The sequence below is a fragment of the Candidatus Kryptonium sp. genome, from assembly GCA_025060635.1.
Lineage (GTDB): Bacteria > Bacteroidota > Ignavibacteria > Kryptoniales > Kryptoniaceae > Kryptonium.
Map to the genome: position 1 here is coordinate 115,343 of JANXBN010000002.1, position 115,343 is coordinate 230,685.

A 115,343-nucleotide genomic window follows, 5' to 3' on the forward strand; every position below is an offset into this window, starting at 1 on the left:
TATAATTACGGCGTTCTTCTCCTTAGAGCTGAACAATTTGAAGACGCCATAAGAGAGTTTAAAGCTGCTGTTGATATTGATCCGAACTATAGAGAAGCAATTTATAACCTTGGTGCAGCATATGTAAACTGGGGAGTTAAGTTAAAACAACAAGCTGAGGATCTTGCTTTGAGACAAAATTTAGAAGAACAGTCAAAGTATGAAGAGATGGCGAAAGATAAGTTTAGACAAGCACTTCCATATCTTGAAAGATTAACAGAGATTGATCCTAATGATATCTTCATTTGGGAACTTATCGGAAAAATTTATGCAAATCTTGGTGAAGTTGATAAGGCACAGCGTGCTTTTGAGAAAGCAGACGAGTTGAGGAATAAAAAATAATTAATTTTTAAAGGGAGAAAAGGCAGGCAAATTTTTTGCCTGCCTTTTTTATTTATAAAAAACCAAGGGTGAAAAAATGGGCTTTTCAACTGATGCAATTCACTTCGGGCAAAAACCTGATAAAGAATCTTTTTCAGTCATACCACCAATCTATCCTGCAACAACATACGCCAGGAAGTTCGGAGATGAAAACGCACCTTATGTTTATTCAAGGACGCAAAATCCGAATCGTAAGATGCTTGAAGAAAATATCGCAAAGCTTGAGAATGGGAAATATGCTTTTGCATTTTCGTCTGGTGTTGCTGCCGTGACCGCTGTTATGCAACTTTTAAAACCAGGGGATCATGTAGTAACCACTAAAAATATCTATGGTGGGACATTGAGGGTTTTCAAAGAAATGCAGAAATGGGGGATTAATTTCTCTTTTGTTGATATGACGAGTGTAGAAAATGTTGAGAGCGCAATTCGGGACGAAACCAAAATGATATTTGCTGAAACTCCTTCAAATCCGTTGCTTTATCTTACAGATTTAAAAAGGCTTTCAGAACTTCGTGATTCAATAAATAAAGAGATTTTAATTGCAGTTGACAATACATTTATGACTCCATATCTCCAAAGACCGCTTGAACTTGGTTGTGATATAGTTATTCACAGTAGCACGAAATTTTTGAATGGTCATAGCGATGTCGTTGGAGGTATCGTTGTGATAAATAGGGAAGAGTTGCAAAAACCGTTGTGGTATATTCAACGAGCATTTGGTGCAGTTCCAAGTCCGTTTGATTGTTGGCTCCTTTTACGATCAATAAAGACTCTTGCGGTTAGAATGAAACAGCATTGCCATAATGCGAAAAGAGTTGCTATTTTCCTCGCATCGCATCCAAAAGTTGAAAGAGTTTTCTATCCAGGGCTTCCATCGCATCCTCAATATGAACTTGCACAGTCGCAGATGAAAGATTTCGGAGGTATAGTAACGATTGACCTTGGGTCAATTGAAAATGTTAGAAAATTTCTTGACGCTTTAAAAATCTTCACACTTGCTGAGTCACTTGGGGGCGTTGAAAGTTTGGTAAATCATTCTTGGAGTATGAGCCATTCATCTGTGCCTGATGATGAGAAAAGAGAACTTGGTTTGACAGAAGGGATGTTGAGATTATCCGTTGGAATTGAAGATGTTGAAGATCTGATTTCTGATCTTGAGCAAGCGCTTGATAAAATTTGAAACTGCTTTGTTTCCCACGCCGTCAAATTTCTAAAAAAGTTAGGAGTGTTGAAAAATGCGAAAGGTTAAGGTTGTTTTCATTATCGCTTTTTCTATTCTTTTGACTTTAAGTTCATCTTTTGCTCAGCGTCCGAGGTTTTATTACAAGTCACCAACCCCACCTCCAGCGCATCAAACCAGAGAAAGAACTTATGATGTTTTACATATAAAAATTGAAGTTAAACTTGATGAAAAACGAAAAACTGTTGATGGAAAAGTCACGACGAAATTTGTTCCGCTTCGCCCTGAGTTTAAAGTTTTTGAACTTGATGCAGCTGAAATGAAGATAAAAAAAGTTTATTTTGTAAATGGAAAGCCACTTAATTTTAACTTTGATTCGCTTGCAAAGAAATTGAAAATTTATCTTGACCAAGCATATACTCTTAAAGACACGCTTGCGGTCGTAGTTGAGTATCTCGTTTCAAACCCACGCAAAGGTTTATATTTTGTTCAACCTGATTCAGCATATCCAAACAAACCTTATCAAATTTGGTCTCAAGGTCAACCTGAAGATAATCGTTATTGGTTTCCTTGCTATGATTTCCCAAATGATAAGTCCACAAGCGAAGTTATTGCAACCGTTAATAAAAATTTCGTAGTTATTTCAAATGGTAAACTGCTTTCTGTTAAAGAAGATAAAAAGCAAGGTTTGAAGACATATCACTGGTTTATGGATAAACCACATTCAAGCTATTTGATTTCAATAGTTGCAGGTGAATATGTCAAACTTCAAGATTATTATCTTGACATTCCGCTTGAGTATTATGTTTACAAGTCAAATGCGAAATACGCTCATCTTTCGTTTGAGAAAACACCAGATATGATGAAGTTCTTTTCAGAAAAAATTGGTTATAAGTATCCGTACAACAAATACGCTCAAACCATAGTTGAAGATTTTCTTTATGGGGGAATGGAGAATATAACAGCAACAACTCTCACAAGTTCAACGATCCATGATGAGAGGGCACATCTTGATGTCTCAAGCGATGGGCTTGTAGCACATGAATTGGTTCATCAGTGGTGGGGCAATCTTTTAACTTGCAGAAGTTGGGAGCATGCGTGGTTGAACGAAGGATTTGCAACTTATTTCACTTCGCTTTATTTTGAACATTCAAGGGGCAAAGATGAATTTCAATATAGCGTTTACAATATGCAAAGAACCGCAAAATTTGCTGATATGAGCGATAAAAAACCAACTGTGTGGAATAGATATTTTGATCCGACGGATATTTTCGGGCCTCATATCTATCAACGCGGTGGTTCAATTCTTCACATGATAAGATTTATACTCGGGGATGAACTTTTCTGGAAAGCGATGAATTATTATGCGAAAAGATACGAATATCAAAATGTTGAAACTGAAGATTTAAGGGTTGCCATAGAAGAGGCAACGGGTTATAACTTGAAATGGTTCTTTGAGCAATGGCTTTACAAAGCTGGATATCCAATTTTTGTGGTAAGCTATACTTACAACGAAGCGAACAAATTGCTTACTTTGACCGTTGAGCAAATTCATCAAGCGGATTCACTCACGCCTGATGTTTTCAAGACACCAGTTGATGTTGAGATAACGACAAATTCAGGAAGCCAAATTCATAGAGTTTTTATTGATAAGAGAAAGCAAACTTTTGAGTTCAAGGTTGATAGCAAACCTTTAATGGTCATATTTGACAAAGGAAATTGGATTTTAAAAGATCTGTTTTTTGACAAATCAAAAGATGAACTGATTTATCAGGCTTTAAACGCAAGCGAAATGATAGATAGATTTTGGGCAGTTCAGGAGCTTGGGGAAATTTTAGATGAACAAAGTGTCGTGGAGGTTTTGAAGAAAATTGCCAAAAGCAACGATTTCTACGCAGTAAGGCAGGAAGCCATAACCAGTCTTGGAAAACTAAAAGATGAAAGCACGGCGCAGTTTTTGATTGAAATTTTCAAAAATGAGCAAAATTCAAGAGTTAGAAGAAGCATTGTTGAGGCTTTAAAAGATTTTAAATTTGATTTCGTTGCGAGGTTTTTGAGCGAAGTTATAAAAACCGACAGAAGTTATTATGTCATTGCGTCTGCTGTAAATTCTCTTGCTTTGATTGATTCCATGAACAAGATGGAAATCATAAAGAACGCTCTTGGAATGAATTCACATCAGGAAATCATTAGAACAACCGCTTTGCGAAGATTGGCTGATTTCAAGAACACAAAGTATGAGAAGGAGGCAATTGAAATCCTTAAGAGATATTCAATTCGTGGTAATCATCCGTCGGTTATGATGGCTTCAATTTCAACGCTTTCAAATTTTGCTGATAAAGACAAGAGCATAAAAGATTTTATTTTCGGAATGGTTGATATTCCAGAGTTTTTTGTTAGAATGATAATTTATAACATTCTCGGTAGCATAGGGGATGAGGAAGTTTTGAGGTATTTGAGGACGGCAGAGAAAAAGGAGGTTGATGGTAGGATGTTGCAAGCAATATGGGATGCAATTGCGAGGTTGGAGGATAGATTGCAAGGAGAATAACAAAAATGTTCCCAAGACATTGATTTGTTAGAAAGCGCAGGATCATTAATGGAAAGCTTGTTTTGGTTTAACCAAGTTATTATTTTTTAAGAGGTTTTTAAAACCTCAATCGGTAATAAATATGCCCAAGCTTGGCAAAACATTTAAAATGACATCTACCGCTCGAAAGGAAATAGAAAAGATAATTGATGAACGGGCAAAGGCAGCATATGTTACGAAAGATGATTTTAATGAATTAAAGGAGATAGTTAAGCAACTTGGTGAAGCGCAGGTAAATCTTACGATTCGGGTTAGTGATCTTGCAGAGGCGCAGAGAAAAACGGAAGAGAGATTAAATACGCTTACATTAAGATTTGATGAACTTACTCAAAAAGTCAGTGCGCTTGCTGATGCACAAAGGAAAACGGAAGAGAGGTTAAATTCACTTGCACAAAGATTTGAAGAACTTACCCAAAGGGTTGACAATCTCACGCAAAGGTTGGATGAGCTTACACAAAGGGTTGATGTTCTTACTCAAAGGGTTGACGAACTCACACAAAGGTTGAATGAACTTACCCAAAGGGTTGACAATCTCACGCAAAGGTTGGATGAGCTTACACAAAGGGTTGATGTTCTTACTCACAGGGTTGACGAACTCACGCAGAGAGTTAATGCGCTTGCAGAGGCACAGAGAAAGACAGAGGAAAGATTGAGTGCGCTTGCATTAAGGGTTGATGAGCTTGCACAAAGAGTTGATGCACTTGCAGAGGCACAGAGGAAGACAGAGGAAAGGTTGAGTGCGCTTGCATTAAGGGTTGATGAGCTTACACAAAGAGTTGATGCGCTTGCTGAAGCACAGAGAAAGACAGAAGAAAGATTGAATGCGCTTGCGTTAAGAGTTGATGAACTTACACAAAGAGTTGATGCGTTAGCAGAAGCCCAGAGAAAAAGCGAGGAGCGGATAAACTGGCTTACTCAAAAAATTGGGGAGCTTACGGATGACATAAGAGCGCTTACAAATGAGATGAGAGATATGAGAAGAAGATTCGGGGAATTGTCCGATTCAATTGGTTTTGGTCTTGAAGATAGAGCTTACAAGGTTTTGCCTAAACTTTTGAAGAAGGATTACGGTATTGATATCAAAAAGATTTTAATAAGAAGGTTCATCAAGGATAAATATGGGAAAGATATTGAAGTTAACATATTTGCTCATGCCGAAAAAGACGGACAGGAGATAACAATCATCGGTGAGTGCAAAAGCCAACTCTCAAAAAACGATGTTGAAAACTTTATAGAGTATCGGCTTAAAAGATTTGAAGGAGTTTATCCGAACATATTCCCTCTTGTGATCACATATATGGAAAGCGAACCCGGGGTTGAGGAATTTGTAAAGCAAAAAGAGATAGCGATTTATTTTTCATACGAGCTTGATTAGATTGCTTTTTAAAAATTTTGGCAATGAATTTTTATATAGTTCTTTGACCAGTGGATGTGTTGATTCTTTGAAAATTCGTTTTGGCTTGACAAGATACCACAGGTGGATTTTGAAAATTAAGTCGTTTGAATTAATTTAACTTTGCCTCAACTTTTCTTTGCAAAAATAAAATAGCGAGGAAAAGATGCTCAGACATCTTAAGAACCTCTTAGTTTTTCCACTTATTGTTATTATCTTTCTCACCGGTTGCTCCACCTATCAAGTTACAAAACCTGAGTATCTAGCTTACCTTGACACAGTGAAGGCAGGTCAGTTTGATAATGGAAAAATGTGGACATTTGATTATCCTCCGATTGATTATTTCAAGAAGACATATAATTTTGTGCCACCGTCTGATTGGTTTGAGAGAGCACGACTTTCTGCGCTCCGGCTTCCAGGCTGTTCAGCTTCCTTCGTTTCCGAAGATGGTCTTGTGATGACGAACCATCATTGTGCAAGGGGAGCACTTGATGCGGTTAATCGTGAAGGTGAAAATCTAGCTGAAACAGGTTTCTACGCAAAGACACTTGAGGAGGAAAGGAAAATACCAAATCATTATGTTGATCAGTTGATCCATATTGAAGATGTTACATCTGAAATTCAAAGGGCATTTGAAGAAGGAAAAACTGATGAAGAAAAAGTTGCTAACAGGGACAAAAAAATTAGAGAAGTTCAACAAAGATATTATGAAAAATTTAAAGCTGAAAATCCAGGCGACTCAATTGTAGCAAGCGTTGTGACATTTTACAATGGTGGAAAATATTCTGTTTATGTTTATAAGCGATACACGGATGTTAGGCTCGTTTATGCTCCTGAAACAATGGTCGCATATTTCGGTGGCGATCCAGATAACTTTACATATCCAAGATATGACCTTGATGTTGCATTTTACAGAGTTTATAAAGATGGGAAACCTCTGAAGACAAAATACTACTTCCCATTCAGCAAAACAGGTGTCAAGGAAGGAGATCTTGTTTTTGTTATTGGAAATCCGGGAAGAACAAATCGCTTGCTTACAGTTTCACAACTTGAGTTTTTCAGAGATGTAAGCTATCCATATACTTTGTCAATGCTTGATAATCTTGTTAAAATTTACACCGACTTTCTCGCAAAATATCCCGAGAAAAAAATTAAATATCAAACTCGCTTATTTAGCTTCTCAAACTCACAAAAAGCATACACTGGACGACTCGCTGGATTGCGCGATCCATATCTTATGGCAAGGAAACGTGACTTTGAGAAAAAGTTCAAAGATGCTGTTATGAACAACCCGCAACTTAAGTCAAAATATGGAAACTTATGGAGTGAGATTGAAAAGTATCAAGTGGAGAAAAGAAAACTATTTGCAGAACTTCAAGCATACAGCTTTACTGGTGCTGCGAGAAGCGTTTACTTTAGAATGGCAAATGATCTCGTTGAGTATGCTGAACAGATGAAACTTCCTGAGGAGAAAAGAGCCGATGCTTATAAAGGTGAACGCTTGAAATCAACAAAAGCGAGAATTTTCCCACAGGAGATTGAACCCGAACTTGAAAAGATGATACTTACTTATCAACTTAAATACATGAAATCAGTTTTTGGGGACAAGAATCAACCGTTTAATGATCTTTTGAAAGGAAAAGCACCTGAAACAGCAGTTGACGATTTGCTTAAAACCACAATTTTATCCGATAAAGAAAAGGTTACAGCTTTGTTAGATGGAAATCCAGATGATATTTTGAAATCAAACGATCCGTTCATTTCATTTGTAGTTAAGACGAGGAAGCGAGCGCAAGAGATAAGGGATAGATATAATTCAATCAGCTCAAAAGAATCAGCGAAGCTTCAACTTCTTGGCAGAGCTATTTTTGATGTCTATGGCACATCAATTCCGCCTGATGCGACATTTACTTTAAGAATTGCAGATGGTGTAGTTAAAAGTTATGAATACAACGGAACGATCGCACCACCGATAACGACATTTTATGGTATGTATGATAGACATTATTCGTTTAAGACAACAGAGCGTAAGGACTGGGAATTGCCAGAAAAATGGAAAAACATCCCCTCCACATTTGACCTAAGCACGCCTCTTAATTTTGTCTCTACAAATGACATCATTGGTGGAAATTCAGGTAGTCCCGTCGTTAATAAAGATCTTGAGGTCGTCGGTTTGATCTTTGATGGAAATATAGAAAGTTTGCCTGGTGATTTCATCTATGTTGATGAAAAGAATCGGGCGGTTTCGGTTGATGTTCGTGGAATAATTGAATCACTAAAGCATATTTACAAAACCGATAGATTAGTTGACGAACTTATGCATGGTAAAATAAAATAAGTTTTGCGCAATTCCCCCTCTCTATGAATTATCAGGGAGGGGGAATTTTTTTATATTAAAGAGCCGAAGAGACAAAGATTAATCATTGCTAATTCTGTTCCGAAGGACAAGGTTGGATTTCATTCTATTATCTCCTCTTGATTTGGTTTACCCGAGGGATGTAGAGATAAGTTATCGGCTGTGTGTTTCAATTCATACTTCAGGTTGATGATTTTGTCTTAAAAATTTAACCAAATACAACTCAACTAAAAGCAAATTGTTAAATGCTTTTCAAGAAACGAATTCCCGTTCACACGCGAATAATTATCGCACTAATTCTCGGAGCAATTTTTGGTGTTATTTTTAGCATTGATGTTAACAAATTAAGTGTGATTACAAAAACGGAAAAAGGGGAAGTCAAAGTCGTCGTTGAAAACTGGGAGAAGGCTGAATTTATTGTGTCAAACTTAAGGAAGGAATTTTCTTCTAATGACCAAACGAAGATAATCAAATTTTTTCGCGATTTGCCAAAATCTGAAAAAGATAACGCAGTTTTAATCTTCTATAAGAAATCAACAGCAGATGAATTTCGTGAGACGCAAATTATAAAGTTTGAAAAAATCGTTGATGTTCAAAAGGTAAAAACTATTGCGACTGAGATAAAACCTATTGGGACATTGTTTGTTCGCTTGTTAAGTTTCCTTGCTATTCCTCTTGTGATAGCTTCACTAATTGTAGGTGCAGCAAGTTTAGGAGATATAAAGAAAGTTGGAAGGATCGGTGGGAAAACGCTTGGATACTATATTGTCACTACGGCGTTGGCTATCACTATTGGTCTTTTGGTTTCAAACCTGATTAAACCTGGGGATAAAATCTCTGCAGATGTAAGAGATAGAATCGCCGCTGAATATCAAGCGGATGTCTCTGAAAAAATACAACAAGAGCTTGGTATTAATATAATTGATTTCCTTGTCAATATCGTTCCGACCAACCCTATAAACGCGATGGCAAACGGGAACATGTTGCAAATCGTTTTCTTTGCAGTTATATTCGGAATTACGCTTACTATGATTGATAAATCTAAATCTGAACCTGTGATAAAATTTCTTGATGGTGTAAGTGATACGATGATTAAAATGGTTGACCTTGTTATGAAAATAGCTCCGTATGGTGTTTTTGCTTTGATTTCCGCAACGGTTGCGGAGTTTGGTTTCGGGATCATATCAACTTTGTTATGGTATATAGTGACTGTTTTAATTGGTTTAGCGATTCATTTGTTTGGTGTTTATTCATTTGCGGTAAAATTTCTCGGTGGGATGAGCCCATTGAAATTTTTCAAAGGAATGAGAGATGCTCAAATAATCGCTTTCAGCACAAGTTCAAGTGCAGCAACCTTGCCTGTTAATTTTGAGTGCACAGAAAGAAATCTTGGTGTGCCGAAACAAATAACAAGTTTTGTCCTACCACTTGGTGCGACAATAAATATGGATGGGACAGCTTTATATCAGGGTGTTGCTTCTGTTTTTATAGCTCAAGTTTATGGATTTAATCTTGATATAACGCAACAACTTACAATAGTTTTAACTGCAACTCTGGCTTCAATTGGAACCGCTCCTGTTCCTGGAGTTGGTATAATAATGCTCGTTATGATCTTAAAAGCAATTCATGTCCCAGCCGAGGGGATTGCGCTTATCCTTGGCGTTGATAGAATTCTTGATATGTGTAGGACAGTTGTAAATATCACTGGAGACGCAACCGCATCCGTTGTGGTCGCAAAAAGTGAAAAATTGATGGGAAGCGATGAGAAAAAATAACTTTAAAAAGTTTGGAAGCAGTTTAATTTGTTTACTTTTTTTGTGGTTATCTTATAGTGCTTTTTCAGAATCGCATGTGTACCGCTATGATGTTAGGCATAGCGGAATTTATAAGGGAGAAAAATTACCGACGCTTGCTAAATTGAGATGGAAGTTCAAAACAAATGGGACAATTTATTCAAGTCCTGTTATAGCTCAAGGCACGGTTTTCTTTGGTTCAAACGATGGAAATTTTTATGCCGTTGATTTTAAAACTGGAAAATTAAAATGGAAATTTCGCACAGGAAACACGATTGAAACATCACCGACATATTTTGATGGAAGAATTTATTTTGGTTCAAATGATAAAAATTTTTACTGTCTTGATGCTACAACCGGAAAAGTTGTTTGGAAATTTCAAGTTGAAGGTTGGCTTATGAGTTCACCTATCATTGTTGATGGAATCGTTTATTTCGGTTCCGGAGAAGGAGTTCTCTATGCAGTTTCAGCATCAAATGGGAAACTTATATGGAAGTTCCAAACTCAAAAGGCGATTTATTCATCACCTGCTTATTATGATGGGAAAATTTATTTCGGTTCACTTGATAAAAATTTTTACGCTGTTGACGCTAAAACTGGAGATCTTGTTTGGGTAGTTGCAACAAATGGAATGATAAATAGTTCGCCGGTTATTTCTGCAGGTGTAGTTTTCTTTGGTTCAACTGATGGTAATCTTTATGCTGTTGATTCTAAAACGGGATGGGTGAAGTGGAAGTTTCAAACCAAAGGACAGATAACTCAAACACCATCAGCTGATGAAAAAGCTGTTTATTTCAGCTCAGCTGACGGAGTTTTCTACATTGTTTCACACACTGGAAAACTTATTTGGAAAATTGGACTTGAAGAGGTTTCAATATGGAGCCCTCCAATCGTTGCTGGTGATTTTATTTACGCTTGTGTTAATACCGCATTTTATTCAGGTGTTTATAAGCTAAGTGTTAAAACTGGTAAAATGGAATCAGCGTTTGATCTTAAAAGCCGTGCGTTTGCTTCTCCCTTGATCGTTGATGGAATTTTATTTATTGGTTCAAAAGATGGCTACTTGTATGCTATAGAGTAATTTTGTAATTTGATGCACTAATACAAAAACAAATTTTGATTTGATTTAGTGATAGCGCTTTTAGCTGGCATAATTTTCGGGATTATCATTTCAGTGCCAATTGGTCCGATAAATCTTACGATTCTAACGAAGGGAATGAGAGATGGATTTAAACCTGCATTTTGGACTGGTGTTGGTGCAGCGGCGATGGAATTTCTTTATTGTCTTCTTGCGATGTTTGGCATGGGAGCGATAGTAGAGTATTCTCTTGGAAATATAATTGTCCAAACTTTTGCTTTTTTAATTCTTCTTTTCTTTGGACTTCGTAACTTGATTATTCATCCAAAGAAAATTTATAATGGCGAGCTTGCACTTAACAATGGGAATGGCAGATTAAGCTTTATTAAAAGACATCATATTCATAATACATTTCTCGTTGGTGCGGTTCTTTATGCCTTGAACCCGACATTTATAATTTTCTGGATAACTGTCGCAGGCTTTGTTCAATCAACGAGCTTGATTGGAAACTCTTTTGATAACTTTTTCTTTGCTTTTGGCGTTGGACTTGGGGTCGTGCTTTGGTTCTATATGTTGTTAAAATTTATTCACAACTTCGTTGAATTCAGAGCGAAGACAATTGCTTTTTTCCATCGGATCTCAGGGATAATTATACTTGGTTTCGCGTCGTATCTTGCTTTTGAAATTTTGAGAAAATTAATATGAGGGGGAACATGCTTTATTGCACATCTTTTGAAACCATCATCGGGATTATCTATATTGCTTCTTCTGAAAAGGGGGTATGCAAAATTTCTTTGACACTTGAGGCAGCTGAAGAATTTAAAACCTGGATAAAAAAGTACTTTAATGAAACCGAAATTGTTGAAAGTAGGAAAGAAAACAAAGAAGCAATTGAGCAAATTAAACTTTACTTAGCAAGAAAATTAAAAAAGTTTGATCTTGAACTTGATATTATAGGAACGGATTTTCAAAAAAAGGTTTGGTATGAAACGATGAGAATTCCGTATGGAGAAACTTTGACATATTCGGAGCTTGCAAGGAGAATTAGGAAACCAAATTCTCAAAGAGCGGTTGGAAACGCACTTGCTTCAAATCCACTGCCAATCGTAGTTCCCTGCCATCGGGTTATCGCTTCGGACGGTTCGCTCGGTGGATATACCGGTGGAATTAAAATCAAAGAATTTTTGCTCGGTCTTGAAGGCGCAAGAGATATTTAATGCTTTTCTTATCCTGAGCTTCTTTTCAGTTTCAAATGCCCAAGTTAAAGTTGTTGATTCAAAAGGGTTGAACTTTGGAATTTTAAGAGCAAGTTTTTACGAGCCGAAGATGGGGATTATGAAGTATTTTAATAGAAATAGTTTAAAAGTTGACATTGGAAATTCGCTTGATCTAATTGAATTTAAAGAGAAGAATTTTCTTCTCACCGCTGGGGTTGATTTTTTTGCTTATACTCTCGTTAACAATCATGGGTTTTTAATTTTGAGAGTTGAAGCAGTTGATGGTTTCTTCGGCGGGAATTTATCTTTTCGTAGCGAAAAATTTTCAACTCGCTTTAGAGTTCTCCATAGGAGCGCTCATATCGTTGATGAATATGGAGAACTTGATCATAAACCGTTTCCATTTACAGGTGAATTTTTTGATTTAATTTTTGCTTTTGCTGGGGAGTTTTACAAGCTGTATGGTGGATTTTCCCAAGTTTTTAGAATTAAGCCATCAAACATTGAAAGATTTTATTTTCAGACAGGATTTGAACTTTTCAAAGAATCTAAAGTATTTAACCTGATTTTTGCAAGTGATGTAAAGTTCATTAACAAAATTATCGGTTTTAACACAGTTGGTGGGGTTAAGATTGGGCGGTTGAATTCAAGAGGAATTTTTGTTTATCTTAACTTTTACAGCGGTTTTGATATTTATGGACAATACTTTAATTTAAAAAAAGAGTTTGGTGGATTGGGTTGTTCGTTTGAGTTTTAAAAAATAAATTTTTGAACGAAAGATTGATTGAGATAAAAGAAAGAATAAAAAAGCACACATTAACTTTATTTGATAATGTTCAGTTTATCTACGAGCTCGCTTTAGCACAGCTTGAACTTGAATCCTTTGGCGTTAATTTTGAGATTACAAATGGGCTTAGAGAATTTGGCGTAATTGGTGATGTTGAACTTCAGGTGCTTAAAAGAAGGTTGGCTTATTTTAAGTCTATTGATGGGATATATACCGATTATTACAAAATTACATCCAAAAACAGAACAAAATCGGTAAATCAGTACTTGACGCATTGGATTTATCCGTATAAGGGAAAATTCCATCCTCAAATGATTCGTGCTTTATTGAATATAATTGGAGTGGTTTCTGGTGAAACAGTGCTTGATCCTTTTATTGGTAGTGGCACTACGGCATTGGAGGCGCAATTGTTAGGAGTAAACTGTATTGGATTTGACATTTCACCTTTATGTGTTCTTCAAAGTAAAGTGAAAACTGAGTCAATCCAATCTCTTAATGCAATAATTGCATTGAAGGATGAAATTGAGTTAAGTTTTTTCTTCAATGCTGATGAAAATAAGCTTGATAAATTTATAGCAAGCATAGAAGATGAAGTTATTAGGAACTTTTATTTGATGGCTAAACTTGTCGCTATAAGTGATAACGCTCGGAGAAAAAGAGAATTTCAAAATTCTTTCCTAAAAAATCTTAAAAGGATGATCCTTTCATTAAGGGATTATTCTGATGTTGTAGAGCAATTAGGTCTTAAGTTAGGTAATGTTGATATTAGAGTTGGTGATGCTAGAAATTTACCGCTTCCTGATGGTAGTGTTGATGGGATCATAACTTCCCCTCCTTATTCTGTTGCGCTTGATTATGTTAAAAATGATGAGCATGCCTTGAAAGCCCTCGGATATGATGTAGAAAGTTTGAGAGAGGAATTCATTGGAGTTAGAGGGAAAGGCAAGGATAGGTTAGATCTTTACAATGAAGATATGAGAAAATCTATTGATGAAATGTATAGGGTTTTAAAATCGGGAAGGTATGCGGTTATAATCATAGGAAACGCAACATATCAAGGAAAAGAGATAAAAACTACAGAGTTTATAATTGATCGCGCGGAAGAGGCTGGTTTTACGCTGGTTAAGAACATAGATAAAATCATCTTTGGATTATATAATGTTATGCAGAAGGAAAACATTTTAATTTTTAAAAAAGATGAGAAACGAAGGCGCTAAATACATAAAACAGCTTGAAGACATTATCAGCAAATTTCTTGAGCCGATTAAGAATATCCCATATCGGCTGGCAATAAAAGCTTTAACGGGTTGTGAGGTTTTAAAATTTGATCTTGCTTTAAAAGAAAACAAAGAGTTGATAGAACTACTAAAAAGATCTGCTAAAATCGCTGGAGAAAATGCACGCGAAAGTGGGATTCAAGCAAAAAGACCAAACGAAGCTGGTAATAAAATTGAACCTTTTGTGATAGATGCCTTGAAGAAAGTTGGATTAAGTGCAGATAAGCCTAAAACGAAATCAGGCAGAAAAAAGGTAAGTGGGTATCCAGATATTGAGATTTCATACAATGGTAAGACAATTTATCTTGATTGTAAAACTTACAGCGAAATCACGAAACAACAATCTTTTAGAACTTTCTACTTTTCTCCTTCAAAAGATCCTAAAATTGTAAAAGATGCCTATCATTTGCTCTTAAGTTATGAATTAAAACAAGTTACTAAAAACAAGAAGCAGGTTTATATCCCCGTTTCATGGCAACTTTATACATTAGAGAATTTATCTGTTCAGATAAAACACGAGTTCAACGCAAGCAATAAAGATATTTATAGAAAAGATTTTTTGTTAGCCGAGGGGCGATTTTAAATACATACAAAGTAACTTTAAACAAAATGCGTATCCCGGAAGACAAAATAGAAGAAATAAGAACTGCGGTTGACATAGTTGATTATATAAATCAGTTTGTTCCGCTAAAGAAGGTAGGGAAAAACTATGTTGGCTTATGTCCTTTTCATACGGAGAAAACTCCTTCTTTCACGGTAAGTCCAGATAAACAACTTTATCATTGCTTCGGATGCGGTGCTGGTGGAAATGTCTTTAATTTTATTATGCAATACGAAAAAGTTTCATTCTTTGAGGCAATTAAAAAAGTAGCACAATATGTTGGCATAGAACTACCGAAGCCAGAAAAGAAAGAAAAATGGATTGAAACAGAATTTGAAGAACTCTACGAGGCGAATCGCTTCGCACATGAATTTTTCGTTAGAAGTTTGATGAAAACATCGGAAGGTAAAAAAGCAATTGAGTATCTCTACAAACGCGGAATTAACGATGCGACCATTAAAAATTTTGGACTTGGCTATTCACCCGACCAGTGGGATGCGCTTGTTCAATATGCGATAAAACACGATTTCCCACTTGAAACACTTGAAAAAGCAGGTGTTCTGGTAAAAAGGGAGGATGGAGCGTACTATGATAGATTTAGAGGTAGAGTGATATTTCCGATTTTTTCAATCACAGGTCGTGTTATAGCTTTCGGCGGAAGAAGATTGAAAGATGATGAAAGTATACCGAAATACATAAATTCGCCGGAAACAAAAGTATATACAAAAAGCAAAGTTTTATATGGGCTCTATCAAGCTAAAGATGCAATCAGAAAAAAAGGATATGCAATTCTTGTTGAAGGTTACATGGATTGTATCTCACTGTTTCAATCCGGAATTGAAAATGTTGTTGCTTCTGGTGGAACAGCTTTGACTGAGGATCAAGTTAGATTGATCTCAAACTACACTGATACCATTTATTTTCTCTACGATGCTGATTCAGCGGGAGCAAGGGCGATGATGCGTGGAGTTGATATTATACTTGCACAGGGACTTGATGTTTATATCGTTAAATTACCTGAAGGTGAAGATCCTGATTCGTTCATAAGAAAACATTCAGTATTTGAATTTGAAGAGCAAATTAAAAATGCTATCAATTTCGTTGAGTTTAAAGCGTTGACATATCAGCAACTTGGAAAGTTTGACGATCCAAATGTGAAAGTTAAAGCCATTCGTTCACTTGTTGAATCAATCTCAAAAATTCCAGATGAGCTTAAAAGAAATGTATTGATTCGTGAGGTTTCGTCAAAATATAAAATTCCTGAGAATGTTCTTGCCAACGAGCTTGAGATGATGATCTTAAAGAAGCGCAAAGAATCAGCAAGGAAAGAGGTGGAGACATCTACTGAAAATTCATCTTTTGCAAAATTTAAGTCAATCCCTGCAGAGGAAAAAGACCTTGCAAAAATTTTGCTTGATGCGAATGAAGTTGTCTTGAAGTTTGTTTTTGAATATGTGAAATTAAACGATGTCTCAAGTGAATATGTTAAGTTAATTTACCAAAAAGTTAAAGAAGAGTTTGAAAGATGTAAGGAGACGGGGGAGTATAAAAAAGTCAATGTCAATGAGCTATTAAGCCAGAGTGAGAGCGATGAGTTCAGGGGATTTTTAACAAACATCGTTTTAAGCAAGTATGAAGTTAGTCAATTTTGGAATGAAAAGAAAGGTTGGTCTGAAGAGGATGAGATTGAAGAGATGTGGAAGGCGGTTGACGATGTTTTGACAAAGTTTTATCTTCGCAAGATACAGAAAATAGAAACTGACTTGACTGAAAAGATAAAAGAAGCGGAGACGACGAAGGACGATGAAAAGTTATTAGAACTTATTGCTAAAAAGAGCGAGATCGCACGGAAGAAAAACATACTCAGCAACAGAGGGTTTAAGGATATAATCCAAAGATATCTTAAATCACTAAATCAGGTATGAGATATGGTAATAATCAAAGACAATAAATGCGATTTTTGCGGTTGCTGTGTTGGTGTTTGTCCAGAAAATTGTATTGAATTGTATGAGTCAAAAATTGAAATAATAGATGAACTTTGCACGGACTGCGGCAAATGTGTTTGGGCGTGCCCTTTTGATGTTCTTGAACTACATATAACAAAAAAGAAAAAAGAGGGATTTTGATAGATGACCTTTGGCAAAAATTTTCCAAGGTTTGATTATTATGACATCATTGTTGTTGGTGGTGGTCCTGCGGGGACAACCGCTGCGAGATTCGCTGCGCTCAGTGGTGCGAAGGTTCTAGTCCTTGAGAAAGACAGAGATATCGGATATCCTGTTAGATGTGGCGAAGCAGTAAGTCATGAGGGGTTAATTCAATTTATTGAGCCAGATCCAAAATGGATCGCAAGCACTGTTAAGTACTTTAAACTTGTAGCTCCAGATGGAACCGTTGTAAAACCGAACATTGAAGGCTTCGGTTATATACTTGAAAGAAGAATTTTTGATTACGAACTTGCTAAAATTGCTGCTCAAAATGGAGCAGAAATTGTGACGAAGGCTTATGTCAACGGTTTGATAATTAATGATGGAAAAGTTGAAGGTGTAAAGGTTTTGATGAATAATTCCGAACAAATTGAAATAAGGTCAAAGATAGTAATTGGTGCGGATGGAGTTGAATCAAGAGTTGGAAGATGGGCAGGGCTTAATACAACATGTAAACTTCAAGATATGGAATCAGCAGTTCAAATGACATTGACAAACATAGAGGTTGAGCCGGACACTTGTTATTTTTATTTCGGAGAGAAAGTCGCTCCCGGTGGTTATCTGTGGGTTTTTCCAAAAGGCAGGAACACAGCAAATGTCGGTCTCGGGATCGCTGGAATTTATGGTAGACAAAGACACGCATTGAGTTATCTTGAAGAATTTGTTGAGAAAAATTTCCCTCAAGCATCCATTTTAACTGTAATAGCTGGTGGAGTTCCTTGCGCAAAGACAGCTGATAAAATTGTAACTAATGGTCTTATGCTTGTCGGTGATGCGGCGCATCAAGTGAATCCTGTTTCTGGAGGTGGAATAATAAGCGGAATGATAGGTGGAAAAATAGCTGGTCAAATTGCAGGACAAGCGGTGAAAGAAAACAATCTTAACTTAATTTTCAAATACGAAGACGAATGGAGAAAAACGCTTGGGCAAAGACACGAAAGATATTACAAAATAAAGCAATTCATCTACAAATTCCCTGACGAGAAATTAAACGAGATAGCAAGAGAGCTTGCAAAAATTCCATACGAAAAGCTAACATTGAAAAATCTATTTCTCACAGCTGTCAAAACTCAACCATCGCTAATAATTGAAGTAATGAGGTTGTTTATATGATGCGTTTGAAAATAGTTGCGAATTTTGTGATGGTTTAGTAAATTTTCAAGGAGTAGCTTAATTTCAAGCTACTCCCTTTTTATTTTCAAAGGGAGGTGCGATTTTTAAATTCAAACAAAAAAGAACTTCTCAAAGTTATGGAACCACAAGAATTTTACAAAGGACCTCGTGGGATAGCAGTTAAAATTTTAAATCGTGTTGAGAGAACAGATTCGTATCTTGATAAACTCCTTGACATTGAGCTTAAATCAGATGAGCTCAATGAACTTGACAAAAGATTTTTAACCGAATTGACGCACGGGGTTATAAGATGGAAAACACGCCTTGATTTCATTATTGAACACTTTTGTAAGAACAAATTTGCAATGCAAGATCCAAACATAAGAAATGCAATGAGAGTTGCACTTTATCAGATCTTGTTTTTGAGCAAAATTCCGCATGCAGCTGCAGTAAACGAAGCTGTTGAATTCGTAAAGAAAATTCGTGGACAAAAAGCTGCAAATCTCGTCAATGCTGTGTTAAGAAATATAATTCGCAACCTTGGAAAACTCCCAACGCCTGATAGCGAAGCAGATCCAATTCAATATCTATCAATTATGTATGCGCATCCGACTTGGATTGTCAAAAGGTGGGTTGAAAGATATGGGTTTTATGAGACGGAGCAATTGCTTGCTGCCAACAACGAACGTCCCACAATAGTTGTGCGAGCAAACTCTCTTAAAATAACATCTGATGATCTCGCAAAACTTTTTGATGAAAGAGGGATAAAATATGTAAAATCAAAATATCTTGACGAGTTTCTTAAAGTCGGGCATCTATCTGGAATTTATAACCTTGATCTTTTCAATCAAGGTTATTTTTCAGTGCAAGATGAAAGCGCTGGACTTGTTGTCAAGCTTCTTGATCCAAAACCAGGTGAAATGGTGATTGATCTTTGCTCCGCACCTGGTGGAAAAACGACATATATTGGTGAGATGATGAAAAACGAAGGAAAAATAATAGCGGTTGATAAATATGAACACAGGCTGAATCTCGTCAAACAAAGTTGTGAACGACTTGGCATAACAAATGTTGAGTTTATCGCAGAAGATGCAACGACTGCAAATTTTGGAGGGAAGGCAGATAAAGTTCTCGTTGACGCACCGTGTTCAGGTTTCGGTGTGCTTCAGAAGAAGCCAGATATAAAATGGCAAAGGGAACTTTCAGATATTAAAAATCTCGTTAAAACTCAAATTGAACTTCTTGAGACGGCAAGTAAACTTGTTAAAACTGGTGGTGTCGTAGTTTATAGCACTTGCACAATTGAACCAGAAGAAAACATAGAAGTTGTTAAATCATTTCTTGAAAGACATCCAGAGTTTGAAATTGACGACGCACGGAAATATCTCCCCTCTGATGTTGTAACTGATGGCGGTTATATGGAAACATTCCCACATAAACATGATATGGATGGAGGGTTTGCGATAAGATTAATTAAAGTGAAGTAAAATTTTATGAGAAATAACAGAAAACCTCGGCTCGTCGTAATTGACGGCGAAACATTAACTCCCGAAAAAGTTTTTGATGTCGCAGTTAATTTTGCACCTGTTAAATTATCACCAGATGCTATATCAAAAATACAAAAATCAAGGAAACTCGTTGAAAGTTGGGTTGAGAAAAATGAAACCATTTATGGAGTTACGACTGGTTTCGGGGATTTTGCTACCGTAAAGATAGAGAAAGATGAAATAGAAAAATTACAACAAAACCTGATATTTAGTCACTCTGCTGGCGCTGGTGAACCATTGCCTCCAGAAGTCGTCAGGGCTATGATGCTTTTAAGAGCCAATGCTTTGGCAAAAGGTTATTCGGGGGTGAGAGTTGAAACCGTCAATATGTTGATTGAGCTTTTAAATCACCATATAACTCCTATAATTCCATCTCAAGGTTCTGTTGGTTCAAGCGGTGATCTTGTTCAACTTGCTCATCTTGTGCTTGCAATGATGGGCAAAGGTGATGTTTGGATCGGCGCGGATGTAAAGAATTTGAAAAAAGTGAAAGCGTACACAGCGCTTAAAAAATTTGGATTGAAGCCAATTAAACTTTCTGCGAAAGAGGGACTTGCTCTTATAAATGGGACACAGATGATGACAGCTTACGCTTGTTTAATAGTTAAGCAAGCAAAGGACTTATGCAAAATCGCCGATATCGCTGCTTCACTTAGCATTGAAGCTTTGAAGGGAACAGACAGAGCTTTTGATGAAAGAATTCACAAATTAAGACCTTATCAAGGACAGCAAAAGGTTGCACGAAATATATTAAGAATGATGAGAAACAGTGAAATTCGGCTTTCTCATCTTTATGATGATCCGAGAGTTCAAGATGCCTATTCTTTAAGATGTGTTCCTCAAATTCACGGTGCATCAAGAGATGCTATTGATTATGTTTATAACATCGTTTCAATTGAGATAAATTCAGCAACCGATAATCCTTTAATTTTTCCTGAAGATGGTGTTCATCTTGAAGGCGGGAATTTTCATGGACAGCCAATCGCACTTGCGATGGACTTCATAGCTATAGCGTTATCTGAACTTGCCAATGTTTCCGAAAGAAGAATTGAGAGACTTGTAAATTCACAATTAAGCGGTTTGCCAAAGTTTTTAACAGTGCAAGGTGGGTTGAACTCAGGGTTGATGATCGCTCAATATACAGCAGCGTCACTTGTTTCGGAAAACAAAGTTTTATCTCATCCAGCAAGTGTTGATTCAATTCCGACATCTGCTAATCAAGAAGATCACAACAGCATGGGATCAATTTCAGCTCAAAAAGCATACAGAATTTTAAAGAATGTTCAAACGGTTATAGCAATTGAAATCATGTGCGCTGCTCAAGGAATTGATTTCGCAAAGGTTGATCCCAAGACGGGCAAGATTATGAAATGCGGTGTCGGCTCGCAAGCAGCATATGAGTTTATAAGAAGAAAAATAAAACATCTTGATGAAGACAGAATTTTACACGATGACATCATAAAAGCGCTTGAGATCGTAAAAACTGGCGAAATCATTAAAGCAGTTGAAGATGCAATTGGAGAAGAACTTGAATAATTCAATTGTAAATAAATCCGCGAAAAAATCGCCTGTCTCACTTGAACTTGATATAAGGTATCTTAAAGGGATCGGCGAGAAAAGGTCGCAAGCACTACGGGATGTAGGGATAGAGAAACTTGTTGATTTGCTTTATTATGCTCCAATTAAATACATTGACAGGAGCACAGTTATAAGTGTTGCTAACTTGAAAAGAAATTGGTGGGAGTTTTACCGCAAATCTGGGGCAGTCACATTCATTGGGCGAGTCGTGGAGAAAAAAATTCTCTTAAGTTCAGGGGGAAGGGAAATTCTTGAGATTGTAGTTGATGATGGGACGGGCAAATTAAGCTGTGTTTGGTTTAACAAAATTGAGTATTTCAAAAGACAATTTGATATCGGCGATCTCGTTGCAGTTTTCGGCAAACCGACAGCATTCAAAGGGAAAATAAATCTTGTTCATCCTGAATTTGATTTTTTAACTGAAGCAGACAGTGTGAACATACACACGGGAAGGATCGTCCCTGTTTATCCTTCAACATCAAAATTGAAATCCCTCGGACTTAACACCTTAAAACTCCGTGAACTTATAAGCAATGTTATCAATAACTACATTGATCAGGTTGAGGAAACTTTACCTGAAAAAATTCTTTCAAAGTATGATCTCGTGCCGTTGAAGTTCGCAATAAAATCAATTCATTTCCCAGAAACCCACAATGAATTAAATCTCGCTTTGAAAAGATTGAAGTTTGAAGAATTATTTTTCCTTCAACTTCTTCTTGCGAGGAAGCATTACGAGCTTAAGCATTTTGAAAAGGGAATATCTTTTAAAAAAATCGGTGATCTCGTCCACGGATTTAGCAAAATTTTACCTTTCAAACTTACCGAAGCCCAAAGGCGAGTAATTCGTGAAATATGGAATGATATGAAATCTGATAAACCAATGAATCGCTTGCTTCAAGGTGATGTCGGAAGTGGCAAAACAATCGTAGCTTTGATTGCAATGTTAATCGCTGTTGACAACGGCTATCAATCTGCATTTATGGCTCCGACCGAAATTCTTGCTGAACAACATTATGCCACCTTTTTGAGCTTATTAAATTCTTTGCCCGTTAAAGTTCGCCTTCTCATCGGAAGTTTAAAATCAAAAGAGAAAAAAGAAATTTTGAGCGAAATTGAAAGTGGCGAAGCACAAATAATAATTGGAACACATGCTTTAATTCAAGAAAGAGTCAACTTCAAAAATCTTGGGCTTGTCGTTATTGATGAACAACATCGTTTTGGAGTAATGCAAAGAGCATCACTTATTGAAAAAGGATACAATCCTGATGTTTTGATAATGACAGCGACACCAATTCCACGGACACTTGCCTTTACACTATACGGAGACCTTGATGTTTCAATAATAGACGAAATGCCAAGAAAAAGAAAAGTTAAAACCGAACTTTTACCCGACACCGAAAGAGAAAGAGTTTATGAATTCGTTCGCTTAAAGGTAAAGGAAGGGCATCAAGCATATATTGTCTATCCATTGATTGAGGAATCAGAAAAGCTTGATCTTGAATCTGCGATTGAAGGCTATGTGCGCTTGAAAAACGAAATTTTTCCGGAATTTAATGTCGGTTTAATTCACGGCAAAATGCCAGGGACAGAGAGACAAGAAATTATGCTTGCTTTTAAAGAAGGGAAAATTCAAATCCTTGTCGCGACAACTGTAATTGAAGTTGGGATTGATATCCCAAACGCTACTATAATGATCATAGAGAATGCTGAAAGATTCGGGCTTGCTCAACTTCACCAGTTGCGAGGTAGAATTGGAAGAAGCGAGAAGCAATCATACTGTTTTTTGATTGCAAAATCAAGTTTATTTAAAAAAACAACAGATGAAACTTTATTTGATTATGAAACGCTTGAAGAAAGCAAGGCAATTGAAAGATTAAAGGTTATTGAATCAACGATGGATGGTTTTAAAATCGCTGAAAAGGACCTTGAACTTCGCGGTCCTGGTGAATTCTTTGGCACGAGGCAAAGCGGATTTATAAAATTTAAATTTGCTGATATCTCAAAAGATAAAAATTTGCTTGAGATCGCTCGCTCCGAGGCATTTGAAATTATCAAAGAAGATCCAAACTTATTAAAACCTGAACATTTTATTTTGAGAAAACAATTTTTGAAACTCTATTCGGACAGCGTTGATCTCGCAAAAGTAAGCTAAGCATCGCTCTTAAAAACTTTAAAATAAATTCTGTAGTTTGCGATGAAAGATGAAATCAAAGAGATTTTAACGAAGTATAAGACAATCGCAATTGTTGGACTATCGGACAAGCCGGATAGAGATAGCTATATTGTAGCGGAATATCTTTTGAGAAACGGCTATAAAATTATCCCAGTTAATCCAAACATTGATTCAGTTTTCGGATTGAAAGCTTATCCTGACCTTTTAAGTGTTCCTGACGAGATTGATATTGTTGATATATTTAGAAGGCCTGAGTTTGTGGAGGAGATAGTTGATCAAGCGATTCAAAAGAAGGCGAAAGTTGTGTGGATGCAGTTAGGAGTATTAAATGAAAAAGCGGCAAAGAAAGCTCAAAGCGCTGGTTTGAAAGTTGTGATGAATAAGTGCATAAAAGTTGAGCACATGTATAGATTTGGTGATTTTTAATAAACAGGGATCTTAAGTATTTGTCCAGGTCTTAGCTTTTTACCTTCAAGTTTGTTTAATTCAATTATGTCTTCCACTCTTACATTGTATTTTTGAGCGATTGAATCAAGAGTTTCACCAGTTTTAACCCGATGATTTAGTGTTTTTTCAGGGATCACGATTATTTCGCCATTCTGAAATATAACTCTTGAGCCTTTGTATTTGTATTCTGCGATGTTCAATTCTTGCGGTTTGGCATCAACAGGTAGAGCGATCTGAAATTCTCCAGCTGGAAGTGATGACTTCAAGATCCAAGGATTTAGATATTTCAATGTTTTATAATTAGTTCCTTGCATCTTAGCCCAAAGAGCGAGGTTTTGAATTGGTCCTTTGACGGTGACATATTTAACATTTTGTGGTTTAAAAAGTTTTGCTGTGTCAAGAGTAAATCCGTATCTATGGGCGTTTGAGATTAATTCTTTTATTGCAGCGACTCTAAATACAAATCTTGAAGTTTCACGATTTAAATGTAAATCAAAATAATTATCAACCCATTGAAATTGCATCGCATCTGTTATTCGTGCTTCACCAGCGTTATAAGCAGCTAAGACAAGTGCCCAATTGTTAAATTTTTTGTATAAATCCTGAATATATGAAAGAGCAGCTTCTGTTGCTTTTTGAATGTGAAGTCGCTCGTCAATATATTCGTCAACTCTGAGACCGTATCTTCTTGCGGTTTCAGGCATCAGTTGCCATAGTCCCGCAGCTCCTTTGCTTGAGTATGCGTTTTCAATCAAGCGACTCTCGGCAATTGCAAGATATTTTAAATCAGCTGGCAACCCTTTTTCTTTCAGTTTGCTTTCAATATATGGCATGTATTTCCCACATCGTTTAAGATCAAGTATAAGTTGGTTTTCATCAAATTCAAGGTAAAATTCACGCTCAAATCTTTCCCTTACATCTGGAATTTCAAGTGGGATCCTTTCACCACATAGAAAAATTATATCTGGCGGATGAACAATGGTTAGATGGTTTATCAGGACATTTTCAGTTGGTTTAGGATTGTTTATCTCTTTAAAATTTTTAGTCGCTATGAACAACGCGAATATAAAAGCGCCGACGGAGAAGAGGTTTAAAATTTTATTCATGGTATTTCAAAGGAGTTAGTTTTAGAGAGTTTATCCGTGTCCTTGTTGCGCTTAATATCGTTATTTTAAAATCGTGGATTATAAACTCCTCACCTTTTGATGGGATTCTACCTATGTTATTTATCACGAAACCAGAAATCGTCTCATAATCTCCCTTTGGTATGTTAAGTTTGTATTCTTCATTCAACTGATCAATTTCAACGAGACCACTTAAAATAAATGTGTTAGGCTCAATTTTCTGAATTAGTTTCTTGCTGACATCAAATTCATCTTCAATTTCTCCAACGAGTTCCTCAATTACATCTTCAAGCGTTATAAGACCTGAAACACCACCAAATTCATCAACAACAATCGCCATTGATATATTTTTTTCTTTGAAATCTTTGAGTAATTCAATACATCTTTTCTTCTCGGGGACGAAATACGGTTCTTTCAAGATCTCGTCAATGCTCTTGGGATTTTTGAAAAGGTCTTTAACATAGATTATTCCAATTATGTTATCTATTGTTCCATCATAAACAGGCAATCGCGAGTGACCTGACTTTGAAAAAGTTTCAAATATCTCTTTCATCGTCATATTTTTGTCAACCCCGACGATTTCTGTCCTTGGTCTCATTGCTGATTCAACAGCCAAGTTTTCAAGTTTAAAGACCCTTGAGAACGGTATGTCAATTTTTATGTGTTCGTTCATTTCGCTCTCTTTGAGAAGAATTTCAAAATCTTTTTTGCTGAAGAACTGTTCAATGGTTTCAGTTTTAAGTTTGAAAATTTTTAAAAACTTTTCTGAGACGAACTTAAGCAATCTCACTGCTGGTAAAAATATAAAATAAATCAACTTCAGAGGAAGTGATGCGAATAACACAAAACCATCAGCTGATTCCCTGCCGATTGTTTTTGGTATGGATTCGCCAAAAATGAGAATAAGAAGCGTAAGAAGGATCAAAATTGAGAAATCGTTTAAGTTAGCTATGGTTTTTAAAATATAGGTTAAAATTGAGCTAAGTGCTATGTTAACGAAGTTATTTCCGATAAGTATGGTGACAAGAAATGTTTCAGGTTTTTTAGCGAAATCGTTTGCTATTTTCGCAGTTAATGATGAACGAGATTTTATTTCAAGTTTTATTTTATTGGCAGTTATAAAAGCAATTTCGCTTGCTGAGAAGAAAGCGGAAAAGAATAATAAAACGAAAGCAAGTATGATTTCGGTTTGCATTTTGAGAAGAGAGGCTTATTTTTAAATAAAAAGGCACAGAGTTAAAAAACCCTGTGCCTTAGAGTTAAAGAGGGGAAGTATTTTAAAAAAACTTCGGAATTATTTTTTCAGCTTAAACCTTATCGGTATCATTACCCGGACTTTAACAGGTTTACCACGCTGTTTTCCTGGTTTAAATTTTGCTTTCATAACCGCAGCGACAGCAGCTTCATCACATCCAGCGCCAATTCCTTTGACAACATCCGCCCTTACGACATTTCCATTCTCATCCACAAATGCCATTACATAAACAGTTCCCTCAACCCCAGCTCTTATTGCAATTTCTGGATAAACAACATTTCGTTGAATTGACTCAAGACCACCAATTATCTCTGGCATTTCCTCAACAACCATAAAGAACTGCTCTTCAAAGGGTATATCTTCTTCTTTCTTTGTCAATTCCTCTTTCGGCGGTGGTGGAGCTACTTCCTTCGTGATATCAAGCTCCGAGCTTATGTCAATGTTGATATCCTCCAAAGCTTCATCACTTGGAGCTTCAATTGGGATTGGTGGTCTTGGTGGTGGCGGTGGTCTGTTTTCTTGTCTGGTTTGTGGAATTTCTTCAGGTTTAATTATCTCTTGCTCAACCGTCAAGAGTTTCTTCGCACGACCTATATCTTTCGGGAAGAATCTAAACGCAACAATTGAAAGAAGCAAAGCAATCACAAGCCCAAGCTCAATCCACTTCCGCCACCTTAACCTTAAATCCGCCTCTGGCTTTTTGATGACTGGCATTTTAATTAACCTCCAAGATAATTTTTTATAGTGCTGGTATTAAGTTAAAAAATTTGAAACAAATTTTCAAGTTTAATTCAACCAAAGTTTCACTTCCATTTAAAATAAACAAAAAACATTCAAAGATGTTTCTCAAAGCGATGAAATTAAAAATTTCTAACTTGATTTGCTTTGTTAATTCTACTTAAATTTATGACAAGTTCAAAACAAAATTCGGAGTGCATCCATGAACTATCCATTCTGGGATGTTCCGGTAATTGGTGGTGGAATTTTAATCGGTATAATTGCGATAATCCATGTCTTTGTCTCGCACTTTGCGGTGGGTGGAGGACTTTATTTGGCTTTGACAGAAAGAAAAGCAATTAAGGAAAACGATCAGAAGTTAATTGAATATTTAAAGAAGCATTCAAGATTTTTCCTCCTTTTAACTGTTGTATTAGGTGCTTTGTCAGGCGTTGGAATTTGGTTTTCTATCGGGCTTGTCCATCCATTGGCGACTTCAACTCTTATTCATAGCTTCGTTTTTGGATGGGCAATTGAATGGGTATTTTTTATAGTTGAAATTTCAGCAATTTTAATTTACTATGCAACGTGGGATAAACTTGATCCAAAAACACACAACATAATTGGTTGGATCTATTTCGCAGGTGCATATCTTAGCCTTGTGATTATCAATGGTATATTGACATTTATGCTCACTTCTGGTGGTTGGATTAATATTCCGTTTACTGAAGCATCAAAGAAATTCTGGGCTGGCTTTTTCAATCCTTCATACTTCCCATCGCTTTTCATTAGAACAGGTGTAACTTTAGCGCTTGCTGGTTTGTATTCTCTGATAACTGCAACTCGTTTGAAAGATGAAGAATTAAGAACGAAGCTTGTTCAGTATTCTGGAAAGTGGCTTATTCCAGCATTTATCCTAATTCCTACTGCTGGAATTTGGTATATCTTGGTTATTCCACCGCTTGCTCGCGTGATAATTACTGGTGGAGCTCCAGCTGTCACAATTTTCGCTGGGTTAAGCATATTGTTCTCTGTCATTATAGCCTTATTCTCCTGGCTTGGTCCGATTAAAACACCAAAGCAAACATCTTTTGCTTTCGCTCTTGGACTTCTTGTCATGGGATTCTTAGTTACCGCTGTAACTGAGTGGATGCGAGAGGCAATAAGAAAGCCATACATAATTTATGACTATATGTATTCAAACTCCGTTATTAAAGCTCACGCTGATAAGATAAATGAAATTGGATCCCTAAAATTTGCCAAATGGGTTACAGTTAAAGAAGTAACAGAGGAAAATATGTTGAAAGCAGGGGAGGAAATTTTCAAAATTCAGTGTCAGAGTTGCCATACAATTGATGGTTATAATGGGATAAAGAAACTTATTAGTGGATGGAGCGAAGATTACATTGATCTTCAACTTCAATATCTTGATATGCTAAAGGGATTCATGCCACCGTTTTTTGGAACTGAACAAGAAAGAAAAGCCCTTGCGAAATGGCTTTATAATTTGAACAATGAGGAAAAAACAAAATATGGGTTTGGAAAATGAATCAACAAATCATAATACCAGAACCAGATCCAATACCTTTGCCAGCACCATTTTGGCTTTTAAAATTTTTGCTTGTTTTGACCTTTATACTTCATATAATTGCAATGAATTTTGCTCTTGGCGGAGGTATAATTGCTGGAATCACTGATTTGATCGGTAGAAAAAAGAACAGTCAATTTCATCTTAATCTCGCTCGTTCTCTTTCAAAAATGCTTCCAATAGCTACTGCCTTCACTATAACGCTTGGAATTGCACCATTGTTGTTTCTCCAGGTGCTTTACGGACAATACTTTTACACATCTTCAATTATTATCGCTTGGCCCTGGTTGAGCGTTATTTTGCTTTTCCTGATTGGTTATTATGGATATTATATCTATCAGTTCAATTTTGAGAAATTGCAAGGTGTAAGAGCTTGGATTGTTCTTGGGAGCGCAATTTTGTTTGCGATAATTGGGCTTATATATACAAATAACCTTGTTTTGATGTTAACACCTGAGAAGTGGGCTCAAAAGTATTTTGCAAATCCACATGGGACTAACCTTAATTTTGATGATCCAACTGTAATCCCAAGATATCTGCATTTCTTTGTTGCATCTATCGCAGTTGCTGGTTTACTCGTGTTAATTTATGGACTTGTTAAATTGAAAGCAGATGAAAAATTTGGAAGATGGGCAATTAGATATGGTGGCTTGTGGTTTGTCATTGGGACAGTTGTTCAATATGCGGTTGGGATATGGTTTTTGCTTGCTTTAAGAAGAGAACATATGATGCTGTTTATGGGTGATAATGTTTTTGCAACTGTTGTTTTTGGTGTTTCTGTTTTACTGTCGCTTATAAGTTTGATTCTAATTTTATTGTCTTTCAACGCTCAAAACCCAAAGATACTCTCAATTTCCGGTATAGCTATGCTTTTCCTGACAATAGTTGGTATGTCCATAATGCGCGATGTCTTAAGAGATGCCTATCTCAAAGATTATTTCAATCCGGAACAATTTACGGTTGAACCTCAAATTTCTGTCCTTATAGTTTTTGCTGTTGTTTTTGTTGCTGGTTTGATCACAGTTGGATATATGCTATCTAAAGTTCTAAAGGCAAAACCGGCAACTACTTAAAAATAAATTAACCCCGAGGGCTAAACCTCGGGTTTTTTTTAATTTAAAAAGTTTTCTCAAATCCGACTACCCATCTGAACTTTAATCTCTTTTCTCCACTTACAGGATGGCTTACATAGATGGGGAAATCAATTCTTATTGCATCAAACCTGATTTCGGAAAACAAATTTGTTATTTGTGAAAGCTCTCCAAACACATCACTTCTTATCCCAAAGCCGAAATCGTATTTTATATCTCTTAAGCTCGCCCTTTGATTCTGACCCCAAAGTTTGCCAGCATCAAAGAAAATTGCCGTTTTGAAAAGAGAACCAATAGCAGGCAAATTCTTAACAAATGGGAAAAGGGTCGGGAAGCTTAACTCAACATTTAATGAATATATCCTATCTTCTGAAATGTTTTGGTCAATATATCCACGCAATCCGGCACCTCCAAACGGTTGAATGTGTTTTCTGAAATCCCCAGGGAAGATTTTGCTTCTATAAAGCGGTTTGTAAAATTGCTCAATTGGCGATGATGTCGCAATGAAAAATTTTGTTTGCGCAGGGATTGAGCCATTACCATATCCAGCAAACAATCTAACTGCAAATCTATAACCCGAAGCGATGTGAAATGTTTGAATAATATCTGAGTGGATTTTTGAATAATTAAAATCGCTCAAAACAGTTGAAGATTCAAGGAAAATAGAAAATCTTGTTTGCCATTTTTCGCCATAATTAAAATAGGTATAGCCAGCGATGATTCTCGTTAATCTTCCAGCATCCCATTTATAAATCTGATCCACATAATCATTTTTCAACGATCTTAAAAGTTGAATTCTGAAGTTAAAACCATGAATTGGTGGAATTGTCAATGTTCGTGAAAATTGTTTTCTAAATTCAAAACTTCCAGAATATCTACCTTCAATTTTGAGTATCTCCATTTCTGCAAATGTGTTTTTGCTAATTTCAAAGGGAATCCTTCTGCTAGCATTGAAGTAAAAATCAAATTCATTTGATCTCGTTCCGTAGAGAACCCAAAATTTATGTGAAATAATATCATCAAGATAAGCCCCATTTGACTTTAACCCTGCTTTGAATCCATCAATTATATTATACCAAATTGAAGGTCTCCATCTTATCCAATAAGCATCAAGAGGAGCGAGCAATTGCGTCAAAGCGATCGTGTTGTCAAAAGAAATTTTTACCTTAGGAAATGGGTATGTGTTGTTTAATCTATTTATGTCTGAAATCCTCAAATCTGGATTTATCTCTGCTGAGATGGGTTTAGAGGGAAGTTCAATTTTTATTTCGTTTTCCCATTCATCATTAAGCCAAATGTCAACAGGAATTTTTATATTTTGGGTTTCACCATTTTTCATTTTTATGGCGATGTCAAGAGGCATAATTGCTCTTCCATATCTTGCGATCTTAATGCTTGTTTCATAAACTTCATTACCATTCTTTTGGATCATTTTTGAATTCATAGATTTTATCCCATAATCGCAAGTGTAAGTTTTGTAAAACCATTGATCAAAAAACCACCTTAAATCTCTACCACTTATTTCCATTGCAAGATTGAAAAAGTCATCTGGATATGGGCGTTTTAATTTCCATCTGTTGTAGTATTCTTTCATTAATTGTGAAAAGATTGAATCCCCAAGGACATATTGTAACATGAATATAACTGAAGCTGTTTTGGGATAGAAAGCTGTTGTCGCAGGATAATTCTCAAGCCAGTAATCTGCATGTGTTAATATCGGCTCTTCATAACCAGTCTTTGCAAGCATTAGATACTGGCGCTGGTTGCTTTCTCTTTCATCGGTTGAAATTCCAATTGAGCGAATATACCATTGCTCGTGATCAAGAAGATTATTCTTTTTCCCATAGTATTCTTCAAAAGCAAGAGTTGTGATAAATGTAGTGAAACCCTCATCCATAAATGCAAACTCTGTTTCGTTGCTATTAATCATCATTGGATACCATTGATGTCCAAGTTCGTGAACTATGACTCCAAATAATCCTCTATAAGGTGAGTTTGTAATGTCGTGCCCAATGAAGACGATTCCTGGATATTCCATTCCACCTCGGACCGCAAAGCTTGACATAACAAACGCATTTGGGTAAAGATATAAACCAAAGTTCTCGCTAAAAAATTTTATGGCATGTAAAGAAAAAGCAACCGCTGAATCTTTCCAGTTCTTTTCATTTTCTTTAAAGTAAAGCGCATGAATCATAACTCCACCATGCGGATGTTTATCATTTTTCCAAAACGCGGCATCCCAAATATATTTCTCGTAAGCACTAAATGCGAAATCACGGACATCTTTAGCTATGAATTTCCAAGTCACATAATTTGTTTTCTCATCCTCTTTTATCTTTCTGTCTGAAAAATCAGCAATGCGATAGATTTTTTCAGGATTATTTCTTGCTTCTTCAAGTTTTTTGAGCACTGAATCAGGTAGAACTTCATCATAGTTTACAAGCTCACCGCTACCAGTGACTATGAAACTTTTAGGGATTTCAATTTCTACCTCAAAATCTCCATAATCATTGTGAAATTCGCCTGTTCCAATATATTGATCTTTATGCCATCCATATTTATCGTAAACGGCGATTTGTGGATACCATTGTGCGATATCAAAACATCTATTGCTTACCCCTGTTCTCATTCCAGGACCTGGTGGTATTTCAGCTTCCCATTCAATTTTAAAGATAGATTTTTCATTTGTTTTTAACGGCTGAGGTAAATTTGCCTCAAGAATAGTATCGTCAATCTTATAATCAAGTGGCGTCTCTTTGTTGTTTAAAACGATTGAAAAATTTTTAAGTAGAACGCCTTTATATTCTTTTTCTTTATTTAGCCGAGCATACATTTTCCTTTTCTCGGCGTATTTCCAACCATGGCTATTCTTTTTGAAGATATTCCAGTATAATCTAAAATAAACCTTATCAATCTGATCTGGAGAATTGTTGGTATAAATCAGTGTTTCCGAACCTATAAGTATTTTTTTATCCGGGTCAAGTCGGACTTTAATTTTGTAATGAACATGTTGTTGCCAGTAGTTTGAGATCTGGGATGGGAAAGATTGATGAAGGGGCAAGAGTGTGAGGAGTATAATTATTAGATTTCTCATTTTTTGTTTCGTTTTTATTTTTACAGACGAAGGTTTAAATAGCGTGTTTCAATTTAAAGTTTTAAGCGCCTAATTTGCAAATTGTGGCGGATTTTTTTATATTTTTTAAAAACTTTAAAACATCCACAGTGGGCTAAAAACCCACTATTTTTTTTGATGATGAATATTGAAGAAATCAAGTCCAAGCTCCACGAAATAATTACGCCAATAGTTGAAAGCTCAGGTGCTTATTTAGTTGATATCAATTTGAAGGGCGTTGGGAAAAAGCTAACTGTAGAGGTACTTGTTGATACCGATGATGGGATTACGATTAAAAAATGTGAGGAGATAAGTAGGAAAATTTCAGACGCTCTTGACTTTCACGATCTTATACCTGGAAGTTATCGCTTGGAGGTATCGTCGCCTGGTGTTGGAAATCCGTTTAAGGTCAAAAGACAATACTTTACAAACATTGGGAGATTCCTCAGAGTTAAGTATATTGATGAGACAACTGGGCAAGTGCGCGAAGTGTTGGGTAAACTTACAACAGCGGGAGACGAAACAATTGAGTTGTTAATTGAAGGAAATTTAATTGTATTAAAATACGGACAAATTATTGAATCTAAAACTGAAATTGTTTGGTAAAATTAAAATCCAGAAGGTGAAATTATGAATCGGGAAGTAGTTGAAGCATTCACACAACTCGCAAAAGAGAAAAAAATTGAAAAGGATAAAATCGCCTTTATACTTGAAGATGTTTTTAAAACGCTCATGAGGAAAAAATACGGTGAGAACGCCGAATTTGACATAATTGTTAATATGGAGCGAGGCGATATTGAAATTTTTCTGATTAAAGATATAGTTGATGTTGTAAGGGATCCAGTAAGGGAAGTGTCGCTTGAAAAGGCAAAAGAATCGGATCCCACACTTGAACTTGGTGAAAAGTTTGCAGAAAGAATTGAAGTAAAAGATTTTGGCTTGAGGTTGATATCTCAAGCAAAGCATTTGTTTATTCAGAGGCTGAGCGAATATGAGCGTGATTCAATTATGAGAGAGTATGAATCATATAAAGGTGAAATTTTGATAGGTGAGGTTTATCAAGTTTATATGGGGAAAGATGGAAAACCTGAATTAGTTCTTTTGATGCATAATAAAAATGAGATGATATTGCCACGAAGCGAGATGATCCCTGATGAGAGATATAGAAAGAACGAAAGTTTAAGAGTTCTCGTTAAGGAAGTCAAACCACCAAGCTTCAAAGATGAAAGAAGAGGTGCTGGTCCACAGATTATAGTTTCAAGAGCTGATCCTCAATTTTTGGTAAAATTATTTGAACTTGAGATACCAGAGGTTTACGATGGTATAGTTATAATAGAAAGCGTAGCCAGGATACCCGGCAAGAAATCAAAGATTGCGGTTGCCTCAACCGATGAAAGAGTAGATCCAGTTGGAGCATGTGTTGGGATGAAAGGAGTCAGAATTCATTCCATAGTTAAGGAGCTTAACAATGAGAACATAGATGTAATTGCATACAGCGCTGATCCAGCAATCTATGTTGCGAGGGCTCTACAACCTGCAAAACCGAAGGGAGTTGAAATTGACCCGAAGGAGAAAAGGGCAATAGTTTATGTGCCACCTGAAGAAGTTGCAACTGCAATTGGAGATGAAGGTATAAATGTCAAACTAGCTTCTATGTTAACTGGATATAACATTGAGGTTATTTCAACTGAAGGAGAAAAGAAAGATGTCCAAAAAATTATTCGTCTGTCTGATTTGAAAGATCAAATTGGAGAGGAAATTTACCAACGCCTTAAGGACGCCGGAATTGAAACAAACAGAGATTATCTTGCTCTATCGGATGAAAACATAAAGTCAATTCTTTCAGGTTTACAGGGAGTTGATGAGAGAAAGATAAAAAGATTGAGAAATATAATAAGAAAAGCTTCAAGATAACCTAAACAAACCGTAAAAGTCATGCCGAAAAGAATATATCAAATAGCGAAGGAGCTCAATATATCAGCCGATGATATAGTTAATTTCCTGCAGAAGCAGGGATTTTCTGAGGTGAAGAACTATTTGTCGCCTGTTGATGAAAAAATGCTTGAGCTGATAAACCGGCACTATAAGCATGAAAGGGAAGTAGCAGAGCGTCAAAAGAAGAAAAGGGCTAAAGAGGAAAGACAACCTAAAGAAATTGAAACCAAACCAGTAGTTGAAGAAGCCAAAACAGTAGAAGTAACAGAAGTCGCTGAAGATAAATCTGTTCAGCCAGTCACAGAGATAGAACCAACCAAGGAAGAAAAGGAAGTTGTTGAAGTACAAGAGCAAGTTCAAATTGAACAAACTGTGGTTGAAGAAATAACACTTGAGGAAGTTGAAGAAAAAATTGGTAAAGAGGAAAAAGAAACAGTTGAATTATCGGAAGCGACAGCTCAAGTTGAGGAAACCGTCATAGCTCAAGATCAATCTAATGTAATTTCACAAGCTCAGGAGGAAGAAAAATCATCAAAAGATGAAGCAATTTTAACTGAACCGGAGCTGAAATCGTCAGAGTCTGAGAGATTGCACAGAAGGGAAGAGATGGTTTATGTTAAGGTTGAGGAAAGGCGAGGACCAAAGGAGAAAAAATTTGATAGAGATAGAGAAAGATCTAGAGAAAGAGATAGAAAAAGAAGAGAAAGAAGGGGTGAAAGGGAACCGAGAAAAATAGAAGGGGTTAGAACGAGACCAGTTAAAGAAGAAGCTGTTGGGGGAATTGTTCATGCTCCTGAAATTGAAACAATAAAGGAAGAAACAAGAAGGAAAAAACAAGCCCGAGAAAAAGAGGAAAAGAAAAAGAAATTTGTTGAAATTGAAGATATTGAAATAAAGAAGCCGGTTAAGAAAACTCGGAAGAGCAGAATTGAAATTAACGAAGAAGAAATTTTGCGAAGAATTGATCAAACACTTGCCGAAATGGAAGATGCAGGTCCAGATATAAGGGAGATAATTAAAAAACGCAAGAAAAAAGAAAGGCAGGAAAAAGAAGAGAAAAAAATAGAACAAATTGAACGAGAGAAGAGGAAAATTAAAGTTGCTGAATTTATCACTGTTAATGAACTTGCGAATTTAATTGGTGTTTCAGCAAGCGAAATAATTAAAAAATGTCTTAACTTGGGGCTTGTTGTTTCAATCAACCAACGCCTTGATTTTGATACAATAACTCTGATTGCAAGTGATTATGGATTTGAGGTTGAAAGAGCTGAAGAATATCTTGAAGATATTATTGCAGAGGAACCCGACAAACCTGAAGATCTTGAGCCAAGACCGCCCGTTGTAACAATAATGGGTCATGTTGATCACGGAAAAACAACGCTTCTTGATTATATCAGACAAAGCAACATAGTGGCAGGTGAAGCGGGTGGTATAACTCAACATATTGGTGCTTATCAAGTGACGCTTCCAAGCGGAAAACAAATCACATTCATTGATACACCTGGACACGAAGCCTTTACAGCTATGCGCGCTCGTGGTGCTCAAGTTACAGATATAGTTGTTCTCGTCGTCGCAGCTGATGATGCAGTGATGCCTCAAACTGTTGAAGCGATCAACCACGCTCTTGCTGCAAATGTTCCGATAATAGTTGCTATAAATAAAATTGATAAGCCAGAAGCAAATCCAGATAAAATAAGACAACAGCTTGCTGAAAGGGGTGTTTTGGTGGAGGACTGGGGAGGTAAATATCAATGCGTTGAAATTTCCGCGAAATATGGGAAAAATGTTGACCTTCTTCTTGAAAAGATTCTGCTTGAAGCTGAATTAATGGAGCTTAAAGCGAATCCAAAGAAAAAAGCTCGTGGCGTCGTAATTGAATCAAAACTTGACAAAGGGCGTGGTCCTGTTGGAACTGTCCTTGTGCAAAATGGAACCTTGAAAATTGGCGATATATTCGTTGCCGGAACTACATTTGGAAGGGTAAGAGCAATGTTTGATGAAAGAGGGAACAGAGTAGAAATAGCAAAGCCATCAACCCCTGTTCAGGTCATAGGTTTTGATCAACTTCCTGAAGCTGGCGATTCATTTGTTGTAGTTGATGATGAAAAAGTAGCGCGTGAAATAGCAAACAAGAGAGCCCAATTGAAACGAGAACAAACATTTAGACAATTGAGAGCTATCTCCTTGAACAAACTATCGGAGCAAATCAAGGAAGGAAAAGTTAAAGAATTGCCAGTTATAATTAAAGCTGATGTAAACGGATCGGTTGAAGCCTTGACTGATTCGTTGATGAAAATTTCAACTCAAGAAGTTAAAGTAAGAATAATTCACAGGGCGGTTGGAGCTATAAGTGAATCCGATGTTTTGCTTGCTCAAGCATCGGGTGCAATTATAATTGGTTTCAATGTCAGACCAACATCCGGAGCTAAAAAGCTTGCGGAAAGCGAGAATGTTGAGATACGACTTTACAATATCATCTACAATGTGATTGAGGATGTTAAGAAAGCTCTTGAAGGAATGCTTGAACCGGAAAAAAGGGAAGAATTTCTTGGAACTGCGGAAGTCAGAGAGACATTCAAAATTTCAAAAGTTGGAACTGTTGCGGGTTGTTTCGTAACTGAGGGTAAAATCTTAAGAAACGCTCGTGCCCGCCTCATAAGAAATGGAATTGTAATTTACGATGGTAAAATAGCATCGCTTAAGCGCTTTAAAGATGATGTCAAAGAAGTTGAAGCCGGACTTGAATGTGGTATCGCTCTTGAAAATTATAACGATATAAAAGTCGGTGATGTCATAGAAGCATATAATATCCTTGAGATCAAAAGAAAGCTTGAAGAGGTGAATAAATCCTAAATTTTTTCAGAACTTAAAGAGGATCGGGAATGAGTAGCATAAGAGTGGAGAGAGTCGCATCATTAATCAAAGAAGAGGTTTCATCAATAATCTCTAAAGTTCTTGAGCATGAGACAGTGGGGTTTTGGACGGTCACAAATGTAAAACTTAGCTCAGATCTAAGATATGCTAAAATCTACATAAGCATCTACGGCGACAAAGTTACGCAACAAAACACGATGAAGAAAATTGAATCGTTAAAAAAAACCATAAGACACCGATTAGGTTCGCGTTTGCATTTAAGGTTTGTACCTGAAATTGAATTTCACCTTGATGATACGCTTGAACATGTTGATAGAATAAATGCTCTCCTGAAACAGATTGAAGATAGAGAAAAGAACAATAAGAAAGGTGATGACGCTGGCACAGAGGATAAAGCAAGGTGAAATAATCCTTGTGAATAAACCTGCTGGATGGACATCTTATAAAGTCGTTGATAAAATAAAAAAGTGGTTTAAGGTAAAAAAAGTAGGGCATGGTGGAACACTTGATCCATTCGCAACCGGCCTGCTCATAATTGCTACTGGAAAAATGACAAAGGAACTTTCAAAGATAATTCAACTTGATAAGGAATATGAAGGCGTTATGGAACTTGGTGCTATAACTAAAAGCTACGATCCAGAAACCGAGATAATAGAAAGAAGAAATCTTGATGGAATAACAGAAGAAAAGATAGTTGAAACGACAAAATGTTTCATCGGGGAGATTGAACAAATTCCACCAATGTATTCCGCAGTTAAGTATAAGGGTGAACCTCTTTACAAGCTCGCAAGGAAAGGCATCAACATAGAAAGGAAGCCCAAAAGGGTGAAAATTTACGATTTTAAGATACTTGAGGTAAATCTTCCAGAAGTTCGCTTTCGCGTGAATTGTTCAAAAGGGACATATGTTAGAACGCTTGTCTATGACTTTGGGGAAAAGCTCGGTTGCGGTGCTTATTTAAAATCGCTCGTTAGGACAAGGATAGGTAATTATAAACTTGAGGATGCACTGACGATTGATCAACTAAAGAAAATCTCAATGCAGGAAACCAATGGAAATAGTTAGAAATATCAACAAAATTGTGAAAGATCCGAAAACAATTGTGACGGTTGGTGTTTTTGACGGAGTTCATGTTGCACATCAGGAAATTTTGAAAAGAATGAGAGAAGAGAAGTTAAAAAATGGAATGAGAACAGTTCTTGTCACATTTGATCCCCATCCACAAGAGGTTCTTCATCCGAGAGAGAAATTTCATATTTTAACGACCATTGAAGAAAGAGTTGAACTTTTGAAGGAATATGATCTTGATATTGTTTTTGTTGTAAATTTTACACCTGAATTTGCAAGCATAACTGCGGAGGAGTTTTGTAAAGATATTATGCTTGGCAAAATTGGATTAAGCAAGGTTATTGTCGGTTACAATCACGCTTTTGGGAAAGATAGGGAAGGAAATCCGGAGAAATTGAAAGAGTTTAGCAAAAAATACGGTTTTGAAGTTGAGTTGATACCACAACTTCTTGTTGAAAATAATCCAGTAAGCAGTTCAAAGATAAGGGCAATTTTAAATCAAGGAGATGTTAAACTGGCTTCAAAATTACTTGGAAGATATTATTTCATAAATGGAATCGTTGTGAAAGGAACTGGGCGTGGCAAAGGACTTGGAATTCCAACTGCAAACATAGAGCCAACATCGCTGAGGAAACTCATTCCTAAAAATGGAGTTTATGTCGTTCGGGTGACGATTGATAGAAAAAATTATTTTGGCGTTATGAACATAGGTTATAGACCGACATTTGAACTTGATAGCCAAAGGGTTATGGAAGTGAATATATTCAACTTTGATGAGGAGATTTATTTTAAGCATATAAAGGTTGAGTTTATAGAAAGATTGAGAGACGAAGTGAAGTTCTCATCTATTGATGAACTCGTCGCGCAAATCCAGAAAGATAAGCAAAGAGCGCTTGAAATAATTGGAAAAGAATTTGTTAGTGTGTAAATTTTATGGGTTTTTATGAACAGTTTTGCGAAGAAAAGTAAAAGGTTAGAGGTAAGTTTTACGCTTTTTCCCCGTCGGATGTAAGTATAATTTGATCTCAAAAATTAAAAACAAAAACAAAAAAGGAATATGCCATTGACAAGCGAGCAGAAGAAAGAGCTTGTGAAAAAATATGGTAAGCATGAAAAAGATACTGGTTCCCCCGAGGTTCAAATTGCAATCTTGACAGCAAGGATTAATCAATTAGCAGAACATTTTGAAAAACATCCAAAAGATAAGCATTCAAGAATGGGCTTGATCAAAATGATCGGAAAAAGAAGACGATTGTTGAAATATCTTGAGGAAACGAACTACGAAAGTTATAAGCGAATCCTTGAGGAACTTGATTTAAGAAAATAAAAAAATCAAAGGCGGTGGTGTTGTTATGAATTATTTTAAGAAAGAAATTGAAATTGGTGGCAAAATTCTTTCGTTTGAAATAGGGAAATATGCGAAGCAAGCAGATGGAGCAGTTATGGTAAGATATGCAGATACGATGGTACTTGCCACTGCGGTTGCGGAAGAGGAGCAAAAGGAAGACATTGATTTCATGCCTCTTTCCGTTGAATATAGGGAAAAAACATCAGCCGCAGGTAAAATTCCAGGTGGATTTGAAAAAAGAGAAGGGAAACCTACGGAAAAAGAAATTCTATCTGCAAGGCTGATTGATAGAGCTTTGAGACCTCTTTTCCCAAAGGAGTTCAGGTGCGAGACGCAAATAACGGTTACGGTTTTTTCATTTGATCTTGAAAATGATCCAGATGTCATCGGTGGAATTGCAAGCTCAACAGCATTGATGATTTCGGACATTCCTTGGAATGGACCAATTGCAGAAGTAAGGGTTGGAAGAATAGATGGACAATTTGTTATAAATCCGACGATCTCGCAGCTTGAAAAAAGCGATCTTGATCTTGTCGTTGCAGGGACAATTGATTCAATTGTGATGGTTGAAGGCGAAGCGAAGGAGATCTCTGAAAAAGATATGGTTGAGGCGATAAAATTTGCTCATGAATACATCAAAAAAATTTGTGAAGTTCAAATTGAGATAGCAAAAGAAATCGGTAAACCGAAGCGGGAACTCGTTAAAGAAGAGATACCTGAAAAAATTATCAATGATGTCAAGGAAATAGCCGAGCCGAAGATCAAGGAACTTAACAGGACACCGATGAAAAAACTTGAGCGTGCTGAGAAAATGGATATGATCGTAAATGAAACTATTGAATTGCTCAAGCAGAGATATTCAACTGAAACGATCTCTGATGAATCTGGGAATGTTGTTCCGCTGATAACATTGTATCCCAAGCTTGAATTTTGGGTGAAGCAAGTGATAGGAGAAATTGAGCGTGTTGATATGAGATATATGGTTCTGCGTGAGGGACGAAGAATTGATGGAAGAGGGCCAAGTGACATAAGACCTGTGACAGCAGAGGTTGGGATTTTACCAAGAACTCACGGTTCAGCTTTGTTCACAAGAGGAGAAACTCAATCGCTTGCGACGGTAACTCTTGGAACAAAGATGGATGAACAATTGATAGATGGATTATTGCCGGAGTATACTAAAAGATTTATGCTTCATTACAATTTTCCACCGTTCTCAGTTGGTGAGGTTGCACCATTTCGTGGACCAAGCAGGAGGGAAATTGGCCACGGAAATCTTGCTGAAAGAGCTCTGAAAAATTTGATACCATCAGAAGAGGAATTTCCATACACGATAAGAGTTGTTTCAGATATTCTTGAATCAAATGGTTCTTCCTCAATGGCGACGGTTTGTTCTGGGACGCTTGCGCTTTTGGATGGTGGAATTCCGCTTAAAAAACATGTTGCCGGGATCGCAATGGGGCTTGTTAAGGAGGGAGATGAAGTTGTTATCTTAACTGATATACTTGGGAATGAGGATAAGCTTGGTGATATGGATTTCAAAGTTGCTGGAACTCGGGATGGGATCACGGCTTTTCAAATGGATATAAAGATAAGTGGGATAAGTTATGAGATTTTTGAGCGTGCCCTTGAACAAGCAAGAGAAGCGAGGATGAAGATACTTGATATACTTGAGCAAACAATTCCAGGGCCTCGTCCTGAAATTTCCCCCCATGCCCCGAGGTTAATAACTACAAGAATTCCAGTTGAGATGATCGGATGGGTGATCGGTCCAGCTGGGAAAAACATTAAAATGATGAAACAAGAATTTGGAGCCGAGGTGTTCATTGAAAATGACGGATTGGTTTGGATAAGTGGGCCAAATAAAGAAGCATGCGAGAAAGCAAAGCAAATGGTTGAACAGCTTGCCGAGGTTCCAGAGGTTGGAAAAGTTTACAAAGGAATCGTTCGTAAAATTGTTGATTTTGGTGCATTTGTTGAGATATTGCCTGGCAAAATTGGATTGCTTCACATTTCCGAGATTGATTACAAGAGAATTGAGAAGGTTTCAGATGTGCTTAAAGTTGGAGATGAAATTGAAGTTCAGATATTAACGATTGATGATATGGGGAGATTTACTTTAAGTAGAAAATCTTTGCTTCCGAAATCGGAACAGAAAACACAACAAAGACCATCTCAAACTACGCAATCGGAGCAAACTCAATCAAATTCATCTAACAGAACCAGAAGATAAATCTGTGGGTTTGTTTCAAACCCACAGGTTTTTCTTTTCAAATTTAATTCCTCTATTCATACCTTCTGTTTACCATTCTGAACCAAATGTTAGGGGTTGCGCTTTGACTGTTAAAAAGATGTCAAATTGTTTTTTATTGTGGGAATTTTTATATTTTTCTGCTGCATTTTGACTTTGAGCAAAAATTTCTAAAACTTTGCGACGATCTTTTGCCGAGCGCAATTAGTTTCATTTTTTAACAGATTCTGCAAAGTTTAATTAAAAATTAAAGTCAATGGATGAATGCAAAACTCAATTTTTGATCTCAAAGTTATTGCAACGAAGATCAGGATTGACATAATCAAAATGCTAAACAAGGCTGGATCAGGTCATGCTGGCGGTTCACTTTCTTGTGTTGAAATTCTCGTTGCGCTATTTTGGGAGAAAATAAAAAGAACACCTGAAAACGCACTTGATCCTGACAGAGATCGTTTCATATTGTCAAAAGGACATGGGGTTCCAGCTCTTTATGCTGTTTTAGCGCATAGGGGAATCATACCTTATGATGAACTTTTCACATTGAGAAAAATAAACTCACGACTTCAAGGTCATCCATCACGAGTTGACCTTCCATATGTGGAAGCTTCTACTGGTTCACTTGGACAAGGTTTATCAATTGCACAGGGGATAGCGCTCGCTGGAAAAATTGATGGGAAAAATTATCGCGTCTACTGTCTCCTTGGTGACGGCGAAATGCAGGAAGGTCAGGTATGGGAGGCGATAATGTCAGCTCCAAAATTTAAGCTTGACAATCTTTGTGCAATCGTTGATTACAATAAAGGTCAAATTGATGGTTATGTTAAAGATGTAATGGATATTGAACCTCTTGCTGATAAATTGAAAGCATTTAATTGGAATGTAATTGAGATTGATGGACACGATTTTGAGCAGATTTTGTTTGCACTTAATGAAGCTGAACTTGTGAAGGGTAAACCGACTTTCATAATTGCGCATACGATCAAAGGAAAAGGAGTTTCATTTATGGAAGATAACCACGAGTGGCATGGCAAAGCTCCAAATGATGAAGAAACTAAGCTTGCCCTTGCAGAGCTTGAGCAACAATTGAACGAACTTTTATCACAAAAAGTGGAGGTGAAATAATGCCAGCTAAAGCAACGCGTCTTTCTTTTGGTGAAGCACTTGAAGAACTCGGTGAAAAAAACCATGATATAGTAGTCCTTGACGCAGATCTTTCAAAATCAACTATGTCAATTAAATTTGCGAAGAAATTCCCTCATAGATTTTTTGAAATGGGAATCGCAGAGCAAAACATGATTGGGACGGCAGCAGGACTTGCGTTGGCTGGAAAAATTCCATTCGCATGTAGTTTTGCTTGTTTTTTGATTGGAAGATATGAAACAATTAGAGTATCAGTAGCATATAACAATGCAAATGTTAAACTTGTCGGAACTCACGCTGGTATCGGGATAGGGGAAGATGGATATAGCCAAATGGGACTTGAAGATATCGCTCTTATGAGAGCTCTACCGAATGTCGTTGTTGTTCAACCAGCAGACGATATTGAAACAAAACAAGCAGTAGAATATATTGCGTCATACAAAGGACCAGTGTTTTTGCGTTTGACAAGACAACCGCTTGAAGAAATTAATCCATCTAACTATAAATTTCAATTTGGAAAAGGTGTGGTTCTAAAAGACGGAAAAGATGTAACTATTTTTGCAACTGGTGGAGTTGTTTTTAATTCTTTGCTCGCAGCTGAAGAACTTGAAAAAGAAGGAATAAGCGCAAGAGTTGTAAATATACACACGATTAAACCGATAGATGAAGAACTTGTAATAAAGTGTGCAATTGAAACTGGAAAAATAGTCACTGTTGAAGATCACAGCATCTTTGGCGGACTCGGTTCAGCAGTGATGGAAGTCTTGAGTGAAAATTATCCAGTCAAGGTGAAAAGAATTGGGATGAGAAAGTTTGGGGAGTCCGGGAGCCCGAAAGAACTTTATGAAAAATACGGACTTGATCCTAAAGGGATTGCGAAAGTAGTTAGGGAATTTTTGAAATAATTTCGTTTTTAAAGAATATGAAAGATTTTTTGAAAGATCTTAACAATCAGCAAAGAGAAGCTGTAAAGTGGGTAAACGGACCTATTTTGATACTAGCTGGACCGGGGAGCGGAAAAACGAGAGTTTTAACTTACAAGATTGCATATCTTTTATCGCTCGGCGTTAGACCTTGGGAAATACTTGCCTTGACATTTACGAACAAGGCAGCTAACGAGATGAAAGAACGTGCAGTTAAACTTGTTGGAGATGTTGCTAAAAATGTCACGATTGGGACTTTTCATTCCGTGTTTGCGAAAATTTTAAGATATGAAGCTGAGAAACTTGGTTATACTAAAGGTTTTACAATCTACGATCAGGACGATAGTTTGAGCTTAATAAAAAGCGTGATCAAAGAACTTAACTTTTCAGAGGACAGCATAAATCCATCGGTTGCTCAAGCGAAAATAAGTAATATAAAAAACGCCCTAATTTCCCCAGAACTTTTCTTAACACTTGCAGAAAACCAATTTGATGTTAAAATTGGTCAAATTTACAAATCTTATCAATCTTCTCTCTTCCAGAGGAACGCGATGGATTTTGATGACCTTTTGATCAAATCAATTGAACTTTTTGAGAGATATCCAGATGTGCTTGAAAAATACCAGACGAAGTTTAAGTATATACTCGTTGATGAATATCAAGACACAAATCGCGTTCAATATATCTTGTTGAAGATGCTTTCTGCGAAACATAGAAACTTGTGTGTCATTGGAGATGATGCTCAAAGTATTTATTCGTGGCGTGGTGCTGAAATAAGAAACATACTTGATTTCAAGTCAGATTTCCCAGATTGCAAGATCTTCAAACTTGAGCAAAACTATCGTTCAACTAAGAAAATTCTTAGAGCAGCGGATTCCGTTATAAAAAACAACACTGAACAAATACTTAAAAACCTGTGGACTGAAAACAGCGAAGGTGAGCCAATAGTTGTGCTTGAGTGCAAGGACGACCGAGATGAAGCAGAAAAGGTCGTTTATTTTATCAAGGAAGAAATTCGCAAAAATAAGTATAATCTTCGTGATTTCGTAATTCTCTATAGAACAAACGCACAATCAAGATCATTTGAAGATGAACTGCGTCGCCAGGGTTTTCCATATACGATCGTTGGTAGCGTTGCTTTCTATAAAAGAAAGGAAGTTAAAGATTTGCTCGCCTATCTCAAAGTTATTGTTAATCCAAGAGATGATGAAAGTTTGTTAAGAATAATAAACTTTCCAAACCGTGGTATTGGTGAGGTCACTATAGAACGGATTAAATCTTTCGCAAGCGCAAAGGGGATATCACTTTTTGAAGCAATGTGCCGGGCATATGCGATCCCAGGGCTTACCGATAGGGCGAGGAAAAGTATACATAATTTTTGTGATTTGATCGGTAAATACATTGATTTGAAAAATAAAATAAGTGCAAGTGAACTTGTTAGAGCCCTCGTTGATGATATCGGCCTTATCAGATATTATAAACAAGAAGGAACGCCGGAATCTCAACAAAGAATTGAAAACATAGAAGAGCTTTTATCTGCGATAACCGAATTTTCAATTCAAAATCCAGATGATGGGGCGATTGAAAGGTTTCTTGAGGAAGTTTCCTTGATAGCTGACATTGATACATGGGAAAATAAAAGAGATGCGATAACTTTGATGACGCTTCATAGTGCAAAAGGACTTGAATTCCCAGTCGTTTTTATCACAGGACTTGAAGAGGGACTTTTCCCAATTGCAAGCTCTTTTTATAATACGAAAGAACTTGAGGAAGAAAGACGGCTTTTCTATGTTGGAATAACACGAGCGATGAAAAAACTTTATTTTTCATATGCGAAAAGAAGAATGAGGGCTGGAAATATATTTGAATCAAAAAGATCAAGATTCCTTGACGAGGTTCCTGAAGACCTTGTTGTATATCATCACTCAAAGAGCGAGCGAAAGGAAAGGTATTATGAGAGCAAAGCAAACAATCTTAAAACATCAATTCCAAATCTTGTCCCAGGATTGCTCGTTGAGCATGAAATTTTCGGAATCGGTGTTGTAAGAGAGGTATCTGGATATGCAGACAATACTCGCGTTGTTGTTGATTTCCACAACTTCGGGCGAAAGCTTTTGCTTTTGAAATATGCAAATTTGAAAATTGTAAGTTTTTAAAAATTAACATTTGAAAGATGAGACTTGGCGAAGAGATAAAACTTCCAACTCTCGGGGGAACAAACTCAACGAAGCTTTTATGCTCCAAGATTGAAATAAAGGAAGGATCAAATGTTTTAATTGCAAGTGTAAACTTAAGGGATAGCGTTGTATACATCGCGAAAAATTTCAAGTGCAATGTCTATGGCATACATGAATTGCCTTATATTGTCGTGTCTGCGAAAAGCGAAGTAGCAAACGCTGGGCTTGAAGAGTTCGTGAAGATCAAACTTATGAGCCCGGTTTCACTTGATTTCAAGAATGAAACTTTTGACCTGATAATATCAGAAGGAATTTTGAGTCAATATAAAAAAAGCAAGATTTTGAAAGAATTTAGTAGGGTCTTAAAAAGTGAATCCTTCATCGGGATAGCTGATTTTTATTGGAAGAAAACACCAGTGCCAACTTATGTGCAAGATGCTTGGTATGTTGAAGGTGGTGCTATTGAGACGCTTGAGGAAAAATTAAAAATTTTGAAAGATTATGGATTTGAACCTGTATTCGTTGAGGATATCAGCAACGAACTTGTAAAATATTATTCAAAATTTAGAAGCATAATCAAAACCTCGCTGAAGGAGAGAAAATTTACCAAAGACGAATTCAAGGATGTCAAGAAGTTCAAGCATGAAGTTAGTGTTTTCCTGGATCAAGGCGGGGACAAATGGATGGGATATGTTGCTATAGTCGCGAAAAAGTGGAAAAACCTTTGATTATTCGGGCTCTTTAAGTAAATTTTAGGCAAATAAATCGCAAATTATATGCCAGTGTTAAATTTACATAAATTGAACATTGAATTAAATTGTCATTACGGCGAAACAATTTTTGATGTCGCTATTAGAAATTCAGTTCCACTTGCTGAATCATGCGGAGGCAGTAAAATTTGTGGGCACTGTCGTGTTGTTGTAATTCAAGGAGCTGAAAATTTATCAAAGCCAGATTCTGAAGAAGCCAAATTGATGCAAGAGAAAAAATTCCTTGATAATGAACGCCTCGCATGTTCAGCGAAAATTTATGGCGATGTTAAAATCACAACATCTTACTGGTGATGAGCAAAATAACTCTTGCGGTTGGTAAAGGCTTTTCCGGTGAAATTTTTAGATATGAAATTGATAGTGAATTTAATGTCGGTGAGATGATTAAGAAATTCGTTAATGATATTTACCACGGTGGTAGAGATGTAAAGGATTTTGTGCTTTTTAATTTGTCTCAAGGTTTTGAATATAAAACCGATGAAACATTTGCAGGCACAGGAACAAAAAACGGAGATATAGTTTTGTTAATTGATTTACGAGAAAGTTAAAACAAAATTCCGATGGTAGATGAGATTTAAAAAGCATATCTTCATCTGCACAAACACTCGTCCGCCTGATCATCCTCGGGGATCATGCGGTAGAAAGGGAGCAGAGGATTTGTTAAACAAGTTCAGAAAAAAAGTCGCAGAGATCGGTTTAAATAAATATGTTCGCGTTAATTCCGCAGGTTGTCTTGATGCCTGTGAATACGGACCGAGCTTGGTAATTTATCCAGAGGCAATTTGGTATGGCAGAGTTAATGAAAACGATATAGATAAAATTGTAAATGAGCACTTGTTGGAAGGAAAAGTGATTGAGGAACTTTTGATTTATGATGAAAAATTTAAGCCGGAACTAATGAAGGTCTCAAAGATTGAACCGTTGAAAGATATCCAAGAACAATCTGGGGAATAAAATATGGCGGTTAAATCTCAATTTGCAAAGGAAACAACACAAGACAAGAAGAAAAGGGTTCGTAAGATCATAAATGTCTTGAAAAAACTTTATCCAGATGCGAAAACTCATCTTAGGTTTTCCAATCCGCTTGAACTTCTCGTTGCGACTATACTTGCAGCGCAGTGCACAGATGAGAGAGTTAACAAGGTCACAGAATATCTTTTCAAAAAATATCGCACCGCCCATGATTATGCCGACGCAGATCTCAAAGTTCTTGAACAAGAGATAAAACCGACAGGATTTTACAGAAATAAAGCAAAAGCGATCAAAAATTGTTGTAAGGTCCTTGTTGAAAAATATGATGGTCGTGTCCCAGATACGCTTGAAGAACTTGTTGATCTACCTGGTGTTGGCAGGAAAACGGCAAATGCTGTTCTTGCGAACGCCTTCGGAAAACAAGGAATAATAGTTGATACACATCTTAAAAGAGTCACCACACGACTTGGGCTTGTAAAGAGCAAGGATCCAGATAAAATTGAGTTTGAACTTATGGAAATAGTCCCGAAAAATAGTTGGACTCTTTTTTCCAACATAATTGGTGAGCATGGAAGATATGTTTGCGAGGCAAGAAAGCCAAAGTGTTCCATCTGTAAAATTAGCAAGCTTTGTCCATCGGCAAAGGTGTGAATTTATAATTAAAACAAAATTCGTTTAAAATGAGAGAAATAACCATTGCACATAGCCCGGATTCAGATGACGCATTTATGTTCTATGCTTTAGTAAACAACAAAATTGATACCGGCGATCTAAAATTCATAAATATTTTAAACGATATTGAAACTTTGAACCGGAAGGCTTTTGAAGGTGCTTACGATGTGACGGCGATATCCTTTCATGCTTATGCTTATGTTTCAGATAAATATATGCTTCTTCCGTGCGGTGCGAGCATGGGGATTGGTTATGGACCAATTTTGGTTTCAAAAAAGCAATTTGAATTAAATGATTTAAAGAAATTAACAGTTGCGGTTCCAGGGACATTAACAAGTGCTTTTTTGGTATTGAAAATTTTTGAGCCAGATGTTAAGTATAAAGTGGTTCAGTTTGATAAAATAATAGATGCTGTTTTGAACGATGAGGTCTCTGCTGGGCTTTTGATTCATGAAGGGCAATTGACATATTCAAAATCTGGTCTTGTTAAAATAATTGATCTCGGCGAATGGTGGTATAAAGAAACTGGTTTGCCACTTCCTTTGGGAGGGAATGCCGTAAGGAAAGGCCTTGATGAGCAGTTGATCAAGCGAATTTCAAAATATCTTTATGAAAGTATAAAATTTGCACTTGAAAATAGAGCCCAAGCGCTTGGATACGCATTACAATTTGCAAGGGGAATGGACGATAATCTTGCAGATAAATTTGTTGGAATGTATGTAAACGAATTGACGCTTGATTATGGCGAAAGCGGAAGAAGAGCAGTTCAATTGTTTCTTGACATCGGCTTTGAAAGGGGATTGATACCGAGAAAAGTCAAAGTTGAATTCGCAGATTAACAAAATTTGGTTGATAAATGATTGAAAAGTTGAAAAAATTAGCTGAAAAAAATCCCAAAACTATAATTGGGTTGATGTCAGGAACATCGGCAGATGGAGTTGATGTCGCAGTGATAGAAGTTTTAAACAGTGGACGACAAACAAAGGTAAAAACCATTGGCTGGCGAACATTTGATTTTGAAAGCGATCTAAAAAATATGATCTTAAGAAATTCACAACCTGAATCAAGCAGGGTTGATGAAATTTGTAGGTTAAACTTTTTGCTTGCTCATGTTTACGCTGATTCAATCTTCAAGACTCTTGATGATCTTGGAATGAAAATAACCGATGTTGATCTAATAGGTTCGCATGGTCAGACGGTACAGCATTTGCCTGTTGGGGTTGAAATGTTTGGTTATAAGGTCAAAGCGACGCTTCAAATAGGTGATCCTGGGGTTATCGCTAAGTTAACGGGGGTTCCAACTGTTGGAAACTTTAGGGTCGGGGATGTGGCTTTAGGTGGGGAAGGTGCTCCGCTCGTTCCTTATTTTGATTATCTTGTCTTCTCTTCAAGTGATTTAAATAGATTAGTTCTTAACATTGGAGGAATTGCCAATTTTACAATTTTGAAAAGAAATTGCGATGTTGAAGATGTGGTTGCTTTTGATACTGGACCTGGAAATATGGTCGTTGATGCCCTTGTAAGGATATTTTTCAATCGTGATTACGACAAAGATGGAGAGATTGCAAGAAGTGGAAAGGTTTCGGATGATTTGCTTCAAAAGATGATGGAGCATCCGTTCATCACAAAAAAACCACCGAAATCAACGGGGCGGGAGGAATTTGGATCATCTTTTGTCAGTCAAGTTTTAAAATGGGGGGCGGAACTTTCGCTTTCACCTGCTGATATAATCGCAACCGCAACTGAGTTCACCGTCTATGCGATATTTAAAAATTATGAGCTCTTCATAAAACCAAATACCGAGATAAACGAAGTAATTGTAAGCGGTGGCGGAGCAAAAAATAAATTTATGCTTAACTCGTTAGAGAAATACTTCAAAGTCCCAGTTCGTATAACTGATGAGTTTGGAGTTTCATCGGATGCCAAGGAAGCAATTTGCTTCGCTGTTTTTGCAAATGAGACAGTGATGGGTAATCCAATTAACATAACTTCGGTCACCGGCGCAAGAAGTAGAACGGTTCTTGGAGGAATTTATTTTTAAAATTTTAACTCAGAAAAACGCTTTTTCCCGAGGACGAAGTGCTCTATCACGATGCTTCCTTTAAAGATGAGGTTGTTATCTATTTTTCTCATTTTTATGTTTTTGCGGTTTTCAATTCTCTTTTTTATCCATTTGTGTTGCTTAAGCCAAAAGTCAAGGTGTGCTTTGAATACTGCGATGAAATCGCCAAAGTTCCCTTTAAAGAGGAAAACGAAAGCTGATAATATGTCAAATAAAAGACGCAATGGGATTACGAAAAGAAGCTCAATAAGTGCTAAGTTTTTCTCAAGCATTATCAAACTATTCCTGTAATTGAAAAAAGTTTTCTTTGGGTTTGTTTTCGGCAAAGTCCCACCGCCTACATGGTAAACGACGCTTTGGGGAATGCAAAAGATTTTATATCCGTGAAGGTTCGCTCTCCAACAGAGATCAATTTCTTCCATATGGGCAAAAAAATCTTCATCAAGGAAGCCAATTTCATCAAGAAATTTTTTTCTGATCACCATACAAGCACCAGTTGCCCAAAAAACTTGTTTTATTTCGTCATATTGTCCAAGATCTTCTTCACAATAATTAAAAATTCTTCCGCGGCAGAATGGATAGCCAAGTTTATCTATGAAACCACCACTTGCTCCTGCGTATTCAAATCGGTTTCTTTCAAAATAAGATAAAAGCTTGGGTTGGCAAGCAAATACATCTTTGTTTTCTTCCATAAAGTTTATGATCGGATTCAACCAATTAGGGGTGACTTCAATATCTGAGTTTAGAAGCACGACATATTCTCCACTTGCAAATTTAACAGCCCTGTTGTATCCTCCGCAAAAGCCGTAATTTTTATCAAAAGTTATAAGTTTTACATTTTTGAAATTTTCTTTAACGAAATTGGCACTTCCATCTGTTGAGCCGTTGTCGGCGACGATGACCTCAAGATTAGGATAATTCGTTTGTATGACCGTTGGCAGAAATTCTGCGAGGAAATGCTTCGTGTTCCAATTTAGTATGATTACGCTTACCTTCGGCTGGGACATCAAGTGAAGTTTTTAATAAAATTTAAATCAAGCGCACTGTAAAAACAAAATTGTTATTTATCCGCAGTTTGATTAAATTTAATCCGTGATGAAAAACTTTTTTCGCTACATAGCTTTCTGGATTTTTCAAGTGAAAAATTTTCCGGGAAGAAACACATTAAGAAAAATTATGGAAGCAAATTTGAAGGGAAGCTGTGTGTTTTGTAAAATTGTGAGAGGCGCGGAGAGAGCCGAAATTCTTTACGAAAATGAACATGCGCTTTCAATTCTTGATATCAATCCGATTAATTTTGGACATGCACTTGTAATTCCAAAAGAGCATTATGAAAACTTTTTATCTTTGCCCGAGGAAATATACTTTGATCTTTTAAAGGCTGTTAAAATTGTTTCGCAAGCGATCATGGATTCAATAGAGCCGAAACCTGAGGGATTTAATATCTTATCAAACAATGGCTTTGTCGCTGGGCAAAGAATATTCCATTTTCATTTTCATATAATCCCAAGGTATTCTGGCGATGGATTGAAGTATAAACCTGTCGTAAAAAGATACGCAAAGGGCGAGTTTGAAAGATATGCGAGTTTAATAAGACAAAAAATAAATGAAACCAAAATTCAAGTAACTTAGCAGGAGGTAAAAAGTTATGCCATACGAAAGATTAGTGCCACCTTCAGAAGGAGAAAAAATAACAGTCAAAGACGGAAAATTACATGTGCCAGATAATCCAATAATTCCGTTTATTGAGGGAGACGGGACAGGACCTGATATATGGAGAGCTGCTCAAATGGTATTTGACGCCGCAGTTGAAAAGGCATATGGAGGGAGAAGAAAAGTCGTATGGTTTGAAATCTACGCTGGTGAAAAAGCAAATAAAGTTTACAATCGCGAGATATGGCTTCCAGATGATACGCTTGAAGCAATCAAAGAACATATAATTGCTATCAAAGGACCTCTGACAACACCAGTTGGAGGAGGAATTAGAAGTTTAAATGTCACATTAAGACAAGTTCTTGATCTATATGCGTGCGTCAGACCTGTTAAGTATTATGAAGGTGTTCCAAGCCCGATGAAACGACCTCAGGATGTTAATGTGGTTATTTTCAGAGAGAATACCGAAGATGTCTATGCTGGGATTGAATGGAAAATGGGATCAGCTGAAGCTTTGAAGATGATTGATATACTTGATAGGGAGTTTGGGATCAAGGTTAGGAGAGATTCTGGTATCGGTGTTAAGCCGATGTCGGAATTTGGTTCAAAGCGACTTGTCAGAAAGGCGATAAAATACGCAATTGAAAATGGACGAAGGAGCGTAACACTTGTTCACAAAGGAAATATAATGAAGTTTACAGAAGGTGCTTTTCGTGAATGGGGATACCAAGTTGCGCTTGAAGAGTTCAGAGAATATGTTATAACTGAAGACGAACTAAACAAAGATTACGGAGGGAAACAGCCAGATAGCAAAATCGTTATCAAAGATAGAATTGCTGATAATATGTTTCAACAGTTGATCACAAGACCGGCTGAATATGATGTCATAGCAACGCCGAATCTAAATGGAGATTACCTTTCGGATGCCGCAGCTGCGCTTGTTGGAGGACTTGGGATTGCGCCTGGTGGAAACATAAGTGATTTTTACGCTGTATTTGAAGCAACTCATGGAACTGCACCTAAATACGCAGGACTTGATAAGGTGAATCCAGGTTCCGTTATTCTTTCTGGCGTTATGATGTTTGAATACATTGGATGGAAAGAGGCAGCTAAATTGATTGAATATGGATTGGAAGAAACGATAAAGCAAAAATATGTCACATATGATTTCGCAAGGCAGATGGAAGGAGCTATTGAAGTTAAGACAAGTGAATTTGCTCAAAAGATGGTTGAAAACATGATGAAGTGCGATTTAGAGGAAGTTTTATCAGCGAAGTGATAAAATAATTGGTGGCCAAATTTGAAGGATATAATTTTGCGAGCTGAAAACATACATAAAATCTTTTGGCTCGGTAAAAATGTTAAAATTCATGTCTTGAAAGGTATAGATCTTGAAATTGAAAGAGGAGAAGTGGTTGCGGTGGTAGGTGCTTCTGGAGCTGGGAAGAGCACACTTCTTCATATTCTTGGAGCTCTGGACAGACCAACCGATGGAAAGGTTTTCGTTAACGGAGTTGATGTTTTCCAAATGAACGATGTTGAACTGGCTAAATTTAGGAATAAAAAAATTGGTTTTGTGTTTCAGTTTCATCATCTTTTGCCGGAATTCACCGCAATTGAAAATGTTGCAATGCCAGCAATGATAGCAGGTAAAAGGTTTGAAGAAGTTAAAGGCAGGGCTTATGAGCTTTTAAAGGAGGTCGGTCTTGCAGATAGAATAGAACATAAGCCATCAGAGTTGTCCGGTGGTGAACAGCAAAGGGTTGCTGTTGCGCGAGCATTGATGAATTCTCCTGAGATAGTTCTTGCGGATGAACCATCAGGAAACCTTGATAGTAAAAACGCAGAAGCACTTCATGATTTAATTTTTGAACTTAATGAAAAACATGGTCAAACATTTATAATTGCAACGCACAACGAAAAACTTGCAGAAAGAGCCGATAGAATTGTGAAAATAGTTGATGGAAAAATACAAGAAGTCGTGACAGCAAAATAAAATTCAAAACAAAAAGATAAGAACAATGAAAAAGGAAGTTAAAATCGTTCTCGCTGGTTTGACAGCTCTTGGAGTTGGACTTGCGGTCGGATATATGATCGCAAACTGGTTGATTAACGATTTGATGAAAGAAATATCGGTTGATTTAGATGAGGAAGAGGTAGCAAGCGAGCTTCATCAACAGGTGGAGGAGGAATCGTAAAAATTGAGATTTGAAAATTTGCGGTGTTTAGATTTGAACTCGTAGCAGTTGATACGAAAAGTTCCGCACGCGCTGGGTTGATCTACACCGATCATGGTGTCGTTGAGACGCCAGTTTTCATGCCTGTCGGCACTCAAGGAACTGTTAAGGCAGTTGAACAGAGAGAATTGATTGAAATAGGTGCGAAGTTAATACTTGGAAACACATACCATCTTTATTTAAGACCTGGAACTGATGTTATCCTTAAAGCTGGAGGATTACATAGGTTTATAAGCTGGGAAAGAGGAATTTTAACTGATAGTGGAGGATTTCAAATTTTTAGTCTGGCTCAGTTCAGAAAAATTTCAAAGGATGGGGTGAAATTTCAATCTCATATTGATGGTTCGTATCATTTTTTTACTCCTGAAAGCGTTGTTGAGATTCAACGAATACTTGGTTCAGATATAATGATGTGTCTTGACGAGTGCACACCTTATCCGTGTGATTACGATTATGCCTTAAAATCAAATCAACTAACAATTGAATGGGCAAAAAGAGCAAGAGAAAAATTTGACAAAACGCAACCACTTTATGGACATAGTCAGGCAATCTTTGGGATCGTTCAAGGAAGTGTCTATCCAGAAATAAGAGCTAATAGTGTTGAAGAACTTTTAAAACTTGATTTTCATGGTTATGCTATAGGTGGGCTTGCGGTTGGTGAACCTGTTGATATAATGTATCAGATAACTGAGTTTACAGCTTCGCTTTTACCTTGGGATAAACCGAGATATCTTATGGGCGTGGGAACGCCTGAAAACATACTTGAGTCAATCTCTCGGGGGGTTGATATGTTTGATTGCGTGATACCGACGCGAAATGGAAGAAATGCAACACTTTACACAAGGAATGGGAAATTCAGCATAAAAAACTCAATTTACAAAGACGACTTCACGCCTGTTGATCCTGAATGCGATTGTTATACTTGCAAAAACTTCACGAGAGCCTACCTCCGTCATCTTTTTAACGCTGATGAAATACTTGCGCTTCAACTTGCCTCAATTCATAACCTTGCTTTTTATCTTTGGCTCGTCAAGGAAGCAAGAAATCATATCATAAAAGGGGATTTTTTTGAGTGGAAAGAAAGCCTAATCAAGCGAATGCGTGAAGGTGTAAAAGTTGAAAAATAACCTTTAAGTGAGATGATGAATGTTGCGACATGCTAAAATGAAAATTTGTGGCTATTTTGACCTCCAAGACTTACAAAAATTAAAAAAATTTAAAAATTTTTTGTTTGGCATAAAAGTTGTGATAACTTATTTTGCGTTTTTGCTGATAAGTTGAAAAATTAAATTATAGGTGCAAAAATGAAACTAAAAGCAACGGCTTTATTAATTCTTTTGATTTTACCACTCGTTCTTTTAGCTCAACCAAAGGCGTATATCAAAATTGAAGGTATGTCTCCATATCGCCTCCAGCAGGAAAGGGGCATTACAAATCTTGATTCCATATCAACTGGGCTTTCCGTTGTTGGTACTGGAACTGTGGTATGGCTTTCTGGATGGGATGTTTCTGGAGATACTACTTTTAAAGTAGCGTCATCATATTCGTGGTCGCTTATAGGCAAACCAACAGGTTCTAATGCTGTTCTTTCAAGCACAAATACGCAATGGACAACTTTCGTGCCCGATGTTAAAGGAACATATCAAATAAGACTTGTAGCGGGTGGAGATGACACAACAATCACAATTATAGCAGCTGACTATACTGGGGTTAATTGGAAAGATATTTCTGGAGCAGCTCTTAACTGTGCAACCTGCCATAAGAGCGCAACTCCTGAAATTTACTCAAAGTGGAAGTCATCAAAGCATGCGACTATGTTTGAGCGTGCAATGAATGGTCAGGTTGTCCCGACTGTTTGGACTCCAGAAAGATGTGGAAGATGTCATACAACTGGCTATAATACCATGGCAAATAACAAAGGGTATGATGATGTCGCAAGACAAGTTGGATTTGACTGGAGTCAATGGAGACCACCAAGGCCAGGTTTATATGATTCATTACTAACAACTGATAAAAAAGGATTGAGCTTAGTTGCGACAATCGGTTGCGAAAGCTGTCATGGTCCGTATAATCCATCTCACTTTGGAGCAGGAACTCAGCCTGAAACGATGAGTTCGGAAGTTTGTGCACAATGTCACAATCAACCATGGAGATATAATGAGTATGTCCAGTGGGAATATTCAGGACACTCACGTGGACCATGGTCAACTACATTTAGAACTTCACCTGCTGGACCAATTCAACCAGGACAATACAATCTTAACGCTTGTGTCCGTTGCCATGATGGCGCTGCGTTTGTAAGTTTTGTCAGAAACGAATCTTTTGATAACAGAGCAGCAACAGGTTATAGCAGAATTAAACTCACATCTATAACTTGCCAAACCTGCCACGATCCACACTCAGGTGAATTAAGAGAAGCTCCAGTATCAGCAGACACGCTTGGTAACGGATTTAATTATTCGCAAATTAACCTTGGTAAAGGAAAGATTTGCTTTAATTGCCACAAATATCGCAGAGGCGCATTAACTTATGTTAATACAACAGCTTTAAGTGGCACTTGGGGTCCACACTACAGGGGTGCAGCAGATGTTTACCTTGGTCAAAATGGTTATACTTGGGGTGAAACAGTTCCAAGCAGTGTTGCTCACCGTCTCATTGAAAATTCTTGTGTCGGTTGCCATATGTCAGCAACCCCAGACACAGGACATGTTGCAAGAGATAAAATTGGTGGACATACTTGGAAAATGACATATATAGCTCCTGATGGTAAAAGATATGATAACATTACTGGATGTGTGCAATGCCACACTGGAATCACGAAATTTGATGATATCATGGCAGGTTATGATTATGATATGGATGGTACGCTTGAACCATTTACCAAGGAAGTTGAAGGTCTTACTGAAATGCTTGCAAGAGCACTTCCGCCAAGAGGACAACCTACGGTTGATTGGGCACAGATAAGAACTGATCCCGACTCCGTTAGACTGAAGCAAGCTTTCTGGAACTATTTGTATGTCTATAGAGATAGAAGCTATGGTATCCACAATCCGAAGTATGTCGTGAGATTATTACAACTTTCAATAAGCAAATTAACAGGCATTGAATTCCCAACACCAGATATGCCTGTTAAGTTTGAACTATATCAAAACTATCCAAACCCATTCAACCCAAGCACAAAGATTGGATTTGCTTTGCCGAAAGATGCGAGAGTTAAACTTGAAGTATTTAATGCTCTTGGTGAAAGAATCGCTGTCTTGAAAGATGAATACATGAGGGCTGGTGTTCATACCGTTGAATTCAACGCGAGAGGACTTGCAAGTGGAGTTTACTTCTATAGATTAACGGCTGATGATTTCGTCGCGACGAAGAAGATGTTGTTGATCAAGTAATGAAGTCGTAAAGGTTGAAAGTGAAAGGGCAGGCAGTATGCCTGCCCTTTTTTTATTCCCAATTTCTTATCCCAGCGTCATCAATTATTGTTTTTACCAACTTTGGTAACTCAGGTTTTGATTCTTTAATTTTAAATGCTTTTGAAAGTCGCTCCTTCGCTATTTTTATGACATCATCTCTATCTGTGTAAAAAACAGCAATTTGTTCCCCAGATTCAACTTTGTCTCCGACCTTCTTTTTTAAAACGATCCCAGCTTTTGGATCAATAATATCATCTACTTTTGTTCTTCCAGCTCCGAGCATAACCGAGACCAGCCCAATTTCCAAGGCGTCAATTTCATAGATATAACCATCAAACATGCTTTTAATTTCAATTGAATGCTTGGGAAGCGGATATTTTTCGGGATTTTCAATATAGCTTGTATCTCCACCTTGTTTTTTTACAAGTTGAATAAATTTTTCATAAGCTTCGCCTGAATGAACTGCTTTTTTAGCAATTTTTATTCCATCTTCTATAGAATTCGCTTTTCCACCAAGCATTATCATAGCTCCAGCGAGAACATAGGTGACATACATCAGGTCTGGTACATCATAACCGCGTAGACACTGAATTGATTCAACAACTTCAAGCCAGTTTCCAACTGCATATCCAAGTGGTTGGTTCATATCCGTTATAAACGCAATTACTTTTTTACCAAAGTTTTTCCCTATTGTGAAGAGAGTTTGCGCAAGTTGAAGAGATTTTTCATATTCCTGCATGAAAGCTCCTTGCCCCGTTTTCACATCAAGGACAAGAGCATCAATCCCTTCAGCAAGCTTTTTGCTCATTATGCTTGCTGAAATCAAAGGTATTGATTCAACAGTTGCTGTAACATCACGAAGGGCGTAAATTTTCTTATCTGCAGGTGCAATTTCTTTTGTTTGACCTATCATGACAAGACCAATTTCAGAAATAACTCTTTTATATTCGTCAATGGAAAGATTTGTCCTAAAGCCAGGGATTGACTCCAATTTGTCAAGAGTTCCACCTGTATGACCAAGTCCGCGACCCGAAATCATCGGCACAGGAATACCTACCGACGCGACAATCGGCGCAAGAATTAGCGAGACCTTATCACCAACTCCGCCAGTTGAATGCTTATCAACCTTTATACCTGGGACATCTGATAAATCAACAACCTGTCCAGAGTTTAACATTATTTCAGTAAGATAAGTTGTCTCTTCAAAATCCATTCCTTGAAAATATACCGCCATCAAAAAAGCGGACATTTGATAATCGGGAATTGTTCCATTTAAATAGCCATTAACGATGAATAAAATTTCATCTCGTGTTAATCTTTTACCATCTCTTTTTCTGCGGATGATTTCCTGAGGTAGCATTTTTGGTATGAATTTGTTTTTAAATTTTTTGGAGTATTTCAATTGCTATATGATACTTTTTAAATGGTGGGAGAAGATAAACTCCTTGAACAAGTGATTTCGCCTCTTTTAAAAATTGTGCTGAGATTTCAATCCCTATTTTCCCAGCATCATCACGGGCAAGGAAAAGTTTCTCGCGAACCCAATCTGGAATGTTGATTCCAGGAACCTCGTTATGGAGAAACTCGGCGTGTTTATAGCTTCTCAAAGGTAAAATTCCAAGCATTACGGGAATTTTTAAATGTTCAATTTTTTTCATAAAAAGTTCAAGTGTTTTCATTTCATATAATGGCTGTGTGAATACAATTTGAGCACCTGCCTCAACTTTTTGTTCAAGTCGCGAAATTTCATAATCAAGATTTTGACTTGTTGGATTTGTTGCACATGCTATTAAAAAATTCGTTGGCTCATTGATTGTATTTCCCATTGCGTCCAGACCGTGGTTCATGTTTTTCAAAATTTTTATAAGCCCAATTGAGTCAACATCTAAAACGGTTGTGGCATGTGGGAAATCACCTATTTTTGCGGGATCTCCAGTTATGGCAAGTATGTTTTTTATCCCGAGAGCCCACGCTCCAAGAAGCAACCCTTGTAATCCGATCAAGTTTCTGTCTCTACAGGCGATGTGAGTGATGGTTTCAATTTCAGCTTTCGTTTGGACAAGATGAGATATTGCAACAGGATCCATTCTAAATCTTGCTCTTGCTCCATCTGTTATGTTTACTGCGTCAATTCCATTTTGCTTTAAATACTTCGCTCCTTCAATCACAGAACTCATATCAAGCCCGCGCGGGATATCAAGTTCAACAGTCGTTAAAAATTTTTTCCCGATCTTTTTTGAAAATTCGGAAATTCTATCTTCTGATATTATCTCTTGCGCTTTGAGCTCGTTTATATATTGTGCTTTCTCGCTATCAGATTCTTTTATTTTTATGTTAATTTTTGCTCTTTTCAATTTTAAATGGCTTACTGCATTCGCAATTGCTTTGATATGTGAAGGTGTTGAACCGCAACAAGCACCGATTATTTTAACTCCAGCTTCAACGAGTTGCTTGGCGTAGGTTGCAAGGTATTCGGGACTTGCATGATAAACGGAGCGTCCATCAACGAGAGTTGGAATTCCCGCAGCAGGTTGAGCAGAAAGAATTACATCATCTTGATACATTGCTTTTATAATTGAAAACATCCTCTGCGGTCCAACCGTGCAGTTTGAACCAACAACTGTTACACCTTTTTCTTTTATGTGTTTTACGACCTCAATCGGGAAATCTGTCGCAAGGATTGCCCCATCTTCTGGAAATGTCTTCTGCGCAATGATTGGGATTTCGTTAGATATTTCTTTTACTGCTTCAATTGCCGCATCAAGCTCGTTTAAGCTAACAAATGTCTCAAGGATTATAAGATCAACGCCTGATGAAATTAAAATTTCCGCTTGCTCTTTAAATACATCCTTGACCTGCTGAATTTTTATTTTTCCAAGCGGTTCAAGTAATTTTCCTGTTGGACCGATTGAGCCAGCAACATATACATTTTCCCCAGCAACCGACTTGGCTATTTCAACTCCAGATTTGTTAATTTCTTTAATTTTATCTTGAAGGTGATAAAACTCAAGCCGAAACCTATTCGCATCAAATGTATTTGTTTCAATTATTTCCGCTCCTGCTTCAATATATTCACGGTGGATCCTTGCAACTATATCGGGATTTAATATATTGTGGATACATCTCGGTTGCTCATGGTATTCATAAAGATCAAGCATTGTCCCCATTGCACCATCACAGATTATAGGTCTATCATCTTGTAATCTTTCCAGAAATGACCTTTTCATTTTTTTATAAAATTTATTTTACAGATCCACCTCCGCTTCTATCACACGCCAGAGTTGCTGACAGGGAAATTTATTATAGTAAAGTGATTTGCTAAGTATAATTGAATCAATCCCCCAGCTTTCAAACTCCATAAGTTTTTTCAAATCGTTGTATCCATTTAACTCACCTTCAGCGGTTATTTTTATGTTGGTTTTTTCAGCCAAATTTTTAAGTGCCTCAAAATTTAGCGTTTCATCTTCGTTAACATCATGATAAATGATCCTTTCAATTCCAAACTCCATTACTTCTTTTGCAATTTCTATCGCACTTAGATTAAAATCGGCCACATATCCATTTTTTGCTTCAATTAACAGTGCGATTCTCGTTGAGCTTAATTCGTTTACAATTTCCTTTAAAAGCTTAGGGGTTTTAAGTATCACGGCATCAAGTGCAATTCTTAAGGCGCCGCAATCAATCGCAAGTTTTATGTTTTCATAGTCTTTTAAGCCACCGCTTAACATTATTGGTATATCAACAGCATCAACGATTTTTTTTATGGTTTCAAGGTTTTGCAATTTTCCAGAAATTTTTGCATCAGTATCAACGACATATAAAGTTTTCGCATTTTCCTTCCTCCATATTTTCGCAACTTCTACAGGATCGTCTGGATAAGATTTTGGACTTTCTGGCAATCCTTGAATGATGCGCGCACATTTTCCACTCTTTATTTCAATTGTCGGTATTACAAGGATCATCTCATCTTTGCTCCTTAATTATGCTTGACTAAATTTATTGAAAATCGCCACCTTTTTCAAGGAAAAATCTTTTTAGAAAAGTTGTTTTAACATGGTGAAAACTTCATTGGGCTTTGAATAAGTAGCGCGAAATTTGACTTTTATTTTTCAAAGTATTAAATTAGGAGTGTATTTATCCTAATTTAAAAACAAACTTGGTGATCGTTAAAAATGTATAAGGCAATTTTTCTGTTTTTAGTTTTCATCACATCTTTTGTTTTCGGTCAAAACGCAATATTAAAAGGGGTAGTTAAGTTCGTCGGCGAAGCTCCAAAACCAAGGTTAATAAGTATGAAAGCCGACAGACAATGCGATGCACTTCATAGTGGCAAGCAGCTTCCAGCAGAAGATATCGTTGTTAACCAAAATAAAACATTAAAATGGGTTTTTGTGTATGTGAAGGAGGGAGTGAAAGGAAAATATAATCCACCTGCGGAGCCAGTTGTTCTTGATCAACAAGGTTGCTGGTATCATCCACATGTTTTTGGAATAATGGTTGGACAAAAGCTTGAGATAAGAAACAGCGATCCATTGCTTCATAATGTTCACGCAACACCGAAAAAGAATAAACCATTTAACATTGGACAGCCTGTAAAGGGGATGAAAAGTTATTATACTTTTACAACTCCTGAAATTATGGTTCCTTTCAAATGTGATGTTCATCCTTGGATGAGCGCATATGCGGGTGTTCTTGATCATCCGTTTTATTCGGTTACGAATGATAAAGGAGAATTTGAAATTAAAAATCTTCCGCCTGGAACATATATAATTGAAGCATGGCATGAGAAACTCGGGACGCAAACTCAAACAGTAACTGTGAAGGCGGGTGAAGTTAAAACGATTGAATTTACCTTTGAGAGAAAAAAATAAACTTAAGGGTTAAAAGTCATGTTTCAGCGACAAAGTAGGTTTCATGGTTTGTTGTTTATATTTTTCTTCGTTATTGGTATAATTGCGAGTATATGGGTAGTTATTAGAAACGGATGGTGGCTTCCAGAGCTTGCGTCGGATAGAGAAACGATTGATAAAATTTTCGTAACTATATTTATCATTGCGGGTATTTTATTTATTTTGAGCGAACTGGTCCTCTCTTACTTCGTTTTTAAGTACGCTGGTGAGCCAGGGCGTAAGGCTTTTTACCTTCCAGGAAACACGAAAAAAGAAATTTTATGGTCAATACTTCCAGGAACAATCGTTGTTATAATTCTTGAGATAAGCGCTGAATTTCTCGGCGGAGCTTCTATATGGGGAAAAATTCATGGTGAAGTTCCCAAAGATGCGTTTCTTGTTGAAATAACAGGAGAACAGTTTGCGTGGAGCATAAGATATCCAGGACCTGACGGTAAATTTGGAAAAACAGATCCAAAACTTATTTCATACGATAATCCATTAGGCATTGATATAAGCGATGAGTCAGCTAAAGATGATATAGTTTTTCCAGCAGGTCAAGGGGTTATGTATCTACCATTGAATCATCCTGTTGTCTTCCTAATAAAATCAAAAGATGTAATTCATAGCCCTTATTTGCCGAATTTTAGAGTTAAGCAGGATGCGGTTCCAGGGATGACCACAAGAACTTGGTTTATCCCGAAAAAAGAAGGTGAATTTGAACTTGCATGTGCCGAGCTATGTGGACTTGGACATTATAGAATGAAATTACCGGTTATAGTTGAACCGATGGAGAAAGTGCAAGAATGGTTAAGTCAACAAACACCGGCGGGCGACATTTATTATTAAAAAATTAATGGAGCTCATACAGATGAAGCATGAACATACTGTAGCTGAAGTCCATCATAAGGAAAATTTCATAACTAAATATATATTCAGCACCGATCATAAAACAATAGCAAAGCAATATCTTATCACTGGGATTGCATGGGGATTTATAGGGATGGTTTTATCATGGTTTATGAGATTACAACTTGCTTATCCAAATCAGCCGATTCCATTTCTTGAAAAGATCCTTGGGAAATGGGCAGAAGCTGGGATTTTGAAGCCGGAGTTTTATGCTGCGCTAATAACGATGCATGGGACGATAATGGTATTTTTCTTATTAACAGCTGGCTTAAGTGGGACATTTTCAAATTATTTAATTCCATTGCAGATAGGTGCAAGAGATATGGCTTTCCCAGTTCTAAATATGCTTTCTTACTGGGTATTTTTCGCTGCTTCGGTTGTAATGTTGGCTTCTTTCTTTGTTCAAACAGGACCTGCTGGCGCTGGTTGGACAATGTATCCGCCATTAAGTGCTTTAAAAAATGCTATTCCTGGTTCTGATGTTGGGACGACTCTTTGGCTTGTGAGTATGGCTTTATTTATTGTTTCGTCTTTGCTTGGTGCTTTGAATTATATTACAACTACATTGAACTATAGAACTGTTGGACTGTCTATGTGGCGATTGCCTATAACGGTTTGGGGTATGTTTATAACTGCAATTTTGGGGTTGCTTGCTTTCCCAGTTTTGCTTGCAGGCGCGATAATGTTGATTTTTGATCGTGAATTTGGGACGAGCTTTTTTGTCCCAAGTGGACTTGTTCTCGGTGGACAACCGGTTCAACATGAGGGCGGAAATCCAATTTTATGGCAACATCTTTTCTGGTTTTTAGGACATCCGGAAGTTTACATTGTTTTGCTTCCCGCAGTTTCACTTGTTGGTGAAATCTTGGCAACAAATGCAAGAAAACCGCTTTTCGCATATAAAGTTTCAGTTGCCTCTCTGATTGGCATTGGTGCTTTGAGCATGATCGTTTGGGGGCATCATATGTATGTAAGTGGTATGAATCCAATCCTTGGTGAAGTTTTTGTCATAACTACGCTTGCGATATCTTTCCCAACGGCAATTCTTATATTTAATTATCTTGTGACAATATGGCGTGGAAATTTGCGGTTAACATCTGCGATGTTGTTTGCGCTTGGTTTTCTTGGTTTGTTTATTCCTGGTGCTTTGACAGGTGCTTTTCTTGCAACTGCACCTGTTGATATTCAACTTCATGATACTTATTTCGTCGTTGCTCATTTTCATTTCACAATGGCAACAGCTGCTACATTTGGTATGTTTGCAGGGGTTTATCATTGGTTTCCTAAAATGTTTGGGCGAATGATGAATGAAAAACTTGGTAAGATTCATTTCTGGGGCACATTTATAGGTGTGTATCTTATTTTCTTCCCGATGTTCTTCCAAGGTATAGCTGGGGTTCCGAGAAGATATTACTCATTCACTGAATATAATTTCACATCTCAATTTTTAGGCTTGAATAAATTCATTACAATTGCAGCTTTTATCGCTGGTGCAGTGCAAATTCTCTTCATTTTCAATTTCTTCTGGAGCATGTTTAAGGGTCCAAAAGCAGAAAAAAATCCGTGGAAAGCTAATACGCTTGAATGGCAAACCGATTCACCACCTCCCCACGGCAATTGGGATGGTGAACTTCCAGTTGTTTATCGTGGACCTTATGAATATAGTCCTCCTGGCGTTGAGGAAGACTATGTGCCTCAGACAGTTCCAATTAAGGCGGATTCCAAATGAAATCATTTTAAAATTAAAAGTTTGAATCTTTAAAAATGTATTCAAAAGCTTTACATCGCTTTTCGCTTTTAACGGCAGTGTTTACAGTATTCCTGATCGCCGTCGGTGCTTCTGTTACAAGCACGGGTTCAGGTGATGCAGTGCCTGATTGGCCACTTTCTTATGGGACGCTTTTTCCAAGAATGGTTGGTGGGGTTTTATATGAGCATGGACATCGGCTTGTTGCTGGGACAGTCGGAATTTTAATAACAATACTTATGATCTGGTTGTTAAAGAGTAAACAACCTAAATATGTTAAAGTCCTCGGAGTTATCGCCTTCATTTCTGTGACTTTACAAGCAATACTTGGTGGATTAAGAGTTCTTATTATTTCGGATCCTGAATTACAAGATACTGCTACAAGGATACTTTCAGTTAGCCATGTTGAACCAGTTAAAATAGCTGTTGCCATCGTTCATGCAACGCTTGCTGAGATAGTTCTTTGTATGACTTTTTTAATTTCTTTGTTTACATCAAGGGCTTGGAAAAATTTTGAAATTGAACGAATAAATACGGGATTTAAGATCGCAAGATTATATACTTTGACTTTTGTTTTTGCTTTTATTCAGCTCCTTCTTGGTGCACTTGTAAGGCATACTCAATCTGGAAGCATCATTCCTGATTTTCCTCTTTCATTTGGGAAAATAATACCGCCTTTTAACGATCTTCCTTATGATCCAAACGCACCTTTCCCAATTACTTATGCTGAACTTCAATTTAAAGTTGCTATACATTTCGCTCATAGAACTTGGGCATTTGTAGTAGCTGGAGTTGGAATTTATACATCTATCCTTGCTATAAGAAAAGGTGTTAAGATACTTGGAAATTTTGCGAGTTTATGGATTTTTTTAGTTGTTTTACAAATTTTACTCGGGGCTTTTGTCATATGGACTAAGCTTTCCGTCGTGGTTACAGTTTTGCATGTTGCAACAGGTGCAACACTTCTTGGGACGACGCTTATACTTGCTGTGCTGGGATGGAAAGGAGTAATAAGTTCCGTTGCTCTTGAACAAAGAGAGTTAATTCCCTCAAAATTGGGAGTTTAAATTTATGGTATTCCAAAAATTTTCAAAATTTTTCAAGGATTTTCTTCTCTTGATAAAACATCGCTTGACAACGCTTGTGGTATTTACGACCGGAATGGGATATTTGATCGCAAGGAAGGGAGAGATAGATTTATTAAACTTTGTAATCACAATTCTTGGAGTTTTCCTTGTTGTCGGTTCTGCGAATGCGATGAATCAAGTTTTTGAGCAAAAAGTTGATGGAATGATGAAAAGAACTGCCGGAAGACCTTTGCCAAGTAATAGAATGAAAAAAGAAACCGCAGTTTTAATTGCAGTTTTGATGTTAATTTTCGGAGAGTATATGCTTTACAAATTTGTAAATTCTATAAGCGCAATACTTGCGTTGATTGCTTTCATAATCTATGTTTTCGCTTATACTCCGTTAAAGAGGATAACTCCGTTTTGCACATTTATCGGCGCTATTCCAGGAGCAATTCCGCCTGTTATCGGTTGGACTGCGGTAAGGGGACAAATAGAGTTAGGAGCGATTATTTTGTTTGGGATTCAATTTATATGGCAATTTCCACATTTTTGGTCAATTGCTCTCTTGTGCAAATCTGATTATGAAAGAGCTGGCTTCAAAGTGTTGCCGTCTTCTAATGATAGAGTGACGGCAATAAATCTTGTTATTTACACATTTATGCTTTTACCTATGGGATTGATGCCAACTATAGCTGGTTTTGCGGGGAAATATGCACTTGTTATTTCAATTTTAGTAGGAAGTTTATTTTTCCTTCAAACGCTTTCGCTTTTGAGGGAAAATTCAACACGCTCTGCGAAAAAAATCATGGTTATGGCTGAAATTTATCTTCCGTTAATTCTCGTCTTTCTTCTTATTGATAAAATTTAAAAACAATTCTTGAGGCAGTGAATTATGGTGAATGAAAAAAGAAGCATATCTTCAAATATAGATTCTGGAAAAATTTTTAACAACGGAGGTGCTGGGGGTGCTGGCGGGCATTCTTATTCATATGCCCTGCCAGTCAACCCTGCAAAATTTGGATTATGGTTATTTATAGCTGCGATAATTATGCTTTTTTCAGCCTTAACAAGCGCTTATATTGTAAGACATTCTGCTGGAAATTGGTTTGAATTTGAATTGCCCGTAATTTTCTGGTTTAACACTTTGATTTTGATATTAAGCAGTGTGACGATTCAAGTAAGTTATTTTAAGTTAAAAAATGGCGATCTTGTTGGATTTAAGTCATTTTTCTTGCTTTCGGCCTTGCTTGGTGTTTCTTTTTTGATTGGACAAATAATTGGTTGGAATCAACTCGCTAAGATGGGGGTTTATGTAAGCACAAATCCATCAAGTTCGTTTTTTTATCTTTTAACGGGTGCGCATGCTGTTCATCTTGCAGGTGGGGTTATCGCTTTGATTTATGTTATGATCAAAGCACTACTTGGTTATTATAACTCACATAACAAACTTGGTGTTGAACTTTGCATAACTTATTGGCATTTTCTTGACATTCTATGGCTCTATCTTTTCGTTTTTATAAACCTAACAACATAAAAACAAATTGAGGAAATTGATAGAATGACCCAAGAATTGATGCTTGAGCAGGAAAAAGTCCTGAAATCACCTTGGGGTGGTGGAAGATCACCTTTCGGTGTGTCAAGGGATAAATTTACTATGTGGATTTTTATACTTTCTGATGCTTTTACATTTGGAGGGTTGCTTGCTGCATATGGTGCTTTGAGGGCAAGTTTACCAAGTTGGCCAAGTAGGATTGAAATTTTTTCCGCTTTTCCATTTACAAGTGCGAAATTACCACTTCTTTTTGTCAGCATAATGACATTTATTCTAATCTGTAGTAGTTTAACAATGGCTCTTGCTGTTGATGCAGGAAAAAGAATGGATAGAAAAGGTGTGCTTAAATATCTTTTACTTACAATAGGCGGTGGTTTATTGTTTTTAATGTGTCAGGCATACGAATGGGGACATTTGATTCATGAAGGAGCGCGTCTTACAAGTAATCCTTGGGGTGTTCCGTTGTTTTCTGCTTCTTTCTTTGTTATAACAGGATTTCATGGCTCACATGTTTTGAGTGGCGTTATCGTTTTAATTGTCATGGCAATAAGAGTTGCGAAGGGAATTTATGATAAACGAGGTTCATATGAGGGTGTTGAAGTTGCCGGACTTTATTGGCATTTCGTTGACCTTGTTTGGGTTTTCATTTTTGCGTTTTTCTATCTTCTTTAAAAAATAATTTGACATTTAACTATGAGTGAAACAATCCATCAATCATCTAAAAAGGTTTATTGGCGCGTTTGGTTTCAACTCTTGGCAATTACTATCGTAGAAATACTTGTAGCTTTTCTTCCAATTTCGCATTCTTTAATGGCTTTGCTCTTTACAATAATGGCGTTGATGAAAGCAGTTTTAATTGCTGGATATTTTATGCATCTGAAGTTTGAAAAGATTGGGTTCATTTATTCAATAGTTTTGCCGTTAATTATACTTGTTGCTCTCGCGGCAGCTCTTATACCGGATGGGAGCGTCGCTCTTTTAATGCGACTTGGGCTTGGATATTATTAAAAAAATTTTTGTTAAAAGATGCCAGGAAGAAGAATCGTTATAATAATTTTGAGCATCGCAATTGGAGTTTTTATTGCTTTGAGAATTCAAATTTGGAAAGTTTCGTCCGCTGCTACTTTACCAGTTTATGGTGAAATTCCTGAATTCAGCTTAATTGATCAAAACGGTGAAAAAATTGCTCTTGAAAGATTGAAAGGAAGTATTTGGGTTGCTGATTTTTTCTTCACGAGTTGTGCTGGGATTTGTCCAAGGATGACAGAACAAATGAGCAGAGTTCAAGAAGCATTTAAAGATAATCCTAAAATCAAACTTGTTTCATTTACAGTAGATCCTGAAAGAGATTCCGTTTGGGTCCTCTCGGAGTATGCAAAGGGTTGGGGAGCGATTAACGGTAAGTGGTTTTTCGTTACCGGGGAGAAAAAGAAAATTTACGAGCTTGCAAGACAAGGTTTCAAACTTCCAGTTGAAGAAGGAGATGGTGGACCGGAGGATTTCATACATAGTGATAAATTTGTCCTTGTGGATTCAAAAGGCAGAATAAGAGGTTACTATTCCGGGATAGAAGCCGAGGATGTAGATAGATTAATTAAAGATGTAAAATTAATTTTGCGTGAAAAATGATCAAGTTTTTGCCGACATTAAATGCATTTTTAAATATGTTAAGTTTTTTGTTCCTTTTGCTTGGATTTTTTAGCATAAAGAAAAAAGATGTGGCAAAACACAAGAAATTTATGCTTTCTGCATTTGTTTCGTCAGCGCTTTTTCTAATCAGTTATCTTATTTACCACTATAGCGCTGGGATAACGCGCTTTCAGGGGCAGGGTTTCTGGCGATTTGTCTATTTTTCTATTTTATCGTCCCATACTTTTCTGGCGATATTTGTTCTTCCATTGGCTATAATTACGCTGATTTTTGCTTTGATGAAGAAGTTTGATAAACATCCTAAAGTTGCAAGATTGACTTTGCCTATATGGATGTATGTTTCAGTAACAGGAGTTTTAATTTATCTGATGCTTTACCATATTTTCAAATAAAATCACAATGCGAGAGATGAAGCGAGCAATTTTAATTTTTGTAGCGATAATTGTAATAAATCTTCTCTTGCCTTTTGAATATGTTTATTCACAATGTGCAATGTGTAAGCAAAATGTCACAAGTTCAGATGAAGGAATGAAACTTGCAAGTGGTTTAAATGATGGCATAGTTTATTTGCTCGTTGTCCCATATCTTATTTTTGCAGGATTTGCTATTGCAATTTATGTTTCTTCAAAAAGGAAGAAAAAGACATTTTATCTTAACTGATTTTTCGTTCTTTCTCAAGCGGGTAAATTCTAAATAGGGAATGTTTTTTGAAAAAGTCGCCCAGTTTTTGTATATTTTAGCGAAATTGGCAAACCTTTTGAAATCTCCCGAAGTAGGTTTTGATTTTACTTGGGAGAAAGAAATGAAAAAGAAAACTAAAACAAATTAAGTTAAATAATGCGAGAGGGAAAAATTGTCCAAATCATCGGACCTGTTATTGATATTGAATTTGAAGATGGTTACCTACCTTCCATTTTCAATGCTATTAAGATACCAAGGGTTAATATTGAAGGGAAAGAAGAAATCCTTTGGGCTGAGGTTCAACAGCATCTTGGTGAAAATAGGGTTCGCGCTGTTGCTCTTGATTCAACAGATGGACTTGTTCGTGGGATGAAAGCGTATGATACTGGAGATTCAATAAAAGTGCCAGTTGGTCCGAAAGTTTTAGGGCGACTTTTAAATGTTGTTGGTGAACCGATTGATGGTCTTGGCCCAGTTGAAGCCGAAAAATACTACCCAATACACCGTGAACCACCAGAATTTACTGAATTGAGCACCAAAAGAGAGATACTTGAAACTGGAATTAAAGTTATAGATTTGCTTGAGCCTTATCCAAGAGGTGGAAAAGTTGGTCTTTTTGGAGGAGCGGGTGTTGGTAAAACTGTTATAATTATGGAATTGATACACAATATCGCCGTATATCACAAAGGTTATTCAGTATTTGGTGGGGTTGGCGAAAGAACAAGAGAAGGGAATGAGCTTTGGTTAGAAATGAAGCAATCGGGAGTTTTGCAAAATGCTGTTCTCGTTTTTGGTCAGATGAATGAACCACCAGGAGCGAGATTAAGAGTTGGATTAAGTGCTCTTTCAATAGCTGAATATTTCAGGGATGAAGAAGGCAAAGATGTTCTTTTGTTCATAGATAACATTTTTAGATTTACACAAGCAGGTTCTGAAGTTTCAGCTCTGCTTGGAAGAATGCCTTCGGCTGTTGGTTATCAACCGACACTCGCGACAGAAATGGGAGAATTGCAGGAAAGAATCGTTTCCACAAAGCGTGGTTCAATCACATCAGTTCAGGCGATTTATGTCCCTGCCGACGACTTGACAGATCCAGCTCCAGCAACGACATTTGGACATCTTGATGCTACAACGGTTTTGTCGCGTCAGATTGCCGAGCTTGGAATTTATCCCGCTGTTGATCCACTTGATTCAACATCAAGATTGCTTGATCCGAAAGTCGTTGGTGATGAACATTACTATGTTGCGAAGAGAGTTAAAGAAATTTTACAGACATACAAAGATTTGCAAGACATAATCAACATCCTTGGGATTGATGAACTTTCCGAAGAAGATAAACTGATTGTTTCAAGAGCTAGAAAAATCCAGCGTTTCCTCTCGCAACCATTCTTTGTCGCAGAAGCATTTACTGGAACAGAGGGAAGATATGTAAAATTGAAAGACACCATTGCGGGATTTAAAGCTATAATTGAAGGTGAATGCGATGAGCTTCCAGAAATGGCGTTTTATATGGTCGGGACAATTGACGAAGCGTTTGACAAAGCAAAGAAAATGAAACTTGATTGATATGGATAAATTAATCCAAGTTGAAATTTTAACACCTGAAAATGTTATATATCGTGGTAAGGTCAAGAGCATAACACTTCCTGGAGTAATGGGTAGCTTCCAAGTTCTCTATAATCATGCTCCGTTGATAAGTATACTTGAGGTCGGTAGGGTTAAGATAGTAGAAGAAACTGGGAACGCGCTTTATTTTGTTATTTCTAATGGATTTGCCGAAGTTAAAAATAATGTTGTATCGGTCTTTGTTGATTCAGCGGAACAAGTTGAAAAATCTAAAGTCGCTGATCTCTTAAAGGAAAAGAGAAAGGAAATTTTTAGCAAAGATGTCTTTTAAAATTAATTTTTCGTAAAAATGTCTCAAGTTAACATAGAGAAACAAGCGACAAGGAAAAAAGTTAAACTTGTAGCTGTTGTTAATCCGGTTGGTTGCACAGGATGTGAGGTATGCATTGAGTTCTGTCCAGTTGATTGTATTTATAAGGTCAGAGGCCCAGAATACATTGATTCATTTGATGGTGTTAAATCAACGACTCTTGAAATTTTAAGAGAAAACATTTTGAATGGAATAAATCCTTTTTCAAATGTTAACGGCATTGTGATAGTGGATGAGGAAATTTGCATAGGCTGCAAACTTTGCGCAAAGTATTGTCCCTGGGAAACAATTGACATGGTTCAAAAAGATAATGAATAATAAAGGCTTAAATGATAGATATATCAAAATCACTTGGATACGCAATACACGCAATAGTTTATATGGCTACAAGAAAAGATAAAAAACTTGTCCGTGCATCCGAAGTAGCACGTGAATGTGGATTATCGGTCAGCTATATGATGAAAATTCTTCAAGCCCTGCGCCGTGCTGGTATAGTTGACAGTACAATTGGTGTTAAAGGTGGGTATTTCTTATCTAAACCGCTTGAACAGATAACGCTATATGAACTCATATCCGCAATTGAGCCATCAAGAGAGGAAATTTGTTATCTTTCTACCGCTATTGGATGTCGCTATAGGAAGGACTGTATCGTAAGAAATTTATTTTCGGATGTTAACGAGAAAATAAAACTTTATCTTAAATCTGTAAACCTTCAGGAAGTGGTTGATTCAATAGGTGATAAAATTTGCGTGTATTCAAAAGTTTAAATTTTTTTTGCACCTAAAAAGGATATTTTTTGTCTTAATTTGAGGCAAATTAAAAACTAAATTCAAAACCATAAATGAGCGAGATCTTGCATCAATCCCAAAAACAAGAGAAAGCACAAAGGGAACCAAGAAAAGTAATTCCTAAACAGGATAAGCCTCCTGAAAATGACACGGGACTTTGGAAGTTTAATCGTCGTTCTTTTCTAACGCTTGCTGGATGGCTTGGCTTTTTGGGATTCATATTTACATCAATAATTGGCGCGATCAGATATATGTTTCCTCGTGTTCTTTATGAACCTCCAACAGCGTTCAAAGCAGGTTATCCAGAGGAATATACAGTTGGGGAGGTAAGTGAAAAGTTCAAAGATTCTCAGCGTGTGTGGATAGTTCGCGAGGAAGATGGTTTTTATGCACTTCTTGCAGTTTGCACTCATCTTGGATGCACGCCGAGGTGGTTAAGCGGTGAGAATAAATTCAAATGCCCTTGCCATGGTAGTGGTTTCAGAAAATCTGGAATAAACTTTGAAGGACCTGCTCCAAGACCTCTTGAGAGAGTCAAAATATCTCTTGCAGAAGATGGGCAAATTTTAATTGATAAAGGTGTTACATACAGATATGAGAAAGGAGAGTGGGGTAAACCAGGTTCTTTTCTACCATACAGAAGCTAGTTTAAAACAAAATTTAAAGTTTGAGATATGCTTGCTCAAATAAAAAAGAAGATAAAAAACTCGGAAATCTATAAGTCAATCTTTCGTCATGGTTATGAAGACACTCAAAGAAATAGAGCTCTTATGGTCGTTGATAATGTTTTCCTTCATTTGCATCCGGTTAGAGTTTCAAGACATGCGGTGAACTATGGGTATACTTGGGGAATGGGTGGCATCTCGTTTCTTTTGTTTATAATTTTGACAATTACGGGGGTTATTTTGATGTTTTATTATCGTCCAGCTGCTGAATATGCTTACGAGGATATGAAATATTTGATGAACGATGTTCCATTTGGGGCATTGTTAAGAAATATGCATCGCTGGGCTGCACATTTGATGGTTATAACTGTTATGCTTCATATGTTTAGGGTATTCTTAACAGGGTCGTATAAACCACCAAGACAATTTAACTGGGTAATTGGTGTTATACTTTTGCTTTTGACATTTCTTTTGAGCTTTACAGGATACCTCTTGCCGTGGGATCAATTAGCTATATGGGCTGTGACAGTTGGAACAAATATGGCAGCTGCAACTCCGTTTCTTGGACATCAGGGACCTTTCGGACCCGAGCTTGGAATGAGACCTGATAATGATGTTAGATTTTTACTTCTTGGAGGAACTAAGGTTGGACCACCAACTTTGTTAAGATTTTATGTTCTACATTGTGTTTTTCTACCTCTTGTTACAGCAATTTTCCTTGCAGTTCATTTTTGGCGCGTGAGAAAAGATGGAGGCATCTCTGGTCCTAATCCAAAAAAGATTTAAAATAAAGTTGCAAATTCTACAATGCAAAATCTTCTTAGAATTCTTGGACATCCAGATAACTTTCCAATTATAATCCTGCTTTTTACAGTTTATGGTTTTTTCATTTATGCTATGAGAAAAGCGAAGAGAAACGACGAGCGTGGAATTCCATATGAAGCCGATGAAACAGATAAAGTTCAGGTTTGGCCTTATCTCGTTCGCGTTGAGTTTATCGCTGCTATTGCAGTGATGGCTTTCCTTCTTGTTTGGTCTATTGGGTTCAACGCACCGCTTGAAGAACCGGCGAATCCATCTCTTACGCCAAATCCATCAAAAGCGCCATGGTATTTTCTCGGACTTCAAGAAATGCTTGTTTACTTTGATCCTTGGATTGCAGGTGTTCTATTACCAGGACTTATAATAATTGGTTTAATGGCAATACCATATATTGATATAAATCCAAAAGGCAACGGCTATTATACATTTAAAGAAAGGAAATGGGCAATCACAATTTTTGCGTTTGGATTTCTAATTTTATGGGTTCTTTTAATTGTCGTTGGGACATTTTTCAGAGGACCGGGTTGGAATTTCTTCTGGCCTTGGGAAGAGTGGGATCCACATAAAGTTGTTGCTATTACAAATGTTGACTTGAATGAACTTATTGGAATTCCAACTTATAATCCTGATGGCTCGCTAAATCCAGTTGCTTCTATTTTTGGTGGTATTGTTGTCATCGGATATTATGCAATTTTAATGCCTTTGGGATGGTTATGGATGAAAAAGAAAATGCCAGATTTTGCAGAAAAATTTGGATTAACGAGATATTTGATTACCTCATATCTGCTTTTAACTATGATAGCTTTGCCGATAAAGATGATTTTAAGATGGACATTGAATGTTAAATATGTCTGGGTGACGCCGTGGTTCAATGTTTAACCTAAAAACAAAAATTTTATAGCAAACCATGATCCTAAAATGGCTGAAAAAGCGGAAGGAAATACCGATTGAACAAAGAAGATATGATAAAATTTATCTTTTACTTGCGATCATTCTCTTTCTTGCAACATTATGGGCTGTAATTGACGAGGTCTCAACACGAAGACCTTGGAAGGAATATCAGAGAAAATTTTATCAGTTGAAGCTATCTAAACTTGATTCGCTTTATAAGCTAGCTCTTGCGAATTTTGACAGCGCAAGATATAAAGAATTGTCTGAAGAGCTTGCAAAAGCGAAAGCAGGACTTGAATCAGACGAATACAAAAAAGCCCTTTCAGATTATAAAAGATACGAAAAGGAGCTTGCTGAGTTAAATAGGGAATTTCAATTTGCAAAAAGCAGATCCGACGAATACTATTACTTCTACCAAAAAGCTAAGCTTGAAAACAGCGGACAAAAAGAAACTCAAAAGTGGTGGGAAAGAATTCAGCGCGAAGAAAGGTTAATGAATGAACTTAACACAAAGATAGAAGAACTGACAAGAAAGAGAGACGAAGCATGGGCAATAGTGAAAAGTTATAGGGCAAGGGTTGATGAGGTAGAGCGTGAGATTAGCAAACTTTTTGATGAAATAAACAAAATTAAAGATAGAATTCAAAAAACCAAGGAAGCACAGATAAAAATTATCCAAGTAATCTTGCCTGAATTTGAGCGCACTAACTTTGGGACTTTGAAATCTCGTGTTGACAGATGTCAAACTTGTCATCTTGGATGGAATGATCCACTTTTTGAAGATGCACCGCAACCTTTTAAAACTCATCCCAACCTTGAGCTTCTTGCGAAACATAATCCAGAAAAATTTGGTTGCACGCCATGCCACCGTGGTCAAGGTCCAGCTCTTACAGAAGGATATGCCCACGGCGATAAAGATAAATACTGGGAATGGCCAATCTTAAAGAAGGAAAATATAGAAGCTGGATGCAATGATTGTCATTTCAACGAAATTAATTTGAAATGGGCGCCGAAACTCACGGCAGGAAAGCATATCTTGATAGAATCTGGATGTTATGGATGTCATGGTGTTGATGGTTATAATGATCTTCCAAAGATTGGTCCAAGTTTGAATAATTTGCTTGTTAAGACGACACCTGGCTGGATTTATCGCTGGCTTTTAAATCCACGGGAATATCTACCACATGGAAGAATGCCTAACTTTAAGTTAACACCTGAAGAATCTGAAGCTATAACAGCTTATCTTGTCAAGATTGGTCAAGATAGTGCCAAGAATTGGGAATATAAATATAAATACTTGTCTGGTGGAAATCCAGCGCGTGGAAAAGAACTCGTTGAGAATATCGGTTGTCTTGGATGCCATGCAATTGGAGATAATAAAGTTGTTAGAGAAACGAGAGGTTTAAATTATGATGTCGCTCCTGAACTAACAAAAATTGGAAGCAAAGTTAATCCGCAGTGGTTGTATGATTGGCTTAAAAATCCACGACATTACCTGCCGAACACAAAGATGCCAAGTTTGAGATTAACCGATCAAGAAGCAAGTGATATCGTTGCTTATTTGATGACTTTGAAAGATACGGTTGATTACTCCGCCATAAAGGTAAATTATTCTGAAGCTAAAGCTGAACAAGGCTTAAGGTTGATAAAAATGTATGGTTGCTATGGTTGTCATGATATAAAGGGAACAGAGAAAGAGACGAAAGTAAGTGTTGATATTTCTGACTTTGCTCGTAAGAATCTTGAACAACTTGATTTTGGCTATAAAAAACACTTGCCAAAAGATCGTCTTGTATGGCTTGCTGAAAAGCTTCGCGATTCTCGTGGATTTTCAACAGAGAGAATTCAATTAAGGATGCCGCAATTTAATTTTACGGATAAAGAAGTAGATGCTCTTGTGACTTTAATTGCAAGTTTCAAGAAGAATGAAGTTGGTCCAAGCCATGTTCAAACATTTGATAAGAAGAGAAAAGAAATCAATGATGGAAGGAAGTTAGCGCTTTTGTATAATTGTACCAATTGCCATCAGATTGAGGAGCAAGGCGGATATATCCATCCAATGATTGAAGATCCTGGATTAAGACCACCGCTGCTTACAATTGAAGGAGCAAAGGTTCAAGAGCCATGGCTTTATGAATTTTTGAGAAATCCATCAATTATAAGACCATGGTTTAAATTAAGAATGCCGACCTTTCAACTTACAGATGATGAGATAACTACCCTTATAAAATATTTCCTTGGTTTGAGTAATCAAGAATTCAAAGTTAGAAGTTACGATGTTCCACTTGAAAAGAAATATGTTGACGCAGGAAAAGTTTTATTTGATAGATTACAATGTTTAAAATGCCATGTTGCTGGAAGTGATCTTGCTGCATCAATGCTTGCTCCCAATCTTGACCTTGCACCAAATAGATTAAAACCCGAATGGGTTATTGACTGGCTACGTGACCCTCAAGCAATTCAACCTGGCACAAATATGCCAACATTTTTCTATGAAGGGACAAGTCCAGTTCCGGATGTGCTCAATGGTGACGCAAATGAACAGATAAGGGCTTTGAGAGATTATATCTGGACATTTTCTCGTAGGAAAGGTTCAACTATCGTGATGGGGAAATAGGTTTAAACCGCAGGCATTTTCGCCTGCGGTTTTAGTTAATTTTCCCCTTCTTTTTTGTAAATTCGCTTTAATCTTTGAGTTGAGGATATATTATTTGACAAAAAAGATGCTTTTACTGCTATCGTAGTGCCACAGAATTTCGTTTTGTGTCTAAAGAGTAAATATCCACCGCCGTAAACCCCCATATATTTTTGATATCCAACAAGTTGAACTTCTTCATCGGTTAAGAACTCTTCTCTTGTGTTCCATGTGTTGTTACACATCGGACACTTTTTAAACATAAGGCAAAACACTTTCTTTTTGAATTCTTCCAGATTATATTATCGGAAAATATTCAGGAAACATTAGCTTTTCTCAATAACTTGCAGGTTTTTGATGCCTTTATATTTTCTTTCTTTCCATTCGGTCTTTCCACCGAGGAAAACAATAAACGGAAGAACAACGACATAAATTATGTAGTAAATTTCAAAGAAAGGAAGATATTTGAAAAGAGGAAGTTTTTTGAACCTATTTAAGATTTTAAAGAGAAAGGAGCCATCAATTAAAAACTTTAAGAGCAAAACTATCGGGATAACAAGAAAGTTTTTTACGAAAAAGGGCGAAATTAACAAAAGAAAATGGAAAATATATCCACCTAATAAAACGCCTATTCCAAGTAAACCGGTATCAAGTCCGCCGCTTCCCCATCTTTTTTTCTGATGATAAAGTTCTTTCCAAGTTTTTATTGGTTTGCTTATAACTAAGGTATCAACATCAACAGGGAATGAATATCCCCATCTTCCTTTATCAACTATCGCTTTTAAAAGAGCCAAATCTTCTGTTAGGCTAAATTTCAAATTTGGATAACCACCAAATTCAACATAAGCTTTCTTTCTAAACACCATATTGTTTCCAATACAGGCAACTGGTTTAAAGAGTTTTGCTACAGAAGCAGCAACGCCAAGTAAGAATGCCCATTCAAGTGATTGTATCCCATAAAAAATTTTGCCTGATTCAACTATTGTAATTCCAGATGCAACTCCTGTTTTCTCATCAAAATACTTCAACATACCTTTAATCCATGTCCTTGGAACGGCGCAATCAGCATCTGTCAAAAATATAAATTCACCGTTTGCTTTATCTATCGCTTGAGCAAGAGCATTAGCTTTCCCTTTGAGGTTATTTATCTGAGTTTCAATGTTTAAAATTTTGAGATTTGGATTATTTTTTTGAATATCCCTAAGAATTTCCTCGGTTCTATCAGTTGATCCGTCATTTGCGACGATGAGTTCAAGCTTATCTTTCGGATAATCAACATTTAGGATTGAAGTAACGCATCTTTCTATATTTTCTTCTTCGTTTCTTGCTGCAACGACAACGCTCACATTTGGTAGATTGTTATCATCAATACGTTTTAATTTTTCAGCTTTGTTCAAAGCGAAAAAAAACAAGAGTATCTCAAAAGAATAATAAATTGCGGAAGCGATTAAAATTAAATCAAACATCATCAGCGCTATTTTATTTTATAACGGGATATTTCCGTGTTTTTTCTTCGGATTTGTATCAACCTTATTTTCAAGCATTCTTAAGGCTTTGATTATCATGGATCGCGTTTTCCTTGGTTCAATCACATCGTCAATATAGCCTCTTTCAGCAGCAATGTATGGATGTGCGAATTTATCTCTATATTCCTGTATGAGTTTCTCCTCAAGTTCTTCTGGATTTTCTGCCTTTTCAATTTCTTTTTTGAAGATTATTTCTACAGCGCCCTTTGGTCCCATAACTGCGATTTCGGCTGTTGGCCAGGCATAGTTTATATCGCTTCGTATATGCTTTGAGCCCATGACATCATAAGCTCCACCATATGCTTTCCTTGTGATGATTGTAATTTTAGGCACAGTTGCCTCGCAGTAAGCGTAAAGAAGTTTAGCGCCATTTTTAATTATACCACGCCATTCTTGATCCGTTCCAGGCATGAAGCCAGGGACATCAACAAATGTTATAATCGGAATATTGAAAGCGTCACAGAAACGAACAAATCTTGCAGCTTTTATAGAAGCGTCATTATCAAGAACTCCGGCTAAAACCGCAGGTTGATTTGCAACTATACCGACGGAATAACCATCAAATCGTGCGAATCCACAGATTATATTTTGAGCGAAGTATTCGTGAACCTCAAGAAATTCTCCATTATCAACAACTGATAAAATGATCTCTTTCATATCATAAGGTTTGTTAGGATTATCGGGCACTATTGAGTCAAGTTTTGGATCTTCGCGATTTGGATCGTCATTTGTTTCAATTCGTGGCGGTTCTTCCATGTTATTTGATGGTAAATAGCTCAAAAGTTTTCTTATATGCATTAGGCATTCAACATCATTATCGCATATAAAATGAGCTACACCGGTTTTCGTTGCATGTATCATTGCACCGCCAAGTTCTTCAAATGTCACATCTTCGTGAGTTACCGTTTTAACTACATTTGGCCCAGTGACGAACATATAGCTTGTGTTTTTAACCATGAAAATGAAATCTGTTATCGCTGGGGAATAGACAGCGCCTCCAGCACACGGACCCATAATTGCCGAGATTTGCGGGATAACGCCAGATGCAAGTGTATTTCGCAAAAAAATTTCAGCGTATCCACCTAAACTTGCAACTCCTTCTTGAATTCTTGCACCGCCTGAATCATTTAAACCAATAACTGGCGCACCAACTTTCATTGCAAGATCCATAATTTTACAAATCTTTTCGGCATGTGCTTCTGAAAGCGATCCACCAAATACGGTAAAATCTTGACTGAACACAAAAACAAGACGACCATCAATTGTTCCATAACCTGTAACAACTCCATCGCCAAGTGGTCGTTGCTTATCCATACCAAAATCATATGTTCTATGCCTTACGAACATGTCTATTTCTTGGAAGCTCCCCTCATCAAGAAGAATATCAATTCTTTCACGTGCTGTTAATTTCCCTTTTTTGTGTTGTTCTTCAATTCTCTTTAATCCACCCCCAAGTTTTGCTTCTTCCCGGAGTTTGAGTAGATAATCAATTGTGTTTTTCATTTTGCTTTGCTCTCTTAAGGTTTTAATTTTTTTACAAGGTTCTATATGCTTCTTAAATTTACAAAAAATGACCTTTTTTTTAAAGCAAACTTCAACTTTAAGATTACATCGCTAAGGTTAAACATTCGTTAAAGCCAAATTAAGATTTGATAAATTGGTTGAATTTTATCAAAGAAATGATTAAAATAAAACAAAAAAGTTTTTCGCATGTCCAAGTTTAAGATTGAGCGACTTTACTATTCAATCGGTGAGGTAAGTAAATTAACAGGGCTTGAAAGGCATGTTCTAAGATATTGGGAAAAAGAATTTGATCTACTAAAGCCAGCGAAAAACAGGGGAGGTAACAGAATATACACGAACCGAGACATCAAAATTATATTAATGATCAAACATTTGCTTTACGAAGAAGGTTATACTATCGCAGGTGCAAAAAAATTTTTGGACAGTTATAATCCTGATGAAGACCCAACCGATATTATCATTGAGGATGGAAAAGCTAAATTACCTAAGATCTTTAATCCTGAACTTCGTCGTGATCTTGTGGAGGTAAAGAAAATTCTTGAAACTATTTTGAAAAAACTTTAAAACGGGTTTGACAATCTCACAACGATAACAGGGGGCATTTTCTTATCCGTTCTCCAGGCAAAATAAATTCTCGTCTTCATGCTCTCCGTACCAAGCCCGAAACCAAAATCGGATTTTATTTCGCTTTTGTTTCTAATTTTAAATCCAGATGTAAGTTTCCCTTCGGTTGTATTTACATAGCCAGCGTCAAAAAAGATAAAGAAGTTAACAAAGTCAAAAATATCAACAGGATTTCTCAATATATATTCAATGTTTGTAAGTATCATTTTATTTCCCTCAAATGATTTATAGGGGAAAGCATAAAGCGTTCCGAAACCGCCAATTTCAAACGATTTTTGCTTTGGTAAAATTTTATCGGAACTGGCAAATCTAAATCTAAAACCAAGGTTGTCATAACTTGATAAATTCAAACGGATTCTTAATTCAGAAATTATGATGTTGTAAGCAAAATTCCCGATTTCTCTTTCATAGTTTATAACCATCCAAAAGCCGGATTTCCTAAAACCTTCAATTAATTCCAATTTCCCTGTTTTGTAGCTTACGGAAATTGATTTCAGATTGCCTTCATAAACTGCGGGATTTTCGCGAAACGGACGTTTTCTATTCCATCCAAAATACTTGATATACCTTCTAGTCTCGCTTCCGTAGTTTGCGCTTGAATAAGCTATCTTTAAGTTTTGAATATCTGGAAAAAGATTTGTTTCAAGATATGAATCAAGATAAACATCAAAACCTTCGTGTTTAAAGTAATCTCTATAGTCATTGTTCCAAACTAGCGCCGAAATCGTATTTGCGTTAGGTGATATAAGCCAATCGTCTTTTGTTCCAATTGTTGAGTAAACCTTCCCGCCAATAATTAAAAGAAATGATTTAGAATTTCCTTCATTTATGTTTATCAAAGATCTGTCAAGTCCAACGGAGAAAATCCATCTATGTATTTTGGTAGCATATCCGCCGTAGCCGTACATAGAAATATGTTTGTTGACTATGTTTGTATACTTTCTGGGAAAGATCAGTCCAATTTTAAAACCACTCACTCTCTCAAATTCAAAATAGAAATTATCAAAACCGGGCTGTTCTTCATAAAATTGTTTATACTTTACTTGAACTGCTTGCCTTCTCCGACTGTAGGATGTTGCTTTATCAATTTCTGCAAGCAGGGAGAAATTTTCATGTTTTTGACCTGTAAATTTCGCTTTTTCGCTTATTCTGATCTCTCCGTTGGTTGTATAGATATCTCCATTAACCTCTGCGCCGTTTTCAAGTATCACATCACCATTTTCAACAAGTATATTCCCGTTGATGCGACCGTAAACGATTAAATCACCATCTTGGACAAATACATCTCCTTCAATAAAATCATCTTTGCCGATCTCTGTTTTACCTTTAAATCTAAATGTAGGTGAAACCAAAGAGAGAATTTCGGATTGTTTTTCAATTATCTTGAGAAGTTCTTCGCTTTCTTTTTGAATCTCAATAGCTTGCTGTTGAATTTTTTGGATCTCACTTTGAAATTCTTCAGCGTCTATAAATTCTTTCTGTTTTCGCAAAATCTCAAGTTGCTTTCTTATTTTCTCCAGCTGTTTTTGTATTTCCTTTTGCTTCTGAATTTGTTGCTCTGTGATAAGTTCTTCGGAGGAGTAATAATCTTCAATCTTTTTCAAGATTTCATCAATTAAACTTTCAATTTTTTTCTCTTCAGGTTCTTGAGGAAATATTTGGTTGGCGAAAAAAGCAAATAACAAAATTATTAAAGTTTTTTTCATATGCCTTCAAATTTATGTTTTTTGCTTCTGTGATTAAATATACGAAAAGGCCAATTAAAAGTTACTCAGAGTTTATGTAGCGAAAACGCCGAGATGGAATTTAATCTTTGGAAAAAATAAAACGCTTTGTTAATTTCTAAAAGTCAAAGGTTCACAACATATAAAGTCGTTGAAAAAGTATCAACGATTTATTTGGGTTTTTAAAAAATCTAATCAGGGATTTTCCGTGAAAAAAGTTTTCACCATCGCCTGGTGGGAGTATATAACCAAGGTAAGAACAAAAGCGTTTTTAATCTCTACTATTTTAATGCCCCTCATTATAGCTGCCTTTTCTGTTCTTCCAACGATTTTGATGGATAAAGGAGATTTGAGACAAAAACATATCGGAATTATTGATCAAACTGGTTGGGTATTTGATGAATTTAGAAGGAAATTATCTGAGTTTAAACTTCCAGATGGAAAGCCAAATTATGTAGCTGTTAATATCAAGTCAAGTAGCGAAGTTCAAGATTTAACGAAATATAAAGAGATCGCAAATAAAGCAGTGATAAATGGTGAAATAGAAGGTTATCTTATCATTCCCTCAAACTTTGGGGTAGATACTTTTGCTTTTCAATATGTTGGGCAAAATGTTGGAAACATAAGAGACATTGAGCGATTTAAAAGCGTGTTGAATGAGATTGTTATAGAGGCAAATCTTGAAAAATACGGAATTAAAGAAAGTGAGATTGACAATATCCTCAGGTCAGTTAAATATACAACGATTAAAATTTCAAAAACTGGTGAAGAAGAAAAAACTGATTTTGTTGGTATATTTTTTAGTTCATATATCTTCATATTAGCCTTAATGCTTCTTGTGATGACTGGTGGACAGATGTTGATCAGAAGTGTGGTTGAGGAAAAATCAAATCGGGTTATTGAAGTTCTTCTCTCGTCGTGTACGGCGAACCAACTAATGGCAGGTAAGATAATTGGACTTGGTTTTGTTGGTTTGACGCAAATGTTGATATGGAGTTTGGTTGCATTTTATTTTCTTTCAGGATTTGCTGCTACGCTAATAAATTTTGAAGCGATATTAATTTCTTTGATTTATTTTGTTCTTGGTTACCTTTTTTATTCCGCCGTCTTTGTTGCAATTGGTGCTCCTGTGAATTCAGAATATGAAGCACAACAAGTTGCGGGATATGTTAGTTTGATAATGGTTTTTCCAATTGCCTTTGCTTTTCTTATAATGCAAAATCCAGATTTACTTTTGATAAAAATTTTATCATTTGTTCCATTTTTCACAGCTCCGTTTATGGTCGTGCGAATTCCTATTAAAATGCCCACATCTTGGGAGATTATCGGAACGACATTGATTTTATTGTTTTCTGTGATTGGAATGATATGGGTTGCTGGGCGAATTTTCAGGATCGCAATTTTAAGCTATGGAAAGTTTCCAACTTTTAGAGAGCTGATATCTTGGGTAAAAACAAAATAGGGGAAAGTAAAATGCAGGATGCTTCATTTGTAGCATTGATTTTAAGCACGGCATCAATTGCATTTTTTCATGCTCTTGCTCCTGATCATTGGCTTCCTTTCGTAGCGATAGCAAGGGCGCGAAAGTGGTCAGTAAAAAAATTAACTTTTGTATCTTTTATTGCAGGAATAGGTCATGTTGCATCTTCAGTTTTGCTTGGGTTTATAGGTTTGTTTATAGGGATGGAATTGAGTAAACTTGAGGGAATTGAAGCAATTCGTGCTGATGTGGGGCTGTGGCTTTTAATAGGATTTGGGGTAGCTTATGCAGTTTGGGGCCTGAAACATATAAGGCATCCTCATAAACATGAAATAGTTGATGAGGAAATCTTGACGAAAAAAGTCGTCACCGTCTGGACTCTGTATGCTCTTTTTATTCTCGGACCGTGTGAACCTTTGATTCCATTGATCTTTGCTTCTCTTAAGTTTAAAACTGCTGGAGTGCTTACAGTAACTATAGTTTTCAGTGTCATAACATGGATCATGATGGTTGGACAAGCACTACTTGGTTATTTTGGAATTCGGCTCATTAATCTTGAGAAAATAGAAAGGTATTCTCACACATTAGCTGGCGTTGTGATTGTTCTTACAGGTGTTTTTTTATATTTCTTGGGTTAAATAAATTTTTTCAATCTTGAAATGATCAAAAATCGCAAGATTTTAGAAGAGTTTGAAAATGAACTTATTAGAAATACCGATGTTAAGGTTTGCAAAGGAGATTGGGAAATTTCCACTAGCGAATCGACTTGAGGGAATTGAAACGGATATAAAATACGCAAGAGCTATAAATGGAGTTAAAAGAACTTATAAAGGCAGTCGCAAGAGAACTTTCAAAAAATAAATCAAATATATGATAATTGGCGGACAGGCAGTTATGGTCTATGGTGAGCCAAGGTTGACAAAGGATATAGATATAACTCTTGGGGTTGATATAAAAAACTAAATTAAAACCTCTGCCTGATGATGTTGAAAACTTCGTTCAAGAAACAATGTTGTTACCTGTACAGGAAGAGAAAGGGACATTGAAGATGTCAAAGGTATTCTTTTGAAAAATCGTGTTTTTGATGAAAAATATGTTCTCAAATGGCTCGGGGCTTTTGAGAAAACACTTGATGAAAATTTTGTTGCGCTGTTTTTAAAAATTAAAAAGAAAGTTCTGAAACATTAAATCTTTTATCAAGCTCAACATATTTTTTGCCTTGTTTCACGGTTGCGCAATCTGCATACGGATCGTGTTCAAAAAACAAGATCCAATTTTCTTCAACTGCTTGCTTTAAAAGTTTCTTCTTTTCTTCCATTGTCACTAAGGGTTGAAGGTCATAAGCCATCACATATGGAATAGGTATATGTGAGGAGGTTGGAATTAAATCCCCACAATAGACAAGCGTCTTTTCCCCATCCGAAACCTTAACGAGTTGTTGAGCGAATGTATGTCCGTCTGAAACTATTAATTCAATTCCATCAAAAATTTCAAATTCACCATCAACAACTTCAAGTTGATTGAACTCTATCAAAGGTAGAAAATTTTCTGGTAGATAGCTGGCTCTATCTTTTTCATTTGGATTCATCGCAAGCTCAAGGTTGCGCTTTTGAACATAATAAGTCGCGTTTTTGAAAGTTGGTTTTATGATCCCATCGCTATCTTTCATCGTTGAGCCACCAGCGTGGTCAAAATGAAGATGAGTTAATATGACATCTGTTATATCATCAGTTTTCAAACCGAGTTTAGCAAGTGAATCTTCAAGTGTGTATTTCGTGTGGTCAATTCCATAGATATCAACATATTTTTCCTCCCATTTTTTGCCTATCCCAGTGTCAACGAGAATTTTTTTACCATCACCTATTATAAGCAAAGTTCTCAAAGCAAGCTCAATTCTATTTCTATCGTCACTTGGATTTAATCTATCCCATATTGTTTTTGGGACGATCCCAAACATAGCGCCGCCATCAAGCTTAAATCGTCCCGTTTCAACTGCATATACTTCATATTTACCTATTTTCATTTTTCTTCAACAAATTTTATTTTCGGTAAGTTTTGAAAATCAAAATTTTTATCATTGTGATTTAGAGCGTTTTCAGCTTTTTCAAGCCAAAACCTTATATTAAGCAAGAGATCGTTTAGTTTGATATTCATATAAGTTTCGGGATAACCTTCAAGTTTTTGGACAGCTTTTTTAAGTTGGTTGGTTGCGCCCCGGAAGTTAAGGTTTGTAAGATGATAAAATCCAACGGCAGTGTGTATCAAACCGTGGTAAAATTTTTTAAGCTCCGGGTCTCTTTCATCGTTCCATATTTCTTCAAGTGTGTCGTGACATTCAAAAAATAATTCAGAATTGAATTCTTCTATTCCCTTAAGAAATTTATCTATGGACATTGTTGATTAAATTCAGTTTCGCTTTTTCATCTGTCTATCTCAACGCAATTTAAATATAACATTAATTTCTAACAAGTCAAAGCGAAGCTAAATAAGTTGCTAATTGATTTGATTCTGGTTTGCGATGTTTAAAAGTTTTGTGATAGCTATTAAAAATTTGGATTAGCGATTCTTTGTTTTTAAATTTTTTCTAAAAACAAAGCGAAAAGAATTTGCTTGATGAAAAACCGAGTTGGTGTTATTTTTTTGACTGTTTTGATAGATTTAATTGGATTTGGTATCGTGATTCCACTTTTACCGTTCTATGCGCTCAATTTTGGGGCGAAATCACATCAAATTGGATTGCTTGTTTCCACATTTTCGTTAATGCAGTTTATTTTCAACCCAATTTGGGGGAGGATTTCGGACAAAATTGGTAGAAGACCTGTTATACTTATCAGTGTTTTTGGCTCTTTCGTTTCGTATTTGATATTTGCGTTTGCAAATTCTCTTTGGCTTCTTTTTATTTCAAGAATGCTTGCAGGTTTAATGGGAGCTAACATCGCAACAGCACAAGCGTATATCGCGGATATTACACCATCAAACGAAAGAGCAAAATGGATGGGAGTTGTTGGCGCTGGATTTGGTATAGGTTTCGTGGTGGGGCCATTTCTTGGAGGAATTTTAAGCAAGTTTGGGTATAATGTTCCTATATTTTTCGCCTCTGGGCTTTCACTTTTAAATTTTATACTTGCATATAAATTTTTACTTGAACCTCAAAAGCATAAATCTAAAACAGACGGATTAAATTTTAGCAATAGTATCTCTCAAATTTTACAAGATAAGGTTTTGCTTTTTCTTTACTTTACATTTTTCATCATAACATTTGGGATATCCATAAACTATGTTGTCTTTCCGCTTTTTACGAAAGATATGTTTGGTTTTGACGCGTCGCATAATGGTTTGTTGTTTGGTTATGTCGGGATGATAGGTGTTTTAACACAGGGTTATTTAATTGGTAAGTTGACAAAGAAATTTAAAGAAGAAAAAATTTTAATTACGGGCACATTTTTGATGGCGATTGGTTTACTTGGAATGACATTTTCATCGCATTTCTTTGAGTTTTTAATTTTTGCGACCTTTTTCACATTTGGAAGTGGTATAACAACGCCAAGTGTATTAAGCTTAATATCAATGCAGGCAGGCACTGAAATTCAAGGTATGACGCTTGGATTGGGGCAATCGCTTTCAAGTTTAGCACGGGTGTTTGGTCCATCAACTGGTGGATTTTTTTATGGAAATTTTGGACAAAAATCTCCTTTCGCTCTCGGAGCGTTGGCTATGGGTTTAAGTTTCTTGTTGGCTGTCGGAATTTATTACAGAAAAAACTCAAAAATTAAGTGAAATAAAGATGTTGACATTGCTTTTGAGCTTGACTTTTGTTCTACTTTTGAGTTATTTTTTAATCGTTAATTTTATTGGTCCAGCGATGATTTTAAAACCTAAGCAAAAAAATTTTTTGATTGATGGAAAAGTAATCACATCGCCAACGGAGCTTGGACTTAATTACGAAAGCGTTGAAATAAAGTCGTTTGATGGCGTAACTTTAAAAGCATGGCTTATCTTGGCAAATCCTGAACCAATTGGCAATGTTATCTATATCCACGGAGCCTATACTAACAAAGCATTCGGTTTAAAGAAAGCAAAGTTTTTAAATGAGGCTTGTTTTAATGTTCTTTTGGTTGATTTGCGATATCACGGTGAAAGTGGAGGAAGGTTTTGCACATATGGTTATCTTGAGAAGTTTGATATCTCTGAATGGATAAGTTTCCTTGTGAAAAGATTTCCCAACCTCCCTGTTGCGCTTTTTGGAACTTCAGCAGGTGCTGCCATTGCGATTCAAACTGCTGGAATTGATAATAGGGTTTGCGCAGTTATAGCAGAGGGAAGTTTTGCTAATTTTTATGACCTTGTTCTTGAGCATCAAAAGAAAAAGTTTGGATTTACTTCGGAATTTTTGATGAAAAAGGTTCTTGAAAGCGTTGAAAGAACATCGGGAATTAAAATTGATGAAATATCGCCACTTGAATATGCTAAAAAAATTTCATGTCCAGTTCTTTATATTCACGGAAAAGAAGATAAAACCGTTAAATCATGGCATTCGGTTGTTTTGCATCGGTATACCTTGAGAGGTGAAATCTTGCTTGTTGACGGTGCGGGGCATTTAAACAGTTGGGAAGTGCTTGGAGATGCGTATCGGGAAAATATAGTTGAGTTTTTAAGAAAAAACTGCATTAAAAACAAAACATAATTGACCATGCCGAAAGTAGCAATCCTAATGGGAAGCAAAACCGATGACGAAATAATGCAGAATTGCGAAAAATATCTTCAATACTTTGGGGTTGATTACGAGAAGAGAGTTCTTTCTGCTCACAGGAATCCGCTTGAGACAATTGAATTTGCACGAAACGCTGAGGCGAATGGTTATAAAGTTATAATTGCAGCTGCTGGAATGGCTGCGCATTTGCCTGGAGTTATAGCTGCGAATACGACTTTACCTGTAATTGGAGTTCCTCTTCCTGCTTCAGAATTACAAGGGGTTGACGCTCTTTATTCCATTGTTCAAATGCCTCCTGGAATACCAGTGGCAACTGTGGCAATTGGAAAAGCGGGTGCAATAAACGCAGCTGTCCTTGCTGTGGAAATTCTTGCCTTGCAAGATGCTGAATTAAAGAAGAAACTTGAGGAGTTTAAAAAGCAAGGTTCAAAATTATGAAGTATGGAATTATCGGACATTTATGTTTAGATGTTATTCATTTAGCAGATGGAAGCGAGGTTCAAAGTTATGGTGGTATATTTTTCTCTCTTGCTTCGCTTGCGAATATAGTTGATGATGGTGATATTATATATCCTGTCTTCGGCGTTGGCGATGTTGATTATGACAAGTTTATTGAAAGGATAAAAGTTTATCCAAATGTGGTGACAGACGGAATTTTTAAGTTTGAAGGTTTGACAAACCGAGTCCATCTTTTTTATCAGGATAGGAAAGAAAGAACGGAGTGTTCAGTTCATATAGCAAAACCGATTGAGTTTGAAAGATTGAAAATTTTGCTTGATGTTGAAGTGGATGGAATTTTTATCAATATGATTTCCGGCTTTGATATTGAAGTTGAGACTTTGAAAAGATTGCGCAAAAATTTCAACGGATACATACACTTTGATGTGCATAGCGCAACGCTTGGAGTAGATGATAAAAATTTGAGGTTTAGAAAAAAATTGGACAATTGGAAAGATTGGCTTATCAATGTTAACACTGTTCAGATGAATGAGTTTGAAGCAAGATCAATTGGGGATGAAAACTGGGATGACGATGAACTAGCAAAAAATGTTTTAGGTCTCGGTATTGAGGTAATGATTATCACAAGGGCAAATCTTGGAACTACAGTTTATTATTTTAACAACGGCTTTAAGAGAACAGATCTGAAAGCTTACGAGGTTATTGTGGTTGATCCGACTGGTTGTGGTGATGTTTTTGGTTCCGCATTTTTTTATAAGTATTCAAAGACACGAGATCCTATAATTTCTGCTGGATTTGCAAATTATGTTGCTGGATTGAATGCAACGATCCCAGGTTCGACGCAGATTGACAAACTTAAGGATTTGGTGAAAAAATGAAAGTTATGATAACAGGATGTCATGGATTATTGGGACAAGCTGTATTGAATATGTTTTTAAAAAGCACTGATTCTGAAATTTTAGCAACCGCTAAAGAACCAAGGACATTTCTTGATTTCGGTGGGTTTGATTATACTATGCTTGATATAACATCCAGAAATGATGTTAAAAATCTCGTTGTTTACTTTCGTCCTGATGTTATAATTAACACTGCGGCGTATACGAATGTTGATGGTTGTGAGCAAAATCGCGAGCTTGCTTGGAGAGTTAATGTTGAAGGTGTAAGAAATCTTGTCCATTCTGCGAGAAGAGTTGATGCGAAATTAATTCATATTTCAACTGATTACATTTTTGATGGTAAAAATGGGCCTTATACAGAGGATGCAATTCCAAATCCGATTAACTATTATGGAAGGACCAAGCTTGCAAGTGAGAATGAAATAAAGATCGGTGGGATAAGGTTTGCGATTTTGAGGACAAATGTTTTATATGGCGTTGGAAAAAATGTGAAAAGTAATTTTGCCTTGTGGCTTTATCAAAAACTTTCAAATGGTGAGAAAATAAGGGTTGTGACCGATCAGGTAGGGAATCCAACTTATGTTGATGACTTGGCTTTTGCAATCTTAAAGGTTGCCGAATTTGATAAAGAGGGAGTTTATAATGTCGGGGGTAGGGATTTCGTAGATAGATACACCTTCGCTGTAAAACTTGCAGAAGTTTTTGGGTTTGATAAGGAACTTATAACTCCCGTTAAAACATCGGAATTAAATCAGATAGCCCCACGACCTTTGAGATCTGGTCTGATAACACTTAAGGCTGAATCTGAACTTGGCTTGAAACCATATGGAGTTGAAGATGGGATTCGTGAATTTAGGTATCGTTTAAACGAGTTGAAAAATTTTTGAGTTTATTGATTATTTTTGGTAAAATTTTAAAAAGTGAAAATCTTGGAAGGATGAATCAGCAAATTGATGGGCGAACCACAATAAATTAAAATAAAATCTTATGCAAAATGTTGGATCTTAAATTCATTCGTGAAAATCCAGAGATCGTTAAGCGAGCTATTGAATTAAAAGGTGAAAAAGATCGGGTTGATGAAATTTTGAAACTTGATGAGAGAAGAAGAGAACTTATCAAAAAAGGTGATGCTTTAAAAGCAAAAAGAAACGATGTCACCGAAGAGATCGCAAATCTTAAAAAACAGGGAAAAGACGCGACAGAATTAATTGAAGAAATGAGAAAGGTTTCAGAAGAAATTAAAATGATTGATTCAGAACTTAAGAGTGTTGAATCAGAATTAGAGAACCTTTTACTTTGGGTTCCAAACATTCCTCACGAGTCAGTCCCAGTTGGAAAGGACAAGGAAGACAATGTCGTTGTGCGATCATGGGGCGAGGTTCAGGAGTTTGATTTTGAGGTGATAGATCATTTAACGCTTGGGAAAAAACTTGGTATAATTGATTTTGAGCGTGGAGCAAAACTTACAGGGAGTGGTTTTCCTCTCTACATTGGTAAAGGAGCGATGCTTGAAAGAGCTTTGATAAATTTTATGCTTGATCTTCACATTCAAAAACATGGTTATGTTGAAGTTTTCCCACCTTTTTTGGTAAATGAAGCATCAATGCGTGGAACTGGTCAAATACCAAAATTGAGAGAAGATATGTATTATTGTCCTGAGGATGATTTATATTTAATCCCAACCGCTGAGGTTCCGGTCACAAACATTCATCGTGATGAAATTCTTGATATAAGTGAACTTCCAAAGAAATATGTTGCTTATTCGGCTTGTTTTAGGCGTGAGGCAGGTTCATGGGGGAGGGAAACACGCGGATTTTTAAGAGTCCATCAGTTCAATAAAGTTGAGCTTGTTAAATTCACAACGCCAGAGACATCCTATGATGAACTTGAGTCACTCGTAAATGATGCGGAGGAAGTACTTCAACTTCTTAACATTCCTTATAGAGTTGTCTTACTTTGTACAGGGGATATGAGCTTTTCGTCCGCTAAAACATATGATATTGAGGTTTGGTCTCCAGCGGAAAGGAAATGGCTCGAGGCGTCAAGTTGTAGTAACTTTGAAGATTTCCAGGCAAGGAGAATGAATATAAGGTTCAGAAGAGATAAAAAGTCAAAACCTGAATTTGTTCATACGCTCAATGGTTCAGGACTTGCTACATCAAGGTTGATGGTCGCGTTGCTTGAAAATTATCAAACCCCGGAAGGAAAGGTTATAGTTCCGAAAGCTTTACATAAATATACTGGCTTTACAATTATTGAATAATCAAAAACAAAAGATCCGAGATTCAATGAAAAAGAACATAGCTTTGATCCTGCTGGTTTTTGCTGTTTCAGGTTGTGCTTTCTTGAGGAACATCGGGCTAATTGAAGAAAAAGAATATGTCGCAAAAGTTGGACGAGAAATCATAACTCTTGATGAATTTGAAAAATCGTTCGCAAAGAATAACGGTGGATTTACTAAAGCAAAGGAAAGACCACTTGATGAGAGGAAAAACTATCTTGATTTACTTGTGAAATATAAACTAAAAGTTCTTGACGCAAAAGCTCAAAACCTTGAAAAAGATCCGAACATTCAAAAAGAAATAAAAGATTACTACACGACGCTTGCTCTTTCGTACCTTACAAAGAAAGAAGTTGTTGAGCCAGGTTTAAAACAATTTTATGAACGGCGAAAGGAGGAAATAAGAGCAAGGCATATTCTGATTGAAATTTTCTATGGGGATACTTTGTCAGCTTATAACAGGGCTATGAGTATCATAAGGGAACTTGAAGCGAATGTTCCTTGGGATTCTTTAATTGGGCATTCAGATGATCCAACCGTTATTTTCAACAAGGGCGATCTTTATTACTTTACTGCTGGAACTATGGTTCCAGAGTTTGAAGATGTGTGCTATTCAATGAAAGTTGGCGAGAGGACGAAGACACCTGTGAGGACAAGGTTTGGATATCATGTGATTGAAATTCTTGATCGGAAACCTCGTGTTGAGATGGTAAGATTAAGTCATATCGGTAAAAAACTTGAAAGGGACGCGAAACCAGAAGATACATTGAGAATTTATAATGAACTTAAAGCAATTCTTGATAGCATAAGACAAGGATATGACTTTAACACGCTTGCTGAACGCCATTCCGATGATAGATTTACAAAAGAAAGACGTGGCGATATTGGATACTACAGCAGAGGTCAAGCGTATAGGGAAATTGAAGATTTCGCATTCAACGCAAAAGCTGGTGATGTAAGTGATATAATTAGAACAAGATGGGGATATCACATCATTAAAGTGACTGAGGTCGTTCCAGTAAAACCTTTTGATGAAATAGTTGACGAATTGAACAGAACTTATCAATCACAGCGACTTGAGTACGATTTCAAAAAATATATTGAAAAATTGAAAAAAGAATACAACTTCAAATTAAACCAGCAAACGCTTGAGATTTTCATTTCAAAGGCTGATACAGCTAAAACAGCATCACATTTTGAATGGGATACCAGTTATACAAAGGAAGACAGAGCGAAGATTTTATTTGAATTTGCTGATAGAAAAATAACCCTTGATTCAGCAATAAAGATAATTAAGAAAAGCCCTGAATTTACAGGCAGAAAACTTGATCGTCCTGGGATCACTGCGATGGTTGATAGAATTATTGAGATGAAGTTAACAGAATATAGAGCGAGGAATGTTGAAAAGATTTATCCTGAATTTAAAGATGAATTGAGGGAGTTCGTGGATGGAATTTTGCTTTATCATATTGAGCAAAAGATGGTATGGGATAGGGTAGATTTAAGTGAGGAGAAATTAAAAGAGTTTTACAACAAGCATAAAGAAAACTATCGCTTTCCTGATAGAGTAAGATTTAGCGAGATATGGGTGACAAGTGAGTCATTAGCGAAGGATATTTACTCACAACTTAAAAACGGAGTGCCATTTGATTCGCTCGTCGTAAAATATACGGAGAGGGCAGGAATGAAGGAAAAGAAAGGAGATTGGGGGCTTGTAGAAGCTTCAGAAAATGAACTTACATGGACTGCTTGGAACATGAAAGTTAATGAGATTTCGGAGCCGATAAAGTTTCAGGGAGGTTATTCAATAATAAAGGTGACAGGTAAAGAACCAAGCCGTGTGAAGACATTTGAAGAAGCTTTTGGTGAAGTTGCCGGCGCTTTGCAAGAACAAGAACTGAAACGACTTGAAAAAGAGTGGGTTGAAAATCTAAAAAAGAAATATAAAGTCGTTATAAATGAAAAAGCACTTGAAAAAGCTTTCAATCGTTAGTTTGATTTTTCTGTTGATAAGCTGTGGTGGAAAAACTGAGAATGAAGATTATATCGCAAGAGTTGAAGATGAATATCTTCTGAGAAGCGATCTTGTTGGCCTTGATTCAAATTTTGTCAAGGGTTACATTGATGAGTGGATAAAGAACAATCTTCTTTACGCCGAAGCAATTAAAAAAGGATATGAGACGAATGAAAAAATTGAGCGAATGGTTAACGAATTTAGAAAATCTCTCATAGTTAAAAATTTTATCCAAAACGAGGTCTTGAGCAAGGCAATGGAGATATCAGATAAAGAAGTCAGAGAATTTTATGAAAAACATAAAGATGAATTTATTCTTGATAGACCTTTTGTTAAAATTGGATATGTTAAACTATCGTCTCGGGTTGATGCTGGCTCTTTGAGAAGCAAGATATTGAGAATGAAGGATTTTAAATCTGGGGTTTTGAGCTTATCTGCTGAACCTGGAGTTGTTGAGGTCGTGCCAGAGAAATACTATGATCAATTCAGCATTCCATCTTCTGAAATTTGGCGTGTCGCTTGGAATTTGAATAAAGGTGATGTATCTTTCCCGATACTTTCTGGTGGAAATTATTTTTTGGTTTATCTTTACGATAAGAAGGAGGCAGGAAGCAAAGCTGATTTTGAAATAGTCGCTGAAGATGTAAGGGAAAGAGCAATTGTTGAAAGACAAAATAATTTGCTTGATAGTTTAATAACAATCTTGAAAAGAAAATACAATTACGAAGTGAAATGGTGAGGACAATTTTGTTTTTGCTTGCTTTTTTAAACATAGCGCTTGCACAGCAAAGGGTTCTGGATAGGATAGTTGCAATTGTTGGAAATGAAATAATTCTTGAATCGGATTTAAATTATCAAACCTACATCTTTGCAATTCAAAACAATTTGAGACCTGATGACCCAAATCTTAAAAGGTATGTTTTACAGGAAATGATAAATGATAAACTTGTTTTAACAAAAGCAATAGAAGACACGATTGTTGTTTCAGATGATGAAGTTGAAAGACAAATTGAGGCACAGATTCAGGCATTAGTCAGACAATACGGGTCTGAGAAAAGGTTAGAAGAAATCTACGGTATGCCGATCGGTAGAATAAAACGGGAAATAAGGGATGATGTTAAGAAAAGATTAATGATAGAAAAATTAAAACAGCAAAAATTCGGGACGCTGACGGTTTCAGGATATGAGGTTGAGCAGTTTTACAATACTTATAAAGATAGTCTGCCCGAGGTTCCAGAATCCGTTGAGTTATACCACATAATGATGATTCCAAAACCTGTTGACTCGGTTGATCAAGCAGTTTATCGGAAGGCAAAAGCGATTCTTGATAGTATAAGAAATGGAGGAAATTTTGAGTATTTTGCACGGACTTATTCAGAAGATAGAGCAACAGCAAGTGATGGTGGTGATCTTGGTTGGGTTAGACGCGGTTTGTTCGTTAAAGAATTTGAAGAAGCCGTTTTTAGATTGCAAGAAGGACAAATTTCTGATGTCGTGCGAACGCCATTTGGGTATCACATAATTCAACTTATTGAAAGGAGAGGTGAGCAAGTTCATCCAAGACATATACTCTTTAGAGTCCCGTTGACTGAGGAAAGTGATAAAATCGTCATCTCAAAGCTTGAAGAGATTAGATACAAAATCATTTCAAAGCAGGCAAAATTTGAAGAGATGGCGAAAAGATTCAGCGAAGATGAACAAACAAGGTTGCAAGGGGGATATCTTGGAATAATTGAGGTTGATGAGCTTGAACCAGAACTTAGAGAAGCATTGAGCACACTTAACAATGGCGAGATCACTCAACCGTTAAAGATGAGGTATGGAAACTCTTACGCTTATCATATCGTCCTTCTAAAAAGAAGAATTCCAGCACATAGAATGAATTTAAAAGATGACTATATGAAAATTTATCAGTTCGCTCTGATAGAGAAACAAAATCGTGAATATCAAAAATGGCTGGAAAAGTTAAGGGAAGAAGTTTATGTGTATGTTGATGAAAGTTTTAGATGATGAAATCGTGATTTTTTAAAATAAACTTGAGGAGGTTGAAATGAGATTGAAATTTTTAGTTTTTATGGTTTTCCCGTTAGCAATTTTATCAGCGCAGGGAAAGACAGGAAAAATAGAATTTATTGAATACGATCTACCAAATGGTTTGCATGTAATTTTACACGAGGACCATTCAGCGCCAATAGTTGCAGTTAATATATGGTATCATGTCGGCTCAAAGAATGAAGATACAAACAGGACGGGTTTTGCGCACTTGTTTGAACATATGATGTTTCAAGGTTCGGCAAATGTGAAGAAAGCAGAACATATGGCTTACATTCAAAAGGCAGGAGGTACATTTAATGCGTCAACAAGTTGGGATAGGACAAATTATTTCCAGGTTGTCCCATCTCATCAGCTTGAACTTGTTCTCTGGCTTGAGTCAGATAGAATGACAAGCTTAAATGTTAACCAGGAGAATTTTGACAATCAGCGTGAAGTTGTAAAAGAAGAGAGAAGATGGCGAGTTGACAATCGCCCATATGGAACACAGTGGGAGGAAACATTTAAACGACTTTTCAAAGTCCATCCTTACAGATGGCCAGTAATTGGATATATGGAACATTTGAACGCAGCAACGGTTGAGGATGCTAAAAAATTCTTTGATACTTACTATGTCCCAAACAATGCCGTTCTTGTGATAGCTGGAGATATTGATGTTGAGAAGACGAAAAAGCTTATTGAAAAATACTTTGGTGATATCCCGAGAGGGAAACATGAAATAAAAAGGCCAAATGTCGTTGAACCGCCTTTGACGCAGCAAGTTAGAGATACGATTTACGATAACATAAGATTGCCTGCTGTTTTCATCTCATTTAAAATTCCAAAGGATGGAGAAAAAGATTACTACGCTCTTGATCTTCTTGCCAATATACTTGGCTCTGGGAGAAGTTCACGGCTTTATCAGAAACTTGTTTATGAAAAAAGGATCGCGCAAAATGTTAATGTTTTTGCAATAGGTATGGAAGATGCTGGCGTTTTTAAAATAGATGCATATTGCGCAATTGGTCATACGCCTGAAGAAGTTGAAAAGGAAATATGGAATGAAATTGAGAAAATTCGCACTGAACTTGTTGCTGAGAAAGAGCTTCAAAAAGCAAAAAATCAGACTGAAGCGCAGATCATAAGCGGTTATCAAACCGTCCTACAAAAAGCAGATCAACTTGCTCGTTATTATGTAATTCATAAAAACACAAACAAGATAAATACCGAACTTGATGAAATTCTTTCAATAACTCGCGAGGATATTCGCGAGGCGGCGAACAAGTATCTAAAACCTGATAAATCTGTCGTTCTTTATTATCTTCCCAGAGAACAGCGTGCTTCAAAATAAACATAACTTGAGAAATGAGAATTTTAAAATTAATGTATTTGCTGTTTATGATGAATTTTCTAATTAGCCCGAATCAACTTCGTTCCCAAAGCGATGGGAAGATTAATTTTGTAGAATTTACGCTTGAAAATGGACTTCATGTCATACTCCACGAAGATCATTCAACCCCAATAGTTGCAGTAAATATCTGTTATCATGTTGGCTCAAAAAACGAAAAGACAGATAAAACTGGCTTTGCTCATCTTTTTGAACATTTAATGTTTGATGGCTCAAAAAATGTCAAGCGTGGTGAATTTGACAAGTACATATCTCAAGCGGGTGGTTATAGCAATGCTTACACGACCGAAGATAAGACAAATTATTATGAAGTTTTACCTTCAAACTACCTTGAGCTTGCTTTGTGGCTTGAGTCAGATAGAATGCTTGGTTTTTCAATTCAAGAGATAAGTTTAACTACTCAGCGCGAGGTTGTTAAGGAGGAAAGAAGATGGCGCTATGAGAATAGACCATATGGTTCCGCTTGGATAAAAATTTCAGAAAAAAGCTTCAAGAAACATCCATATCGTTGGCCTGTTATTGGTTATCAAGAGCATCTTGACAATGCAAGTATGGAAGATGTCCGAGAATTTTATGAGACATTTTATGTTCCAAACAACGCTGTCTTGGTAATAGCAGGAGACATCAACATAGAGGAGACGAAAAAACTTGTAGAGAGATATTTTGGTGAAATACCAAGAGGTCCTGAAAGAATTCCCCGTCCGTCTCCGGATGATGAACCACTTGATGGTGAAGTTAGGGAAGTTGTTGAAGATATCAATGCACCACTACCTGCCGTTTTTATGAGCTTTAGGATCCCAGAGGAGGGAAATCCTGATTCATATGCTCTTGCCTTGCTTTCGGGTATACTTTCTGTCGGCGAAAGTTCAAGATTGTATCAACGATTGGTTTATAAAGATAAAATCGCAAATGAAGTTGAGACATATTCTGATTCCAGAGAACATCCGGGACTCTTTCTTATTTATGCAATCGCGAATCCCGGATTTAATTCTGATACACTTGAAAAAGTGATTGATGAAGAGATAGAAAAAATAAGAAACTATGGAGTAGAGGAGAGGGAGCTTGAGAAAGCGAAAAATAAAATTGAATCAGCGCTTGTTTCTGCAAGACAAACTGTTCAAGGCAAAGCTGATCTTTTAGCACATTACTACACATTTTATAAAAAGCCCGAACTTATTAACACGGAGATAGAGAAATACAGAAAAGTAACGGTGGAAGATGTTAAAAGGGTAGCTCAAAAGTATTTAGATCCTAAAAAGCGAGTAATTTTGCACTATCTACCAAAAGCGGATTAAATTTAGATAACAAAAATTTTGGAGGAAAAAGGTATGTTTAAAAAAATTGGGACATTTTTCATGGTGATATTTCTAATATCAGCATTAAACGCACAGGAAAAAATTGATAGAACTAAACCACCGAAACCCGGCCCTGAAAGCAAAGTTAAATTTCCATCATATTTTGAGAAAACTCTACCAAACGGATTAAAAGTTATAGTAGTTGAAAATCACGAGCAACCAATCGTTTATATTAGTTTTGTTGTGAAAAGTGGCTCAACTTATGATGAGAATCTTCCGGGGCTTGCGAGCATAACAGCTGAACTTTTGACAAAGGGGACCAAGACGAGGACGGCAACTCAAATCGCTGAAGAAATTGATTTCGTCGGAGGAACTTTGAACTCAGCCGCTTCGTGGGATGCTACCAATGTGAATGTTCTCGTTTTGAAAAAATATCTCAATGTTGGAATAGACATTCTTCAGGATGTCGTTTTGAATCCTACTTTTCCAGATGAGGAGCTTGAAAGAGTGAAAACACAGCGACTTGCTTCCATCAAACAGTCCAAAGCAGAAGCTGGTTATCTTGCAGGCGTTAGATTTGCCAAGGAATTGTTTGCAGGTCATCCATATGGAAATGAAAGTGGTGGCAATGAGGAATCAATTCAAAAGATAAAAAGAGATGAAATAGTAAAATTTTATCAAAAGCATTTCATCCCAAATAATTCATTTATAATTTTCGCTGGCGACATCACTCCTGCCGAAGCAGTTCCTCTCGTTGAGAAGTATTTTGGCGCTTGGAAAAAAGGACCGAACCCTCATAAGAAGTTCAAAGATGTTAAAAATATATCGCAGACGAGAGTAGTTATAGTTGATAAACCCGGCGCGGTTCAATCGGCTATAAGAGTTGGTCATCTTGGGATTGATAGAAAAAATAAAGATTATGTCAAAGTATTCACCCTTAACACTTTGCTCGGTGGTTATTTCAATTCAAGGATAAATATGAATTTGCGGGAGACGCGAGGTTATACATATGGAGCTTCAAGTTCCTTTGATGCGAGGTTCTATCCTGGACCATTTGTTGTTTCAACAGATGTAAGAAATGAGGTCACAGATTCATCTATCGTTGAAATAATCAAAGAACTGAAACGACTAATTGACGAACCTGTGCCGGAGGATGAACTTAAGATGGCAAAGGACTATATAGTTGGGTCATTTCCTTTACAAATAGAAACACCAGCTCAAGTCGCAGCGAGAATAATGACAATTGAAATTTATGGATTGCCGAAAGATTTCTATGACAGATTTAGAGAGGAAGTTAAAAAAATAACTGCAAAAGACATTCAAGAAACGGCAAGGAAGTATTTACATCCAGATAAACTTTTAATAGTTGTCTCTGGAAATTCAAGCCAGATAAAATCAAAACTTGATAAATTCGGACCAGTAATTGTCTATGATGCCGATGGAAAGAAGATTGAATAAAGATTCGTCAAGTTGTAATTTTAAAAACTTAAATTGGTTTTAAGGTGCAAAAAGATAGAAGCGACATTGAACTTGTTCAGGAGCTTAGCGACGCGTATAAGAAAATAAAAAGCGAAATAGCCAAGGTAATAGTAGGTCAAGATAAGATAATTGAAGAATTGCTGATAGTTCTCTTCGCACGGGGACATTGTCTTCTCGTTGGGGTGCCAGGACTTGCTAAGACGCTTCTTATAAAGACACTTGCTCAAGTTCTTGACCTTAAGTTCAGCCGAATACAGTTTACACCTGACCTTATGCCAAGTGATATAACTGGAACCGAGATAATTGAAGAAAATGTAAGCACAGGCGAAAAATTTTTTAAATTTGTTAAAGGACCAATCTTTGCAAATATAATTCTTGCGGATGAGATAAATCGCACTCCACCGAAGACGCAATCTGCATTGCTTGAGGCGATGCAGGAATACCGTGTGACCGCTGCGGGACAAACTTATGAACTTGAGCAACCATTTTTCGTCTTAGCTACGCAGAACCCAATAGAAATGGAAGGAACATATCCACTTCCGGAAGCACAGCTTGACAGGTTTATGTTCAATATCTGGATAGATTACCCAAGTTTTAATGAAGAAGTTGAAATAGTTCGCAAGACCACAAGCTTATATCAACCGGAAGTCAATAAAGTCCTCACTCGTGAAAAAATTTTGAAACTTCAAGATATAATTCGGAAAGTTCCCGTTGCTGATAATGTGATTGAGTATGCTGTTAAGCTTGTTACCTTGACAAGACCGAATTTAAATGGCGCACCAGATTTCATCAAACGATGGATAAGTTGGGGCGCTGGTCCAAGGGCTTCTCAGTATCTTATACTTGGCGCAAAAGCTCGCGCTGTCCTTGATGGAAGATTTACCCCAGTAATTGATGATGTGAGAGCTGTTGCCTTACCAGTTTTAAGACATCGCCTTGTGACCAACTTCAACGCAGAAGCAGATGGGGTTTCAACAGCAGAAATAATTGAAAAACTTCTAAAAATAATTTGAGGGGAAAAATATGTCAGAAAATTTACAACAACCACAAGAACCAAGCTTTGCTGAAGAAGCAAAGCCAATGCCTTTTATTGACAAGTTAGTAGGTGTCTTCACAGCACCTGGTGAAGTTTTTGAAAATGTTGTGAAAGCAAAAGCGCAAACAACCGATTGGCTTTTGCCGATTTTGATATTGATTGTCTTAAGTATTGTTTCAAATTTCTTAAAATTTGGCAATCATCAAATTAGAGATTCGTTGGTTATGTTTCAGGAGCAAAGAATAGACAAATTAGTTGAAGAAGGAAAAATGACAGAAGAGCAAGCTGAGATAGCAAAAGAAAGAATAAGTGAATTTGGTAGAGCGCAACAGATTTTCAGCGTGCTTGGAATTTTAATCGGAGTTCCGATTGTATTTTTGATTGTTACGCTTGTTTATTTCTTGCTTGGAAAATTGTTTTTCAAGGGGAGTGTTGAGTTTCTTACTATTTTTTCAATTTATTCGCTTTCAAGTTTAATTGGTTCAGTTGGGGTTATAGTTTCAACTCTTTTAGCCTTTTTGACTGGTTCATTTTTCGCGTCAGCAAGCCCTGCCATTTTTATGGAAGTTTCAACGAGCAAAGCATATGTGTTGGCTTCTAAAATTGAGGTCTTTACAATTTGGCAGTTAATCGTTTTTGCAATTGGAATGGCAAAAGGATTCAATAAAGATTATACTTCTACTTTTGCTCTCGTGTTCGGAGTATGGATAATATGGGTTTTGTTAAGTTTGTTTGTTCCATTTTTGGGTGGTTAATTTAACACATTGAAAAATATCGTAATGCTAAATTTTCTAATTGCGTTGATCTTGCTTACAAACGCCCACGCCAGCGGTTTAAATGATTCTTCTGGCGTTGTATCAAAGAAAGCTCGCGTTGATAAATTAAAGCTCGGGATAGTGATAGTTGGAACTGCTGGGCTTGGAGTTCTAACTTATAATTACTTTAACACCGTTTGGTGGAAGCCAACAAAGGTTAAAAAATTTATCTGGCGTGATGATTGGAACGATCTTTTAAGAGCTGATAAAGCGGGGCATTTTTATGTTTCCTATGTCATTTCAGATGCATACAAAAATATATTTAAATGGGTCGGTTTCAACGAAAAAACATCTGCTTTTATTGGAGCTGGAATAAGCACAGTTTATGAAATTGGAGTTGTTGAACTTACGGACGGATTTACAACGCAGTGGGGTTTTAGTCCAACTGATGTCGTTATGAACTTACTTGGTGCTTTCTTCCCAGTTGCTCAGGAATATTTTCCAAGTTTAAAGAGCATAACTTTTAAATGGAGTTATACTCCATCTGGTTATACTTGGTCTGATTATCTGCGTTTTGGAAGTTTCAAAGACGCTCTTTATAAAAAACAATTCCATACGGATTACGAAGGAATGACATTTTGGATGAGTTTTGAATTTCAAAAATTACTACCTGAACAGATTGAAAAGGTAATTCCTGATTTTATAAACCTTGCGCTTGGTTATAGAGTGAGGGATATAAATTACGCTGGTAGTGGTTATTCAGAACTTTACATCGCTATTGATTTCAATCTTTTGAAAATTGATACCAAGGTGGACATTTTGAATGTTTTTATTCGTGCTTTAAACTATATTCACTTACCAGCTCCGACATTGAGAATCAAGCCCAAATTCAGGTTTTATTATTTTTATTTTTAAATAAAGATTTAACATTGTGCAATGCGAAAGCACTTGTTCGCAATTTTAATTTTGCCATTTATAATTTCTTGTTCAAATAACAAAAATGGGGGAATCTTCAAAACTAGTGGAACAACTGAAGCCAAGGAAGTGGTTGTAAGTTCGGAGATTAGTGGTAAAATTATTTACATTAATTTTGATGAGGGGGATAAAGTTGATAGTGGTTTTGTGTTATGTCAGATTGATACCGAATTGACTTATCAAAAATATCTTGAGGCAAAAGCGCAAATGGAGGCATCATATTTGCAATATCAGCTTCTTTTAAAAGGAGCACGAACCGAGGAAATTGAAGCAATGGAAGAAGTCGTCAACCGTGCTAAAGTTAATCTTGAAAATGCGCAAAAGCAATTTGAAAGAATTAAAAGTCTATATGAGGATGGAGTTGCAACTCAAGAACAGTTTGATAATGTTAGAGCATTTTATGAAACAAGCAAAACTCAATATGAAGAGGCAAGAAAAAAACTTGAAGCTTTAAGAAAAGGGGCGAGGGAGGAAGAAATAAAAATTGCTTTTTCAAATTATAACAGAGCTGTTGCCTTGGTAAGAGCGATACAGATCCAGCTAAAAGATTCAAAAATCGTCGCGCCGATTTCAGGATTTGTCCTTGAAAAATTCGTTGAAATTGGTGAATTTATCCCAGCTGGAGCACCTATCGCAAAGATCGCTAATCTTGAAGAGGTCTATGTTAGATTTTTCATTCCTGAAAAGGAAATTGGAATCATAAAAATAGGTGATTCTGTAAATATCAAGGTTAATTCATATCCTGGTAAAATCTTTAAAGGAAAGGTAGTTTTCATTTCGCCGAAAGCCGAATTCACTCCAAAAAATGTTCAAACTGAAGAAGAAAGAGCAAAACTTGTTTACGCTGTTAAGGTCAAGGTAAAAAATGAAAACGGGGTTTTTAAATCAGGAATGCCTGTGGATGTTGAGATAATTAAACGGAGGTGATGAAGATATGTTTGAAATTGAAACATTTAATTTAACAAAGAAGTTTGGCGATCTTGTTGCTGTTAATTCTGTAAATCTTAAGATTGAGCAAGGTGAAATTTTTGGCCTTCTCGGTCCAAATGGTGCTGGGAAATCAACACTTGTTCGCTTGCTTTGTGGTTTGCTTCGTCCCACATCAGGAGATGCGATTGTCGGAGGTTATTCAATAAAAAATGAACCTGAGAAAATTAAGAAAATAATCGGATATATGTCCCAAAGGTTTGGACTTTACGATGACTTGACTGTTGAGGAGAATATAAGTTTTTATGCTGGGATTTATCTAAATGACAGAAAGCTTGCAAAACAAAGAACTGAAGAAATAATTGAACAGCTTTCATTTCAAAAATATAGAAATGCACTTGCGATGCACCTTTCTGGAGGATTGAGACAAAGATTATCGTTTGCAACAGCAATAGTTCATGAGCCAAGAATTGTCTTTCTTGATGAGCCCACATCGGGTGTTGACCCAATTTCAAGAAGACAATTTTGGGATTTGGTATATAACCTTTCCGCAAGGGGTAAAACAGTTCTTGTTACAACACATTATATGGATGAAGCAGAAAGATGTAATAGAATTGGTTTTATATCTCACGGAACAATTCTTGCTATTGATTCTCCAAGCGAGATAAAACAGAAGTATATGCGAGGAGAAGTTATCAGGATAATTCCCCAAGATTTGATGATATGTTATAAGGTTCTTTCATCACTTGATTTCGTTGAAGATATAGGTATTTTTGGTGATTCAATCCATGTCGTAGTTCAAGATGCGGAGGCTAAGATCTCTGAAATTGAAAATTTTTTGAGAAGAAAAAATGTGACGATTGAAAAGATTGAAAAAATTTCACCGTCAATTGAAGATGTCTTTATTGCGCTTACCAAAAATGGAGAGCGAAGCTCTCCTTAATATAATTTTGAAAGAATTTATTCAGTTGAGTCGCGACCCGAGGAGTATTATAATAATCATTTTTATCCCTCTGTTTCTTCTCATCGTCTTTGGTTATGGGGTTGTAATGGATGTAAGAAATGTCAATCTTATCGTTTGTGATCTTGATAGAACTCAATTGAGCAGAAAATTTATTGAAAAATTTACAGCTTCAGGATTTTTCAATTTGTATGGTGAAGTTGAGAGTATTAATAAAATTGATGATCTTTTGGTATCTGGAGAAGTGAAGGTCGGGCTTGTGATACCTTTTAATTTTTCTAAAAATATCACTTCTGGCAGACCTGTAAAAGTTCAAATCATAATTGACGGTAGTGATGCAAATATCGCAAGTGTTGTTTTAGGTTATGTTCAACAAATAGTTAGTGGTTTTTCAAACGAAATAATGATGAATTTTATTTTTAAAAAGACAGGGAAAACATTGCCAGAGGTTGATTTGAAGCAACGCATTTGGTTCAATCAAGAACTTAAAAGCGCAAATTTTTTTGTTCCAGGTTTAATCGGATTAATAATGATAATAATGACAGTGCTGATGACTTCCTTTTCAATATCTCGCGAAAGAGAGCTGGGTTCTTTTGAAAAATTAATATCAACTCCTTTAAACCCGCTTTTTATAATTACAGGGAAAATTATACCGTATGCAGCGCTTGCTTTTATTGATTCAATTTTAATTTTGATTGCGGGTATTTTTCTATTTGATTTGGAGGTGAAGGGAAATTTATTTTTATTCTTTTTGGTCACAATTGTTTTTATTTTTTGTGGCTTGAATCTTGGATTAATAATTTCAACTGTTGCTAAAACTCAACAATCAACTATTGCCTTGGGGTTTATATCAACGCTTGTTCCAACATTTATTCTTTCTGATTTCGTTTTTCCGGTAAAAAATATGCCTTTGGTGTTGCAGTTTATTTCCCACCTTATACCTGCAAGATATTATCTTGAGGTAATTCGCGGTATTATTTTAAAGGGAAATGGATTCGCGGAGCACTATGATGGAATTTTGATTTTATGTCTTTTTATGTTCTTAACATTTGTAGGTGGAACGGCAAGATTAAAAAAATTAATGCGAGAAGTCTAGTGCATAGAATTTTCGTTATATTAAAAAAGGAAATATCGCAGATACGAAGAAATCGCCTTTTTATGGGAATATTGGTAATCGCCCCAGTAATACAGCTTTTTGTTCTTGGATATGCAGTGACATTTGAGGTCAAAAATATGCCGATTGCGATTTTTGATGAAGATAAAAGTGTGTTAACCCGAAGGATAACAGATGCACTTGATTTAACAGAGACATTTGAAGTCATAATGTATCTTGAAAGATTGGAAGAATTAGATGAGGTTCTTAAGAGGGGGAAAGCAAACATGATTATAATTTTCAAAGAAGGTTTTGAAGAGAAAATTATAAGGGGAGAAAAAGTTGAACTTCCAATTATAATTGACGGCACGAACGCAAACTCTGCAACAATCGCAATGGGCTTTGTGTCAAGTTTTGTAATAGATAAATCCATGAGCATCGTTAGAGATAAAATTTCAAGCATGGGAGTTAAATACATTCCAGTGTGTGAGCCTGAGATAAGAGTATGGTTTAATCCCGATATGAGATCAACATCTTTTATGATCCCTGGTCTAATAGGAATGATACTTATAACTGTGACATTAATAGTCACATCCCTGTCAATTGTAAAAGAAAAAGAGCAAGGCACAATTGAACTTTTGCTTGTTACGCCTGTTGAGCCTTATGAGCTTTTGCTTGGGAAAATTTTACCTTTTGTTATAATAGGTTTATTTGATGCTGTTATAGTTACACTTGTTGGAAAGTTTTGGTTTCGCGTTCCATTAAGAGGTGATATTTTTTTGCTTTTTTTATCAACTTTTGTATTTCTTCTAACAACACTTGGACTTGGTATTTTTTCATCGGTGATATCTCGGACTCAGCAACAAGCGTTGATGACCGCTTATTTCTTTGCTATGCCAAATATAGTTTTATCTGGCTTTGTTTTCCCTGTGGAAAGTATGCCAGCTGTGATAAGGTTTCTCACAAATTTTATACCGTTGAAATATTTTCTTGTTATTCTTCGTGGAATTTTTCTAAAGGGGGCTGGGATTGAGATTTTGTATCCGCATATTTTAGCCATCCTTTGTTTTGGAGTTGTTATATTTGGTTTCAGCGTTTTTAGATTCAGAAAGTATATCGGTTAAAACTACCGAAAAAAGATTTTATAGAAACTCATATTCTAAATTTCGTCTGTGATTACTACTTTGAAAGAGTAAAAGGGTCCATTTGTTGGAAAGCTTGACTTTGATTTTTGAATTGATTATATTGTGGTAGAATTCAAAATTAAGGACAGTTGCCATTGCGACTTCGTTAAAGGTTTTTATTCTTTGACTAATATGCCTTAACTTCAAAGCAAAAAACGAATGAACACGATATGCGAAACAAGATAGCCTTTAACGTAAGTTCGCTTGGCAACTGTCCTTTTTTGTTTTTTCTCTGTTTAATTTTATCTGCTCAAATTTCCTTATCCCAAGGCATTTCCGATTTCAAAATCTTATCACAAAACAGCGAAGAAATTGTCATTGAATACAATCCATATCTTTTTAGAATAGACACCGCAATACACGATAACCAGCAACTTGTTTCATTTTTGTTCTTGAACGCGAGTTTTGAAAATCCCAAGCCGGGTGAACCTCAGCTTTCTGTAAGACTTTTCCCGATCGCCTTAAAATCTGAAGAGGGAAATTTGATTGATATAATTGAGACCTCTTATGTGGAGTATGAAAATGTAAAGTTAAAACCATTCCCTAATTTAATTCATGAGAAATTTGCTGGAGTTGAGGATTCAATTTCGTATGTAAAAGTGTTTGTTTTCAGCGACACTTACAATAAGAGCGTTTATATTCCGGAAAAAATTGTTGAGCTCGGGGATATTGGTAGAGCGAGAAATTACATCGTCTCAAACATCAAAGTTTATCCGTTACAATATAATCCTGCACTTGGAAGGGTTAGAGTTTATACCAAGATAAAGCTTGTGTTAAAATACGCTCAAAGTGTAAATTCATTTGCAAATCCTGATAAATTTGATTTAAAGGTTGCTCAAAGCTTTGTTAACCATGAGATAGCGAAGTTCTGGAAAATACAAAGTTTAACTCTTTCAAAGCCAAGTGCAAGTCAACTTGCAACAGGTGATTGGTATAAGATTCCCGTAACGGAAGAGGGAATCTATAGAATAACCTACGCTGATCTTAGAAATGCAGGCATAAATCCTGACAACATTGATCCGAGGACAATAAAAATTTTCAACAATGGTGGTTTCCAACTACCTGAAAATGTTCAAAGTCCAAGACCAACTGGTTTAATTGAAAACGCTATTTTCGTTTATGGTCAAGACGATGGTAAGTTTGATCAAGGGGATTATATAATTTTCTACGGCAGAGGCACAAGCGGTTGGAATTACGATCCGGTAAGTAGAGAATTTTCACATTACACTCACGATTACTCTGATGTCAATTTTTATTTCTTAACATTCGGAGGGACGAGAGGTAAACGAATTGAGATCATTCAAAGTTTAAATGTCGCTTCTCCATTTAGACCTGAACACACAATAGGACTCTATTTTAGGGATGATTTCAAAATTAATTTAACTGAATCGGGTCGTGATTGGTTCATGTCTTCTGTTGAAGCGAAATCAGGATTCAATATGGTAAGTTACACGGCGAGGCTTGATGAACTTGTGTTAGGTAAGCCAATTCAGTATAGAGTGCAGGTTGCTTCCAGATCAGCTTCGCGAAATTGGTTTGTCGTGAGAGAGGGGGACACCGATCTTGGTGTTATTGAACTTGGAACTGTTGTTTTATCTGGAATATCTTCACTGCTTGATTTTTATGCTGTTAAATCAGGTCCAAGGAAGTTCATTTACAATGGAGATCTTAGAGATTCACGAAGCAACTTGAAATTTTATTTCAATTGGATCGGTGAAGCTGTGGCTGGTTATGTTGATTGGTTTGAGATAATTTATCCAAGAAGGTTCAGAGCGGTGAATGATTATATCGCTTTTTATTCTTACGACACAACCGCAGTTGTGGAATATAAAATTTCAGGTTTTTCATCAAACGATATAAGTTTCTTTGATGTCACTGATTTTTCAAATGTTAAGATGATTTCAGGGAATATCAACGCAGGTGAGTTCGTTTTTCAGGTTTCACAGCGAAGGGGCGAAATTAAACGATTTATAGGGGTTGGAACTAATGGATATAAAAAAGTTTCAAGGATTGAGAAGGTTAAAAACACGAATTTGCGCGGGGAAATTGAAGGTGCTGATTGGGTCGTGATTTCCCATTCTGATTTCATTGAACAAGCAAGAAGGTTAGCCAACTTTAGAGAGAGAAAGGACTCTTTGAAAACGCTTGTGATAGATGTTGAGAACATTTACAATGAGTTTTCGTGCGGAATTTTAGATCCAGTTGCCATAAGGGATTTTTTAAAATACGCTTTTGATAGATGGAACAGAAAACCTTTTTATGTTTTGTTGTTTGGCGATGGTGATTATGATTACAGAAATGTTGAAGTTGCTGACAAAAATTGGATTCCAGCTTATGAAAGTAAAGAGGGATTGCAACAGATTTTAACTTATACTTCAGATGATTTCTTCGTTCTTTTAACTCCAGATGTTTATATAGATATGGCGATAGGTCGTTTGCCCGTCCAAACATTAGATGAAGCTGAAACCGTTGTGAATAAAATAATTCAGTATGAAACCAGTAATGATTTCGGATTGTGGAGGAATACAACTTTATTTGTTGCGGATGACGGTTTAGTCGCTGGAGGAATGACGGATGGATTAATTCATACTATTCAATCTGAAGTGCTTGCTAATTATTATACTCCCGATTTCATCAACAAGCGGAAACTTTATTTAGTTGCTTATCCAACGGTTTATACTTCAGTTGGAAGGCGAAAACCAGAATCATCGCAAGCACTTGTTGATTTTATAAATCGTGGTGTCGCTATTGTAAATTGGATAGGGCATGGGAATCCATATGTTTGGGCTCATGAGAGAGTTTTTGAAATCGGTTATACTATCCAAAACCTCAAAAATGGTAAAAGGTTGCCTTTCATAATAGCAGCTACCTGTGACTTCGGTCGTTTTGACAATCCAAAATCGCAAAGCTCGAGCGAGATTCTAATGACACTTAAAAATGGGGGCGCTATCGGTGTTCTATCGTCGGCAAGGTTGGTCTATTCAAATGAAAATGCAGCTTTTAATTACAAGTTTTTTGAAGAGTTGTTCAAATGGAGTGATGAATTTAAAACATCGCGCATCGGTGAAGCAATGTTTAGAGTTAAGCAGTACTATGCTCAATTGAATGATAGAAAATTTATCTTGTTTGCAGATCCGGCGATACGCCTCGTCATACCAAGATATTCAGCGTCAATTGATACCATAAATGGACTTAAGACAGATCATATTGTTCAACTTAAAGCACTTGGAAAAGCGAATTTCTCTGGAAAAGTAAGTAAAAATGCAGGGACTGATTTGAATTTATCGGGCAAGGTTGAATTTATCTTATTTGATGCTCAAAGGAATTTAAACTATGTAGATGAGATTGGTATGAACTTTAGTTTTGTTGATCAAGGAAACTTGCTTTTCAAGGGCGAGTATTCGTTGAGAAATGGAAAATTTAATGGTTCGTTTGTTCTTCCAAAGGATATATCTTTTTCAAACGAAAAAGCTAAGGCAATTGCTTATTTTTACGGAAACCAAATAGATGGGGTTGGTTTCACGACAAACATAATAGTCAATGGTATTGATTCAAGCTTCGTCGCTGATTTCAAAGGGCCTGAAATTGATATCTATCTTAATAACACTGGATTTAAATCAGGTGATATTGTTTCAAATGAGCCTACATTGATAGTTGAGATATTTGATGAGAGCGGTGTTAATGTGTCAACATCTGCGATTGGACACAGAATTGAGGCATTTATTGATGATGATCAAACAGGAATTGATCTTTCTGAATTATATAAAACGAAGCTTGATGATTATAGAAGAGGTGAGATCGTTTACAAACTTCCAAGGTTATCGCCCGGAAAACATACGCTAAAAGTTAGAGCGTGGGATGTTTTCAATAATTCATCTGTAAAGGAGGTGGAATTTAAAGTCGCTGAATCTGATGAGTTTGCAATATACAATGTTTTCAATTATCCGAATCCTTTGAAAGATAAAACTTATTTCACATTTCAAAAGGTTGCAACTTCTGAAGATACACCTGTTGATGTTGAGATAAAAATTTATACTTTGGCGGGGAAATTGATAAGTAAAATTGAAAGATATGGTTTAACTGGGAATTTCATTGCAATTGAGTGGGATGGCAGGGATATAGATGGCGATGAGATAGCGAACGGAGTTTATATTTATAAATTGATTGTTAAAACTTTTGATGGGAAAAAAGCTGAATCACTCGGAAAGATCGTTGTGATGAGATAAATTTGTTTTTCGTAAAAATTTTTTATATTTAAAAAACAAAAACAAAAGGACGACGACAAGCGATCAAATAGTTACCGCTTTGAGATCGTTTGTAAAAACCAAAACTCAGGAGGTAAAAAATTATGTTGTTTAAAAAAGGCGCTATCCTTGGATTGAGCATCCTGTTGGTCTTTGCATCATTTCATAGTTTGGTTTATGCGCAAGGTGGGGATGCAGCAGTTCCATTTCTCTTGATTGCTCCCGATTCGCGTGCCGGTGCTATGGGTGAGACAGGCGTTGCGCTTGCGGATAATGCGAATGCAATTTTTTGGAATCCAGCTGGCTTGGCATTTCAGAGAGGGACTGAAATAACTTTCACACACGCAAAATGGCTTCCTCAATTTAGTTCAGATCTTTCCTACGAATATTTAAGTGCAAAACATTATCTTAGCGTCATTGACGCTACAATTGGAGCAAACATAACTTTCTTTAATCTTGGATCTTTTGAGAGAAGAGACGAAAACAACACCTATCTTGGGACTTTTAAAGCTTTTGAATATGCAGTCACTCTTGCATACGCGATGAAATTAACACAATCTTTAGGGTTTGGTTTAAATTTAAGATATATCCATAGCCAGCTTGCTCCATTCGGAACTGCAGAAGAGCAAGGTAGAGGAGTTGCTAATGGTGTTAGCTTTGATATAGGATTTCTTTTTAGAGAGTATATCTTCGGTAGAAGGGTAAGCGCTGGGTTTAATCTTTCAAATCTTGGACCCATGATACATTACATTGATAGAGAACAAGCAGATCCATTGCCCACACATTTAAGAGTTGGTTTCGCTTTTGATATAATTCAAACAAAGTATAATAATTTAACCGCAACTGTTGATTTTGGAAGAGTCCTCGTTAGAAGATATCCTGGGGAAAATAGGAAGCCAGATCCTTTGCCCAAATCCTTGATCACTGCTTGGGGTGAGCATGCGAGTTTGAGGAAAGTAACAATAGGAACTGGGGTTGAATACTGGTATGGAAGCCCAAGGCTTATCGCTCTAAGAGCTGGATATTTCTATGAATCTCCACGCGCTGGAGGAAGAAGATTTGCAACTTTTGGAGCTGGAGTAAGATACAGCATTGTGGGGGTTGATTTTAGCTACATTTCAACCTTTGAAGAAAATCATCCACTTGCCAATACTCTTCGTTTCACGATTTCACTAAACTTCGGTAGTAAAGAATAGTCCTAAAAAGGGCGAGGTAACTCGCCCTTTTTTTTAAAATAATTTTCTTCTGCGAAATGAGGATAATCTTTATATTTTTAATTACTTTGATCTTGGGGTCTACTTTTCTATTTTCACAAGCACAGCGAAGTTATAGGGTTCTTGCGGTGATGGTGGAGTTTCAGGAAGATAACGATCCTTTGACAAGTGGAAATGGAAAATTTAATTTAAGCTTCCCCTCGCGCAAGATCATAGATCCTCCACCTCACGATAAGAAGTATTTCACGGCTCATCTCCAGTTTTTAAAAAACTATTTTTCAAAGTTTTCTATAAACATTGAATACGAAATCATTGATTCAGTTATCACTTTGCCAAAGCAAATGCGACATTACTCACCGCCACAAGATTCGGGGCTTGAACGAATTTTAATGCTTGTTTATGACACATGGAAAATTGTTAAAGATTCTCAAGTCAGGACGAGATATCCACTTTCTTCGTATGATTGTTATATCATTTTTCACGCTGGTGTTGGAAGAGACATAAATTTATCTGCAGAGTACGGTTATAATCCAACGCCATTTGATATACCTTCGCTATTTGTAAATCAAGATTCAATAACTGCGTTCTTGAGAAAAAGAGGGATAACAGAAGGTTTTGAAGTGAAAAATTCAATTATTCTCCCCGAAACGGAATCAAGATACATTCAAAGCATAACTGGCGAAAGATTACTTCAAATTGGGCTAAATGGCTTGCTTGTTTCAAACTTTGCTAGCTTTCTTGGATTGCCAGATCTATTTGATACGAAAACTGGAAGGTCAAGAATTGGAAGATTTGGGTTGATGGATGGACCAGGAATTTTCTCATATCGTGGGCTCTTGCCACCAGAACCATCAGCGTGGGAAAAAATAAAACTTGGAATATGTCAACCTGTTGAAGTAAAGAACTTTAAAGACACAACTATTTCTGTTTCGGCTTTTCAATTCAACCGGAACAATGCAATTTACAAAATACCGATCAACGCAAAAGAATATTTTCTAATTGAGAACCGAAATCGTGATGTTTTTAACGACGGTGTCAGATTGAAATTTTATTGGCGTGATTCAACGGGAGAAAAAATAATTGAAAGGATCTTTACAAGAGATCAAACTGGATTTAATTATTTTGATGTTG

104 protein-coding genes (2 of these 104 running past the window's edge) are annotated in these 115,343 nt (G+C 36.5%); 90 read left to right on the forward strand and 14 right to left on the reverse strand.

Translation table 11 applies throughout. From position 1 onward, the window contains the following. The 19 genes from NZ923_04880 to NZ923_04970 form a co-directional block, all read left to right on the forward strand. On the forward strand, window positions 1-381 hold the end of the coding sequence (locus tag NZ923_04880) for a tetratricopeptide repeat protein (GenBank protein MCS7229350.1). 1,107 nt of this gene lie to the left of the window's left edge; 381 of the gene's 1,488 nt are visible here — the last part of the coding sequence; the start codon falls outside the window, past its left edge; it ends in the stop codon at window positions 379-381. A gap of 76 nt (window positions 382-457) precedes the next feature. Continuing rightward, the gene (locus NZ923_04885) at window positions 458-1,600 is read left to right on the forward strand and encodes a PLP-dependent aspartate aminotransferase family protein (GenBank protein ID MCS7229351.1); all 1,143 of its coding nucleotides are present in this window, start codon (window positions 458-460) and stop codon (window positions 1,598-1,600) included. A gap of 55 nt (window positions 1,601-1,655) precedes the next feature. Further along, window positions 1,656-4,151, forward strand: a complete 2,496-nt coding sequence (locus tag NZ923_04890; GenBank protein ID MCS7229352.1) for a M1 family aminopeptidase — start codon at window positions 1,656-1,658, stop codon at window positions 4,149-4,151. A 121-nt stretch (window positions 4,152-4,272) separates the two neighbouring features. Continuing rightward, window positions 4,273-5,565, forward strand: coding sequence for a hypothetical protein (locus NZ923_04895; GenBank protein ID MCS7229353.1), 1,293 nt, complete (start codon window positions 4,273-4,275; stop codon window positions 5,563-5,565). 184 nt (window positions 5,566-5,749) lie between these two features. Continuing rightward, on the forward strand, window positions 5,750-7,921 hold the full coding sequence (locus NZ923_04900) for a S46 family peptidase (GenBank protein ID MCS7229354.1): 2,172 nt from the start codon (window positions 5,750-5,752) through the stop codon (window positions 7,919-7,921). Between the two features lie 263 nt (window positions 7,922-8,184). Next, entirely contained in the window at window positions 8,185-9,714 is a 1,530-nt protein-coding gene (locus tag NZ923_04905; protein MCS7229355.1) for a dicarboxylate/amino acid:cation symporter, read from the forward strand. 40 nt (window positions 9,715-9,754) lie between these two features. Then, entirely contained in the window at window positions 9,755-10,813 is a 1,059-nt protein-coding gene (locus NZ923_04910; GenBank protein ID MCS7229356.1) for a PQQ-binding-like beta-propeller repeat protein, read from the forward strand. Window positions 10,814-10,861: 48 nt separating this feature from the next. Next, window positions 10,862-11,515 carry a LysE family translocator gene (locus NZ923_04915; protein ID MCS7229357.1) on the forward strand — a complete coding sequence of 218 codons (654 nt, stop codon included), beginning with the start codon at window positions 10,862-10,864 and terminating at the stop codon, window positions 11,513-11,515. 8 nt (window positions 11,516-11,523) lie between these two features. Continuing rightward, window positions 11,524-12,027: a methylated-DNA--[protein]-cysteine S-methyltransferase gene (locus NZ923_04920; GenBank protein MCS7229358.1), complete on the forward strand. Its 504-nt coding sequence runs from the start codon at window positions 11,524-11,526 to the stop codon at window positions 12,025-12,027. Then, window positions 11,972-12,784, forward strand: a complete 813-nt coding sequence (locus NZ923_04925) for a DUF1207 domain-containing protein (GenBank protein ID MCS7229359.1) — start codon at window positions 11,972-11,974, stop codon at window positions 12,782-12,784. Before NZ923_04920 ends, NZ923_04925 begins: the two co-directional genes overlap by 56 nt. An 11-nt stretch (window positions 12,785-12,795) precedes the next feature. After that, the gene (locus tag NZ923_04930; protein MCS7229360.1) at window positions 12,796-14,031 is read left to right on the forward strand and encodes a DNA methyltransferase; all 1,236 of its coding nucleotides are present in this window, start codon (window positions 12,796-12,798) and stop codon (window positions 14,029-14,031) included. Beyond that, the gene (locus NZ923_04935; protein ID MCS7229361.1) at window positions 14,012-14,674 is read left to right on the forward strand and encodes a restriction endonuclease; all 663 of its coding nucleotides are present in this window, start codon (window positions 14,012-14,014) and stop codon (window positions 14,672-14,674) included. The genes NZ923_04930 and NZ923_04935 overlap by 20 nt, the downstream gene beginning before the upstream one ends. Window positions 14,675-14,700: 26 nt before the next feature. Beyond that, on the forward strand, window positions 14,701-16,617 hold the full coding sequence (gene dnaG, locus NZ923_04940; protein MCS7229362.1) for a DNA primase: 1,917 nt from the start codon (window positions 14,701-14,703) through the stop codon (window positions 16,615-16,617). 3 nt (window positions 16,618-16,620) lie between these two features. Next, entirely contained in the window at window positions 16,621-16,818 is a 198-nt protein-coding gene (locus tag NZ923_04945; protein MCS7229363.1) for a 4Fe-4S binding protein, read from the forward strand. 3 nt (window positions 16,819-16,821) lie between these two features. Continuing rightward, a complete protein-coding gene (locus tag NZ923_04950) occupies window positions 16,822-18,012 on the forward strand; it encodes an NAD(P)/FAD-dependent oxidoreductase (GenBank protein MCS7229364.1) in 1,191 nt (396 codons plus the stop codon). 95 nt (window positions 18,013-18,107) lie between these two features. Then, window positions 18,108-19,499 (forward strand): 16S rRNA (cytosine(967)-C(5))-methyltransferase RsmB, encoded by a 1,392-nt coding sequence (gene rsmB, locus NZ923_04955; GenBank protein MCS7229365.1) that lies wholly within the window; start codon window positions 18,108-18,110, stop codon window positions 19,497-19,499. A gap of 6 nt (window positions 19,500-19,505) precedes the next feature. Then, window positions 19,506-21,095 (forward strand): histidine ammonia-lyase, encoded by a 1,590-nt coding sequence (hutH, locus tag NZ923_04960; protein MCS7229366.1) that lies wholly within the window; start codon window positions 19,506-19,508, stop codon window positions 21,093-21,095. After that, a complete protein-coding gene (gene recG / locus NZ923_04965; protein MCS7229367.1) occupies window positions 21,070-23,289 on the forward strand; it encodes an ATP-dependent DNA helicase RecG in 2,220 nt (739 codons plus the stop codon). The genes hutH and recG overlap by 26 nt, the downstream gene beginning before the upstream one ends. A gap of 42 nt (window positions 23,290-23,331) precedes the next feature. Then, window positions 23,332-23,736 (forward strand): CoA-binding protein, encoded by a 405-nt coding sequence (locus NZ923_04970; protein MCS7229368.1) that lies wholly within the window; start codon window positions 23,332-23,334, stop codon window positions 23,734-23,736. Here the strand turns inward: NZ923_04970 and NZ923_04975 are convergent. The 3 genes from NZ923_04975 to NZ923_04985 all read right to left on the reverse strand — a co-directional run bounded on the left by NZ923_04975 (window position 23,733) and on the right by NZ923_04985 (window position 26,850). Continuing rightward, a complete protein-coding gene (locus NZ923_04975; protein MCS7229369.1) occupies window positions 23,733-24,863 on the reverse strand; it encodes a transglycosylase SLT domain-containing protein in 1,131 nt (376 codons plus the stop codon). The two genes, NZ923_04970 and NZ923_04975, sit on opposite strands and share 4 nt — an antisense overlap. Continuing rightward, window positions 24,856-26,076 (reverse strand): hemolysin family protein, encoded by a 1,221-nt coding sequence (locus tag NZ923_04980; GenBank protein ID MCS7229370.1) that lies wholly within the window; start codon window positions 26,074-26,076, stop codon window positions 24,856-24,858. The genes NZ923_04975 and NZ923_04980 overlap by 8 nt, the downstream gene beginning before the upstream one ends. Before the next feature lie 99 nt (window positions 26,077-26,175). Further along, window positions 26,176-26,850: an energy transducer TonB gene (locus tag NZ923_04985; GenBank protein ID MCS7229371.1), complete on the reverse strand. Its 675-nt coding sequence runs from the start codon at window positions 26,848-26,850 to the stop codon at window positions 26,176-26,178. Between the two features lie 226 nt (window positions 26,851-27,076). Here NZ923_04985 and NZ923_04990 point away from each other — a divergent pair, with 226 nt between their 5' ends. Continuing rightward, complete coding sequence (locus tag NZ923_04990) at window positions 27,077-28,402, forward strand: cytochrome ubiquinol oxidase subunit I (GenBank protein MCS7229372.1); 1,326 nt, start codon at window positions 27,077-27,079, stop codon at window positions 28,400-28,402. Then, a complete protein-coding gene (locus NZ923_04995; protein ID MCS7229373.1) occupies window positions 28,399-29,514 on the forward strand; it encodes a hypothetical protein in 1,116 nt (371 codons plus the stop codon). Before NZ923_04990 ends, NZ923_04995 begins: the two co-directional genes overlap by 4 nt. Window positions 29,515-29,557: 43 nt before the next feature. Here the strand turns inward: NZ923_04995 and NZ923_05000 are convergent, their stop codons facing one another. Then, window positions 29,558-32,626 (reverse strand): M1 family aminopeptidase, encoded by a 3,069-nt coding sequence (locus tag NZ923_05000; GenBank protein ID MCS7229374.1) that lies wholly within the window; start codon window positions 32,624-32,626, stop codon window positions 29,558-29,560. A 156-nt stretch (window positions 32,627-32,782) separates the two neighbouring features. Between NZ923_05000 and NZ923_05005 the strand changes: the two genes are divergently transcribed. From NZ923_05005 to NZ923_05090, 18 genes are all read left to right on the forward strand, one after another. Beyond that, a complete protein-coding gene (locus tag NZ923_05005; GenBank protein ID MCS7229375.1) occupies window positions 32,783-33,250 on the forward strand; it encodes a ribosome maturation factor RimP in 468 nt (155 codons plus the stop codon). A 24-nt stretch (window positions 33,251-33,274) separates the two neighbouring features. Further along, entirely contained in the window at window positions 33,275-34,558 is a 1,284-nt protein-coding gene (gene nusA / locus NZ923_05010; protein ID MCS7229376.1) for a transcription termination factor NusA, read from the forward strand. A 21-nt stretch (window positions 34,559-34,579) separates the two neighbouring features. Then, window positions 34,580-37,432 (forward strand): translation initiation factor IF-2, encoded by a 2,853-nt coding sequence (gene infB / locus NZ923_05015; protein MCS7229377.1) that lies wholly within the window; start codon window positions 34,580-34,582, stop codon window positions 37,430-37,432. Between the two features lie 29 nt (window positions 37,433-37,461). Then, entirely contained in the window at window positions 37,462-37,857 is a 396-nt protein-coding gene (rbfA, locus tag NZ923_05020) for a 30S ribosome-binding factor RbfA (protein MCS7229378.1), read from the forward strand. Beyond that, complete coding sequence (truB, locus tag NZ923_05025) at window positions 37,826-38,518, forward strand: tRNA pseudouridine(55) synthase TruB (protein MCS7229379.1); 693 nt, start codon at window positions 37,826-37,828, stop codon at window positions 38,516-38,518. Before rbfA ends, truB begins: the two co-directional genes overlap by 32 nt. Continuing rightward, the gene (locus tag NZ923_05030; GenBank protein MCS7229380.1) at window positions 38,505-39,449 is read left to right on the forward strand and encodes a bifunctional riboflavin kinase/FAD synthetase; all 945 of its coding nucleotides are present in this window, start codon (window positions 38,505-38,507) and stop codon (window positions 39,447-39,449) included. Before truB ends, NZ923_05030 begins: the two co-directional genes overlap by 14 nt. Window positions 39,450-39,578: 129 nt before the next feature. After that, entirely contained in the window at window positions 39,579-39,848 is a 270-nt protein-coding gene (gene rpsO / locus NZ923_05035; protein ID MCS7229381.1) for a 30S ribosomal protein S15, read from the forward strand. 25 nt (window positions 39,849-39,873) lie between these two features. After that, the gene (locus NZ923_05040; GenBank protein MCS7229382.1) at window positions 39,874-42,099 is read left to right on the forward strand and encodes a polyribonucleotide nucleotidyltransferase; all 2,226 of its coding nucleotides are present in this window, start codon (window positions 39,874-39,876) and stop codon (window positions 42,097-42,099) included. Window positions 42,100-42,381: 282 nt separating this feature from the next. Further along, entirely contained in the window at window positions 42,382-43,239 is an 858-nt protein-coding gene (locus tag NZ923_05045) for a transketolase (protein ID MCS7229383.1), read from the forward strand. Then, window positions 43,239-44,162: a transketolase family protein gene (locus NZ923_05050; GenBank protein MCS7229384.1), complete on the forward strand. Its 924-nt coding sequence runs from the start codon at window positions 43,239-43,241 to the stop codon at window positions 44,160-44,162. Before NZ923_05045 ends, NZ923_05050 begins: the two co-directional genes overlap by 1 nt. A gap of 17 nt (window positions 44,163-44,179) precedes the next feature. Next, window positions 44,180-46,336, forward strand: coding sequence for a UvrD-helicase domain-containing protein (locus NZ923_05055; GenBank protein ID MCS7229385.1), 2,157 nt, complete (start codon window positions 44,180-44,182; stop codon window positions 46,334-46,336). A gap of 17 nt (window positions 46,337-46,353) precedes the next feature. Next, the gene (locus tag NZ923_05060) at window positions 46,354-47,085 is read left to right on the forward strand and encodes a methyltransferase domain-containing protein (protein ID MCS7229386.1); all 732 of its coding nucleotides are present in this window, start codon (window positions 46,354-46,356) and stop codon (window positions 47,083-47,085) included. A gap of 48 nt (window positions 47,086-47,133) precedes the next feature. Further along, window positions 47,134-47,421 carry a (2Fe-2S)-binding protein gene (locus NZ923_05065; GenBank protein MCS7229387.1) on the forward strand — a complete coding sequence of 96 codons (288 nt, stop codon included), beginning with the start codon at window positions 47,134-47,136 and terminating at the stop codon, window positions 47,419-47,421. Continuing rightward, on the forward strand, window positions 47,421-47,675 hold the full coding sequence (locus NZ923_05070; protein ID MCS7229388.1) for a hypothetical protein: 255 nt from the start codon (window positions 47,421-47,423) through the stop codon (window positions 47,673-47,675). The genes NZ923_05065 and NZ923_05070 overlap by 1 nt, the downstream gene beginning before the upstream one ends. Window positions 47,676-47,694: 19 nt before the next feature. Further along, window positions 47,695-48,081, forward strand: a complete 387-nt coding sequence (locus NZ923_05075; protein MCS7229389.1) for a (2Fe-2S) ferredoxin domain-containing protein — start codon at window positions 47,695-47,697, stop codon at window positions 48,079-48,081. A 3-nt stretch (window positions 48,082-48,084) separates the two neighbouring features. Further along, window positions 48,085-48,750, forward strand: coding sequence for an endonuclease III (gene nth / locus NZ923_05080; GenBank protein MCS7229390.1), 666 nt, complete (start codon window positions 48,085-48,087; stop codon window positions 48,748-48,750). A gap of 29 nt (window positions 48,751-48,779) precedes the next feature. Then, window positions 48,780-49,610: an ABC transporter substrate-binding protein gene (locus NZ923_05085; protein MCS7229391.1), complete on the forward strand. Its 831-nt coding sequence runs from the start codon at window positions 48,780-48,782 to the stop codon at window positions 49,608-49,610. Window positions 49,611-49,627: 17 nt separating this feature from the next. Next, window positions 49,628-50,812 carry an anhydro-N-acetylmuramic acid kinase gene (locus tag NZ923_05090; GenBank protein ID MCS7229392.1) on the forward strand — a complete coding sequence of 395 codons (1,185 nt, stop codon included), beginning with the start codon at window positions 49,628-49,630 and terminating at the stop codon, window positions 50,810-50,812. Here NZ923_05090 and NZ923_05095 read toward each other — a convergent pair. Further along, entirely contained in the window at window positions 50,809-51,840 is a 1,032-nt protein-coding gene (locus tag NZ923_05095) for a glycosyltransferase family 2 protein (protein MCS7229393.1), read from the reverse strand. The genes NZ923_05090 and NZ923_05095 overlap by 4 nt on opposite strands. An 88-nt stretch (window positions 51,841-51,928) precedes the next feature. Between NZ923_05095 and NZ923_05100 the strand changes: the two genes are divergently transcribed. The 6 genes from NZ923_05100 (at window position 51,929) to NZ923_05125 (ending at window position 58,115) form a co-directional block, all read left to right on the forward strand. Beyond that, the gene (locus tag NZ923_05100; GenBank protein MCS7229394.1) at window positions 51,929-52,465 is read left to right on the forward strand and encodes an HIT family protein; all 537 of its coding nucleotides are present in this window, start codon (window positions 51,929-51,931) and stop codon (window positions 52,463-52,465) included. 16 nt (window positions 52,466-52,481) lie between these two features. Next, complete coding sequence (gene icd / locus NZ923_05105; protein ID MCS7229395.1) at window positions 52,482-53,765, forward strand: isocitrate dehydrogenase (NADP(+)); 1,284 nt, start codon at window positions 52,482-52,484, stop codon at window positions 53,763-53,765. Between the two features lie 30 nt (window positions 53,766-53,795). Further along, window positions 53,796-54,482, forward strand: a complete 687-nt coding sequence (locus NZ923_05110) for an ABC transporter ATP-binding protein (GenBank protein MCS7229396.1) — start codon at window positions 53,796-53,798, stop codon at window positions 54,480-54,482. Window positions 54,483-54,507: 25 nt separating this feature from the next. Beyond that, window positions 54,508-54,684: a hypothetical protein gene (locus NZ923_05115; protein ID MCS7229397.1), complete on the forward strand. Its 177-nt coding sequence runs from the start codon at window positions 54,508-54,510 to the stop codon at window positions 54,682-54,684. Between the two features lie 23 nt (window positions 54,685-54,707). Further along, window positions 54,708-55,850, forward strand: a complete 1,143-nt coding sequence (gene tgt / locus NZ923_05120; GenBank protein ID MCS7229398.1) for a tRNA guanosine(34) transglycosylase Tgt — start codon at window positions 54,708-54,710, stop codon at window positions 55,848-55,850. Between the two features lie 177 nt (window positions 55,851-56,027). Next, window positions 56,028-58,115, forward strand: coding sequence for a T9SS type A sorting domain-containing protein (locus NZ923_05125; protein ID MCS7229399.1), 2,088 nt, complete (start codon window positions 56,028-56,030; stop codon window positions 58,113-58,115). A gap of 52 nt (window positions 58,116-58,167) precedes the next feature. On the opposite strand, the gene NZ923_05130 is transcribed toward NZ923_05125, so the two are convergent. Genes NZ923_05130 through NZ923_05140 form a run of 3 tightly spaced genes read right to left on the reverse strand, consistent with a single transcriptional unit; the run spans window position 58,168 to window position 62,098 of the window. Further along, a complete protein-coding gene (locus tag NZ923_05130; protein MCS7229400.1) occupies window positions 58,168-59,496 on the reverse strand; it encodes a thymidine phosphorylase in 1,329 nt (442 codons plus the stop codon). A 19-nt stretch (window positions 59,497-59,515) separates the two neighbouring features. Further along, window positions 59,516-61,363: a bifunctional homocysteine S-methyltransferase/methylenetetrahydrofolate reductase gene (locus NZ923_05135; protein MCS7229401.1), complete on the reverse strand. Its 1,848-nt coding sequence runs from the start codon at window positions 61,361-61,363 to the stop codon at window positions 59,516-59,518. A gap of 18 nt (window positions 61,364-61,381) precedes the next feature. After that, a complete protein-coding gene (locus NZ923_05140; GenBank protein ID MCS7229402.1) occupies window positions 61,382-62,098 on the reverse strand; it encodes a HisA/HisF-related TIM barrel protein in 717 nt (238 codons plus the stop codon). A 210-nt stretch (window positions 62,099-62,308) separates the two neighbouring features. On the opposite strand from NZ923_05140, the gene NZ923_05145 reads away from it, so the two are divergent. The 19 genes from NZ923_05145 to NZ923_05235 all read left to right on the forward strand — a co-directional run bounded on the left by NZ923_05145 (window position 62,309) and on the right by NZ923_05235 (window position 78,353). After that, window positions 62,309-63,007 (forward strand): carboxypeptidase regulatory-like domain-containing protein, encoded by a 699-nt coding sequence (locus tag NZ923_05145; GenBank protein MCS7229403.1) that lies wholly within the window; start codon window positions 62,309-62,311, stop codon window positions 63,005-63,007. A gap of 18 nt (window positions 63,008-63,025) precedes the next feature. After that, entirely contained in the window at window positions 63,026-63,874 is an 849-nt protein-coding gene (locus NZ923_05150; protein MCS7229404.1) for a cytochrome c oxidase subunit II, read from the forward strand. 22 nt (window positions 63,875-63,896) lie between these two features. Then, on the forward strand, window positions 63,897-65,663 hold the full coding sequence (locus NZ923_05155; protein ID MCS7229405.1) for a cbb3-type cytochrome c oxidase subunit I: 1,767 nt from the start codon (window positions 63,897-63,899) through the stop codon (window positions 65,661-65,663). Window positions 65,664-65,698: 35 nt separating this feature from the next. After that, window positions 65,699-66,748 (forward strand): COX15/CtaA family protein, encoded by a 1,050-nt coding sequence (locus NZ923_05160; protein MCS7229406.1) that lies wholly within the window; start codon window positions 65,699-65,701, stop codon window positions 66,746-66,748. Window positions 66,749-66,752: 4 nt separating this feature from the next. Next, a complete protein-coding gene (gene cyoE, locus NZ923_05165; GenBank protein ID MCS7229407.1) occupies window positions 66,753-67,619 on the forward strand; it encodes a heme o synthase in 867 nt (288 codons plus the stop codon). Between the two features lie 24 nt (window positions 67,620-67,643). Next, window positions 67,644-68,285, forward strand: coding sequence for a cytochrome c oxidase subunit 3 (locus NZ923_05170; protein MCS7229408.1), 642 nt, complete (start codon window positions 67,644-67,646; stop codon window positions 68,283-68,285). 24 nt (window positions 68,286-68,309) lie between these two features. Continuing rightward, the gene (locus tag NZ923_05175) at window positions 68,310-68,975 is read left to right on the forward strand and encodes a cytochrome c oxidase subunit 3 (protein MCS7229409.1); all 666 of its coding nucleotides are present in this window, start codon (window positions 68,310-68,312) and stop codon (window positions 68,973-68,975) included. Window positions 68,976-68,996: 21 nt separating this feature from the next. Beyond that, window positions 68,997-69,311 carry a cytochrome C oxidase subunit IV family protein gene (locus NZ923_05180; protein MCS7229410.1) on the forward strand — a complete coding sequence of 105 codons (315 nt, stop codon included), beginning with the start codon at window positions 68,997-68,999 and terminating at the stop codon, window positions 69,309-69,311. 18 nt (window positions 69,312-69,329) lie between these two features. Continuing rightward, window positions 69,330-69,932 carry an SCO family protein gene (locus NZ923_05185; protein ID MCS7229411.1) on the forward strand — a complete coding sequence of 201 codons (603 nt, stop codon included), beginning with the start codon at window positions 69,330-69,332 and terminating at the stop codon, window positions 69,930-69,932. Then, window positions 69,929-70,345 (forward strand): DUF420 domain-containing protein, encoded by a 417-nt coding sequence (locus tag NZ923_05190; GenBank protein MCS7229412.1) that lies wholly within the window; start codon window positions 69,929-69,931, stop codon window positions 70,343-70,345. Before NZ923_05185 ends, NZ923_05190 begins: the two co-directional genes overlap by 4 nt. A 16-nt stretch (window positions 70,346-70,361) precedes the next feature. Then, complete coding sequence (locus tag NZ923_05195; GenBank protein MCS7229413.1) at window positions 70,362-70,613, forward strand: hypothetical protein; 252 nt, start codon at window positions 70,362-70,364, stop codon at window positions 70,611-70,613. A 177-nt stretch (window positions 70,614-70,790) separates the two neighbouring features. Further along, the gene (gene atpD / locus NZ923_05200; GenBank protein ID MCS7229414.1) at window positions 70,791-72,200 is read left to right on the forward strand and encodes a F0F1 ATP synthase subunit beta; all 1,410 of its coding nucleotides are present in this window, start codon (window positions 70,791-70,793) and stop codon (window positions 72,198-72,200) included. A 1-nt stretch (window position 72,201) separates the two neighbouring features. Then, on the forward strand, window positions 72,202-72,531 hold the full coding sequence (gene atpC, locus NZ923_05205) for an ATP synthase F1 subunit epsilon (protein MCS7229415.1): 330 nt from the start codon (window positions 72,202-72,204) through the stop codon (window positions 72,529-72,531). Between the two features lie 18 nt (window positions 72,532-72,549). Next, window positions 72,550-72,888: a 4Fe-4S binding protein gene (locus NZ923_05210; protein MCS7229416.1), complete on the forward strand. Its 339-nt coding sequence runs from the start codon at window positions 72,550-72,552 to the stop codon at window positions 72,886-72,888. 11 nt (window positions 72,889-72,899) lie between these two features. After that, complete coding sequence (locus NZ923_05215) at window positions 72,900-73,337, forward strand: Rrf2 family transcriptional regulator (GenBank protein ID MCS7229417.1); 438 nt, start codon at window positions 72,900-72,902, stop codon at window positions 73,335-73,337. A gap of 74 nt (window positions 73,338-73,411) precedes the next feature. After that, a complete protein-coding gene (locus NZ923_05220; protein MCS7229418.1) occupies window positions 73,412-74,005 on the forward strand; it encodes a Rieske 2Fe-2S domain-containing protein in 594 nt (197 codons plus the stop codon). Window positions 74,006-74,032: 27 nt separating this feature from the next. Then, entirely contained in the window at window positions 74,033-74,809 is a 777-nt protein-coding gene (locus tag NZ923_05225; protein MCS7229419.1) for a cytochrome b N-terminal domain-containing protein, read from the forward strand. A gap of 21 nt (window positions 74,810-74,830) precedes the next feature. Beyond that, window positions 74,831-75,724 carry a cytochrome C gene (locus NZ923_05230; protein ID MCS7229420.1) on the forward strand — a complete coding sequence of 298 codons (894 nt, stop codon included), beginning with the start codon at window positions 74,831-74,833 and terminating at the stop codon, window positions 75,722-75,724. A gap of 28 nt (window positions 75,725-75,752) precedes the next feature. After that, window positions 75,753-78,353, forward strand: a complete 2,601-nt coding sequence (locus NZ923_05235) for a c-type cytochrome (protein MCS7229421.1) — start codon at window positions 75,753-75,755, stop codon at window positions 78,351-78,353. 35 nt (window positions 78,354-78,388) lie between these two features. On the opposite strand, the gene NZ923_05240 is transcribed toward NZ923_05235, so the two are convergent. The 3 genes from NZ923_05240 to NZ923_05250 all read right to left on the reverse strand — a co-directional run bounded on the left by NZ923_05240 (window position 78,389) and on the right by NZ923_05250 (window position 81,400). Continuing rightward, entirely contained in the window at window positions 78,389-78,616 is a 228-nt protein-coding gene (locus NZ923_05240) for a hypothetical protein (GenBank protein ID MCS7229422.1), read from the reverse strand. Window positions 78,617-78,697: 81 nt separating this feature from the next. After that, window positions 78,698-79,837 (reverse strand): glycosyltransferase, encoded by a 1,140-nt coding sequence (locus NZ923_05245; protein ID MCS7229423.1) that lies wholly within the window; start codon window positions 79,835-79,837, stop codon window positions 78,698-78,700. A gap of 18 nt (window positions 79,838-79,855) precedes the next feature. Beyond that, window positions 79,856-81,400, reverse strand: coding sequence for a methylmalonyl-CoA carboxyltransferase (locus tag NZ923_05250; protein ID MCS7229424.1), 1,545 nt, complete (start codon window positions 81,398-81,400; stop codon window positions 79,856-79,858). 207 nt (window positions 81,401-81,607) lie between these two features. On the opposite strand from NZ923_05250, the gene NZ923_05255 reads away from it, so the two are divergent. Beyond that, on the forward strand, window positions 81,608-81,985 hold the full coding sequence (locus tag NZ923_05255) for a MerR family transcriptional regulator (GenBank protein ID MCS7229425.1): 378 nt from the start codon (window positions 81,608-81,610) through the stop codon (window positions 81,983-81,985). Here NZ923_05255 and NZ923_05260 read toward each other — a convergent pair. Beyond that, the gene (locus NZ923_05260) at window positions 81,982-83,751 is read right to left on the reverse strand and encodes a polymer-forming cytoskeletal protein (protein MCS7229426.1); all 1,770 of its coding nucleotides are present in this window, start codon (window positions 83,749-83,751) and stop codon (window positions 81,982-81,984) included. The two genes, NZ923_05255 and NZ923_05260, sit on opposite strands and share 4 nt — an antisense overlap. Window positions 83,752-83,977: 226 nt before the next feature. Here NZ923_05260 and NZ923_05265 point away from each other — a divergent pair, with 226 nt between their 5' ends. The 3 genes from NZ923_05265 to NZ923_05275 are packed head-to-tail and all read left to right on the forward strand — an operon-like array spanning window position 83,978 to window position 86,110. After that, complete coding sequence (locus NZ923_05265; protein ID MCS7229427.1) at window positions 83,978-85,231, forward strand: ABC transporter permease; 1,254 nt, start codon at window positions 83,978-83,980, stop codon at window positions 85,229-85,231. 11 nt (window positions 85,232-85,242) lie between these two features. After that, the gene (locus NZ923_05270) at window positions 85,243-85,887 is read left to right on the forward strand and encodes a hypothetical protein (GenBank protein ID MCS7229428.1); all 645 of its coding nucleotides are present in this window, start codon (window positions 85,243-85,245) and stop codon (window positions 85,885-85,887) included. A gap of 58 nt (window positions 85,888-85,945) precedes the next feature. After that, window positions 85,946-86,110 carry a hypothetical protein gene (locus tag NZ923_05275; GenBank protein ID MCS7229429.1) on the forward strand — a complete coding sequence of 55 codons (165 nt, stop codon included), beginning with the start codon at window positions 85,946-85,948 and terminating at the stop codon, window positions 86,108-86,110. A 301-nt stretch (window positions 86,111-86,411) separates the two neighbouring features. Here NZ923_05275 and NZ923_05280 read toward each other — a convergent pair whose 3' ends face one another. Both NZ923_05280 and NZ923_05285 read right to left on the reverse strand, forming a co-directional pair. Further along, entirely contained in the window at window positions 86,412-87,272 is an 861-nt protein-coding gene (locus tag NZ923_05280) for an MBL fold metallo-hydrolase (protein MCS7229430.1), read from the reverse strand. After that, complete coding sequence (locus NZ923_05285) at window positions 87,269-87,643, reverse strand: DUF309 domain-containing protein (protein MCS7229431.1); 375 nt, start codon at window positions 87,641-87,643, stop codon at window positions 87,269-87,271. Before NZ923_05285 ends, NZ923_05280 begins: the two co-directional genes overlap by 4 nt. 219 nt (window positions 87,644-87,862) lie before the next feature. On the opposite strand from NZ923_05285, the gene NZ923_05290 reads away from it, so the two are divergent. From NZ923_05290 to NZ923_05395, 22 genes are all read left to right on the forward strand, one after another. Next, a complete protein-coding gene (locus NZ923_05290; protein ID MCS7229432.1) occupies window positions 87,863-89,026 on the forward strand; it encodes an MFS transporter in 1,164 nt (387 codons plus the stop codon). Between the two features lie 7 nt (window positions 89,027-89,033). Continuing rightward, complete coding sequence (locus NZ923_05295) at window positions 89,034-89,933, forward strand: alpha/beta hydrolase (GenBank protein ID MCS7229433.1); 900 nt, start codon at window positions 89,034-89,036, stop codon at window positions 89,931-89,933. Between the two features lie 6 nt (window positions 89,934-89,939). Beyond that, window positions 89,940-90,398 (forward strand): 5-(carboxyamino)imidazole ribonucleotide mutase, encoded by a 459-nt coding sequence (gene purE, locus NZ923_05300; GenBank protein MCS7229434.1) that lies wholly within the window; start codon window positions 89,940-89,942, stop codon window positions 90,396-90,398. Beyond that, window positions 90,395-91,297, forward strand: coding sequence for a carbohydrate kinase family protein (locus NZ923_05305; protein MCS7229435.1), 903 nt, complete (start codon window positions 90,395-90,397; stop codon window positions 91,295-91,297). Before purE ends, NZ923_05305 begins: the two co-directional genes overlap by 4 nt. Continuing rightward, entirely contained in the window at window positions 91,294-92,202 is a 909-nt protein-coding gene (gene rfbD / locus NZ923_05310) for a dTDP-4-dehydrorhamnose reductase (protein MCS7229436.1), read from the forward strand. The genes NZ923_05305 and rfbD overlap by 4 nt, the downstream gene beginning before the upstream one ends. A 107-nt stretch (window positions 92,203-92,309) precedes the next feature. Then, window positions 92,310-93,578: a serine--tRNA ligase gene (gene serS, locus NZ923_05315; GenBank protein MCS7229437.1), complete on the forward strand. Its 1,269-nt coding sequence runs from the start codon at window positions 92,310-92,312 to the stop codon at window positions 93,576-93,578. A 25-nt stretch (window positions 93,579-93,603) separates the two neighbouring features. After that, window positions 93,604-95,589: a peptidylprolyl isomerase gene (locus NZ923_05320; protein MCS7229438.1), complete on the forward strand. Its 1,986-nt coding sequence runs from the start codon at window positions 93,604-93,606 to the stop codon at window positions 95,587-95,589. Continuing rightward, window positions 95,555-96,349, forward strand: a complete 795-nt coding sequence (locus NZ923_05325) for a peptidylprolyl isomerase (protein ID MCS7229439.1) — start codon at window positions 95,555-95,557, stop codon at window positions 96,347-96,349. The genes NZ923_05320 and NZ923_05325 overlap by 35 nt, the downstream gene beginning before the upstream one ends. Continuing rightward, a complete protein-coding gene (locus NZ923_05330; GenBank protein MCS7229440.1) occupies window positions 96,343-97,620 on the forward strand; it encodes a peptidylprolyl isomerase in 1,278 nt (425 codons plus the stop codon). Before NZ923_05325 ends, NZ923_05330 begins: the two co-directional genes overlap by 7 nt. Before the next feature lie 40 nt (window positions 97,621-97,660). Further along, a complete protein-coding gene (locus NZ923_05335; GenBank protein MCS7229441.1) occupies window positions 97,661-98,992 on the forward strand; it encodes an insulinase family protein in 1,332 nt (443 codons plus the stop codon). A gap of 14 nt (window positions 98,993-99,006) precedes the next feature. Next, window positions 99,007-100,344: an insulinase family protein gene (locus NZ923_05340; protein ID MCS7229442.1), complete on the forward strand. Its 1,338-nt coding sequence runs from the start codon at window positions 99,007-99,009 to the stop codon at window positions 100,342-100,344. Window positions 100,345-100,377: 33 nt separating this feature from the next. Continuing rightward, window positions 100,378-101,802, forward strand: a complete 1,425-nt coding sequence (locus tag NZ923_05345) for an insulinase family protein (protein ID MCS7229443.1) — start codon at window positions 100,378-100,380, stop codon at window positions 101,800-101,802. 44 nt (window positions 101,803-101,846) lie between these two features. Beyond that, entirely contained in the window at window positions 101,847-102,836 is a 990-nt protein-coding gene (locus NZ923_05350) for a MoxR family ATPase (GenBank protein MCS7229444.1), read from the forward strand. A 10-nt stretch (window positions 102,837-102,846) separates the two neighbouring features. After that, window positions 102,847-103,614 carry a YckD family protein gene (locus NZ923_05355; protein ID MCS7229445.1) on the forward strand — a complete coding sequence of 256 codons (768 nt, stop codon included), beginning with the start codon at window positions 102,847-102,849 and terminating at the stop codon, window positions 103,612-103,614. Between the two features lie 9 nt (window positions 103,615-103,623). Next, window positions 103,624-104,529, forward strand: coding sequence for a YfiM family protein (locus NZ923_05360; GenBank protein MCS7229446.1), 906 nt, complete (start codon window positions 103,624-103,626; stop codon window positions 104,527-104,529). 21 nt (window positions 104,530-104,550) lie between these two features. Then, on the forward strand, window positions 104,551-105,516 hold the full coding sequence (locus NZ923_05365) for an efflux RND transporter periplasmic adaptor subunit (GenBank protein MCS7229447.1): 966 nt from the start codon (window positions 104,551-104,553) through the stop codon (window positions 105,514-105,516). Between the two features lie 7 nt (window positions 105,517-105,523). Next, window positions 105,524-106,459 (forward strand): ABC transporter ATP-binding protein, encoded by a 936-nt coding sequence (locus NZ923_05370; protein ID MCS7229448.1) that lies wholly within the window; start codon window positions 105,524-105,526, stop codon window positions 106,457-106,459. Continuing rightward, window positions 106,437-107,573: an ABC transporter permease gene (locus NZ923_05375; protein ID MCS7229449.1), complete on the forward strand. Its 1,137-nt coding sequence runs from the start codon at window positions 106,437-106,439 to the stop codon at window positions 107,571-107,573. Before NZ923_05370 ends, NZ923_05375 begins: the two co-directional genes overlap by 23 nt. Next, window positions 107,573-108,694, forward strand: a complete 1,122-nt coding sequence (locus NZ923_05380) for an ABC transporter permease (protein MCS7229450.1) — start codon at window positions 107,573-107,575, stop codon at window positions 108,692-108,694. Before NZ923_05375 ends, NZ923_05380 begins: the two co-directional genes overlap by 1 nt. A gap of 230 nt (window positions 108,695-108,924) precedes the next feature. After that, window positions 108,925-112,980: a type IX secretion system sortase PorU gene (gene porU, locus NZ923_05385; protein ID MCS7229451.1), complete on the forward strand. Its 4,056-nt coding sequence runs from the start codon at window positions 108,925-108,927 to the stop codon at window positions 112,978-112,980. A 122-nt stretch (window positions 112,981-113,102) separates the two neighbouring features. Further along, window positions 113,103-114,194: a type IX secretion system outer membrane channel protein PorV gene (gene porV, locus NZ923_05390; GenBank protein ID MCS7229452.1), complete on the forward strand. Its 1,092-nt coding sequence runs from the start codon at window positions 113,103-113,105 to the stop codon at window positions 114,192-114,194. A gap of 56 nt (window positions 114,195-114,250) precedes the next feature. Then, on the forward strand, window positions 114,251-115,343 hold the 5' end (the start) of the coding sequence (locus tag NZ923_05395) for a hypothetical protein (protein ID MCS7229453.1). 1,838 nt of this gene lie beyond the right edge of the window; 1,093 of the gene's 2,931 nt are visible here — the first part of the coding sequence; its start codon is at window positions 114,251-114,253; the stop codon falls past the right edge of the window.

Coding starts and splice junctions, on each gene's coding strand:
- NZ923_04885 (MCS7229351.1), top strand. CDS start 458: ATGGGCTTTTCAACTGATGCAATTCACTTCGGGCAAAAACCTGATAAA.
- NZ923_04890 (MCS7229352.1), top strand. CDS start 1,656: ATGCGAAAGGTTAAGGTTGTTTTCATTATCGCTTTTTCTATTCTTTTG.
- NZ923_04895 (MCS7229353.1), top strand. CDS start 4,273: ATGCCCAAGCTTGGCAAAACATTTAAAATGACATCTACCGCTCGAAAG.
- NZ923_04900 (MCS7229354.1), top strand. CDS start 5,750: ATGCTCAGACATCTTAAGAACCTCTTAGTTTTTCCACTTATTGTTATT.
- NZ923_04905 (MCS7229355.1), top strand. CDS start 8,185: ATGCTTTTCAAGAAACGAATTCCCGTTCACACGCGAATAATTATCGCA.
- NZ923_04920 (MCS7229358.1), top strand. CDS start 11,524: ATGCTTTATTGCACATCTTTTGAAACCATCATCGGGATTATCTATATT.
- NZ923_04935 (MCS7229361.1), top strand. CDS start 14,012: ATGAGAAACGAAGGCGCTAAATACATAAAACAGCTTGAAGACATTATC.
- dnaG (MCS7229362.1), top strand. CDS start 14,701: ATGCGTATCCCGGAAGACAAAATAGAAGAAATAAGAACTGCGGTTGAC.
- NZ923_04945 (MCS7229363.1), top strand. CDS start 16,621: ATGGTAATAATCAAAGACAATAAATGCGATTTTTGCGGTTGCTGTGTT.
- NZ923_04950 (MCS7229364.1), top strand. CDS start 16,822: ATGACCTTTGGCAAAAATTTTCCAAGGTTTGATTATTATGACATCATT.
- hutH (MCS7229366.1), top strand. CDS start 19,506: ATGAGAAATAACAGAAAACCTCGGCTCGTCGTAATTGACGGCGAAACA.
- recG (MCS7229367.1), top strand. CDS start 21,070: ATGCAATTGGAGAAGAACTTGAATAATTCAATTGTAAATAAATCCGCG.
- NZ923_04970 (MCS7229368.1), top strand. CDS start 23,332: ATGAAAGATGAAATCAAAGAGATTTTAACGAAGTATAAGACAATCGCA.
- NZ923_04975 (MCS7229369.1), bottom strand. CDS start 24,863: ATGAATAAAATTTTAAACCTCTTCTCCGTCGGCGCTTTTATATTCGCG.
- NZ923_04980 (MCS7229370.1), bottom strand. CDS start 26,076: ATGCAAACCGAAATCATACTTGCTTTCGTTTTATTATTCTTTTCCGCT.
- NZ923_04985 (MCS7229371.1), bottom strand. CDS start 26,850: ATGCCAGTCATCAAAAAGCCAGAGGCGGATTTAAGGTTAAGGTGGCGG.
- NZ923_04990 (MCS7229372.1), top strand. CDS start 27,077: ATGAACTATCCATTCTGGGATGTTCCGGTAATTGGTGGTGGAATTTTA.
- NZ923_04995 (MCS7229373.1), top strand. CDS start 28,399: ATGAATCAACAAATCATAATACCAGAACCAGATCCAATACCTTTGCCA.
- NZ923_05000 (MCS7229374.1), bottom strand. CDS start 32,626: ATGAGAAATCTAATAATTATACTCCTCACACTCTTGCCCCTTCATCAA.
- NZ923_05005 (MCS7229375.1), top strand. CDS start 32,783: ATGATGAATATTGAAGAAATCAAGTCCAAGCTCCACGAAATAATTACG.
- nusA (MCS7229376.1), top strand. CDS start 33,275: ATGAATCGGGAAGTAGTTGAAGCATTCACACAACTCGCAAAAGAGAAA.
- infB (MCS7229377.1), top strand. CDS start 34,580: ATGCCGAAAAGAATATATCAAATAGCGAAGGAGCTCAATATATCAGCC.
- rbfA (MCS7229378.1), top strand. CDS start 37,462: ATGAGTAGCATAAGAGTGGAGAGAGTCGCATCATTAATCAAAGAAGAG.
- truB (MCS7229379.1), top strand. CDS start 37,826: ATGACGCTGGCACAGAGGATAAAGCAAGGTGAAATAATCCTTGTGAAT.
- NZ923_05030 (MCS7229380.1), top strand. CDS start 38,505: ATGGAAATAGTTAGAAATATCAACAAAATTGTGAAAGATCCGAAAACA.
- rpsO (MCS7229381.1), top strand. CDS start 39,579: ATGCCATTGACAAGCGAGCAGAAGAAAGAGCTTGTGAAAAAATATGGT.
- NZ923_05040 (MCS7229382.1), top strand. CDS start 39,874: ATGAATTATTTTAAGAAAGAAATTGAAATTGGTGGCAAAATTCTTTCG.
- NZ923_05045 (MCS7229383.1), top strand. CDS start 42,382: ATGCAAAACTCAATTTTTGATCTCAAAGTTATTGCAACGAAGATCAGG.
- NZ923_05050 (MCS7229384.1), top strand. CDS start 43,239: ATGCCAGCTAAAGCAACGCGTCTTTCTTTTGGTGAAGCACTTGAAGAA.
- NZ923_05055 (MCS7229385.1), top strand. CDS start 44,180: ATGAAAGATTTTTTGAAAGATCTTAACAATCAGCAAAGAGAAGCTGTA.
- NZ923_05060 (MCS7229386.1), top strand. CDS start 46,354: ATGAGACTTGGCGAAGAGATAAAACTTCCAACTCTCGGGGGAACAAAC.
- NZ923_05065 (MCS7229387.1), top strand. CDS start 47,134: ATGCCAGTGTTAAATTTACATAAATTGAACATTGAATTAAATTGTCAT.
- NZ923_05070 (MCS7229388.1), top strand. CDS start 47,421: ATGAGCAAAATAACTCTTGCGGTTGGTAAAGGCTTTTCCGGTGAAATT.
- NZ923_05075 (MCS7229389.1), top strand. CDS start 47,695: ATGAGATTTAAAAAGCATATCTTCATCTGCACAAACACTCGTCCGCCT.
- nth (MCS7229390.1), top strand. CDS start 48,085: ATGGCGGTTAAATCTCAATTTGCAAAGGAAACAACACAAGACAAGAAG.
- NZ923_05085 (MCS7229391.1), top strand. CDS start 48,780: ATGAGAGAAATAACCATTGCACATAGCCCGGATTCAGATGACGCATTT.
- NZ923_05090 (MCS7229392.1), top strand. CDS start 49,628: ATGATTGAAAAGTTGAAAAAATTAGCTGAAAAAAATCCCAAAACTATA.
- NZ923_05095 (MCS7229393.1), bottom strand. CDS start 51,840: ATGTCCCAGCCGAAGGTAAGCGTAATCATACTAAATTGGAACACGAAG.
- NZ923_05100 (MCS7229394.1), top strand. CDS start 51,929: ATGAAAAACTTTTTTCGCTACATAGCTTTCTGGATTTTTCAAGTGAAA.
- icd (MCS7229395.1), top strand. CDS start 52,482: ATGCCATACGAAAGATTAGTGCCACCTTCAGAAGGAGAAAAAATAACA.
- NZ923_05115 (MCS7229397.1), top strand. CDS start 54,508: ATGAAAAAGGAAGTTAAAATCGTTCTCGCTGGTTTGACAGCTCTTGGA.
- NZ923_05125 (MCS7229399.1), top strand. CDS start 56,028: ATGAAACTAAAAGCAACGGCTTTATTAATTCTTTTGATTTTACCACTC.
- NZ923_05130 (MCS7229400.1), bottom strand. CDS start 59,496: ATGCTACCTCAGGAAATCATCCGCAGAAAAAGAGATGGTAAAAGATTA.
- NZ923_05135 (MCS7229401.1), bottom strand. CDS start 61,363: ATGAAAAGGTCATTTCTGGAAAGATTACAAGATGATAGACCTATAATC.
- NZ923_05140 (MCS7229402.1), bottom strand. CDS start 62,098: ATGATCCTTGTAATACCGACAATTGAAATAAAGAGTGGAAAATGTGCG.
- NZ923_05145 (MCS7229403.1), top strand. CDS start 62,309: ATGTATAAGGCAATTTTTCTGTTTTTAGTTTTCATCACATCTTTTGTT.
- NZ923_05150 (MCS7229404.1), top strand. CDS start 63,026: ATGTTTCAGCGACAAAGTAGGTTTCATGGTTTGTTGTTTATATTTTTC.
- NZ923_05155 (MCS7229405.1), top strand. CDS start 63,897: ATGAAGCATGAACATACTGTAGCTGAAGTCCATCATAAGGAAAATTTC.
- NZ923_05160 (MCS7229406.1), top strand. CDS start 65,699: ATGTATTCAAAAGCTTTACATCGCTTTTCGCTTTTAACGGCAGTGTTT.
- cyoE (MCS7229407.1), top strand. CDS start 66,753: ATGGTATTCCAAAAATTTTCAAAATTTTTCAAGGATTTTCTTCTCTTG.
- NZ923_05170 (MCS7229408.1), top strand. CDS start 67,644: ATGGTGAATGAAAAAAGAAGCATATCTTCAAATATAGATTCTGGAAAA.
- NZ923_05175 (MCS7229409.1), top strand. CDS start 68,310: ATGACCCAAGAATTGATGCTTGAGCAGGAAAAAGTCCTGAAATCACCT.
- NZ923_05180 (MCS7229410.1), top strand. CDS start 68,997: ATGAGTGAAACAATCCATCAATCATCTAAAAAGGTTTATTGGCGCGTT.
- NZ923_05185 (MCS7229411.1), top strand. CDS start 69,330: ATGCCAGGAAGAAGAATCGTTATAATAATTTTGAGCATCGCAATTGGA.
- NZ923_05190 (MCS7229412.1), top strand. CDS start 69,929: ATGATCAAGTTTTTGCCGACATTAAATGCATTTTTAAATATGTTAAGT.
- NZ923_05195 (MCS7229413.1), top strand. CDS start 70,362: ATGAAGCGAGCAATTTTAATTTTTGTAGCGATAATTGTAATAAATCTT.
- atpD (MCS7229414.1), top strand. CDS start 70,791: ATGCGAGAGGGAAAAATTGTCCAAATCATCGGACCTGTTATTGATATT.
- atpC (MCS7229415.1), top strand. CDS start 72,202: ATGGATAAATTAATCCAAGTTGAAATTTTAACACCTGAAAATGTTATA.
- NZ923_05210 (MCS7229416.1), top strand. CDS start 72,550: ATGTCTCAAGTTAACATAGAGAAACAAGCGACAAGGAAAAAAGTTAAA.
- NZ923_05215 (MCS7229417.1), top strand. CDS start 72,900: ATGATAGATATATCAAAATCACTTGGATACGCAATACACGCAATAGTT.
- NZ923_05220 (MCS7229418.1), top strand. CDS start 73,412: ATGAGCGAGATCTTGCATCAATCCCAAAAACAAGAGAAAGCACAAAGG.
- NZ923_05225 (MCS7229419.1), top strand. CDS start 74,033: ATGCTTGCTCAAATAAAAAAGAAGATAAAAAACTCGGAAATCTATAAG.
- NZ923_05230 (MCS7229420.1), top strand. CDS start 74,831: ATGCAAAATCTTCTTAGAATTCTTGGACATCCAGATAACTTTCCAATT.
- NZ923_05235 (MCS7229421.1), top strand. CDS start 75,753: ATGATCCTAAAATGGCTGAAAAAGCGGAAGGAAATACCGATTGAACAA.
- NZ923_05240 (MCS7229422.1), bottom strand. CDS start 78,616: ATGTGTAACAACACATGGAACACAAGAGAAGAGTTCTTAACCGATGAA.
- NZ923_05245 (MCS7229423.1), bottom strand. CDS start 79,837: ATGTTTGATTTAATTTTAATCGCTTCCGCAATTTATTATTCTTTTGAG.
- NZ923_05250 (MCS7229424.1), bottom strand. CDS start 81,400: ATGAAAAACACAATTGATTATCTACTCAAACTCCGGGAAGAAGCAAAA.
- NZ923_05255 (MCS7229425.1), top strand. CDS start 81,608: ATGTCCAAGTTTAAGATTGAGCGACTTTACTATTCAATCGGTGAGGTA.
- NZ923_05260 (MCS7229426.1), bottom strand. CDS start 83,751: ATGAAAAAAACTTTAATAATTTTGTTATTTGCTTTTTTCGCCAACCAA.
- NZ923_05270 (MCS7229428.1), top strand. CDS start 85,243: ATGCAGGATGCTTCATTTGTAGCATTGATTTTAAGCACGGCATCAATT.
- NZ923_05275 (MCS7229429.1), top strand. CDS start 85,946: ATGAACTTATTAGAAATACCGATGTTAAGGTTTGCAAAGGAGATTGGG.
- NZ923_05280 (MCS7229430.1), bottom strand. CDS start 87,272: ATGAAAATAGGTAAATATGAAGTATATGCAGTTGAAACGGGACGATTT.
- NZ923_05285 (MCS7229431.1), bottom strand. CDS start 87,643: ATGTCCATAGATAAATTTCTTAAGGGAATAGAAGAATTCAATTCTGAA.
- NZ923_05290 (MCS7229432.1), top strand. CDS start 87,863: ATGAAAAACCGAGTTGGTGTTATTTTTTTGACTGTTTTGATAGATTTA.
- NZ923_05295 (MCS7229433.1), top strand. CDS start 89,034: ATGTTGACATTGCTTTTGAGCTTGACTTTTGTTCTACTTTTGAGTTAT.
- purE (MCS7229434.1), top strand. CDS start 89,940: ATGCCGAAAGTAGCAATCCTAATGGGAAGCAAAACCGATGACGAAATA.
- NZ923_05305 (MCS7229435.1), top strand. CDS start 90,395: ATGAAGTATGGAATTATCGGACATTTATGTTTAGATGTTATTCATTTA.
- rfbD (MCS7229436.1), top strand. CDS start 91,294: ATGAAAGTTATGATAACAGGATGTCATGGATTATTGGGACAAGCTGTA.
- serS (MCS7229437.1), top strand. CDS start 92,310: ATGTTGGATCTTAAATTCATTCGTGAAAATCCAGAGATCGTTAAGCGA.
- NZ923_05320 (MCS7229438.1), top strand. CDS start 93,604: ATGAAAAAGAACATAGCTTTGATCCTGCTGGTTTTTGCTGTTTCAGGT.
- NZ923_05325 (MCS7229439.1), top strand. CDS start 95,555: ATGAAAAAGCACTTGAAAAAGCTTTCAATCGTTAGTTTGATTTTTCTG.
- NZ923_05330 (MCS7229440.1), top strand. CDS start 96,343: ATGGTGAGGACAATTTTGTTTTTGCTTGCTTTTTTAAACATAGCGCTT.
- NZ923_05335 (MCS7229441.1), top strand. CDS start 97,661: ATGAGATTGAAATTTTTAGTTTTTATGGTTTTCCCGTTAGCAATTTTA.
- NZ923_05340 (MCS7229442.1), top strand. CDS start 99,007: ATGAGAATTTTAAAATTAATGTATTTGCTGTTTATGATGAATTTTCTA.
- NZ923_05345 (MCS7229443.1), top strand. CDS start 100,378: ATGTTTAAAAAAATTGGGACATTTTTCATGGTGATATTTCTAATATCA.
- NZ923_05355 (MCS7229445.1), top strand. CDS start 102,847: ATGTCAGAAAATTTACAACAACCACAAGAACCAAGCTTTGCTGAAGAA.
- NZ923_05365 (MCS7229447.1), top strand. CDS start 104,551: ATGCGAAAGCACTTGTTCGCAATTTTAATTTTGCCATTTATAATTTCT.
- NZ923_05370 (MCS7229448.1), top strand. CDS start 105,524: ATGTTTGAAATTGAAACATTTAATTTAACAAAGAAGTTTGGCGATCTT.
- NZ923_05375 (MCS7229449.1), top strand. CDS start 106,437: ATGGAGAGCGAAGCTCTCCTTAATATAATTTTGAAAGAATTTATTCAG.
- porU (MCS7229451.1), top strand. CDS start 108,925: ATGCGAAACAAGATAGCCTTTAACGTAAGTTCGCTTGGCAACTGTCCT.
- porV (MCS7229452.1), top strand. CDS start 113,103: ATGTTGTTTAAAAAAGGCGCTATCCTTGGATTGAGCATCCTGTTGGTC.